Consider the following 103,320-nt stretch of genomic DNA (forward strand, 5'->3'; position numbering starts at 1 on the left):
CAGGTTGGCAAGTGTATCACTTAGGGCAGCGTCCATGGATTTAAGGATTTCGGACATCTCATTGCTGACCTCGTCAACCTGTTTTTGAATGTTGTTAAGCTTGTCTCCCCAGCTCTTGCCTCCAAGCGGGTCATTGAGCCACTCCGACTTGGAGGACACAGTACCGTTTGGATTGGTGTTATTTGCAGCCCAGATATAATAGGCTTTATTGGCATTGTCTGCTATAGCCTGAAATTCATTGGTCAAGTCGTCGGAATCTTTCTTTAAGCCTTGGTAGGCAAGATTATCATCACCCAATTTGGGCTTAAGGGACCTTATCAAAGTTGAATAGGATGTATCCAGTTGGTCGCCTTTTACATAGAAGCCGTCCAGATTCAGAGGCACACCGTTGGCAATATCATAGGCTGTCGGGTCGTTGCCTGTAACCCAGTTCGCAGCAATGGGCATCTGGGAAAATTGAAATACGGAAGAGTCGCTGTTTTTTGCAACCAGACCGGGATATTTTTGTGCCAGTGCGTCATACAAATAATCAAATTGCGTTTTACTTTCAAAACCTTTAACCATTTTCAAGTCCTCCTATATTGTAGTTTTTCTTTGGATTAATTTGGAATAGCTATCCTATAGTCACTATACACCCTCAGGCAATACTGGAGTCGAAATTTGGACAGAATGCGGAAAAATAGTATCCAGGTACATTATTTCAGGATGAAATGCAAGGAAAAATATAAGATTAGATGTCACAGACCACCAGGTCATGGGAGCCGGTCCGGCCGAGTAAAATTTCAGTCTGCTGGAAATAATCTATTTAAAACCAACTTCGGAGGGATTTATGAGGATATTTAACAATAATGAGTACGGTACTCTTCTGGACTGCTTCCTTTGCTACCCGTGCAACCTGCAGGCCGCAAAAGGCAATGCCCCGCAACAGCAGGTGGATAAAAACCTGGCAGTTATCCAATATAATAACCTTTGCCGGAAACTGACGGAAGCGGGCTCAAGGATATGGTTCGCCGGCTTTGTTGGCAGTCCCGACCAGGTTTTTACAAGAGATGCGGGCTTTATTGTTGAAGATTTGCTTTTTATATCAAACATGACCGACCCGGTAAGGCAGACGGAAATAAACTCTCTTAAAGAATTGGCAGGCAGGTATGGGTTAAAGACACATTATATGGAGTGCAAGGCCGAGGGAGGGGATATAATGGTCAACAAAAATACGGTTTTTGTGGGCCAGGGCAACCGCACTGATGAAATGTCTGCCGGGGAGATAGAATACATCCTTAAAAGGCATGACAAGCCCTATGAAATCGAGAGGGTCAGCTATGACGTATCGAGGATACACCTGGATTGCACCTTCAACATAATGGACCGGGACACCTGCATTATTTCCAGCAGTGTGAAAAATCCTGAAACAGTCTCAGGGCACTTTAAAAAAGTCATACGAATTCCCGATGAAAATTTAGGCGAGCTTGCTCCAAACATAGTACAGCTTGGGAATAACAAGCACTTGTGCAGCAGCAGGAATTTTTGCAGCATATTGCAGGACAATGGATATAATGCCATATATCTGGATTACAGTGAATTCATAAAGTGTAGCGGAGGGCTTGGCTGCTGTGTGCTGCCGCTGCTGAGGGAGTGAGACAGACCTCCATCGGCCCATTGTGTGTTTATAAAGTTCAGTCAATTATAACATGAATTTTTGAAAATTCATGTTATAATATAGACAAAGACAAAATAACTATACGTAAAAGCCGGGTAAAATTGGAGGAAGCGCAGTTGGAGGACTTTGATGCAGCACAGGTAAATGAGACAATAACCGGTATGATTGAGGATCATATTCTGGTTTGTGATATGGAGGGCCGTATCGTTTTCTCCAATAGGGCCATGCAGTCATATTTGGGTTTAACTGCTCTGGAATTAAGTGAAAAGTGCTTTTCGGATGTTATTTCAGACCTTCATGCAAATAAGGCTAAAGCCTTTTTCACAGGAGCGCGGGAAGAGCCCTCCGACCGGGCGGAATTCCTTTTTGCAGGCAGGCAGGAGACACTTAAGCTGCATCTGAAGATTTTTAAAAAGGATAAGTTTATATATATTTATGGAAATGAAAAATATGTGGAATATGAAAGAATCAGAAAAAAGCTGGAGGTTGAAATCTCAAACGCTGTCAAGATTCATAGGCGTTTCCTGCCTGAAGCCCTTCCTGATGCTGAAAATATAGCCTTTGCCTCCCTGTATATTCCTGCCGAGGAACTGGGGGGAGATTTATTCGATGTGTTCAAGGTAGACAACGGACTGCTGAATGATTATTTTGAACAGTATGTCTGCTTTATAGCCGATGTTTCGGGCCATGGCCTGGATAGTGCCATGCTGGCTATTTTCGTAAAAGATACCATAAGAAGCTATTTCAGACTTAAGCATGTGCCGGGGCAACTGTTGTCTCCCAAAGAGGTAATGCATTTTTTTATTGAGCAATATATTAAGGAGGGTTATCCTGACGAATATCTGGTCTGCCTTTATATATCTGTGATTGACATTAAAAACAAAGAACTCACCTATTGCAATGCGGGTATACATACCTGCCCCCTGCTTATAAGGGATGAAGGCAATATAATAGAGTTGGACAGTGCAGGCCTGCCCATTTCTGCGGCCATAGATGCGGATTTGCTGAAATATGAGGATACTGTTTTGCGGTTATCCCCTTCTGCCACATTGTTTATTATGTCGGATGGCTTACCCGAACAAAGGTCCAAAAGCGAGTTTTATGAAAACAGATTGAAGAAGCTGGCTGCAGAAGTCTACAGCATGGAACCCAGTCATATTGTCCGGAGGATTCATGAGGATTTTACAGATTTTATAAACTATGAGAAAATAAAAGATGATATAACCCTGGTGGTGGCAAAATTATCATCCATATGAGCATGAAGCAGTGGACAGCCAGGGCTGGGAATCGTACCGGCGACCAGGTCTGCTGAGGTATGACAGAGCCGGCGTATATAAGTGTTAGGAGGTAACTTGCATGCAACAGATTCTGGACGGAATATTGGAAGCTATTGAGGATGAAATCAAGGCTCAGAAGCATTATCAAATGCTGGCTGATAAGTCTGAGGACCCCAAAGTCAGGAAGTTTTTTGAACAGTTGAAAATAGATGAAGAAAACCATGAGAAGATACTGCGGAACCGTTATGAGGCTTTCATAAAAATGTTAAGCATTGATAAGGAATAAGCTTGTAAAAAGTACGGAAAATACAGTATGACAGTGAAGCTGGACAAACAGGATTTTACGTGCAGACCTTTTGGAAAAATGCCTGCTGCTGAGCCTACACGGCCTTGGCTGGCATTTTTTAGCGTATGGGAATTTTTATAACTTTTTATTGAAAGTCCAAGCACTGTTAATCCTGAGTTTGAGGTGTTGGCAAATGGAAAAATTAGGAAGAGATTTTTATAACAGGGACTCACTGATAGTTGCAAGAGAGCTGTTGGGAAAGCTGCTTGTCCACGAAACAGACGGACGGAAGCTCTCTGCCCGAATTGTTGAAGCAGAGGCATACATGGGAATTGAAGACAGGGCGGCCCATTCCTACGGAGGAAAAAGAACTCCAAGGGTGGAAATCATGTATGGAGGGCCGGGGTATTCCTATGTATATATGATTTATGGCATGTATTACTGCTTTAATATAGTCACAAGGGAAAAGGGTATTCCCCAGGCTGTTTTGATAAGAGCAGTAGAACCTTTGGGAGAGCAGGATTTTATGGCTTTTAACAGGTATAAAAAGCCCTTTGACCGGCTGAACGGAAATCAGATAAAAGGGCTCACCAACGGTCCGGGCAAATTGTGCAAGGCATTTTTGATTGACAGGAATCTTAACAGGGAAGATTTATGTGGAGACAGGCTGTATTTGGAAGAGGGAGATAATGAGAAATTCAACATAACAGCAGCAAAAAGGGTAGGTATCGACTATGCCGGGGAAGCAAAGGACTATCTGTGGAGATTTTATATAGAAGGCAATAAATATGTGTCAGTAAAGTAACAGCATATGCTCCGCCTGCTGAAACCGGCTTAAAGGCTTGAAAATTACCTTGAATGCAGGTTGAGATTCAGTTCACATGGTGGTATTCTCGGTACTATCTCATACGCAAATATGGCTTTGCTGCTGTTACGATTGAGCAGATAGCAAAAAAGCCGCCAGATAGTATTTTTCCAAAGAGGCCTTGAGTCCCGGTGACTTGAGGTCTTGTATTTCCCGAAAATCTCCTCCAAATTTATGCACCCTATTTATCGAATGTTGTACTAGAATTGCCTGACGGGAACAGGCGGGAAATCACGGTTCCGCATTATTGCTATATATTGCCAGTACATTGAAAAAATGGTATACTGTTCAATAAAAAATTGTCAAGGTCATACGGTTCATGACTGGCAAAGCTTTATTATAAAACCGCTGGCGGGAGGAACGTCGTGAAAGTCTATCTGAATCCAATTACTATTGGTATTATGGTATCATTTTTAATCATATATCTGGCCTTTATTCCAACGCTGGTTCATCAGTACCGCAACTATGGAACTCTTAAGCTGCGGAGCAATATTGTCATAGCCTCCTTTATCATATATATGATTACTGCATGGTTTATGACGATTCTGCCCCTGCCTTCCATGGAAGAGGTCCGGGCCATGAAGCCCATACAGCCTAATATCAGGCCCTTTCTTTTTGCAGCTACCTTTTTAAAAAGCTCAGGCTTTGTTTTGACAAGGCCCGGAACCTGGTTTGCCGCTATGGGCAGTTCCAGCTTCTTCACTGTTGCTTTTAATATTGTGCTCACCATTCCCTTTGGAGTTTATCTGAGGAAATATTTCAGGCTTCGTCTGCCATGGGTGGCGGTTTCAGGCCTTTTCCTGAGCCTGTTTTATGAGATGACCCAGTACACGGGATTATTCGGAATTTATCCGAAAGCCTACCGTTTTGCAGATGTGGATGATTTAATGGTCAACACCCTGGGAGCAGTAATAGGCTATTTCTTTGCCGGCTGCCTTGACAGCCTCCTGCCCGATCCCTCCAAGGATGACAGGAAAGCAACCGAAGAAGCCGGTCTTATGAGACGGGCGCTATTCCTGCTGGTGGATTCTGTTGCTATCAACCTGCTGTTTGAGCTGAGCCGGGTGGGGATATACTGGAATGTACGGCACAGGGATTGGGATACGGCTATTTTCCTGGCGGCAGAAGCTGTTGTCTTCCTGCTGGTTCCACTTGTGACCAGGCGCAGGCAGACTGTGGGAATGTTTTTTTTGAACCTTTATCTGATAGATAAAGAAGGTCAATATGCAAGAACCTCCAGAGCAATGCTGCACAATTGCTTTGCCGGCTTGTGGCTGCATACCGTTTTTACAATAACCGGTGTGGTTAAGGGCTGCTCATTATTATATATCCTGTTCCAGATGCTTTTCTTCATATGGCTGTTTGCATTGCTTATAAGGAGCCTGCTGCAAAGGAGACTGTGCTATTTCTGGGAATCCTGGTTTAATACATATCTAAAGTCATTTATTAAAAACAGCGGTTTCAAAAGTCCTGTTCCGGAAGCAGAAAGCTTTGAGAAGCCTTCATAGGGATATGCTTATGCCCACTATTCAGAGCTTTACAGGCATTTTTCCACTCTGATTTTACAAACCAACATATCATTCCAATTCAAAACTTTTTCACGTTTATTCCATAATATGCTGCGTATAATACCTCTCCAATCGGGGAGGTATGCATTTATGCTGCGTTTTTTTACGTTTATCGGGGTTTTAATTTTTCATATTATTCCTCTGATATAATCTCCTTGTAAACAAAAATACTTAAGCAAAGGGGGGGAGAAAATGAGTAAGGAACTGAGGAAGCAGCTAAGTGAAAAAGGACCTGTCAATGGGGTGGCCGAAGAAATCAAGGGTCAGGACCTGGATGAGAAGTCAGGAGCAGGCATAATCACTGCAGTACAGCTTACTATAGCAGGCAAGTGCGGAAGAATGCCCACAATATCCTATGAGTGTACATCCAACAATGTATCTTGTGGTTAATGCCAGTTAAGATATGATAGAACAATTTAAAGGAGGAAGAAAAAATGAGCAAAGAGCAGAGAAATCAATTAAAAGATGAAAAAGGCCCCATCAACGGAGTAGCCGAAGAAATCAAGGGCCAGGACCTGGATGAGAAGTCAGGCGCAGGCATAATCACCGCAGTCCAGTTGACTCTGGCAGGCAAGTGCGGAAGAATGCCCACAATATCCTATGAGTGTACATCCAACAATGTATCTTGTGGTTAATGCCAGTTAAGATATGATAGAACAATTTAAAGGAGGAAGAAAAAATGAGCAAAGAGCAGAGAAATCAATTAAAAGATGAAAAAGGCCCCATCAACGGAGTAGCCGAAGAAATCAAGGGCCAGGACCTGGATGAGAAGTCAGGCGCAGGTATAATTACCGCAGTCCAGTTGACTCTGGCAGGCAAGTGCGGAAGGATGCCTACAATATCCTATGAATGCACTTCCAATAACGTATCTTGCGGCTAATGAGCAGGAGTATAAATTACAGGGCCGGACTATTTGCTTTAAAATAATCTGGCCTTGTAATTTAGAATTAATAAAAGTAATGACCAGGTGGAGGAAAGTACCATGAGTAACAGCACAGTCTATAAGCAAGGTTTAATAACAACAACCCGCAGGGATGAAATCATAAGCTGCTGGAAAAGCCTGTTCCCCATGAAAAGCAGGCAATATAATTTTGAAGATTTTTTGGAAAAAATCTCAGGAAAAAAGCTTGATTTTTTCTTGGAGAATTATGACAGCAATGAGGTTTCAGAAGAAATAGAGCAGGTATTTTCCCACATGGAGGAAAACAGGCACCTGGAGCTGCTGGAGGAAATATTATCGAGCCAGGCCAAAAAAAATATGTGGGCGTTCTTTTTCAAGCCCGTATTGCTGTTATACATGGATAATATCACAGAGCTTGCCGGCTTGGATATTATAGAAGATAAGGACTCCTTTTTGGACAGTGTGATAGATAGTATTATTGAAAAATTAACGGTATTAAGCTACAGGACTATTATCGTCGAAACAAATATTGCCAGGCTGGATCAGAGGCTGGAGGGAGAAACCAGCGAAGAACGCGGAAAATATTACACTCAGCACCTGTTGAGGGACATGAATTACCTCAAGGAGATTTACCTTGTATATCCGGAACTATATGAAGCCATGAAAAGGACTGCTTTATATATAACCATGTATTACAGGGAAATTATTCTTAACACGAAAGAAAACCTGAAGGAATTGGAGAAAATATTTAATGGCGGCAATTCCCTGGGCAGGCTGAAAAATATAAAGCTTGGAAACGGAGATACCCATAATAACGGAAAAACTGTGGCTACACTAAGTTTTGTCAGCAAAATGCTGATATACAAGCCCAGAAGCTTTACCATGGAAAAAGCCTATGAGGAATTTCTGAGCTGGGTCAACGGAAGAATACCGGGCTTCAGCCCATTGAGCGCCTGCAAAACCTATGGTATGGGAGATGCCGGATGGATGGAATTTATACAGCACAGTGAATGTAAGACAATGGAGGAGGTAGAAGAGTTTTACCTTAAAATGGGAGAGCTGTTGTGCCTGTTTTATACTTTGAACTCAAAGGACTGCCATTGTGAAAATATAATTGCCTGCGGAAAGCAGCCAATTCTTATTGACCTGGAAACGGTGCTTCACACGGATGAATATGACAAGCACCAGGAGTTTGCTTCAATAGAGGAATATATCGGCAACTATATTCAAAATTCTGTGGACAGCGTCATGATTCTTCCTTCACTGCTTCAGAACTTCAATAACGGTGAAGTAATGGAGATAGGGGCAATAGGGTCGGGAAAACCAAAAAAGTCTCCATTTAAAACCCAGAAGATTAAAAACTTTGACAGTGATGACATAACTGTGGAAGAGGAGTATAAGGATATTGCAGATTCAGCAAATTATCCGCTGTACAAGGGTGAAAAGATAGGCGGCAACGGTTACATCGGCTTTGTGAGACAAGGGTTTGTCAATACGTATGAATGGATTTTGGAAAACAAGGCGGAGTATACGGCAAAAATAAAGGATTTGTTCGGCAAAGTGGAATGCAGGGTCATATATAAAGCCACAAACGACTATAACCAGCTTATAGCAACAAGCTATCATCCGGATTTGCTGCATAACAGGATGGACCGTCTGGTATACTTCCACAGAATCGGAATATTGATTCCTGACATTGAAAACTTCCATGAGCAAAAGCTCTACAGAACGGAAATTGAAGCCATGCTCAACGGGGATGTACCTTCGTTCAAAATCACAGCCGACAGCCTCCGGGCCACAAACCACAAGAATGAAGTTGTCTATGACAAATACAAGAAAAGTATAATTGAAACCCTGGAAGACAAAATCAACAGGTTAAGCAAAATTGATCTGGAAAGACAGGTCGCACTTATATACATGAGCTATATGGGCTGTAAAATGGAAACCGACCTGCCCCGGGGAACAAAAACCTTATTTTCAAAATCGGGTAATTCCGGTGATAATTATGACTATTTGAAGCTGGCGGACAGTATTGGAGAAAAAATCATCAAAAGAGGTTTTTCCACCTGGGTAAATGGGAAAAGAGAACACAGTTGGATTTGCTATGCGGGCTTTGGAGACGATTACTACTCCATAAACCCCGTGGGATGGGATTTATATAAAGGTAATTGCGGGATAGCTGTCTATTTTATGTATCTTGGAAAAACACTGAAGGAAGAAAGCTATATCCAGTATGCAAAGGATACCTTGAATTCGGTGGACAGGATGATAAACCTCAATAATTGCAGGGACATTGAAACCATGGGCTATGGTGTGTTTACCGGGATATTTTCATATGCATATGCCCTGTACAGGTTCCTTCGGGCCGGGGTCTTCGGCAAGGAGGAGGCAGAAGCCGCCTGGGAACGCATATACCGGATAATCCGGTATACAAATGAAAAAATCCAGGAGCAGGAGAAAGTGGAAGTGCTTGGCGGCGTATGCGGTATAGCAGGAGTTCTGGCTTCCATATACCCTTCGGTAAGCCAAACGCAGCAGGGTACGGTGAAGGAATTAATCAGTAAAATTATTGCCAGGCTGAAAAAAGCTGCCGTTTACATATCACCTGAAGAAATCACCTGGACCCAAAACGGAGATATTGGATATGCACATGGAAATGCGGGTATTATGTGCCATTTGGCCAGGTGCTATGAAATCATACCTGACCGGGAGATATTGAGCTTGATAGAAAAGTGCCTTAATTATGAAAGAAATATCAGGTTCGATAAAAGTGCCAAAAGGTGGCTGGTGAGAGAGAAAACCCATTATTTTTCCTGGTGCAATGGAATAGCCGGGCTGCTGCTGTCAAAGCTGCTGCTGTATCAGTCCCCTGCAAGGGATGAAAAATTATTGGAGGAGATCAACCGGCTTATGGAGCAGTTAAAACTATACGGCTTTGGCACCGATTACAGTATTTGTCATGGAGATATGGGCAGTATCTGCATACTCAGATATGCTGCGGAACTTACAGGACAAAGCCGGCTGCTGAAGCAGTGTACATATGCGCTGGACAATTACATAAGGAACCAGATGCTGGCCCAGGCCGACAGTATGTATACAATTGAAGACTGGGGACTTATGGTGGGGAAGGCAGGAATAGGAATGGGGCTGCTGGATGTGTTCAATCAAAATAATCTGACGGCAGAGCTGTTGAGCTTAAGATGATTTCAGTGCAGGCTGTATTTTGAATATAAAATTTGTAACCGGAAAGAGGAAAACCATGAGTAGAATATTGCAGGTAAGCAACATTTATAAGGAATACGGAACGAAGGAGAACCGTACCCAGGCGATAAATGACATATCCTTTGAGGTTGAAGCCGGGGAATTTGTGGGAATCATGGGACCGTCAGGCTCAGGGAAGTCAACCCTGTTAAATTGCATTTCTACAATTGACACCATATCTTCAGGGCAGATAAAAATAAATGACAAGGATATTACAAAATTGAAAAACAGGGAGGTTGCAGCCTTCCGGAGGGAAAACCTGGGCTTTATCTTCCAGCACTTCAATCTGCTGGATACCTTGACCGCTTATGAAAATATTGCTCTGGCCCTGTCAATTATGAAATGCCCCGCAGCAGAAATGGAGGGAAGGATATTGATGGTTGCCAAAACCCTGGATATAGAAGCAGTATTGCAAAAATACCCCTATCAGATGTCAGGAGGGCAGCAGCAAAGAGTTTCGGCTGCAAGAGCCATTGTGGGTAAGCCGTCTTTGGTGCTGGCAGACGAGCCGACCGGTGCACTGGACTCACGCTCTGCCAGGCTGCTGCTCAATAACCTGGAAATCATGAATGAGGAAATGAAGGCAACTATTTTGATGGTAACCCATGACTCCAATACAGCCAGCTACTGCAAAAGGATATTATTCATAAAGGATGGCAGGATACACAAGGAACTGCTGCGGGAAGGCCATGACAGAAAAGGATTTTTTGATAAAATCATGGATCTGGTTTCTGCAATTGGAGGTGAATAGCAGGTGTATTTCAAAATTGTGTTTAGTAACGTAAGGAAAAATATCAAGGATTACAGTATATATTTTTTGACACTGATGATTGCGGTGGCCTTGTTTTATGCCTTCAACTCCCTTGAATCACAAAGCGCCTTCAAAACAGCCACCAGTGATGCAACCAGCAATCTGTCCGGACAACTGATTACGGTGCTGTCTATTCTGTCGAAATTTATTGCTTTCATTCTGGCCTTTTTAATTATATACGCAAACAATTACCTTCTGAAAAGAAGAAAGAAGGAATTGGGCGTCTATATGCTTCTAGGCATGGAGAATGGCAGGATATCAGCCATTTTTGTGGGTGAGACAATTTTAATAGGAATAATTTCTTTTGTAACCGGCATTGGGGCAGGCTCACTTTTATCACAGGGCATATCTGCCGTCGCACTGAAAATGTTCGCAATAGACCTTTCACGATACCGCTTCGCATTTTCTGTACCTTCCCTGATAAATACCCTGATTTGCTTTTCCATTATTTTTTTCGTAGTCATTCTTTTTAATGTGAGAACGGTAGCAAAAGTAAAATTGATTGATTTGCTCAATGCCGGGAGAAAAAATGAAAGCTTTTCAATGAAGAGCAAAAGGACCTTGACGGGTATCCTGCTCTCAGGCTTTATAATGCTTGTCATAGTGGCTCTGCTCTTTCACAGGGAGAACGGGGCATTATCGGACTCCTCTGTATTTACAATAAGCTTTTTCCTCGGAATTGCAGGAACCGCATGCATTGTGTACTCGTTTTTCGGGGTGCTCTTCCATATACTCCAAAAAAATGTAAAGTGGTATTTTAAAGATGTAAATGTGTTTCTGATACGGCAGATAAGCGCCAAGATTCAAACGAATTTTTTGACCATCACCATAGTATGTCTGCTGCTGGCTGCTACCATAAGCATCGTATCCACCGGTATGGGAATAGCTCTCACCTTGAACAGCAATGCCGGCGATGAAACCCCATATGATGTTCTGGTTATAAAGGAACTGGAAAATGGAAAGGCAGACGAAAAAGAAACCATAGAAGACTATTTTTCCAAAAACAAGTTGGATTTAAGCCTGTATCTCAAGGAGAAGATTGAAATCAGCCTGTTTGAAGACAAGGACCTTGTCTACGGTAATATCCTTGAGGACAGGGATAAGCTTTTCAAGGTGGATAAGAACCTTCCTCAGGAGCCGGTTCAGATAATGTCTGTTTCGGATTTCAACAAGGTACTGGAAAGCCAGGGCAAGGAAAAGCTTGATCTGGCAGAGGGAAGCTATCTTATAAACTGCAAATACAAAGGAACCAGTGAGTTACTTCAGTCTTTTCTGGAAAAAAACAGCCCGGTAAGGCTTGCAGACACCACACTTACCCCGGGACGGGATAAAATAAGCCGGGAGGTGTATCACTTATCCAGTGTGGGAAATAACGACCACGGAACAATAATCGTACCCGACAGCCTCACATCAAAACTGAAAAAGACAATGATTATTTTTAACGGCAGATTCAAAGAAGATAGTGATACACAAAAATTTGACAATATATTCGTCAGCTTCATGGGAGATCCTCACAGCCCTTATAAATTAATGACAAGGACGCTTGTTGTGGAGGCATATTACGGTATCTTTGCCATGGCAGCCTTTGTCTGCTGCTACATCGGTATTGTATTTCTGATTATCTGTGTGGCCATATTATCCCTGCAGCAATTGACGGAAACCTTTGACAATGTGTACCGGTATAATTTGCTGCAAAAGCTGGGGGTGGAAAAGAGCGTCTGCCATCACACCATCCTGAGGCAAATTGCAATCTATTTCGGGGCACCGCTGGTATTGGCAAGCTTGTATTCCATTGTTGCCATACCCGGCATCATTTCCAAAATCAGTGTCTCCCTTGGACTGAATATCGGTGCCAATGTGGGGCTGGCGGTTATTCTGCTGCTGGTGGTCTATGGAGGGTATTTTCTGGTAACTTATTTTAGCTGCCGGGATATGATAACCGGTAAGGTTGAGCCGGATAATGATTAATAAACCGTTTGATTCTATAGGAAGGGAGTGTTGCAGATGACTGCTAATTGGGATAATGTATTTCAAAGCATCAGGGAGATATGGATTCCTGCAGTTGGAGTTGTGGTTGTAATAGCAATAGTTGCCATAGTATTTTCCAGGCTGAAGAGAAAGGGGAACTAATATGTCACAGGTATGTGATATATAGCCATACGGCTATTGCCAATGTGGGCTGCGTTCAAGGTCCGGGCCTTCCGGCCCGCTTGGACGCAGTTCCGGGGTCTGGCAGGTTCCCCGCCCGGGAAGGGCTGCGGGAGCTGTGGAATGGAGATGTATTGAGTTGCATATAAAAGAGGTGAGTTCATGAAGCATTTAAGGAAAGTACCGTACATAGAGCAGATGCAGCAAACCGAATGCGGCTTGTGCTGCATCGCAATGATTCTCAAGTACTATAAAAGCAATGAGTCCCTGGGGAATATCAGAGATGAGCTGGAGGTGGGAAGAGACGGATTGAAGCTGGCTCATATGGAGAGGTTTTTTTTACTGAAGGGCATTGAAACAAATATATTGGAAATGGACAGTGAGGAACTGCTGCAGGTCAAATTGCCTGCAATAATCCTATGGGACAAGGAGCAATACGTGGTCCTGGAGTCCATAAACAGGCAGCAGGCGGTAATAGTCGATCCGGCATATGGAAAAATCAAAAAGACCTTTGAGGAGTTCAGGGAAGAGTATTTAAATGTGGTAATGACTGTAACTCCAACTGAAAAATTTGCACCGGTCAGGAAAAAGCATTGGATCTGGGGCAGCCTGCTTAAAAGGGTGGGACAGCGGAAAGAGGTTTTTTTAAGAACTGCTGTAATCTCAGTTATTACCTTTGGACTTCAGCTTATTTTACCCATTTTGATTGAAAGCATGATTGACCTGACCTCACAAAAAAACAATCAAATGCAGGTGAAATACTGTGTATATTTTGTCCTGGGAACGGTTTTGTTTTTCGGAGTAATGTCATTTATCAGGCAGAAAAGTGTAATAGATTTGCAGATGGAGGTGGATAGGCACCTCACAAAAGGAACCTTTACAAAACTCATGAAGCTGCCCTACAAATATTTTGAAAGCAGGGCGAACGGAGACCTGCTCTTCCGGCTGAACAGCCTGAACATTATCAGGGACCTGATTTCCCAGCACATAATTACCGGAGTAATCCAGTTGGGATATGCAATTGTAATAATAGGCTATTTGCTGGACAAGTCGGTTATATTAACCGTGACTACAATATCCATATTTGCGGCAAACGGCTTGTTTATCCTCGTAATGCGGCCCAGGATACTGGAGGCCAATCAGAATCAGATCATAGAGAATACCAAACTTCAAGCCATTCAGACAGAAACCATATATTCCATATTCGGCGTCAAGGCTTCAGGCATGGAAGCCGATGTGGAATGCAACTGGAATGACAAGTATCAAAGAAGTATGAGGGCGTACAGAAAAAAGAATATTATACTGAACGTATATCAAACCATTATTTCGGTTTTCCAGACCATAGGTCCGTTTTTTGTCCTGCTGCTGGGTCTGAAATTATGTATTGAAGGGAAAATGACAATAGGAGGCGTTATCGCCAGCTATTCACTGGCCGGTATATTTATTGCGACAAGTGTTTCACTGTTTAACCTGTGGAACAATTTCAACCTGGCAACCTTCTATCTGGAAAGGATTAATGACATAACAGAGGCCAAAGAGGAAGAAAAGCCTGAAAATCCGATAAACATAACCATTACAGGAGATATAGAGTTTAAAAACGTATACTTTGCATATACAAATACCTCTGATTATGTCATTAAGGATTTAAGCTTTAAAATAGAAAAAGGGAAAAAAGCTGCAATCGTGGGGACCTCGGGTTCGGGAAAGAGCACGCTGATTAAGCTGCTGCTGGGCTTGTACCAGCCTACAAAGGGAGAAATATACTATGATGGCGTGAAGCTTTCTCACATAGACAAGACCCTGCTCAGAAAGCAGATAGGTGTCGTACCCCAGGACATGTCGCTGTTTAACAAGACCATTCTGGATAATATTGTTCTGAACAGCGAGAATGTTGATATGGAGCTTATAAAAACTGCTGCCGGCATAGCCTGCATCAGTGGTGAGATTGAGGATATGCCCATGAAGTACAATACCTTGGTGTCGGACATGGGGATGAACCTCTCCGGGGGACAAAGACAGAGAATCGTTCTGGCAAGAGCGGTTGTCAACAATCCTAAACTTGTGCTTCTGGACGAGGCTACCAGCTCCCTGGATAATATAAATGAACGCAAGGTATCGCAATATTTCAAAAAGAACGGAAGTACCCGTATAGTAGTGGCTCACAGGATGTCGACCATCATTGACGCAGACAAGATTCTGGTACTTGACGACGGTCACCTGGCAGAGTTTGGTACACATGAGGAATTGCTCGGAGAAAAGGGTATTTATGCAGATCTGTATAATAGCAAGGAAAATAATGTGGTGCAGATGGCTTAGGAGGGATTTTTATGTTTAAGAAGAAGAAGAAAAATGACAAGGAGTTAAAGTCGGTTATTGAAGAATTGTCCGATGCCGAGGTAGACGGAATTGTTGCAACAGGTTTCTACAATTCCAATATTGACTACTTGAAGGAGTGCTACAGCAGCCGTGTCAACGAAACAAGAGCAATTTTGTCCAAATTGCATATGAAATAGGGAGGTACGAAATCATGAGAGTGGCTCATATGAAAAGGGTTCCGTACATTCAACAGATGCGGCAGACAGAGTGCGGTCTGTGCTGTGTGGCTATGATAATGCAGTACTATAAAAGCTATGACGGAATCCTCAGAATCCGTGAAAATCTTGAGGTGGGAAGAGACGGCCTGAAAATCTCGCTTTTGTCAAAATATATGAAAGGCCGGGGGCTTGATACCAAAGTATACAGGGCTAATGCAGATGCCCTTGCACAGTTGGAACTTCCGGCGATAATATTCTGGCATGATGAACATTTTGTGGTCCTGGAAAAAATAGATGAAAAATATGCAATAATAGTCGACCCTGCATACGGCAGAAGAAAAATAAAGCTTTCGGAGTTCCGGGAAAACTATTCCGAAATTATCTTAACCGCAAAGCCAACCGGAAAATTCGCACCCTTCAAGGAAAAAAGAAATCTATGGATTAATGCCTTCAAAAATATAAATATCAGGAAGAGGCTTTACGCGAAGCTTATTCTGGTATCTGCAATGATTTATATTACCCAGATGCTGATACCTGTTCTTGTCCAGCGCCTGACGGACAGTATAGGGGCCATGAAGGAGGACGGCATGGCATGGAACTATTACTACTATGCCATAGTGATTGCGTTGGTGCTGGCAGGCTTTACCTTTCTGCGGGGGATGAAGATTATAGAGCTGCAGTTGAATCTTGACAGCCATTTGACCAAAGGAACCTTCAAAAAAATGCTCAGTCTGCCTTTCAAATTCTTTGAAAGCCGTTCCAACGGGGATCTGCTGTTCAGGCTTAACTGCCTGGCGGTTATACGGGACCTGGTTTCCGAGCAGATAATACAGGGCATTCTGCAAGTGGGTATAATGATATGCATTTTAGGCTATATGCTTTCAAAATCTGCAATAATGACAATTGTGGCAGTGCTGTTCTTAATAATAAACATTTCCTTTATAGTAAAAATGAAGCCCACCCTGATGGAGGCCAACCAGAATGAAATAGTTGAAGATACAAGACTTCAAGGAGTCCAGGTTGAAGCTGTCTATTCTGCCTTCGGCATTAAGATTGCAGGCATGGAGGATGAAATACTGGATAGCTGGACCAAACGGTATGAAAAAACCTTGACTGCCTACAAGAAGAAAAACATGGTCAAGAATATAAATGACACCGTGCTGTCAGCCCTGCAAATGACCGCCCCTCTGGTTATACTGGCGCTGGGCATATTCCAGTATATGGACGGAGTTGTTACCATGGGGGAGGTAATAGCAATCTACACTCTGGCAAGCAACCTTTTCTCCACAGGCATGTCGGTGTTCAATATTTACAATTCCTTTGTACTTGCAACATCATATCTGGAGAGAATAACGGACATTATAGATGCAAAAGAGGAAACGGTGCCGGACAGCCCGGTGGAACTGAGGATAGCAGGAAACCTGCAATTGAAGAATGTGTGTTTTGCCTACACCAATAATTCTGAAAATGTGCTGGAGGACATCAACCTGGATGTTAAAAGATGCCAGAAGGTGGCAATAGTGGGAGCGTCTGCTTCAGGGAAAAGTACCCTGGTGAAGATTATTCTGGGCCTCTATGAACCGAAAAGCGGAGAGATACTGTTTGATGGCGTTGACATAAGGAATCTGGACAAGGGAATGCTGAGGCGGCAGATAGGTGTCGTACCCCAGGATATGTCCCTGTTTAACAAGACTATCTATGACAATATATGCATCAATAAAAAGGTGAGCAACAGGGAGGTAATGGAGGTGGCCCGCATAGCCCAGATAGACGAAGAAATACAGCAGATGCCCATGAAGTATCAAACTCTGGTATCCGATATGGGAATGAATTTGTCAGGAGGACAGAGGCAAAGAATCATTCTGGCCAGGGCCTTGCTGAACAAGCCTGAGCTGATGATCATGGACGAGGCCACAAGCGCTCTTGATTACATAAATGAGAAAAAGGTATCCAATTATTTTGAACAGGCAGGCTGTACCAGAATAATTATAGCTCACAGGCTGTCTACCATTATAGATGCAGATTGCATAGTAGTTCTGGACAAAGGCAGAATAGCGGAAACAGGCACACATGAAGAGCTGCTGCAAAGAGGAGGCCTGTATGCCAGCCTTTACATGAGCAGGGAAAAGAGCCTTGCAGTATAGCGGTCTTTAACATCCAAAGCAATTATTACCGGATAATGCGCGGTTATTACATGGAAAATTCCCGAGTCAAGCATATAATACCAAAATAAATGTGATTTATATAGGGATGGGTTTGAAAATGCAAATTGCTATATAATGTTCTTGGGTGATAAAAATGCTAAACAAATTATCAAAGCAAATGAATCTGGTAGAAAAGCTGACGGATTTTCTTGTGACCAGGCTGAACAGCCATTTTAAGAAAGAGGGGCTGGAGCTGGTGAAGATGAGGCTTGGAATGGAAATACTGCTGATTAATATTACTAAATTCATTGTGGTGTTCAGCGCGGCAGCCGGTCTTAACCTTTTCAGGGAAGCACTGTTTATTTGCCTGGTATTTGGAAGTATAAGGAAAACTGCCTTCGGACTTCATGCAAAAAGCAGCCTGGTATGCACGGTAAGTACATTTTCCATGTTTGTGGGGGGAGGGTACATAAGCCACAGTATAAAGCTGAACAACTGTATGGTGTTTGCCGCGTTCCTTGTAATGAATATCCTGCTTTACATATATGCACCCGCCGATACCGAAAACCACCCTTTGCCTCAAAGGCAGCTAAGAGAAAAACTCAGGAAACGGACGGTGGCTACGGGAATATTTTTAATGATTCTGGCACTTTTAGTCCCAAGCCAGCTTATTAAGTCAATGATGACTCTTGCCGTGGGGTTTGGAACTATTAAGATATTACCAATAACATATAAAATATTTAACAGGGGGTATAGGAATTATGAAAAATATCATAGGGCAATTTGCTAGTATGAGGGAAAAAGTAGAAGACAAATTGATCAGCAGTATAGGCAATACTGCAACCAGGATAGGAGAGCAATCCAGAGGGCTGTGTTTACTTGTATTTGATTATGAACCCAAATTCCCCATGGAGCTGTTAATGAAAAATGATGAACAATAATACATAAAGGGTCGTGACAAGAGTTATGGCCCTTTTGTAATTTTATTGGAAATTATTGTACAATCATGGTATAATTAACCGGAAAATAACATTGCAGGAAGTAAATAACATGATTGAGTATTTAATGCTGTTGGGGACAATTTTTCTTATTTATACTTCAATACTTAATTTAAATTCATACAGGTTTAAATTGAGAGATATTGCAATTATGATTGTTTCAACCCTGGCTTGCGGGTCAGTGTTGCTTTACATAAGCGAATTCATGGCAATTTTGCCTATAATAATCATACCTGCGGTTTTTATATACAGAGGCAGCAAAAATGTAGTCAGGGCTGTTTCAATACCGATTATATCAGTAATCATAATATTATTATCCGACAATATTATCAGCAATATCTGCATATCAGTACTTGATATCCCTTTAAGCCAGGTACGGCAGGATATCCGGCTGTACTACACCATTATAGCCATAGATTTTCCCTTCATATTTGCAATCACAAGATTTCTTGGCATTGCCATCAATAAAAAGTTCAAGCTCTCCATGTTCGAGCTTAAGGGCAAGTTTGCCATACTTATAGTGGCCAGCCTGGTTCTCACAGGTATTGTTTTTTATACAAATATCATTTATGAGCCGAATCAAAGCTCAGACAGCAATGCCATGCTGCTCAAAGGCATTTTGTTCTTTGCCTATCTGGTACTGCTGATTATCATAATGTATGCGCTCATAGCAAGCATTACAAGGGAAATGGATCTGAAAAACAAGCAGGTGCAATTTGACAGCCTGCAGGAATATACCGGCAGTCTGGAAAAGCTGTATACGGATATGCGGTCTTTCAGGCATGACTATATCAACATACTGTCTTCCATGATTGGATATATAGAGAGCAACGATATTGACAGGCTGAAAAAATATTTTAATGAAAAAATACTGCCCTTGGGTGCAGGAATGGAATCCAACAACTATAAGCTGGCAAATTTGAAGAATATAAACAATATGGAGATAAAGGGAGTAATATCCTCAAAGCTCATCAGGGCGCAGGAGATGAACGTAGATGTACTTCTGGAGGTTGCCGAGCCCATAGAAAAATTCAATTTTGATATTATAGATTTATGCAGGGTGGTGGGAATCCTCCTGGACAATGCTATTGAAGCAGCAATAAAATGCGGGAGGCCTTACGTGAAGGTGGCAATTATAAAAAAGGACAATTCCGTACTGCTAGTTGTTATTAACAGCATATGTGAAGAGGTGGCCATACATAGGATATACCAGAAGGGATATTCCACAAAAGGCGCGAACAGGGGCCTGGGACTGTATAACCTGAAGCAGATAACCGGAAAATACAAAGATGTGTGGATTGATACTTCCGTTGAAGACGGAGAATTCAGGCAGCTTATTGAAATAGCTGACAATTAGAAAGGATTTTGGAATGCTGAGTATATTTGTATGTGAAGATAACAAAGAACAAAGAGAGAGGTTTACTAAAATCATTCAGGACGTCATTATGATTGAGAACCTGGACATGGAGCTTACCCTGTCTACCGCCTCCCCTGATGACATTTTGACATACTTAAGTGAAAATGACGTTTCAGGGCTATATTTTCTGGACATAGACTTGAAGGCGTCAATAAACGGTATTGAACTGGCTTCTAAAATAAGGCACCACGACCCCAGGGGATTTGTCGTATTCATCACCACCCATTCGGAAATGAGCTATCTCACTTTCATATATAAAGTTGAGGCCATGGACTACATTATAAAGGACAATTACGCAAACATCAGAGAGAGAATACATCAATGCATTATGGATGCAAATAAAAAATATTCTTCCAAGGCGTCTCAAATCCAGAAAGTGTTCAGTATGAAGGTGGGAGACAAGATTATAAATATCGAGTTCGGAAAGATTCTGTTTTTCGAAACCTCTCCTACAATACACAAGGTAATTATTCATACCTTTGACAGGCAGATAGAATTCTACTCAAAAATGAAGGACATTGAGGAAAAGCTGGATAACAGGTTTTACAGATGTCACAAATCATTTATTGTCAACAGGGATAATATAAGGGAAATAGATCTGAGCAACAGGTGCATACATATGGTAAACGGGCAGGAATGCCTGATATCCACAAGGATGATGAAGGGCCTTGTCAAGGAATGGGAAACTAAATAAAACTGATGGTAATGTTAAATTTTATATGCTTAAGACCAGAATACTCCTTGGTTAAACTCTGAAAATTTAGCCGGCAGGGAGTATTTTTTGTTACCTGTTTTTCCGCATATCTAAAAGGGCGGAAGAGCTGTTGTATTATGTTTATTACATGAATTTTAACGATTATTATACACTTAAAATTTACAGGTGCATCTATGCTATAGTCTTTGTAAGGAATATTGGCTTTAAATAATTAAGGGGGTAATTTATGGCATCGTATGATGTGTCCTCTGGCGGTGAAACGGACTTAAGGAATAATAAGATCCGGCTGAATGGCTGCCCGGATTCCCAAATGGCTGACAAAATAAACGAATTTACCATAAACCTGCCGGATATGGTTCAGGATAAAGAAGCCTTCGCCACAGGCCTGATTGAAGGGTATTTCAGGAAACCGGCGGGGGATGTAAGTCCGGAGGACTATCTGGGCTTTGTCATGGAAGTCATAAATTCTGCTGCCGCCAGTCTTCCGGAAATCAAAGCCTCGGTACTGAGCACCAAAGACAGTATAAAAATATCTGAAATCCGCTGCAATTTATTGAAAAAAAGTGCTGTAATCACTTTTACAAATAATAGCAGAATTATATATAAGGATACCATGGTAGCCAATGATATTATTTTCAACAATATCATTGGCTGGCTCAATACCAGGGTGGGCAGCGAATACAGCCTGTACACTCGGAAACTCATATGCTGCGGCAGCCATGGTTTTCTGGAATATATACAATCTTCACAATGCGGGGAGGAGGAGCTGGCGAAAAGGTTTTTCAATACGGGAGAGCTTTTGGCTTTGCTGTATATATTAAACTGCAGCAATTTTAAATGTAAAAGGATTGTCACCCTGGCAATGTATCCGGTGCTGATGAATCTGGACGGAATATTTCTTGCGCACAAAAAAAAATCGGATTTGAATATATCTTCAAAAAGCATAGCACAGGATATTATAGATTCTTCCGTGTACAATATCGAATTTATACCAAAACAGAGCAAGGCCTCGGCAAAACTCCACATTGCATCTATCAAGGCCGGTTTTCGCTATATGTATAATATAATAGTCCACAGCAAGAGGGAGTTTATAGAGCTGTTGAATTCGCAGTTTGAAAAGGACTCTTCTTCATATCTGCCAACCATAATTACAAAAATATACGGCCTTAATGAAGGAGACCTGAGGAGACAACTGCATTTTCTTGATGTGCGGTTTGATGCGGGAAGACTGAACAGGACCCGTGTTGTCTTCTCCGGAAACAGCGCGGTGCAGGAGACGGACAGGGAGCATTTGCTGGATATTGCCGTGCGTCTGGGAGATTATATGATTCAAAAAAGCATAATAGGCTTCAACAATTTTTCAACCAGCAGGACATGGATAAACACTGTAAGATATGGCAAAAGGCTCATTGTGTCACCCAAGTGCTATAATCTTTACGAGGGCAACAGCGGTATCGCGCTATTCTTTCTGTATCTGGGTGAACTGACAAAAAAGGAGTATTTTATAAACACCGCAATAGAGGCAATGCGTGAGCCTGTTTCACATATTGACAGACTGGACGGAAATACTTTAATAATCGGAGCGTTCAGGGGTATCAGCGGTGAGCTTTATGCACTTTCCAAAATATATTCCGTAACCAGGGATGACAGCATTAAGACTGCTATAAGGAAAGGCCTGAATTATATAGGTACAGAAATAGACAAGCAAAACAGGCTGGGTTTTTTTGACGGCCTGTCGGGAATTCTGGCAGTGCTGTTGTCCATATGTGAAAATGAGGCCTTCAGGGATATTCGGGCGGAGGTATTATCCAGCGCCGATCTGGCCTACAGGAAGATAGCGGCTAATATAGGTTTGGCGGATGCCGCCTCCGGCTTTGGTGACGGCAGCAGTGGAATAATTGCCGTATTGATGAGGCTTTTAAATATGACGGGGAACTCCGTTGTGAAGATTACCATAGAAGAGCTGCTGAAAATGGAAAGGTTGGTTATAACCGGCGAAAGACTTCAAGAGAAAGCCGGCTGGAGAAATGGATATTCCGGCATACTTTTGAGCCGGCTTATTCTTAAAAAATCAGGTTTTGAAGATGCATTGCTGGATGAGGAAATAAGCCGGGCAGTGAGCCGTACTATAAATCATGGGTTTGGCTGCAGCCCTTTCTACTGCAACGGAGATATAGGAAACCTGGAAATTGTGGATTATGCGGCGGAGCTTTTAAGAGACACCGGGCTGAAGGAGAGATGCAACAATACATTTATTACTTTGGTCAAAGAAATCATTGAACCTGCCGTAAATGCCGAGGCTAAGACATGGAACAAATCTATGTCCCTGCTGAAAGGAATCTCGGGGTATGGGTATATTCTTTTGAGGAGATACCGGAACAATTCCGTGCCGCAGATTCTATTGCTGGAATAGCCTGTAAGCCTTTTGAACGGTTATCCGTTTATCCGGCTTACCGCGCCGCTGCTTTGTTTTGGCTTCAGTTCGGGTAGAATTACCGCCGAGGTTATAAGCAGGCCGCCGATGATAATCCGCCAGGATAAAACATCAGAACCTGCCAGAATTGATATTATGGAACCAAACAGGGCTTCCGTAGACATTATTACAGCCCCTCTTGTGGAGTTCACGCTTCGCATGGCCCAGGCCTGAAGCAGGAAGCATATGCATGTACAGACTATTCCAAGATATAATATCGAGAGCACGCTGCTCAGGTCGGTAAAATAGTAGGCCCCGCGTTCTGTAAGCAGGTAGAAGGCCACGGACAGGAAAGCTGCGGTTAAAAACTCCATAAATACCAGCTCGCAGTGGTCTATGTGCTGCGACATTTCACCGATGGAAACTATTTGTGCCGCAAACAGGATTGCCGACAGAAAAGAAAAAATGTCTCCCATATGCAAGGTAAAGCCTTGTGAAAAATCCAAGGAAATGACCAGAAGGCCTACAAGGCTGATGGCACATGAAAAAAATACACTGCTTCTGGGCCGGATTCTGGTTTTTAACCACCATATAAGCGGGACAATGACTACATTGGTGCAGGTTATTATTGCATTATTGGACGGGCTGGAGTATTTCAGACCCACCAGGCTTGTGTAAAAGGCCAGAAAGAATATGCTCCCCAGAAGAATGCCGTATTTGATATGAGCCACCCGCAGGGCTTTAATAATTCTCTTGAAATAAAAGATGCCCATGAATACTGCTGCAATTGAAAACCGGCACATGAGTATGAATAAGGGAGACAGACCTGCGGCAAATGCAAAATGAGTCACCATGAAGCTGGAACCCCATATTATTGTTATAACCAGCAAGGTAGCCTCGGATATCCGCTCCCCTTTCAGATGCTTTTCGTTCTGTGACATTTATAGTTTCTCCAATGCAAGGTTTTTTATAAAAAGCTTATAAAATATCTCAACAGACACTTTTAAATATAGATTAAATTTCCATCGTATTTTTCAATAAGTCTGCCATTTAATTCATGGCTCATATATGCTCTTTTGAGAAAGACCTCATAGTAGCTCAGCGTGTTTGTATCCATGGAGGGTATGTACATGCTGACCACCTCCGGATGCCTGTCAATATCAAATTTCAATCTGGAATTGAAGTTTTTGTAGTCAACTGTTCCCGGCAACAAGGCCAAAGCGAATATATTGAAATATGGATTGTAATCCGGGCAGGCTCTATGAAGCTCATTTTTTATGGTAAAACATTTCGAGATGTAATTGTTGATTGATTCCGTGGAATCCTCCGGATAACCGATTATCACATTGTAGTTGTGATAGGTTATTCCGTACTGCACAATGGTTTTCAGAATTTCAAGCTGCTGAGAAAAGGATTTCAGTTTAGGGAACTTTTTATCCGCATCGTCACTGAGATTTTCAATGGGTATCTGTACGCGGTAACAGCCGGCATGCCTTGCGGAATTCCGATCATTCCACAATAAGGCCTCACATAAATCGTAGTCGTAGGTGTCGTTGTAAAACAACTTTCCAAACTCAAGGCCATTTGCAAACTCCCAGGAAAAGCGGTATTCCCTGGCCATCCTGAAAATTTCTATGATATCCTCTCTGCCCCCGGGGTATATATATTCCCCTTTGGAGTTTCTCTGGATTCTGGACAAGATATTATCTTCTTGAAATAATAGGGTTCTGATGCCTTTGGATTTGAAGTAATCGAAATGCTTTTTAACAGAATCAACTGTCATATACCTGTATTTGCCCTTTGCGGGAGTGGTGCAGAAGGAGCAGTTATTATAGCAGCCTCTTGAGGTCTCGAAGCACACATAGGGCTTTTCAATACAGGCAGGAGGCTGGCCTTCCCCCGTATCTCCGTATTCATACAAATCGTAAATCAGGTCAAGCGCCATAGGTCTCAGGATGTTCATATCCAACAGTCCGGATTTGTCTATTTTGTCAGTATAGCTGCCGTTTTTGACACAAACATTCGGTATTGCAGAGAAATCCTTTTTATTGGCATATGCATCCAATACTCTGGTAAAGGTGTATTCACCCTCTCCCTTTATGACAATGTCGGCTCCGTTTTCCAGGTAAAAACCGGGACGGAAGGTGGCATCAGTTCCGCCTATAATAACCAGCGAGCCGGGGTTCACCTTTTTTATGTACTTTGCCAGATCGGCAACGAGCTGTGCTCCATTTGTAAAATTGGAGGAAATCCCGTGAATTGGAGTTTCCCTGTATTTAGCCTCATACTTTTCGAAGGGATAACCCAGACCATAGCACAATAATTCCTTCGGACCATATTTAAACTTTTTATAAAACATTTCCTCAGTTCCCAATTGCATGTCTATTATCTCTATATGGCAATTGAGCCCGAATTGCTCAGAAAACAACCGGATTCCGGAAGCCAGGGTGGTTAAGGCACTTTTAGGATTTTTACTTCTCTGGGTGGATAGATAATCAAGTTTTTCTTCAAACTTTTGTACAGGACATGGTGCGTAGTATAGGTTAAGTTTCATAATCAGCATCCTTTCAGCATGTATTTTCCATATAATTCCATTATAGCATAATATTTTCAATATTCAACTAAAAATAGAATAATATGGAAAAAAGTAACGGCTCAATGGCGTTGTTTCGGGGTATTTTTTAAACTTAACAAAAAATTTGCAATTAATGCTCAAAATATACAATAAATTAATAATTTATTAATTGTAACCATAATTGGAATAATATATAATGTGTGTAAAATATAGAATTAACAGGACTGAGCAGCGAATATGTTCATTCAGTTAAGTTACAAGGGGGAATTATTGTGAAGGTCTGTATATTGAACGGCTTCGATAAGTCAAGTGCCATATCGGAAGACGTTTTTAACAGTATAAAAGGCCAGTTGGGTGATGATGACGCCAGCCATATTGAAAACCTGGCTCTGGATGCAGTACAGATTCAGTACTGCAAAGGCTGCTTTGGCTGCTGGTTTGTAAATAACGGAAAGTGCGTATTTAATGATTCCTTTGAGGAAATCGCAAGAAACTATATCAGTTCGGACGTAGCGGTGGTATTGACCAGGGTGGTATTCGGCGGTTATGAGGCCAAGGTCAAAAGAGTAATTGACAAGTTCATTTGCCTGCTGCTGCCCTTATTTGAAAAAACAAAAGGCGAATATAATCATAGAAAGAGATATCCTAAAAACCCCAACCTCATTACCATCGGGGTCATGGAAAATAAAAATGAAAAAGAAACCGGAATTTTTCGGGAGCTGACAGAGAGGAACTCTATCAACCTTCATGCAGACTCGTGGTATTCGGAGGTAATATCGGAAAGTGATTCCTACGAGGCCATTAATGACGTTATTCAAAAAGCCATGAAGAAAGTGAGGGTTTAATATGTCTTCAAGAAAAGTATTGCTTTTAGTGGGCAGCCCGAGAAAAACTCACAGCACCTCCTATTCACTTGGCTCGTATTTGGGCGGCCGACTGGCAGAGAAAGGCTATGAGCAGGAGGTAAGATGTCTGTACGATTACCTGGAGGATGGCAGCAAGCTGCCTGAGCTCATGGCTGCGGTAAATAGCAGCGATTTTATAACCTTTGCCTATCCCCTTTACATTGACTCCTTTCCGGCAGGAATAATAGATATTATGGAGTATGTTGCAGCACAGAGGAAAACGGTAGCCGGCCCGGCAAAGCCACGATTTTTATGTATTGTAAATACCGGCTATCCCGAGGTCCGGCAAAGCGACAATGTTCTTAAGAGCACCAGAGTGTTTGCTGACAAGTGCGGCTTCAAGTGGTACGGAAGCCTTGTGGTAGGAGGCGGACCTCTGATTGATGCCAAAGCAGTAAAAGAAGTGGGATTCTTATCCGGGAAACTGGTAAAATCCTTGGACTTGATAGCCGAGGCCATTGCAAAAGGCGAGGAAGTCTTAAACCCTGAACTCGGGAGCCGGGCAAAGCTGGCAATTCCCAATGCTGCGTATGTTTTCATGTCGCAGTTGATAATTCGGATGAATCTGAGGAAAACACAGAAAAATAAAAGTTACGGCAGACAGCCGTATATGTAATGCTCATTTAAGGCAATAAATTGTAAAATAATTTCATAATATATAAATTATATGTAAATATTGAAATATTTGCTAATTTGTTGTATATTACCAATAAGAAACCATTAATAATCTTTTTCACTTCTTGTATTACATAATATTATGGTTAATAGTGTAATAGCTTTTTATGACAATCAAAAAATATAAATAGGGGGTTTTTATATGTCACCAATTCTGAAGGCTAACATTTCTATTATTGTATTGATATTAGGGTCCATTTTACTTATCTGGGCAATTAGAAAACCAAACTATGTAGCATTGGCCGTATCAATTGTTCTGTCACTTGCAGGAGCTTTTATCGCTGCTGTCAGCATAGGCCAGATATTGAAGAAATAATCACATTTAAGGAAGGGGACTAAAATGTCTACTTTGTGGTCTGAATCTTGTATTTCATTTGTTAATTTCAAAAAGACTCCGGAACAGTTTTTCATTGCCGAACATCAGATAGATTGCGGCAATGCCAGGGCTTACCTGAAAGAAAACGGAATTGAAACCGTACAGTATGTTCAGGATAAGCTGCCGAATCTGACAGAACTTGCTGAAGAAATAATATCTTTGGGGAATAGTTTCATTGTATTTTATGTAAATAAAGATAACTACCTCCTTTCAAAAACTCTTACACGCCACATCAAGGAAAGTGAAGAGGATATAAATATCGTATGGTTTGGTCCTTTAAAAGAGGAGTTAAACATTGACAGCCTTGTAGATGCAAAAACAGACGCATACATATCTTTTGAATATGAGACAGGCATAATAAATCTTTTTAAAACCGACAGGACCCAGTGGGATTCCATAGATGAGGTTTTGACGGGCACCTTTCAAACGGCAAATGTCTGTCAGGCTAAAGCTTGTTCCAGCTTGGATTTTATACCTTCCCCGTACCAGACAAAGCTGATTCCGGTTGACAAGGCCGGAGCAGCAGGGGTTATGATAGGCAGAGGACCGGACCGGGAAGCTTTTTTCAGTATTGAAAGAATCAGCAGTGATTTGGAATTTTTGAACGGCAGAAATAAGAAGGGACAGGAAGTTCCTTTAAAATTAACAGCCAGGGATTTGAGCAGGCACCCGGAATACGACGGACTGCTGCAGATGCTGGAAAGCAAGGCCTACCAGTTTGCATATGAGGCAGATGTAAGTCTGGGCTGTCTCACGGTCAGAATGCTGGAGCAGCTTGTAAAATCAGGTATCAGGCGGTTAAATCTTGCCGTTGCGGACGCCGCCGCCCTTGGGAAAATAGAAGAGTGCTCCGGAAAAATGAAGGAACTGGCTGTTTCAGGCAAGGTTGAATTCAGATTCCTGTTTGAGTGCGGCGGGCTGGATGAAGAAGCAATGTTAAATAATCTTAAGTTTATTTTGACGGAAGGCATCACAGGTATTGAGAATACCACCATCTCCACAGGCGATAAATCGGATTCACCCAAAGGCCTGCCGAAGCGGTCCTGCATATCGGGAAAAGGCTTAAGAGATTATATTGCACATTACTATGGCAAAAATTTTAAAAGAAAAGTACTTTTTCATGAAAATCCATTAATAAACGGGTTTGATTCATATATGACGGGAATATACGGCCAGAGTAATTTAAACGGCTTTACAAAGCATGTATCTGTAGAAAAGGAAGAGCTGGATGTCGACCAGTACGAGAAACTCAAGGAATATATGTCAATCAATAGTGCCGTATATGTTAATACCCCGGCTGCTTCTGAGGGTGCTCCCATATATTCGGAAGGAAGCAGCATAATAAGGCAGGAAAACCCTGTTTTTGATAAAAATGTCCAGGCTGCAAAACAAGCAAATTATTGCCTGGAGCATCTGCTCACCATTGAAGACAAAAACAGGCATTATGAATTGAAGATAGACGACTATTACCGGGCCGAACCCTTAAGGCTTGAGGTGAAGAAATACAGTGAAGCAAAAATGAATTCGGATGCTCCGCTGGATTTTATAAGGATTGAAAACGAAAGTGATCTGGAAAGCTTTCTTGAAGAGGTGGATTACTTTATTTCAACGGGAAGATTCAACAAGTCTTACCTGATACCCAGCTTTTTGGTGGATTCCTGCCGCTGGCTGGACAATTGTTCTCTGACAAAGCTGCCCCGTTTCAGACTTGCTGATGATAATCAGATATTACCATGCCTTGACTGTAATAAAAGTGTGGGAAGCATTGATGATATGCAATTTGATGTAATTCAGCAGACCTATGTTTTGACGGAAGAAGAGCAGTTGAAGAGGGACTGTGATTCCTGCACTGCTGCCGACTATTGCTCAAAATGTGCCATGCTGCCTGAGTTTTTAAGCAGTGAAAGATACTGTGAAATTCGTAAGCAAAGGCCATATATATCTTATTATATAAACATTGTTAATCTTTTGAAATTCCTGAAAAGGAGTACAGGCACCTTCCGGGATATAAGAATAAATGATGTCATGGTTTCTTCGAAATACGTCTCCTATTATACCGGTCATGTTGATCATATAGGAGAAACGGAATATTTCCACCAGTTTGTCAATCTGTTCATAATAAATGGAACTCCTGTTTTCTACATGCCCCTGACCGGCAAGGTATATAAATTGACCGAGCATCTGGCTGTTATCATGGAACTTATGTTTAAGGGCCTGTCTGTAGATGAGATTAAGGGACATCTCAGAGATATGTATAAATTGGGCGATGATCAGATAATAAAGGATTTCAACGCCGCAGTAGAATTATTCGCCAATACCGGAAGCTTGAAAAGGGCTGTCATATGAGGTACTTTGGGATATTCCAGCAAATAAGTGAGCTGAAGCTGCCCTTTTGTGAAGAAAATGACCTGTACGAAGCCTTTTATGCCGATTTCTATGACAAGATCATGGAAGGTATATTTTATGATTTGGATTTGTACAAGGCACAGGCTGCGGTTACCGGAAGAAATATACTGGAACTGGCCTGTGGGTCAGGCAGGCTGACGGTTCCGCTGGCGGAAGCAGGGTATTCAATAACCGGTGTGGATTTGTCCGGGGATATGCTGAATATTCTGGACGGCAAGCTAAGGGGCAAGTCCAGCCGTATTCGTCAAAGGGTGGAAGTCTTGAATTCAGATATGCGGACCTTCCGCACGGACAAGAGGTTTAACCTGGCGATTCTGCCGGTAACATCCATATGCCTTTTGGAAAACAATGAAGATGTTGTTACGATGCTGAATAACGTATATGAGCACCTTTGTGACAGGGGCAGGTTCGTTTTTGATATCAGGGTCTTTGACAATCCACAAACTGCAGCCGGTCAGGCAAATATGATGGGATATACGTGGGAAACCGGCAATAAGAAAGTATTTGTAATGATGCAGGAGTGTTTTTATACATTGGAAGCAAAAGCAGTAGTAAACTTTTACGGAGAGATAGCAGAGGGCGATAAAACTGCCAGGAAGCTTGGATGTACCATAAAAAGGCTTATTACCGAAGAGGATGTGGAGGCGGCAGTTAAAGAAACAAGGTTCTCAATCGCCAAAACCAAGGTTATCAGGCTATCACCGGATGAGACAATGAAGTTCTATATACTGGAAAAATAGGTGGACATACATATGGATAACAGTTACAACATTGAGGATTATCCGATAATACACCCTTTGCGCTTGTTCAGTTATAAGCCGGAGTTTGTGGATATTGCAGCAGGTGACGGCATTTATGTCACCGATACCAACGGCAAGAGGTACATAGATGCCATCAGCGGATTATGGAATGTATCGCTGGGCTATAACAATAAAGACATAAATAAGGCTATCATAGCACAATTGGAGAATATTTCCTTTGTCAATCTATATGCAAGCGGAAACCCCACTACACTTGAGTTCGCCAAAAGACTCATACAAACGGTTCCACGGGAACTGAGCAAAGTCATATATACCTGCAGCGGTTCCGAGTCTGTTGAAGTTGCAATCAAAATTGCACGCAAATTCCATAAATTATTGGGCAAGAGCCAAAAGAAGGAATTTGCAGTTTTAGACCTGTCTTATCATGGGACAACTTATGGTGCCATGTCGGCAAGCGGAATGGATAATTCCTGTATTGAGGATTACGGGCCCTGGGTAGAAGGCTTCAATTTACTGTCAACACCGTTTTGTCTTTGCTGCGGCGGGAATGACATGGCTGGGCAATGCAGGCGGGAGGCGCTTGAGTCGGTAGAGAATCTGTTCAGAACAAGGGGAGACCGGTTGGCCGGCATCATTCTTGAGCCGGTAATTGGCTCAGGCGGGATAATTCCTTTGCCTGACTGGTATATACGGAAGGTAAGAGAGCTCTGTTCCCAATACGGCGTTTTAATAATTTTCGATGAGGTGGCAACGGGGTTCGGAAGAACCGGAAGCTTGTATTCCTTCCAGCAGTTGGGGGTCACTCCGGATATCTTATGTTTGTCCAAGGGTATAAACAGCGGATATATTCCAATGGGTGCGGTAATTATATCCGGTTATATAAATGAGGTCTATTCAAACAATAACAGCTATATTGAACACTTTTCCACACAAAACGGCAATCCCCTGGCCTGCGCGGCCGGGCTTGCAACGCTGGAACAGGTGGACAGCAGCCTGCTTCAGGATAAAGTAAAGGCTCTGGGAAAGCTTCTTGTTAAAACATTGGAGGATAGCCTTGACGGAAATTCAAATGTTCTGGGTATCAGAGGCGCAGGACTGATGGCAGGAGTGCAACTGAAAGGTCCGGGCAGCAATTGTCTCACCTCCGGACAGATATCCGAACTTTATAAAAAGATACGGAGCAAGGGGCTTATAGTATATCCGTTTTATATATATCCTAAAATATCAGGTTTTAGCTTTTTTCCTTCATTCATTTCAACCGAACAAGATATATTGAAGATGGCAAATATATTTTGTACAGAGATCAAGCGTTTCAGATTTTAATCAGGATATTTTTGTCCTTTTTAAAGTAAGACTGGGGAGGAGGTGATACATATGAATATTTCAGGATTGAATCTAAAGATGGAAGAACTTGAAACCTGTGAAGCTTTGGGCGGCGGAGAAACAACCGTCGGAGCCATCGTCGGTGTAGTTATCGTTGGCGGTTTGGTTTACGGAGGAGTTTGTGCCGTTTCAACTTGATTCCCGGTACAAAGCAAAGGAAATTATCTTAAAATACGGGAGGTGAAAGCAATGGAAACAATGAAGATGAGTCTGGCAATTGAGGAACTTGAAAAAGTTGATGCTGCCTGGAACTGGAACGACTTTTGGGTTGGTGTAGGTATCGGAGCAGGAGCAGCCGGAGCTGTTGCAGGAAGTTATGCTGCAGTTGTAGCGGCCGGAGCTACATAATAAACCATCTGTGTGTCAAGGCTGTAGGCAAACATTGCTTTACGGCCTTGACTACAGTATTCTATTTTGTTCAGAGGTGGAATAAATGAGTTCATACGGCAATATTGAAATCGATGACCTTGGCAATAACATGTATCTTGTGAAAAACATCCATACATCCAAATATGTGAAACTGGGAACAAGAGAAACTAAATATCTGACTCATTTAATCGGAGACAAGGGGAATCTGGACATTGAAGCAGCAGAGACCGGATTAAACGAGGAAGAACGTAATTACCTGAACGGCAAGTTTCTGGAGTGGGGGTTCCTTTCCGATGGAAATGACCAGGACTCAAAGGCCGGTTCCCCAGGCAAAAGATTTAAAAATTTTGTAAAAAACAATGACTTGACCAATATAACCGTGGCTTCATTAAATCCCGATATGTTTCTGGACAAATGCATGCCGGTTATTAAGGCACTATTGAGCCCGGTGGCCATGATAATATATTTCCTGCTTTTTTTATTAGGCTGGAAGGCGCTGTCAATGAATTATTACCTTATGAATGATGTTGCCTTTAAAGGGATATCCATAAGGAACGCTATTATTATTTATATAATGCAAGTAATCACCATAGGCTTTCATGAACTGGGGCATGCCATCACTTGCAAATATTATGGAGGCAAGGTAAGAAAAATGGGAATAAAACTATTTTTTCTATTGCCTGCCATGTATTGTGACATCAGCGAGATTTACACATTCAAATCCAGAAAAAAGAAGATGCTGGTATCGTTTGCAGGTGTACTGGTCAATTTTGTGGCAGCCAATATCGCCTTGATTATTTATGCATTATTAAATTATTTCCATGGTATTAACTCGGCAGTATTAGCCATATATTATTTTGTGAACATAGGCCTTGGCATATTCAACCTGATTCCGTTTGTAAAACTGGATGGCTATTGGATATTATCAGGGTTCGCAAATATTACCAATTTTATGGATAAATCCATAAATCTTCTGCTGAAATTAATTGTTTCTCCTAAAGAGTTTGCCGCATTGGAAATCAATAATACCAGGAAGTTTGTCATGGTGCTTTACGGACTTTGCGTATGTGCTGTCAAGCCTGCCTTCTGGGCATACTCCCTTTACATCATAAATAGATATCTCAGTATGGTGTTGGGACAAAAAACAATATATCTTATAATTTTTATAGCTGTGTATATATTGTTTACCATTTTTAAGGATGCAATAAAAAGATTTAAAGATGTAATTAGCGGTACGGCAAATACTATGCCTTAAGCCCGTTACATAGATTTTTTCACTTTTTTTAAGGAGTTGATCAAGTGGGATTGGTTGTAAATGGACTGAGCAAGAGCTTTAATGGAAATGTGGTAGTGAAGAATCTTTCCTTTAGCTGTGAAGAGGGAAAGGTATTCGGGCTGCTGGGCAGGAACGGGTCGGGAAAAACCACCACGCTGAGAATGATTATGGGAATAATCAAGCGGGATAGCGGAGAGGTTGCGTGGAACGGCGAAAAGCTTTCCCGCCAGTTTGAAAGAATTGGTTACCTGCCTGAAGAAAGAGGAATCTATATAAAGGAAAAAGTGTCGGAACAATTGATATATTTTGCAACGCTTAAGGGACTCTCTCAAAAGAAGGCCAAAAGTGCGGTGCAGTACTGGCTGAAGAAATTCAACATTGAAGAATACTATGATCGGAAGGTTGAAACCCTGTCCAAGGGAAACCAGCAAAAGATACAATTGATTGTGTCTATTCTGCATGATCCTGAGATTGTCCTGTTTGATGAACCTTTCAGCGGTCTTGACCCCGTAAATATGGAAATTCTTAAAGAGGTCATAAATGAGCTTAAAGTAAATGGAAAGTGCATAGTTTTGTCCAGCCATCTTATGGATTTTGTTGAAAAATACTGTGAGGACGTGCTGCTGCTGAAAAATGGAGAAACCATCGTATCCGGCAAGCTTTCCAAAATAAAAGGCGATTATAACAGAAAAAATTTGATTATAAGAACCGGTGAGGATATAAGAGCTGTTCTGGACAAGAAGGGTATATTTGTATCGGAGGCTCTGGAAAACCAGTATACTGCCAAGGTGAAAGATGAGCAGGAAGCTCAGGGCCTCCTGCAGCAGTTGGTTGCAGATGACGTCAGTATACTCAGGTATGAATTGACAGAACCCACACTGCATGAAATTTTTATTGAGAAGGCTGGTGATTAGGATGAATGGTTTCATGAAGGTGTTAAAATATACATATAAGTCCCAGACAACCTCAAAATCCTTTATCATAACTACATTGATATTTATCCTCATTATTGTGGGCATGATGTTTCTGCCTTCAGTAATTGAAAACTTATCAGCAAATGACAAACAGGATATCTGCCTGGTGGATGAAACGGGCATATTGTCTGACAACCTGGATGGATTGAAAAATGAATTTGCCGAAAGCTTCAATTGGAATGTGGCCTCAAAAGATGATATGGACCGGTTGATAGGCAGGATACATGATGACAGCATTTATGGGATACTTGCAGTAACAGGCGGTAAGGACGGTCTGCCGGAAGCGGAATTCATCACAAAAAGGGTAACGGATGATAAGCATATAAAAGCTTTGCACGATTATCTGCAAGTGCGGTGGAGCAGTGCAGTCCTGAATAAATTACAGCTCAGTGACGAGCAAAAAAATCTTCTCACCAGCCGGGCGGGCTTTAAGGTGGAGCAGCTTGGGAAAAGCTTTGAGGATACCTACCTTCTGTCATATATTCTGATGATGATATTGTTTATGAGTATACTTATGTATGGTTCATCAGTTGCAGGCGGTGTCGGTTATGAGAAAAGCAACAGGGTAATGGAGATATTGATAACTTCAGTCAAGCCTACACAGCTTTTGCTGGGAAAAACCATCGGTTTGGGTCTGGCAGGCCTGACACAGTTTTTCTCATACATAATTGCCGGATGCGGATTTTATATGCTGTTTAAGCCAAAGAATGCCACACTTGGGGATTTGACCTTCAACATATCCAACATTAACGGACTCATTCTGGTTTATCTGGTGATATTCTTCCTGTTGGGATATTTCTTTTATGCCACCATTTATGCGGGTTTTGGTTCGATTGTGAGCAAGAATGAAGATCTTCCTGTGGTAACAATGCCGTTGGCCATGGTGCTGCTCATATGCTTCTTTATAACAATGTATACCATGACAAGCCCCGATGGGAGCATTGCCGTGATTTTTTCCATAGTACCTTTTTCTTCACCCATCACAATGTTCACAAGAATATTGACAACTGATGTGCCATTGTACCAGATATTGCTGTCAATATTCGTGCTGATTGCTTCTATCGGTATATTCGGATGGCTTGCAGCCAGGATATACAAGGTTGGAGTACTGCTTTACGGCAATATGCCAAAGCTGAAGGACCTTGTCCTGTTGGTGAAAAACGACCAATAAGTGAAAAGGGCATTGGATATTTGTTTTTCAGGCAGCTTGGCTAAAATAAGGAGATACTGCAAATGGCTAACAAGGTGGAAATAAGTTTACAGAACAAGAATGCTATTGTAACCGGGGCAGGCAGGGGTATAGGCTTAAAGATTGCAGAAATGCTTGCAAGGGCAGGGGCTTCATTGATTGTTACAGAGCTGGAGGACAGGTTCGACGACTTGAAAAAGAGTTCTCTGGAAATAGAAAATAATTTTGGAGTCAGGGTAATTCCCGCCGTTCTGGATATCCGAAGCCAGGAGGCTGTAAATAATGTCGTACAGTTGGGAATCCAGGAATTTGATCAAATAGACATACTTGTCAATAATGCCGGAATAAATCTATTGACTCCTTCGCTGACAATAACCAGGGAGCAATGGGATCAGGTACTTGATATCAATTTAAAAGGCACCTTTTTTTTAACACAGGAAGTGGCAAAGAGAATGATTCAAAGGAAAAGCGGGACAATCGTAAGCATTGCATCCCAGCACGGGGTTGTGGGCAATGAACTGCGGGCGGCATATTGTTCAAGCAAAGCCGGCATCGTGAACCTTACAAAAGCGCTGTCTTATGAATGGGCCAGACATGGAATCAGAGTCAATGCCGTCTCTCCTACATATGTGTTGACAGAAGTAAACGGTGACCTGCTGAACAGTAATGATTTTATGAGAAAAGCATTGCAAAGGATACCTCTAAGACGCTATGCCACACCTCAGGATATTGCAAATGCAGTTCTGTTTTTGTCAAGTGAATTATCAAGCATGATTACAGGACATAATCTGCTTGTAGATGGCGGCTATACTGCCGTATAGCACACTGTATAACGGGGGTTGCAATGAATTGAATAAGATACTGCTACTTAATTTACCTGTGTTTTCTGCCAGAAAACAATCCAGCAATACATTAGCCCAAACATATAATCCGCCGCTGGGCCTTCTGTATATCGGCACTGTTCTTGAGCTGAACGGCTATAAACCCGTCATAATGGATTTATGTGCCAACATAGCAAACTTGTCCGCTGTTTTTAAGACCATTTCTGAGGACAAACCGCTGCTGGTTGCCATATCAACCTATACTGAAAATATTGACAGTGCTGTAAATATAGCAAAGGCCATTAAAACCAAGTTCAAGGACATAAAGATAGTCTTTGGAGGACCTCACTCAAGTCTTGAACCGGAATATGGAATCCGTTCCAGATATGTTGATTTCATAGTCATGAAAGAGGGAGAGGCAACCTTTATTGAATTGGTACAGGCTATAGAGTCAAACCAGGAAATAATCAGATTTGAGGATATACCCGGAATTATTTACAAACAGCCGGACAAGGTGGTAAAAAACGGGTACAGGAAGGATATTACCGATTTGGACCTGCTGCCCATAGTTAAAAGGGAACTGATGGAAATCAGTTCGTATGGCAGGATAATTAACATAATAACCAGCAGGGGCTGTCCCGGCAACTGTATATATTGTGCGGCAACCGCGCTGTCAGGGGCTAAATACCGTGTGAGAGACACAGTAAATACCTTGCTGGAAGTAATTTTGATATTGAATACCTTTAAAAATACCAGGAAGGTAGTTTATTTTATTGATGACACCTTCACCGGGATACCCTCGAGAGTTGCAGATTTTATCGCCTTAAAGAAGAGGTATGACCTGGACTTCAGGTGGAGATGCGAATCGCGGGTGGATGTCATGACGGGTGAGCTGATAAGGAACATGGCACAAAACCAGTGCATAGGAGTTGTTTACGGTATTGAGAGCGGAAGCCAGCAGGTATTGGATACAATAAGAAAGAACATCAACCTGGTTTCTGCCGAGGAGATAATAGATGAATCCTGCAAGACAGGAATACATGTATGCCTGAACTTTATGCTGGGGCACTACTGCGATACACGGGAAACCATGGAAATGACGCTGGAGTTTATAAAGAGGATGTTCGAAAAGCACAGGATGGATGCAATGCTGACGTACAATACTCCATTTCCCGGTACCTGGCAGTATCAGCACAGGGACAGACTTGGACTGAACCTGATATCTGAAAATTACTGCGACTTCACCGTCCTTACACCAAGTGTTGAAACGGCCAATTTTACAAGAATGGATCAGGTTGACATGTATATGAAGGCAACGCCGTATATCTTAAGCAACGATTTTGGAATTGATACTGAAGAATAGAACCGTCAAAATGAATTTTAATACATAGAATCGAGGTATAAGTACTATGAAGGATTTTATGCTGATTGCCCATTCCTTTAAAGTTTCAAAGTACAATGACAAGAAGGTTAATTATTTCGGACCGTTAGGCCTGCTGTCCATAGCAGTTTTCGCAGAGCTTAACGGGTATGAAACCACAGTAGTCGATATGACACTCAGGCAGAATTCGATGTCAAAGGTGATTGAGAGTATAGGAACAGAAAAGCCTGTACTCATCGGTATTTGCGCCCACACCGAAAACATAGACCTGGTGCTGAAATCGGCAAAGTACATAAAAACCAAATTTCCGGACATTAAGATTGCTGTGGGCGGTCCTCATGCAAGTCTGGATCCAAAATACTGCATGAGCAAATTTGTTGATTTTGTCGTTATAAAAGAAGGCGAATCCACCTTTGTAGAACTTCTTGAGGCAGTGTCCTCAAATCAGTCGGTTATTAAATACAAAGATATAAACGGGATAATGTACAAGGAAGATAAGGCCTTGGCCAAGTCAAATGTCAGGCCTCCCATAGCCGACCTTGATTTGCTGCCATTAATAAAAAGAGAATACATAGGTTTTGAGGTTTACAAGAAAAGGATCATAAATCTGTATACCAGCAGGGGGTGTCCGGCAAAGTGCATATATTGTGCGGCCACGGCGTTGTCAGGAGCCAGCTATAGAACCAGGGATATTGACAACGTGTATCTGGAGATATTGCTGATAAATAACTCCGTCAAGCAGGAGCAGTATGAAATGTACATCATTGATGATACCTTCACCGCAATAGCTTCAAGAGTAGACAGGTTTACCGGGCTGATAGAAAAATATAAATATAAGTTTATATGGAGATGCGAATCAAGAATTGATGTGATAAACCAGGAAATGCTCAAGCGTATGGCAGCCTCGGGGTGCATTAACATACAATACGGCATTGAAAGCGGGAGTCAAAAAGTACTTGACGGCATCAGGAAAAACATTGATCTTCTGAAAGCCAGAGAAATCATAGACATGACCTATAAAAGCGGAATTACCATATGTACCAGCTTCATGCTGGGCCATTTCTGCGATACCAGGGAGACCATGCGGGAAACCGTGGATATGATAAGGGAGCTTTATGAGAAGTATGACAGGAGTATTGAGATTTTTCTTTCTTATAATACTCCGTTTCCGGGAACCTGGCAGTATACTCACAGAGATAAGCTGGGGCTGAGGATATGTGTTAACGATCATTCCGATTTTACCCTTACGGACCCTGTGGTGGAAACCGATAATTTCACACTGGAGGATCAGAGAGCAATATATTATGAGAATTATATCTATACATTCAGGAACACCAGAGAGGGCTTGGATATTCTAAGGTACAACCCTGAATGATTTCATACGGTAAATACAAGGAGGAGTTATGAATAACAAAGCTGTATTGAAAACAATATCTGATTTGAGTTATGCGGGAGAATTCTGCCATGGCCGGTTTGTAAAGGATGGAATAGTGCTGAAGCCAAGTCCGAAGTCCGAGTTTAAAATCTGGTGTCCCGTAAAAGAAGTAAAGTGCATTATCCTTCCCGATGGAAGAGTTGTGGAGGGGGATTCCATAAAGGACATATTCAGTATATTTGATGAAATGGTAGAGCGATATGGATAATATTTTGCTGATAAACTTATCTGGGTACGAGAATAAGGAGGCAAAAGCCAGCGAACGAATTGAATACAACCCTCCCTTCGGACTTCTGTCAATAGCTGCCCATATTGAACTGCACGGCTATAACCCTGTATTAATCGACCTGAGATGTGACAATCTGACCTTTAGCAGCATCAAGGAGATTATTAAGGAGAAGAAACCCATACTGATAGGCTTTTGTGCGTTTACCATCAATGTTGACAAGGCGCTTTTGCTGGCCAGAAACATCAAGGCTGCCTTCAAGGGTATAAAGATACTGTTCGGCGGGCCTCATGCGACAGTCCAGCCTGAGTATATTGCACGGCACAGGTTTATTGATTTTATAGCTGTGAAAGAGGGAGAATCAACCTTCATGGAGGTCTGTGAGGCGATAGTATCAAATGAGGAGACAATAAGGTTTGAGGATATACCCGGTCTTTTCTTCAGAAGAGACGAAAAGGTTTTTAAGAATAATGTTCGCAAGCCCATTGAAGACCTGGATTTAATGCCCCTGGTAAAGCGTGAACTGGTCGGTACGGAAAAGTTCGGCTATATGGTTTATATCATTACCAGCAGAGGCTGCCCCAACAACTGCATATACTGTGCATGCCCTGTGCTGGCAGGTGCCAGATACAGGACCAGGGACATAGATAATGTCTTTCTGGAGATTATGGATATTAAGCATATGTTGAAGGAAAAGTTCAAGCTCATATATTTTATTGACGATACTTTTACGGTTCTTAAGGAAAGAGTTGAGCTGTTTTGCCACCTGAACAGGAAATACAACCTGAACCTTATGTGGAGATGTGAGTCAAGAGTTGATGTGATTTCAAAAGAGATACTTCACAAAATGTCTGAGGGGGGCTGTATTGCCGTACATTACGGGATAGAAAGCGGCAGTGATTATGTTTTGGAGAAGATACACAAGAATATAACACTGTCTCAGGCAGAAAATGCAATCAAGCTTGCGTATGAAGCAGGAATATTGGTATGTCTGTATCTGATGCTCGGACATTACTGCGATACCCAGGAATATATGCAGGACACCATTGATTTTGTGAAGAGGATGGCTGAGGAGTACAGAGCGGATATAAGTATAAATTATAACACTCCATACCCGGGCACCTGGCAGTATACGCATATAGACAAGCTGGGTATGAGGCTTGTTTCAGGCAAGTATGAAGATTTTGCCTGTTACAAGCCAATTGTTGAAACCGACAATTTTTCCATTAAGGATCAATATGAATATTATTATAGAATCTTACCGTATTTGAATAAGTATAACTTTGGTATGGAAGGGTTTGGAAAAATTAATAAGGATAATCATTAAAGAGGGGTTGGAATAATTTTATGAAAAGAATAATTCTTAGAACCACATCAAATTTAAGCTTTGCCGGACAAATTATAGAAAATAATCTCATAGAGGGAAAGGGACTGCTGCTTAGAACCAATCCTCAGTATGAAATGAGTATATGGTGCCCCTTTGAGGAAATAGCCAGCATAGTGGTTAACGGTGAAGTTACGGATATAGGCAATATTCCGGAGGATATAGAAAAGTTCATGTATTACCAGGCAAATTGATTAAGCCGTTTTAAGGATGGGGGGAACCAAATGGCAAAAGCTGTTTTTTTTACTCTTCCTCACCATGGGCATATTAATCCCAACATAGGCTTATTGGAAGAATTGGTCAGAAGAGGAGAAGCTGTTCTCTGCTATTCCTCCGCCAAATATAAAGGCATTGTGGAAGCAGCCGGTGCCAGGTGGAGAGAATACCGGGTTGACCTGGAAGCTTTTTTCTTTAAAAAGGGTGAGTACGGCACTGATATCCCAGCCCAGGAAAATGAGGATATAAGATTCAACATCCAAAAGGCCTTTGAAGATATAGAGGCTCTGTTTGGTGTGGGAAGAGACATATACCTGAAACACTGCAAGGAAATCCTTGAGTATGGTGCTGACTATTTCATATATGATTCCTTCGCTGTCTGGGGAAAAATTTTTTCTGATAAGCTGGGGATTCCGGCGGTTTGCTGCGAAAGCCTGTTTGTAATGACGGAGGAAATATTTAATGCCCATATTGAGTATTTTATTGTGTATCTGATAAAAAATAAGTCCTTGGATTCAGTAACTCCGGCCGAAAAAAAGCTGGCTGCCGACTGTATGGATTACTACAGCAGAAGGATTCAAAGAAAATTGGCAATCAGGGATTTCAGTTTTTCAGGTTATTTTTATTCTGACTACCTGAACATTGTTTACCTGGTTAAAGAAATGCAGCCCATGTCTCATTGCATCGGCGATAAATTTGCTCTTGTAGGTATGGATTACAATACCGGTACGGATTTGCAGAACAAGAGGGAGGAAAACCGCACTCCGCTTATATTCATCAGCAGGGGAACAATTCATGGAAGTGAAGCAATGGAGGTTTTTAATAAATGTATCTCCGTTTTGGGAGGAATGGACTGCAGGGTAATAATTTCAACGGGTGGCTGTACTGCAGGTACACAGTTTAAAGATTTGCCTTCAAATATAAAGGTGTTTGATTTTGTAAATCAAAAGCAGCTCTTGAAGGAGGCGGACATTTTTATAACCCACGGAGGGTTAACCGGTGTAAGAGAAGCTATTTTCAACGGTGTTCCCATGCTGCTGTACCCAGAAACCACAGACCAATATATTGCTTCCCGACAGATAGCACAAGCCGGGGCGGGCATATGGCTGAAAAGCAAACCCTTCTGCTGTGCGGAACTGGAAAATGCAATTGAAAAAATCTTAAAAACCCAGGAATACAGGGAAAATGTCAAGCTGCTGAAAGCCGGATTTGAGTCGGCAGGAGGGTATGGAAGGTCTGTGGAGAAAATATTTGATTTCAAAAAAGCAGTTAATATTTTATAAAAATATGTTTTATAAGTGGTGGTAGAAGATGAAAGCATTAATATTGGCTGCCGGCAGAGGAACCCGTATTAATGGGGTACTTAACGGCAAAAACAAGTGCCTGACCATGGCCGGGGACAAACCAATAATCGGACATGCCCTTGACAAGCTTGGAGAAGTGAAGGAAATTGAGAGTTTTGTTATCGTGGTGGGCTATAAGGCCGGAACAGTAATTGATTATTGCGGTTACGAGCATAATGGCAGGAAGATAACATATGTGTTTCAGGAGGAACTCAAGGGGCTGGTCAATGCAATGGAATGTGCAGGAGACAGCCTTGGAGGGGAGGACTTTATACTGCATCTGGGGGATGAATTTTTTGAAGCACCGGATTATGCCGGAATGCTGAAAAGGTTTTACCATGAGGCTTGCTATTCGTTGATAGGCACTGTAAGGGTAAATAATACCTCACTTATAAAGAAAACCTATACTTTTTCTCATAATCAGGAGGAAGAAGTCTGTAACCTGATAGAAAAGCCTGCCCAGGTATACAACAATTTAATGGGCACCGGAAATATCATGTTCAGAGCGGGAATTCTGGACTATATCTCCAAAACGCCTGTTAATCCCATACGGCAGGAGAAGGATCTCACAGATTTGATTCTGACCGCTATACGTGACGGCAACAGGGTAAAGTTTTTTGAACTTGCAAAAAAATATGTAAATCTCAATATACCGGAAGATATGGAGGAATTGCAGGTATGGCTTCAGTGAGCCGGACCGGGCTTGCCGGAAACTTTATATGAAAGGAAGGATATATGGAAACCGCAGATATGATTTCTAATGGTACCAGGGATAAAGCGGAGTTTTGGAGCAGCATGCTGTCAGGTGAGCTTCCGGTTTTAAAGCTTCCATTTGAAAATAAAGGCGGCAGCAGGAAAACAAACAGCTACCGGTACTGTTCCCTTACGGCAGAGCACAAGTTGGTAAAAGATCTGTACAGTTTCGCAGAAGAACACGGTATTGCTGCCGATACTATTCTGCTGTCCGCATATTTTATACTTCTGGCCAGGTACACCTCACAGCAGGATCTGGTTATTGGAACCGCAAATGCAAAAGTACAGGCTGGGACTGCTTCACAAATGGAAAAACCATTGCCCATACTACTTCATATGGGAGAGGAAGAGAGTTTTATCCAACTGCTGGGCTCCGTCAAAAATCACCGGGATAAGGTGCGGCAGAACAGAGAGTTTTATGATTCCGTCCTGCTGAAGGATTATTGCTTAAGTGTATTGTTTGTTTCAGGCAGTGAAGTCCCGGATAATGCACAGGATTTATTCCGTCCGGAATATGGGCAACTGGGATTCGACCTGGCTTTTGAGGCTATACACCGGGATAATGGAGTTGAGTTCATATTTCATTACAATGGCAGTTTATATGAAAAAAGCTATATTGATAAAATGGCCGTCCATTTTTGCAGCATATTGAAATATGCCTTGAAGTGTCCTCGGGAAAAAATATTGCAAATGGACTACCTGCTTCAAGAGGAGAAGGAGCAGTTGCTTTATGAGTTTAACAGCACATATTCTGCATATCCCGGAGAAACGAATATTTGCCGGCTTATCCAGGAACAGGCAGCCAGGACACCTGATAATACCGCGCTTGTATTTGGGGATGGAGAACTTACATACCGGCAGTTAAATACCAGAGCGGATCATTTGGCAAGGCAGCTTAGAGAAGCAGGGGTGGAGAGGGATTCCATAGTTGGTATAATGGTCAACCGCTCCTTTGATATGATAATCGGCATTCTGGCCATTCTTAAGGCGGGAGGGGCTTATCTGCCCATTGATCCGGAATATCCCAGGGACAGAATAGGCTTTATGGTTGAAGACAGCAATATGCAAGTATTGCTGACGGCTTCCGGCCTGTTAAGCAAACTGTCCTTCCAGGGGAGGACCCTTTTGCTGGACCAGGTTGATTACAGCCACACATCGGATGAAAACCTGGAGCTGGTAAACCAGCCGGAAGACCTGGCTTACATAATATACACCTCAGGGTCCACAGGAAAGCCAAAGGGGGTAATGATAAGCCACATGTCCCTGAGCAATTTTATATTGGGTATGGCTCAAAAACTTGATTGCAGCAATTCCAGGTCAATACTTGCAGTTACCACCATGTGCTTTGATATTTTTGCACTTGAGATATATCTGCCCCTTGGCTGCGGCATGAAAGCAGTAATTGCCGATGAGCGCCAGCAGGTAAATGCAAAGCTTCTTGGTGATTTGATAAGGAAGCACGGTATAGACCTTATCCAGATGACGCCCTCAAGGCTTAAATTGCTTATGAGCAGTGAAAGCAGTGCAGGGAGCCTGAAATATGTAAAGGATATTTTGCTGGGAGGCGAGATCTTCCCCCAGGCACTGCTAAACCAAATACGCCTTAAGTCCGGGGCAAGGGTGATAAATGTCTATGGGCCCACTGAGACTACAGTATGGTGCACCTTCAAGGAAATCCGGTCGGAAGCGGATATCAGCATAGGAAAGCCTTTGGCAAACACCAGGATTTATGTAGTTGACAGAAACGATAAACTTGTTCCTGTGGGAGTACAGGGAGAATTGTGCATCAGCGGGGATGGGCTGGCCAGGGGCTATCTGAACAGGGAAGCCCTAAATGCTGAGAAGTTTGTAAACAATCCTTTTGAAGAAGGCGGGCGTATGTACCGCACCGGCGACCTTGCCAGATGGCTGCCGGAGGGGGATATTGATTTTATAGGAAGAGCTGACCGCCAGATTAAAATCAGAGGTTACAGGATAGAACCGGGAGAAATAGAAAACCAAATTGTGCGGTTCCCGGGCATTAAAAATGCATTTGTCAATATTGAAAAAAACGGTGCGGATAAAAGTGTATTATGTGCATATGTGGTTCTGGAGGGAAAGCTGGTCCTGAAGGAGCTACGGGAGTATCTGGCGGCAAAGCTTCCCGGCTACATGGTGCCTGCGTTTTTTGTAAAAGTGGGAAAAATACCGCTTACATTGAACGGAAAGATAGATTCCAAGAAACTTCCTGATTTTACTACGGAATTCATGAGAGATGAAAGCTATGACGAAATGCCGGAGGATGATATTGACAGGGCAGTAGTAAATATATGCAGTCAACTGCTTGGAATAACGGGAGTAAAAATAACTGACAACTTTTTTGAAATGGGTGGAGATTCTTTGGGAATACTCCTGCTGATTACTGAGCTGTACAGGCATTTTGGAGTGGATATAGGACACTCCCAGGCCTTTAGCTTTAAAAGCCTAAAGGAAATTGCCTGCTATATCAGGCAAGGCGGAGAGGATTCGGCAAAAGACCCGGAAATAGAAAGCAGTCAAAAGCAGGGCGGTATATACAATGTTTCATTTGTACAGGCAAATCTCATAAGGGGTATGGAGGCCTTCCGGGACCAAACAATCATGAGCATGCCTTTTGAAATTGATTTTGGAAATCCCATAGCTTCAGATAAATTTGAAGCTGCGGTCAATGAGCTGATAAAAAGGCACGAAGTTTTGCGAACCTCCTTTCACAAAAGGGGAAGCAAGTATGTCCAGATGGTACACCCCAAGCTGGACTATGGTGTCGAGTATTTAAACATAGGCACCCTGCCGTGGGAAGAGGCCGTGGGAGAAAATATAAAGCCTTTTGATATTACAAAGCTGCCATTGTTCAAATTTATACTGATGGAAAACTCTGAGGGAGAAACAAGGCTTTTCTTTAACATCCATCATTATATTTTTGATATTTTTTCCCTGACTATTGTGCTGCAGGAATTAATCAGCCTGTATGAAGGCAGGAGTCTGCCTGAAATTCAAGTACAATACAAGGATTATTCCCAATGGCAGATGAAAAAATTAAATTCCAGCGGGTTCAGGGAGCATAGGAATTACTGGGTTGGAATTTTTAAGGATGGAGCAACTGAGGTAAGGCTGCATAAGGATTTTAACAATCCCTTTCCGGGGCAGTTGAATGCAGCTATTGTCGAGGTTCCGCTGAATGCCTTTATGTCTGAACAGTTAAAAAAGACTGCCTTAAAAATGAATACTACAGAATTTGTCATACTATTTTCGGCCTTCAGCATATTTCTGGCAAAACAGGCTGCTTTGGAGGATATAACTGTTGGAACCTTTGTACCGGGCAGGACAAGTGCACAGCTAAGAAATCTTATAGGGTTGTATACCAATATTGTGGCAGCCAGAACATATCCTGCTGCAAGAAAAACCATACAACAATACGTCAGTGAAGTAAAAGCCTTTTTTGTTGAAATGTACAAGTATCAGGATTATCCCCTGGAAAGACTGCTGGAAGACCTGAGCCGGGAAAATTGCGAAAACTGCTATGAACTGTTCAATACAATGTTTGACTATATCAATTTTAACAGCGGCAATCTGCTGATGGATGGAAAGAATGTCGGGATAAGCTACCATGATGTAAGCAAGACGGCATATGACCTGCATTTCAGAATAGTCGAGTACCATGACAGAAAAATTCTGGCTTTGCAGTATAACGCCCTATTATTTAAAAGGGATACTGCGCAAAGATTCCTGTACGGATATATAGACTTGCTGACCAGGATATTTGACAGTGCCGGAAAAAAGATTGAAGACCTGAATCCGGCATAGTATGGCCGGGTTTATATAAAAATCAATGGAAGGAATGGTAGGAACATGGAGCATATGAAAACAAAGGATATTGCTGAACCTGCTATAAAACGCACTAAGTTTTTTGGAAGAATACTGGGAGTGATAACCTCGCCTCAAAAGACTATGGAGGAAATAGCCGGTAATCCCCGCACCCTGTTTCCTTTTTTTCTCGTTGCATTTGGGGCACTTATATTTTATGCAGTCAGGCTTCCCTTGTATAAGGAAATGATCAACAGGAGTATTGAACTTCAACTGCAAGACACCGGAACCCAGGTGGCAGGAGGGCAGGAGGGCTTTGTTCAAGCCGTGGGAGTAGCCGGAGGCCTGATAGGCACAAGTATTACTTCCGTGGTGATCTGGCTCATAACGACTCTGGCGTTTTTCCTGCTGATAAAGGTATTCAAAGGGGAAGGGACATTTAAGCAATATGTGTCGGTTATAGGCTATTCATACATAATAAATGCACTATATCTTGCAATCAGCCTTTGTGTATCCTTTTTCACAGACAGCCTTTTCTTTGACAGCTCGGTTGCAGGTATTGTGGATATATTTGTTCCTGATTTAAAAGGGAAGTTTGTATATGGATTCCTGCGGGGCTTTGATCTGTTCGGCATATGGCAGTATGCTGTAATGGGCTTTGGTGTGGCGGCTGTAAGCAAGATAGGCTGGAAGAAGGTATGGCTGGCAACCTCGGTTATTTTTCTGGGGTTCATACTGCTTAATGCCGGAAACATGAGCAATATGTGAAAATTGCAAGCGGAATGACCGCAGGAGTTGGAGCAATCTGGAGGTGGGATGATGGAAAATATCGATATAGGGATTTTCGGAGGGTCTGGCCTTTATTCCTTTTCGGAGGATTTTGAGGAGAGGGAGCTGGATACTCCTTATGGGAAACCAAGTGGACCGGTTTCTATCGGAAATTGCGGAGGGGTTAAGGTCGCGTTCCTGCCAAGGCATGGAAAAGAGCATCATTTGCCCCCTCATTTGATTCCATATAGGGCCAACATTTATGCCATGAAGCAATTGGGAGTGAAAAAAATACTTGCTCCCACGGCTTCGGGAAGCCTGAAGGCAGAAATAAAACCCGGAGACTTTGTAATATGCGATCAATTTGTTGACAGGACAAGCGGCCGCAGGGACACCTTTTTTGAAGGGCCCGCGGTAAGACATATCAGTTCCGCCTATCCATACTGCCCGGAACTGAGAAAGCTTGCAGCAGAAATCGGAAGAAGCCAGGGCGTCACTATTCATGAGAAAGGGACTGTTGTGGTAATACAGGGCCCAAGGTTTTCAACGGTGGCAGAGAGCCGCTGGTATGGCAAAATGGGCTGGGAGGTTATAAACATGACCCAGTATCCTGAGTGCTATTTGGCCAGAGAGCTGGGTATATGCTATGTAAATATTTCGCTTATAACGGATTTTGACGCCGGACTTGAAGGAGATACCCGTATCAAGCCTGTTTCAGAACAGGAGGTTTTTAAGGTTTTCAATGAAAACAATGAGAAGGTTAAAACGCTGCTTTTTGAAATGATCAGGCAGATAGGTGCAAATGCCGGGGGTTTTGCCTGCGCCCATTGCGGACAATAAACCTCCAAAAGCCTGGCAAGGTATATGAACAAAAAGAGAAGACACTCACATGGCAAGCCTGTGAGTGTCTTCTCTTTTTTATTCTTATTATTCTTAAAAATATGGTCGGGCTTAGTTGCCGGTTAAACCGCTTTGTTAGCTCCTGACGGTATTTTCAAGGTTTTAAGGTTTTTCACACTGAAAATGATTACTCCGGCCGCCGCCGCAATGAGATAGCTTATATCAATGGAAAGCCATATACCCTGTATCTCCATGCCGGTATTCAGCAGGATATAGGAGAGCGGTATTCTGATAATCCAAAGGGTTGTAAGCGTTATGGTCATTGACAGCAGCGTTTTTCCGGAGCCGTTGAATATACCGTTGACAGCAAACATTATAAGCATGAATATATAGCCTATACCCAGGTATCTCAGGCAAACGGCACCGATATCCAGGACATCGGTCTCGTGAACAAAGGCCGAAAGAAGGATTTTTGGAATCAGGAGACACAGCAGGGTTATGACTACCGATAACAGCAGAGATATTATAATTCCCCATTTAAAGGCCTCCCTGACTCTTTCCGGCTTCTTTGCTCCAAGATTCTGACCGGTAAATGCCGCAGAGGCAGTTCCTATGGACATGGCAAATATATTGATGAGGGCATCCACCCTTATTACTGCTCCGTAACCCGAGGCTGCGGCAGCTCCAAAGCCGTTTACGAAGGAGGACATGAAGCTTCCGCCTATGGCAGTGAGGGCCTGCTGCATGATAGCAGGAAAACCTATTTTAAGGAGCAGTTTGGTCTGTACTTTATTCAGGTTCAATTTCTTGAAGCTTGGTGCCACAAGAGGATTTTTGGCCTTGACATATATCAGGCCTGCCAGCAAGGCTATGCCCTGGGAGATCAGCGATGCAAATGCGGCGCCGTTAAGTCCCATTTTAGGTACAGGCCCCAGGCCTATAATCATTACCGGGTCAAGAATGGCGTTGAGTACTGCGGATAGAGCCATTAGGATCATTGGTGTTACCGTATCTCCCACTCCTCTTAAAATGGCTATGTTGAGAATGAAGAAATACAGCACCCAACAGCCGATTAACGACACTTTCAGGTAAAACGACGCGCTTTCAAAAATTACTTCCGGCGTATTCATAGCCTTCAGGATATAGTCGCTGAAAATAAAGGTAATTGCTGTTAAAACAGTATTCATTACAAGAGCGAGCCCATACGAGGCTCCAACCAGCTTTTCGATGGTATCGAAATTTTTGGCACCGAAATTCTGTGCTATGAGTATTGTTGATGCCATAGTAGCACCAAAAGCCACCGCTATAAGTATGTACGTAATTACAAAACTTACTGCTGTGGCTCCTACGGCAGTCTCACCAAGCAGGTTACCTACCCAGACGGTATTAATGATACTGTAACCTGTGTAAAGGAAGTAGCCGATAAATGTCGGAATAGCGAAATTTATTAGACGCTTTGGGACACTGCCTGTGGTTAAATCGTTTCCTGTCTTTCCCATTGATATTCTCCTTTTCATCATGATAATGCTGCACTTGTCATTTACAGTTAGGCTGAAATTGAGATAACAGCTAATTTTATTCAATTTATAGATTAAAGCTAGATGTCATGACAACTTTAAATAGTTACACCTAAACGAAATTTCACTATATTAAATGCATTAGCTATTTTATAACAGGGACATTATTAATGTCAACAAGAAATATACATATATTCAATATATTATATAATAAACCATAATATGTAATTTAAGCGGTGCATGTGTGGTTATGCGGGCTTTTCAGGCGGTTTCCACATTGTTTCTCAAAATTATAATACAGATTTCAATATAAGAAATGAAAATTTTGTAGATAGAGAAAAAAATATTATTTTGTAAAATTTGTATTAAATAATTGACAAATTATTATTGACAATATGGTAAACAAATGATAAAGTTGTAAAAAAATCAATAATGGTAAAAATATGACAATAATGTGCCAAAATGGATAAAAGTATCAGGTATGAATTATGCTGTCCTATGTCACCCGCTTTGCTTTATAAGCGGTTGCCCTCAGACGGTTGATTTATAGCTGATTAATCATTTTTCGTGATGATTTGCTTTTTATCACATAACCTAAACCCTGACAGCCTGGGTCGCTGCATAATCAAATTTGTTACAAAACCTGCTTCAATTATATCTTTTAAGCTAGGACTATTATTAGTAATGAGGTGATGGTATATGTATAACATTGTAGAAAATCTGAGGCAAGCAGTGGATTACTGCAGAAACAACTCAGAGTTTTACAGGAAGGTGTATAAAAATCAGGAGAGCACCGGGTTTGATTCCATTGAAGAGTTTGAGAAACTGCCCTTTACCGGAAAGAATGATTTAAAGAGATTTTATCCCTATGGATTTATGGGCTGCAGCCTTGAGCAGGTCACAGGCTATTATGAGACAACAGGTGATAAGGCCGATTTAAACAGAAGCAGCAGGTGTTCTTCCCTGTTTACAAGAGATGACCTTGAAAGAGACCTTATCAGAAGGGCATCGGGTTCAATGGATTTCAACAGCAGGGATGTGGTGTTCAATTCCCTGTCGTATGCTTATTCCTGTGCAGCCATGAGTTTTCATAATGCGGCTTTGAGACAGGGTGCAATGGTTGTCTCCGCCGACAATGAAAGCAAGCTCAGCAATTATAGAAAGCAAGTAGATATTCTGACAAGAATAAATCCAACTGTAATTATTACAGCATATCCGTTTATCATTTCAACAATACTCCAGATTATGGGGGAATCCACAGAAAAACTCACAAATTTGAGAGCAATACAATTATCAGGTATGCCCCATTCTCCAAATGGTATGAAAAAAATATCCCGGATATTTAATGGTGTTCCTGTTTACAACACTTATGACATGGTAGAATTCGGAGCTGTTTCAACAGTTTCCACCGACGGGGCCGGCCGCATATTTGACGATTTCTATGTGGAGGTTATAAATCCCAAGACCATGGAAGTGATTAAAGAGGATGGTATAGGAGGGGAAATAGTCATCACATCCCTGAACCGGCAAGGCTCTCCCTTGATAAGATATAAAACCGGGGATATAGGCAGGCTGTACAGAAACGGTGAAACTCCCTATCTGCAGGTGCTGGGGCGTTTCAAGGATCTGGTGGAGTTCAAGGAAATAAACCGCCGGTTCACCCTTTATAATTTTGAAGATGTCTTCTACAGGCATGAAGCTGTAAAAGGGATGTACAAGCCAAGATTTGTGGAGGACAAATTGACCTTTGCAATTGATACCGACGCTGATAATAAGGAAGAGGTATCAAAGGAAATCCAAAAAATGATAAAAAATGAACTGGAAATTGATGTGGAGATAGAGGCTGTTAATACAGGTATGTCCAGAAGGGAATTTTTAATGGATAGCGGTTCGGATTCAGTAAAAAGCCTTCAGACTATAGAAAACAAAAAAAATGAATGGCTGATTACATATTAAGGCACAAAACAAAAAGGACGTGAGGTATTCGTATGAAAAACATGATTGATTATTTTGAGACACAAAGGGAAGTATTGAGCAGCAGAATCGTTGATTTGGGAAACGGCTCCGCATTTTACAAAAGGCTGTTGAGGCGTACTGTGAAGAAAATAGAGTCAGGAGAACAAATTGACTTTGCATTTTATAACGAAATTCCCCGAACCACCAAGGATGACTTGAAAAGGAATCACCCCTTCGGATTGCTTAAAGCTGATAAATCCGAAATACGGGGATATTTTGAATCCAGCGGCACCACCGATGAATCCATCGGAAGCAGCAAGACCTCTTCCCTTAGAACAGGAAAGGACCTGGAAAGGGATTACATAAGAAGGATTCCGGAATGGATGACCGGTGTTGAAAAGGGTGATTTTGCGGTTATACACCTCCCATATGCATTGACAAGTTCAGGTGTGGCTTTCCATGATGCATTGAGCAAACTGGGAATTGTACCTGTGGCTCTGGACCAGGGACATTCCTTCAGCAGCTATACAAGGGTATACGATCTTTTAAAGACCCTGGAGGCAAAGGTTCTTGTCTGTTCCAACCCGTTGCTTTTAAGAGATATCATTCTCTATGAGCAAAAGGAGGATTTGTTCAAGCTTCCTTCATTACAATACATATTAATGGTGGGAACCGCTTTCTCAGAGAAGAGCCGCAAGCTGATAGAGGAACGGTCCGGCAAAAAGGTGGGACTGTTTTATGGAATGAGTGAATTCGGTGCCATAGGTGTTCCATGCTCCAAGGGACATGTGCACATTCATCCGGACTTCTTTATTGAGATACTTAACCCCAACAATACCGAGGAGCATTACAGCCAAAGCTCATTGGGCGGAGAAATGGTCCTGACGGATTTAAAATCTGAAGGAACTCCATTTTTGAAATACAGAACCGGTGATGCCGGAAGAATATACTTTGAGGAATGCGGCTGTGAAATGAGTACTCCACGCATTGAGGTTTTCGGAAGACTTAAGGATGTTATCAAGGATAATGACAGATTGCTGTTCCCCACAGATTTCCAGGACCTGCTTGCCGGTCTTGAATACACCTCGCCCATACATAAACTGGTTGCCAAGGGTGAAGAGGAGATATTGCTGGAATTGCATATCCAGCAGTCCACCGAATCCAAAGAAGAGCTGGATATTATCGAGGATAGGATAAAGAGCTTAACAAATATTCCCATATCTATAATAACCTATAAATTCGGAGAGCTGTTTGAGGACATCTACAATCAGGGTTTCTACAGGACCACTCAAAAGGTCAAGACAATGTCATTTCATGATGAGAGGAAAGGCGAATGGATAATTACTTATTAAATCAGATCAATGAAACCTTTATAGAGAACTGGAATAATCATTTCTCAACCCACATCAAGACCAAAGCTGAAATGATAGAGCAGTTGAGAAGGCAGCCTCCGACCCGCAAGATTGACAGGGAGCTTAAACTATCCAGCAAAGGGAACCTGTGCTTTTTTACCAGCGGCACCAGCGGCCAGGAGACCTTCTTCCAGATGAATCCGGAAACCCTGTTTGGAAAATTTGCCGTTGGGCTGGGACAGATGTATGAGGAATTGTTCAATGTGAGCAATCACAATATCGCATCTGCAATACTGGCTTTTCCCATGGATGGCAGCCCTCTCGGACTGAAGCACCTGTTTGCGTTGCTGGAGCTGGGTGTGGATGTCTATCCGGGCGGAAACAGAAATCTTGATTTTACACCCCAACAGGTAGTAAACCTGGTACATAAAAAGGAAATTGAAATGCTGGTCTCCAGACCTCTGGAGGTAGGGGTATACGGGAGGCTTGCAAAAAAGTGGAATCTGGATACGAGCTCGGTAATGGCTATTTTGATGACCGGGGAGGTAATAGGAAAAAGGCGGCTCAAAATGCTGGGTGAATACTTTCCAAATGCTGAAATCAAGTCAGTATACGGACTCACGGAAATTAATGCGGGATTGTTTGCCTGTGAGTGCGGAAACTACCACTTCAGAACAAACGGTCAAACTGTAGTGGATCTGGAGCAGAGAGACAACAGCATATACAGCAGCATATATTTCACCATAATCCGGCCGGAACTGAGCGTCATAAGATATAACACAAGAGATGTGGGGCATATAGTGGAAAACTGCCCCTGTTCTCAGGGCGGACATGCATTATGTGTCAAAGGCCGGGATTCCGATGAAATTGCCCGGGATTTCTTCATTCTGGATTTTTCGGAGAGGCTGTATGAGTATGGCTATGAGCACAATGTTTTCGGTGATATAACCCAGGACGGAAAGTATCACCTCATAGTCAAAAGCATGGAGCTGATAGAGGAAAAAGTTCTGGACCAGTTGAAAGCCGAGCTTCCCAATGTTGTCATATCCAATTACCTGTTTGGGAATGAGGACAACTATATACCTAAAACAAAAAGCTGTACACTGCATAGAGGAGTTGAAAAATATGAGGTTCCCAATTATTGATTTTCACGCACATGTACCTTCACCGGAAATGTTTCTGGAGTATAAGCAGATCAAAGCGGACATCCCGATGGAAAAGGCAGTGCTGGTTTCGGGCAACATGCTGAATCCGGGACAACTGGGGGATTTTCTCAGAGGCTCCATACCACTGAACAGTGAAATGCCCAATAATGATTATTTATTGGACATCATCAGGGAATATCCCGAGGAATACCTGGCCCTGTTTACCGTCGACCCCAACTACCATATTGAGGAAGACCTGGTGCAGGCGCTGGAAGACGGATTTATGGGGGTCAAAATAAATACTATTGTACATAAGGTGGATTTTTACGACAAAAATCTCATAAGCCTGTTGACTTCCATTGAGCATACCGGTTGTCCCGTATATACACATATTACACTGAATCCCCAATCCAGCATTGAAGCTATGGTAGCCCTGGCCAGAAAATTTAAAAAGCTTAATTTCATTATAGGGCATATGGGCTTTTCCACATCTGACTTTGCAGCCATAACCGCCGCCGGGACAAATGAAAATGTTTATCTGGAAACCTCCATAGGCAGCCGGCTGGCATTTAAGGAAGTCCAGAAAAGGGGCCTGGTAAGCAAGCTTCTGTTTGGGAGCGAATTCCCCACACATGATCCCCAGATAGAGCTGGAGAAATTGAAATTGGTTTTTGACCCTTCGGAAATTGAAGCAATATGCTATAAAAACTCAGAAGCGCTGCTTTCATGGAAAAGACAAGGAGTGATAATATGAAGTTCGATTTGAGCAAAGCAAATTACCGTATAGAGGGAAGCGGTCTGCCGCTGTATCTCATAGGCGGGCAGTTTATGACCATAAAGGGCTGGCAGCCCACAATAGAGGACCTGAAAAGATTTTACAAGGTAATTGTTCTGGAATATCCAAATCAAGGAGAATCTGAAGTAAATCTGGAGTTCGACAACCTCAGGCTGTACTCTGAGTATTCAAGGGATTTTCTGGAGGCTATTGATGTTGACCCTCAGGAGACGGTGTGTTTTGGACTGTCCTTCGGGGCAAACATAATAAAGTCCATGACCTTTGACCTGGGACTGAAATTCAAGGCCGCCATACTGGCAGGAGTGTCCTCATACAAAATAAAGGATTACATAGTCGAAAACTATAAGCTCTGGATAGACATAATCAGAACCGGAGAGCTTGAAATACTGTCAAAGGTTATAAATCTTAAGCTTTTGTCACCTACCTTTGTTGCAAAGAGTGCCGGATTTTTGGATTTTGCCGCAAAGCAGATGAAGGAAGGCTATGAGAACAAAAAGGAGGCCCTGATCTGCCTGCTGCAGGCAACCATCAACTATCTCAATGAAATTGATGCAAATGCGGACAAAAACTTTCCTTATGATGTGTATTTTATTGGAGCAAAAAGCGATCCCATGATGCCCATAAATTATGTCCGCGAATATGCCGAGCAGCAAAATTCCAAACTCTATGAGCTTGAAGGCGGCCACATTATGACAATGGAGCATCCCTTTGAGCTTATAAGCATAATTGAGGACATTGTGTCCAAATATGACATTTAACATCATTTGTTTTATAGAAAAGGATATAAAGATATGGTCGTACTGGAGAAGCCAAACTACATAATTGAGGGTGAAGGCCAGCCGGTATTTCTGCTGAATGGCCAGTTTATGCCCATAAGCACCTGGGAGGATATCATAGAGGACTTGAAAAGATGGTATAAGGTGATAGCGCTGGAGTTTCCAAACCAGGGCTCATCTCCTACATACGGCAGCTATGTATCCATGATGGACTATTGTAAATACTTTTTGGAGTTTATTGATTATATAGGTATTCCGGCAGATCAACTGATAGTTTTCGGATTATCCTTTGGTGCCAACATTATCAGGATGCTGTCGTTAAAGATGAAGGTAAAATTCAAGGCCATAATAATAGGCGGAGTAAATCCCATATACAGGAAGGCAGCCAGTGTTTATTCCGAATACAGGGAGATATATTCCCTCATAGAAAGCAGAAGGATTGAAAAGTTCGCCAGGGAATACTATTCCTCTGTTTTCTCGGATACTTTCATCGGTGAAAGGGATGGAATAATTGAAGTATCCGCCAGAAAGCTCAGAGAAAATTATGAGCACAGGCCGGAAGCCCTTATTGCACTCATAAAGGCCTCGGAAAGCTTTTATCCCAATATGCACGGCCTGGAGGAAAGGTATCCCTGTGATACATATGTAATTGCAGGGACGCAGGATCATTACGTGGACCACTCCCTGGCAAAACATTACGCGGAAATCATCAATGCCGGTTTCTATGAAATAGATGCGGGGCATGCCTTCACCGTAGAAAACAACTTTGAATTTATGAGCATTTTACATGGCATCCTGCAAAAATACGATAATTGATTATAAGGTGGAAAGAGTATGGATTTAAGTAGTGTCAGATACAAGATAACCGGTGAAGGACAGACCCTGGTATTGGTTAATATGCATTTCCAGCGCATTGAGACCTGGGAAAAGATTACCGTGGATTTATCCAGGTATTACAGGCTTATATATTTTGAATTTCCAAACCAGGGAAGTTCACCTGAAAGAAGCGATTTCAACAGCCTTACCCATTACGCCCGATTTTTGAAGGAGTTTCTGGAGGAATTGGGTGAGGATACCGGGGACATGCTTGCGTATGGTTATTCTTACGGAGCCAATATCATAAGAATCATGTGCCTGGATCTGGAGGTTAAGTTTAAAGCCTTGATTATCGGCGGCATCAACCCGGTTTTGCTGAAGGACTATTATATCGAGCTTATAAAGAATTGGAATGCGGTACTTGAGGGGAGCGGAATGGAGGTCTTCGCCAAAATGCTTTGCTTGAGGATTTTTTCACCGGAATATGTATCAAAGAATCCCAGCGTGACCAATGTTCTGGTTAATGGCTTTCACAGGAATTATGACAATAAGCCCGAGGGCTTGAAGGCCATACTGAATGCTCCTGCGGTCTACTATCAGAATGAAGGCTCCAAGGCGGAAAAGTACTCATGTCCCGTACACGTTATAGCATGTGAAAATGATATGATAATCCCCTGCAATTTTGTTGAAGAGTATTCAGCAATAATAAAGGCCCAGTCCTTTCATGTTATCAGCCGCTGCGGCCATGATCCCATTTTTGAGAAATCCAGCGAGCTGGTCAAGCTGATAGATGATATTGCACAGCAATATGAAGATTAATTCTTTCCTTATTATATGTAAGCAATTTTGTGAGAAAAAGAGGGGGGGACTTATATGGAAGCTTATGATATGAAAGTTAAAAATCTTCTTGTGGAAATAGGCATGCCGGAAAATGATGCGGAAGATTGCATAAATTACTTGAACGGCAGGATGGGAAACAGCAATTTTATAAATTCCCTGCCATACATTGACATGTACATGCTGGAAGAGGAGGTACAGGACAGAATCCGGGCTTTGTACCTGGATGCCAGGAAAGGGAAGGCGGATATCTCGGGAAATCTTTTTAAGCTGTTGTTCGGTGTTGGAAAACAATCGCTGTTCAATTTGATCAAGCCCTATGAAATTTAATTTTAAAAGGTTGCTACAAAAACTATAAAAGTTGAAATAACAAGTGGGAGGTTTTTATATGAAAATAATGATACCGTGTGTATCTCTGGAAACCGCTAAGCTGCAAATTGCGGCCGGAGCTGATGAATTGTATCTGGGCTATGATACAAAGGAGTTTAATTTGCTTACCTATAATGCCAGGTGGCGTATAGCAACCGGGGAAGTTAAGACCCAGGTGCAGACAGTTGAGGAATTCAAGGCCATAATCGACTATGCACATGAGCGTGGGGTGAAGGTGTATCTGACTGCAAACGCAAACATTCTGATACCTACACTCCGGGACGGATACTTTAAATATATTGATACCTGCATAGAAGCAGGAATTGATGGGGTAATCGTTTCAAACATAGGTCTGGTGAAGCTTGTGAGAGAGGCCTACAGCGACTTGCCCATCATTGTAGGCGTTAATACCGTAACCCCCAATGTGGGACATCTGGACTTATACAGAAAATACAACGTCAAAAGAGTCGTTCTGCCGCAAAATATCATGCTGCCTGAAATAGAAGAGTTTTGCAAGCAGAAGGATATAGAAATCGAAATATTCTGCCATATCGGCGGAGGTAATATATGCGGAAGATGCACCATGAACCATGATCCTCTGGAAATAGACCTGTCATCGGGGTGCAGAGGAGGCTTTGAGGTTACCGGCTATGACGACAGCTACAATGGCGCCTGTGCGTATCTGGATGCCGCTGCCGATTGCAGCGTGTGCCACATAGACAGGCTTATGGAAATGGGAGTTACCGCCGTAAAGATTACCGGCCGTGAGAGCAACAACCCCATGGGCCTGTCAAAGATAGTTGAATTTTACAGGACGGTAATAGATGCAGTTAACGAAAACAGGTCGGTGGAGGATGCCAGGGAAAGCTTCAGAGAAAAGAACAAGGCAATGTGGGAGGGCTACTGGAAGCCTACCTTCTGTGACAGAGACAGGTGCAGATTTAATGAGACCCTGATAACCAGGTCGTACATATAAAAATAGATAAAGGATGTGGTGTTGAAATGTTACCAGTTATATCTGATAAGGAATTATCTGAAATCTTTTTAAGTGAAAAGCAAATGGGCATATATGAATTTCTTCTGGAATTGAACGGTATGTGCAGCTCCCTCAATAAATTGGATAAGCAGGTGGAAAAGCTGGAAGGCTTGCTGGAAACCATAAAAGAAAGCGAATACCTTTCCACTTTGTATGTGCTTGCACTGATAAAAAATGCCGACGATATGGGGGGCCTTGACGGTAAAGTTCCTGCTGAAAAGGCAATCGGGCACATAAAATACATGACAGGCAAGTTTGGAATGACTAACAATGTGTTGTTCGTTCATGGCTTGTGGCATCGTGATATACATAAGATTGCCCATGGAGAAATAGACAGGAATAAAGGTGCGGAATTGCTGAAAATGGTGGTGGAGAGCAGCGAGGAACCCGTATACGCCCTGGAGCTGGCAAAGGCTTTGTTTAAGACCGGACAGAAGCGGGAAGCGGCAGTGGTTCTCAAGGGTATTATTGAAGCCGGGCCTTCAGGAGATATGCATTCTCAAATCATAGCGGAAGCAAAAGTATGGTATGAACATGCAAATAAGGATACAAAGATTGAAGTAAGGATTCCAAATATCAGTTTTCTGGATAAGGTGCTGGACACCAATTGTTCGGTAATCAGTCTCGGAAGCGATTCCTGCCCGTATTGCCTGCCTGCCCTGGAGGATTTGGATACTGTCTGTAATACGGTGAAGAAAGCGGGAAAGGAGCTGAAGCTTGTAACTCCCGTGGTATTTCAGAAGCATTGGGATATGGTTTTGGAATATGTAAACACGGTGATTAAAAAGTATCCCGACCTTAAATTGGTTATAAATGACTATGGAATACTGAATCATCTGAAAAACTCCGGCTACAATATGAAGAATGTTGCCCTGGGACATGTGCTTTCCTATATATATGAAGAATGTCCCTGGTTTGATTATCTGCTGGAGGCCGAGGGCGATTTCCTGAAAAATTCAGAAGAAATAACGGTCTTTGACACTCCGGGTAATTTAAGCGTAATAGAGGAATTCGGAATAGGTGAGGTAGAGACCTGTATGATGCCCTTTGCGGTATCCTCCTTCTATGGTTTCTGGGAACATGGCTTTAATGTAAATGCCATGGTGGACATGATTCCGTTTACCTATGGAAGGGCATGCCACGGTGCAAGATACTATGGGAAGGAAGTTGGAAAGGACTGCTTCGGAGTATGTGACAAGATAACCAAGCTCCGCTATTCCCACAGGTGGATATTCCAGGAAAAGCAACTGGAAAAAATCAAGGACGTGACCTATGACAGGATAAGTGTCATGCATTCCTATGGAAATGTCATATATTCAAAAACAAATTATGAAGCGACAGAAAAGGATGTAAACAAGGTAGATGCCATTACAATAGATATAAGGCACTATACCGACGAGGAACTCAATTCCATTTTGCAGAATTACCTGCCTTTGACAAAAAACAGTTAAATATAAAATATAAAGTTTGAGAGGTGACAGGGATATGTGGCTGACAATGAACAAGGAAAAATACGGCGAATATTTTGAGAAAAAAAACCGGGAAGTAAGTGATTTTTTCAAGGTGTGGCTCAGTTATGAAGAGATACGCCAGATACAGCAAGAAAAGCTCAACGAGGTACTGCAGTATGTGATAGGGAATTCAAAATACTATTCCCAGACCCTGGCTGATTACAAAAACGTGGAGGTCCGGCTATCCGATCTGCAGAAGCTGCCCTTCACGGAAAAAAAGCACCTGCAGGAGCAATTGGAAAACATGCTCTGTATAGATTATAAGGATGCATTTGTGTACTGTGAAACCTCCGGCACCACCGGTAAGGCAGTACCCTGTCCAAGAAGCCCCATAGACAAGATTTTTGTAAATCTCAACTGGACCTACGGCTGGAGATATATCCTGGGAACTGAAAAAAAACATGTGGTGGGTATCTCAGGGCCCACCGAACTCTATGGAGTAGTTGACACCTTTTCAGATGTATTCAACAATCTTGGCCATTGTGTAGCTAAAATAAATCCCTTTGCCCACAGGCTGAATTTCAATAAGGCCCTTGAAGTAATGAGGGATTTGAGGATGACCATTTTCTGCGGTACTCCCACTGTGTGCATGATGCTTGCAAAAGCCTGCAAGACTTATGGTTTCGACATCAAGAAGGATTTTTCGCTGGAAAGGATATTTCTCACCGGCGAGCTGTGTTCAAATGAAATGGCCAGGAATATCAGCAGGATATGGGGAGCTAAAGCAATAAACCATCCCTATGGCTCTCAAGAACTATTTTCCATATCCACGGCCTGCAAGAATGACCATCTGCACCTGCTGCCCCTGGATTACATATATGAGGTGGTGGACTGCAAGACAGGAGAATACATAGGCGAAACCGGTATGGGGGAACTTGTCATAACCATGCTGGAAAAGGGGGCCAAACCTCTCATCAGATTTAAAACAGGTGATTATGTAAGAGTTGAAAAAAATGATGACTGCACCTTCCCTTCATATGTGGTGGAACCTCTCGGAAGGGTGAAGGACATATTGACTCTTAATAATAAGGAAGTAACTGCTTTCGAAATCGAGGAGCTCATAGTTAAAGAACTGGAAAGCTGCTTCGGCTACAGCCTTACCATTGACACGGTGGAGGACAGGGATTTTCTCAGAATAGAACTTGATCTGGAGGATTCAGGGATTCTAAGCAGGGAGGCCGAAAATAAGATACTCAGGAACATAAAGGAATATGTGGGGGTGGACAGTGAAATAGCTGTCAGCCAATTGGGCAGTGAAACTACCCTGGGGGCCAACATTGGATGGAAGGCAGCCAGAGTTCAGGATAAACGGATTGTTATGGACGCAGAGAAACTACTGGCTATTGAGATGGGTAAAAAAAGGATGATATAAGTATGAATAAGCTTGATTATATGGAGTCCTTGACAGGAGCATTCAGAAGCAAAACGGAAGAATTTCTTTCAAGCACCAGGAATACCTCCATAAGGCTGGGAACCCTGGGGGCAAAAGGCACTACAAGCAGCATGGCCGCCGAGTACATGCGGTCGGTTCTGGATGCCAATAATACGTCAATTGATATTGTATATTATGACACCTTTCAGGTAGTTCAACAGAACCTGCTGAACAGGGAAGTGGAGTATGCTCTGGTTCCCAATGCCTATGAGCGTGTTACGGATTTTTACTGGGACAATGCCCTGATACCGGTGTTGTATTTTATTTATGACACTCCCATGTATTCGGTGTACTCCCTTCCCGGAAAGTACGGGTCAGCTTCTGAGGCAGTACAAAATGACAGTCTGAAAATAGCAGCCTGTCCGGCAGTGTATAAGCTGATAGACATACTGCTTCCGGGCCTGGATACGGAGAAAATGCAAATTATCCAGGTTCCGTCTACAGACAGCGCAGCAAAGCACGTGGCCGCAGGCTTGTGTGATATGGCGGTGACCAACGAGCTGTGTGCAGGCAAATACGACCTGTCAAATGTAACAGAAATGTATAGGGTGGAAATGTCGTGGGTTGTATTTAAAAATTTGGCAAAAGGAAATAACTTATGAAATTATTAGAGTTAGCGAAGAGAGAAATTGACTCCATTGTTCAAATGTACATATTGCATGACAAGCACGAAATAATCATTTCCCTGCTGCCGCCCCTGGCAAAACTCAACAACCATGACCATGAGGCATGCCAGTTCGGGACAAGCTTTGAAAATGATTTTACCTTCTACATCAACAATGAAGGAATCCGGGTAAACAAAGACATCATTTATGATATAGGAGGCTGCGTACCTCACTCCGCATACAGCCCTCACAAGTTTACCATAACAACTCTGGACATAAAATATTTTTGTCAGGGCAATCCTGCGTCCGGCCAGGAGGGCATAAAAACAGAAGAACTGGTATCTTGTGCAGTAGCCCCCGGCATATACAGGCAAACCTATGAGAACAATGTGTTCGTATATGACACATATACCTATGAGGATCTGTGTTCCATGGAATTCAGCGGCGGAGATTATGACTATATCATTGCTTCGACGCCGGGAGTGTGTGCAATGGAGGATTCTGTGCTGGAGCTGGAGGAAATGCGCATATATGAGCCACACAGAAATAAAAATTATATACTTGCCGGCAAAGTTCCCGACACCAGGTTTGTATGCATAAGGTTCAAATAATAGCAAAGTGAGATGATAACAGCAATGGTTACTGATAAAATAATTGAATTCTTCGGTATATCCCAGCAGGAAGTCAATGGCTTTGAAAGTGTGGATGACAAGATAAAGTATATTTTTGACCTGTACCGGGGAAAAGTCTTCTTTGACGGAACCAAGAATTTCTTCAACAAGCGTATTTTCTACGCCCCGGAGGAAACCTTGGAGGTGCTGGAAAAAGGCTTCGGGCTTCACTGCCAGGAAATGATTTTTTTATTGAAGGAAATCCTTTTATATTTCGGCATAGAGGGAAGGATTACCCACGGAGATATATACGACTTTGACCTGGGAATAAAAAAAGACAGGTTTATCTCCATATTAATTGTTGACATGGGAGCTTACTTTTTTCACATAGACACACTGCATAAGGCTTTGCTGAAGATTGAAAAAGGAAAGGCTGTAAAAAGTGAAGATGGTACGATTGAAACCCTTGATATTTACGAGGGGTATTATGTGGTCAAGAAATATGACGGCGGCATCAACTTCTATTCTGAAATGATATTCAAGGATGTGGAAGAGCGGTTCAGAATTAACAGAATGGAGCAGACCTACAACAATTCCACAGTGCCCTGGGGGATAATCGCGCCTTTCTATTGGGAGGTAAATCCCGAAAGGAAGGTGCTGTACAACATATTGCAGGATAAGGTAAGGATAACCTACGGCAGAAATGTATACGATTATGACCTCCTGGAATGGGATATAAGTCCGGAGAGCAATTGGCTCTCGGACAAGCAGAAGCAAAAGGTAAATAAATGTATTGCCGAAATAATACAGAATATAGATACCTACATGGAGGTGGCAAAAAATGCCGCACCCAAGGTTGATTCGCAAATAAGCCATGAGACCTGCCTTTTTTAGGTGCTAAATAGAAAAGGTTTATCGCTGGTGCAGTGGATTACAGAAAAGATATAGGAGGTTATATGTACAATTTTTCAGAAGATCAGATAGCTGTAAGAAAAATGGTAAAGGAATTTGCAGAAAAATATGTAAGGCCCCAGGTGAAAATCAGGGACAAGCAGGCACAATATCCCGGGGAAATAACAGGTATTCTGGCCGAACACGGCTATAAGGGCGCAAACATACCCGAGCAGTATGGCGGAGCCGGCCTTGACCCTGTGTCGTCTGTCCTTCTGGTAAATGGCATAAGTAGGGTGGACTCGTCTCTGGGACATATTCTGGAAGTTAACAATTACGGTTTTTGCGAGCCCATACTCACATTTGGGACGGAGGAACAGAAAGAAAAATATCTGCCGGAATTCACCACGGGAAAAAGCGTAGGCGGTTTCGCATACACTGAGGCAGGAGGAAGCGATCCATCAAATGTAAACCTCACTGCCCGGGAAAAAGACGGTGGGTATGTCTTAAACGGCAGCAAGATTATGGTTACAAATGCCCGCTACTCCGACAGCATGCTTGTGGTGGGACGGACGGCAAAGACGGAAAATCTGTTCTATGGACTTACCTTCTTTATTGTGGATATGGACAAAGCAGGAATAACAGTGGGAAAGACAGAGGATACAATGGGACAGCGCTCTATAGAAATGTGCGAGGTCAGCTTCGAAAATTGCATTGTTGAAAAGGACAGGGTTCTGGGCAATGTGAATGAAGGCTTCAAGGTGTTGATGACACTTATGAACAAAATGAGGATATCCGTGTCGGCCATGGCGCTGGGAATAGCGGAAGCGGCTCTGGAAGAGGCCATGAAGTTTGCAAATGTGCCTTACCGTGACGGAAAGCCGCTGTACGAGATACCCTCGGTTAAAAACTATATTTCCGAAATGGTATCCCACATCAATATTATGAAGCTGCTGGTATACAGTGCTGCGGAATCAATCAAAGAGGATAATCCGGAAACAAGAATGAAATCCTTAAATACAAAACTGACGGTTTGCGAATATGCAAAGGACATCTGCGACAAGGCCCTGCAAATACACGGAGGCTGCGGGTTTATTTCCGATTATGACATAGAAAGGCTTTACAGGGATGTGAGGGCCACCACTATCTTCGGATTGACCAGTGAAAGAGCCAAGTCTTCAATAGCAGATATGTTTATAAAAAGATATTTGGAAAATGGTGATATATGATGTTTGAGGTTAATGGCGGAAGGCTTGCAGCAATCGCCTTGAAGAAGCTGGGTATAAACAGAATATTCGGGCTGATTGGCTATCAGGCCACATATCTTTTTGATGGCTTTGATGAAGAGGGCATAGAGATATTTGACGTGCGGCATGAACAGGCTGCAGTACATATGGCTGACGGAGCCGCACAGGTCACCGGAGCTGTGGCGGTAGCGGTGACTATCGGAGGTCCCGGCTTTACCAACGCAATATCTGCGGTTTTAAAGGCACAGACCGCAAACAGTCCCCTGGTGGTAATTACGGGAGCGGCCGAGCCCTTTAAAAGAGATATTGGTGCAATGCAGGAAATAGACCACTGGAATATGGTAAAGGATTATGTAAAATGGTCGGTTGAGGTTCCAACTGCACAGAGGATTCCGGAATATATATACAAAGCTGTCCAAAGGGCGGTCAATGGTAAGCCGGGAGTTGTGGTACTGGCCATGCCTGTAAATATTCTCAGTGAGAAAGTGCTTCTGGAAAACATTGATTGGCCCGGCGATGAAATTACCAAAAGGAAGGTAATCCACCCGGAGGTTGCTGATGTCAAAAGAATGCTGGACCTGCTGAGTTCTTCAAAAAAACCAATAATAATTGCAGGCAGCGGAATGCTGTATTCCCATGCCGAAGAGGAATTGAGGGCTTTTGTTGAAAAGTCGGGAATTCCGGTTTATACCATAAATGCCGGAAGGGGAAGCGTACCTGACGGACACGAGCTTGCCTTCGGACTTGGAAGGCCCTTGGAGGGCGGACCACAGCTATATGGCTTCAAGAATGCCGATACGGTGATAATTATGGGCCTCAAGCTGAACTTTACAATCGGCTATGGAAAGCCTCCCATATTTGACGCAAGACAGAATTTTGTCCAGATAGATATTGACCCTGAAGAACTGGGCAGAAGCGGAAGAAAGATAGATGTGGGGATAGTCGGAGACCTGGAGGAGACTTTAAAGCTGTTGTTGGAGGAAGTGCCCAACTTCAGCCTGCCTTCGTTTGATCAGTGGAAAGAGGAATTGAGAGCCAGGGAAGCGGAATATTGGCAGGAGTTTAATAAAACCTACCTGGGGTATTCGGGTGCTAAGGTAAATCCTGTGGAACTTATAAACTTAATACAGAGCGAATTACCTCCTGACTTTATCAGTGTCGTTGACGGATCAAATGCACTGTTCTGGGGGCTTTTGCTGTTAAAATGCACCGGAGCGGGGCATCAGCTAATAGGTCCCAGCGGGATATTGGGCCCCATGGGCACAGGCTTGCCGCTGGCACTTGGAGCGAAGGCTGCCCAGCCGGACAAGACTGTATTGCTGTATACCGGCGACGGTTCACTGGGCTTCAACCTGGCAGAACTGGATACTGCAATAAGGCTGGGCATAAAAATAATAATAGTGGTTCACAATGACGGAGCATGGGGTCTGCCCAAGGATACACAAAACAGACTTTTCAAGAAAAGGAATTATGCCGTAGACCTTGGAATAACGAGATATGACAGGATTGTTGAGGCACTTGGAGGCCAGGGAGAACTTGTAACCAGCAGGGAAGAAATTCTTCCTGCCATGAGGAGAGCTTTGGAAGCTGAAAAACTGGCGTGTATAAATGTAATTATCGAGGAAAGCATTATGAGTCCCGGCACGAGGCTGTTGTCCCTGATAGAAACGGATAACAGCGGGAAGGCTGATAAGGGATAAGTTTGCTACAGGAAGGGGGACGGATATTCATGGGAAAAAACTTGAAGGCACTGAGGCAGGAGATAGACGATATCAACTTATCAATATTGGATTTAATTAATAAAAGGACCTTGCTTCTTCAGCAAATAGGAAAACTGAAAGATGAATATTCAATGGAATACTTTGATACCGAGAGGGAGGCAAAGATGCTGGAGAATATATTCAATCACAACCGGGGGCCGTTATATAATGAGCTTGTAAAGGACATATTCAATTCCATATTTTCCTCGTCACTTAAATATATGGGGATTACCCGAGAAAAAAAGCTGCTTGTAAGCTCAAAATCACAGGAGAAGTTCAAGACCATCAGAGAGATCTTTGATTTGCCGGATGACTCCCCGATAATAGTAGCGGGGCCTTGCGCCGTGGAAAACATAGAGTATCTGGAAAAAATCGCCCGCTTCCTGAGAGACAAAAATATCAGATTCATACGGGCAGGTGCCTATAAGCCAAGGACCTCCCCCTATGACTTCCAGGGAATGAGGGAAGACGGTTTAAAAATACTTCACGATGTGGCCAAGGAATATCAGCTTTACACAATAACAGAAGTGGTGGACACAAGGGATGTGGAACTGGTATCCAAGTATGTGGATGTTCTGCAGATAGGCGCAAGAAACATGCAGAATTTCGAGCTGCTGAAGGAGGCGGGCAGGAGCACACGGCCTGTACTGCTTAAAAGAGGAATCAGTGCGACAATACAGGAGCTGATGTGTGCTGCCGAGTATGTGGTTGTAAACGGAAACAGGAATGTCATATTGTGTGAGCGCGGAATCAGGACCTTTGAAACGAAGACCAGAAATACCCTTGATATATCTGCTGTCCCAATCATAAAAAAGGAGACCGGCTTGCCGATTATCGTTGATCTGAGCCACTCCCTGGGAAGAAAGGATATAATAAAAAGTATTGCATGTGCCGTACTGGCTGCAGAGGCTGATGGAATAATGGTTGAAGTGCACCCGTATCCGGAGCTTGCCCTTTCAGACAGTAAACAGCAGTTGAATCTGGAGGAATTTGACGATCTGCTGAGTTCCATCAATAGAAATGTCAATGTCCTGAAATAATTAATCGGTTTTCAGCCGGTGGTAATTGACTTGGGCATTTTGCCCTGTGATGCCCGGGTATGCGGAAAGGAAGTTGAGTATTATTGAGAACGATTGTCTGCATTAAGCAGGTTCCTGAAACAAATGAAGTTAAAATAGACAGTGAAAATAATTCTCTTATCCGTGAAAAAAGCAATATGGCAATAAATCCTGTAGATATGTACGCCCTTGAAGAGGCCATACAGCTCAGCCGGGTTTCCGGCGGGAGCTCCACTGCAATGAGTATGGGCATACCGGAGGTTTCCGAACTGCTTAGAAATGCAATAGGACTGGGAATTGATGAAGCGGTTCTGTTGAGCGATATAGCCTTTGCAGGTGCCGATACTCTTGCCACGGCCTATGCACTGTCAATGGGAATAAAAAAGCTGGGAGACTACGACCTGATAATATGCGGCAGGAATTCCGCCGATGGAGATACGGGACAGGTGGGGCCCAGCCTGGCTGAAAAGCTTGGGATACCGCATATTACATGTGTAAACAGGATAATTGAGACGGAATCGGATTACATAAGATGCAGCCGGCTTTCAGAAAACGGCTATGAAATAGTTGAAATGTCTCTGCCCGGATTAATTACGGTTGTCAAGGGAATAAATGAGCCGCGGCTGCCGTCACTGGCAAGAATGATGAAAGCAAGAAAAGCTGATATTCCCATACTTACAGCCAGGGATATCGACGCTGACATAAAGCTTTGCGGGTTCACCGGCTCACCTACAAAAGTTGTAAGCACTCATATACCCTTAAAGGAGACCAACATTGAAATGTTCACCGGCAGTGAGGAGGAACAGGCACAATTGCTCATTGAGAGGTTAAATCGCCTGTTGTAAAAATATTTTATTTTCTGAGGACCATATGGCTAGAATATCTATATCAAATGAAAAATGTATAAGGTGTAAAGTGTGCATAGCCGCCTGCGCCTACAATATGATAGCTTTCAGCAATCAGGAGCTTGGCATAAATGACGGGTGCACCTTCTGCGGAAGCTGTATATCGGCCTGCAAATATGGCGCCATCACTATCACAGGGGAGGAAGGCCGCAGGCAGACTGAAAACGTGGCACGGTACAGCGGCGTCCTGGTATTTGGAGAATACACTGACGGCAAATTTTCGGGTGCGGTTCAGGAGATACTGGGAGAGGCCCGGAAAATCGCGGACAAGCTGGGCGTTCAGGTTTCAGCCGCCGTGCTTGGAAACCGTATGACAGACCCCGCAGGAGAACTTATAGCCGGGGGTGCCGACAAGGTATACCTGGTGGACCATCCCTTGCTGGAAAAATTCAATGACGATGTGTATACGGATGTCATAACTCAAATTGTAAATACCTACATGCCCGAAATATTTATTATTGCTTCCACCATTCACGGCAGTTCACTTGCTGCCAGGGTGGCATCCAGGTTGGGTACGGGGCTTACTGCTGATTGCACCGGGCTGGAGGTTGACATGGAGAGAAGGCTTCTCAGACAGACCCGGCCTACCTTCGGAGGTAACTTGATGGCGACCATCATTTGTCCCGGGGCACGGCCGCAGATGTGCACGGTGAAGCCCAGGGTAATGCAGAAGCTGCCCCCGGACTATTCCAGGGCGGGAGAGATAATCATACCCCGGGTTGATATTAAGGAGAGTTCCCGGCTAAGGATTATTGAAAGAATAGTCAGCGGCGGGATGGACTATAATTTAGAGGAAGCAGAAATAATAGTTTCGGTTGGAAGAGGGCTTCAGAACCCCAACAACCTTAACATGATAAGAGAATTTGCCAATGTGCTGGGAGCGTCAATAGGAGCCTCAAGAGCACTGGTGGACATGGGCTGGCTGGAGTACAGCCATCAGGTGGGACAGACCGGCAAGACCGTAAGGCCCAGGATATATTTTGCCTGTGGGATTTCCGGAGCCATACAGCACCTGGCAGGTATGCTTTCCTCGGAATTCATAGTTGCAATCAACAAGGACCCGGACGCTCCCATATTTAAAGCGGCCAATGTTGGGATCGTAGGGGATCTGACCAGTATCATACCCACGCTTACAACAGAATTAAAGAGGCTGTTGAAAAAATAACCGGAAGTCACTATGGCTTCCTTGTATCATTTAACAGCCCCCACAAAATTTTTATTTTTTAACCCTTCTCTATGTATCAGCCCGGATTTCTTACAGGGAAATCTGCTTCAGGCCGTATGCATCAAGCTCTTTTTTCAGCAATTCCAGATTGTTCAGGCTGATATCCACAAGCGGTAGACGGCAACTGCCCACATTCATTCCCAGAAGGTTCATGGCAGCCTTGATGGGTATGGGATTCACTTCGGTAAACAGGGCTTTTATCAGGTTCAGCGTCCCAAGCTGAAGCTTTCTTGCACCTGCCGTATCTCCTGAAAGGAATTTTTCAACCATATCATGAGTATCCTTTGGTATGATATTTGCCATGGTTGATATAACACCCCTGCCACCAAGAGAAAGAACAGGCAGTATGATGTTGTCGTCGCCGGAATATATGGTAAAATCGTCACCGCAGAGATTTACAAGGTCTCCTACCTGAAGAAGATTGCATTCCTTTAGTCCGGCAATATTGTCTATCTCAGATAAGGCTTTTACAGTTTCGGGATTCATGTTCAGATTTGTTCTTACCGGTATATTGTAAAGGATTACAGGTATCTTGACACTGGCGGCTATCAGCCTGAAATGTTCATAAAGTCCCTTTTGTGTCGTTTTATTGTAGTAGGGGGTAACAGAGAGAATGGCGTCGGCACCACTTGCCTCAGCAGCCTTGGACAGTTCTGCCGCATGCCGTGTGTCGTTGCTTCCTGCACCGGCTATAACCGGAATTCGTTTATTTACCTTATCCGCTGCAAATTTTATAACAGAAATATGTTCCTTGTCGGGAAGGGTTGAAGCTTCTCCTGTGGTGCCGCACACTACCACAGCATCAGACCCCCCGTTAATCTGAAAGTTCAAAAGAGCTTCCAACTTGCCGAAATCAATACCGCCGGAGGTAAATGGAGTCACAACAGCAGCGGCAGAACCTGTAAACACCGGATTTTTCATATAAGTCACCTCGCAAATGTAAAATAAAACCAGTAAAACCATTATAATACATAGGACCGTGAAAGTAAATTGACTTATTGTGCCCAGGGGCTTCAGGATTTGCCAAAAAGCAGCCGGACAGCCGGGGTTTCATACTGAAACCGGGCCCTGTTACTGCATATGATTATTTACACAAACTGCGGAAGTCCTGTATAATAATAATACATATTTAATTTACATATTATAGTATTATAGTAACAAGAGTTCTATGGCAATAATAAGAACAAAGAGGAATTTCAATATGACATTGAGCGAGGAATTAAGGTCCGGGCTTTCAGACAGAGGGGCCTGTGTTGTTGGATATGCCGACTTGTCAGGTGTCCCTGAAGAAAGCAGATGGGGCTACGGGTATGGAATAATAATTGCTGTCGAATTAACACCCTGCATTATTTCAGGAATTGAAAACGGCCCTACACCGGAATATTATGACGAGTATTTAAGAGTTAACACCCTGCTGAACAGTCTCGGAGAATATGCGGAGGGACTGCTTAAGAACAAGGGGTTTGAGGCTCTGGCATTAACTCAGAAGGTTGTTGAGATTCATCCGGAAACAAAGAGCACCCGCCTGCCTCATAAAACTGTTGCTACAAGAGCAGGAATAGGCTGGATTGGAAAAAATGCCATGCTGATAACCCGGGAAAGAGGCTCGGCAATCCGTTTGACAAGTGTACTTACAAATTGTCCGCTGGAAGCCGGCATTCCCATCAATGGTTCCAGGTGCGGCAGTTGTACCGTTTGCAGGGATTCCTGCCCGGGGGGTGCCATCACAGGCCGGGAATGGAACGTGGAAATGGAAAGAGCTGAATTGTACGATGCATTTAAATGCCGCAAGACTGCCCGGGAGAGGAGCCGAAGGATAGGTGTGGATGAGAGCCTTTGCGGACTTTGTATTTTGAAATGTCCATGGACTCAGCGGCATTTGGAAAAACTGCAGCACAAGACCTGACAAGTACTCTTTGTACCTATAAAATAATTTTGCCTGTTCAGCCTGATTCTTCAACTTATGCCCATCATCATGCCGGAGAGTAGATACAAAATCTCCCAACAAAAGACCTGAATCTATACGGAAGCCAAGCGGACAGACAATGCATCCCATTGATTGTTTCATTGCTTTTGTATAGGATTGGTCGGAGTTGGAGGATTTTTTTATTTCTTATTTTACACATAACTGATTTTAACTGGCAATACCGTAAAAGACTCCATGTTTTTCATAAAAACCTGAAAGGTTTCGCTTTATTTAATAATAATAAAATATTAAGTTAACAAAATTTTTTAGAATCCACCATAGTAAACCCAATATATGGTAAAAATATACTAAATATTACAAATAATACATAAATAAATGAGAAATGGGAGGTATTCCAGTGATTACCTATAAATTAAAAAAAAATACGCAGAGATAAAGGTTTAACACAGAAACAACTGGCACAAATTTCAGGAGTAAGCAAAAGCATGATATGTGCAATTGAAAATGCACAAAAACATCCTACAGTTCCGGTAATCTACTATTTGGCCCGAGCTTTGAAGGTTGAAGTAACACAGTTATTCGAGTATTCAGCAAGGTGATAAACCTTGCTTTTTTTGATGCCCGTACATATGAAGTCAATTACCCCGAATAAATCGCATAGTATTATATTCATGGGCTTTCTTTAACAATGGACTAAAGCCGTAAGACTGATTAAAACCCCGGTGTCACAACAGTACACCGGGGTTTTTCAGCAGCATTTGAGTGCTCAAGTGGTCTGTAACATCTGAAACCATTACCAGCCAAGTGCCTGAATCATTTTTTCAGCATATCTCTTGCCCAGGGTAACCTGAGAATCATGGCCGAAATGCAGCTTCCATTGAGTATCGGAAGGGTCTACCACCAAACCGTTTGCAGATACTACAGAACATTTTTTTACTACCGACGGCAATTTGTTTACCAGAGTATTGTGTCCTGCACAACTTCCTGTATAAAGCAGTTCACCTGCAATAAATGGAATGTCACCGAGATTCAGATCCTTTTTCAGGTCTTCAACCAGGGTATTTACCTTTCCCGGCCAACTGGCATCTCCGTTATTTGATTCGCCCTGATGGAAGAGGATGCCTTCGATGACTCCTCCCTTTTGCTGTGCAAGTTTCGCACGGTTTACAATCCAATTGTATTTGCTGCCTCCCGACTTAAGGAAGGTCTCGATTCTTTCACCGTTGATTGCACAAGGTACAAGACCTATAGTATCGCCCTGGGGCACTTTGTTTATAATAGTCTTGGCAAACCAGTCACCAGGTCCGATAGCGCCCTGATAGGTTGAGTGCAGCGGCGGGCAGGCTACATCCCACTGGTCTGTTACACGGCCGAGTGCGGGATTGTTGTCATAGCCCAATACAAGTATCCGGGGATCTTCAACCATGTCTGACGCCTGTGCCTTGGGATAGCCCTCCATATTGGACTGTCCCAGCAGCAGGAAAACGTGGAATGTAGGTTTGGTTGGAGTATCAACCGGGAACTTGTCTATCTGCCCAAGCAGGAATTTCTTGAGCAGTGCAAAATCCAGTGCCGTGATGCTGCCGTCACCATCTACATCGGCTGCTACAGTGTTTGTGATGTATTTGGTGCCCAGCAAATGCATTTTCATTGCTGCAAAGTCCAATGAGTCAACAGTCCCATTTGAATCAACGTCTCCGTAGATCTGGGCTGCCTGGGCACTAAAACTGAAGATACTCAGAAGCAGAGTTAGTGCCATTAATAATAAAAACCTTTTTTTCATACAAACCTCCTCTAGAATTTGGTAAAATAATGAGAGAACCTTCAATTGAAATCTATAGCCAATTTCCAATTGACAAATGATAAAGTAATAATACCTTTGCGGCATTGCTTGAATGCCAATGCTAAAAGGTAATATACGGTTTTGAGTTCAGTCTTGAAAATACATAAGAAGCCTGTCCTGAATCTAGGTGTTTGAAATGAATAAAGTACGATTTTTTGGAATTAACGAAACTCATTCTCTTATTATACCATCGTTACCATATAAATACAATTAGTTTAAAAAATAGAAGTGAATACCATTTTAAATGCGAATAAATTAACCGGTGCTGATTAAAAATGTGGTAACAGTAAGAAAATGCTGCTCACTCCCGGACGAGCTTCAAATAAATGCTTGGATATAACGCTTTTGGCGAAATTGTATATCTTGCAGCATGCTTTTTTAGCCGTCGCAGCAGCTCGACCATCCAGGTCTCCAGGGCTGCTTAAATTGACATCCCTGTCAATTTAACTGCCAAAGCAGCAGGCTGTAAGCCAACAATTTCAGCGAAAAGCTTTTAATCATACTGCGCATTTTTTAAAGTCGTCCTCATGTGAGCAAACTTGTCTCTTAAAGACTGTATTAACTGGCACTACAGGTTAAATTACACAGAGATAAAGTAAAAAGTAAAATGAAAGAAATAAGCCTTTTATATTGAAAAATATTCTTTCAAATAGAAAGCCATAAGCAGGTTAAATTTAACCTCGGAATTGTCAAGCTCGGTATTCAGGATATCCTTGATCTTTCTCATGCGATATACGATTGTATTACGGTGGGTATGCATTCTGAATGCCGTATCAAGTATGTTGCAGTCTGATAGCAGGAAAATGCGGAGGGTCTTCATGTAATCCGAATCGTGGAGGGTATCATATTGCTCCAGCACGCCCAGATGGCGTTCATAGATGGTCTGCAGCAGGGCCGGATCTGAAGAGGAGAAAAGAATCTGAAACAAACCCATATCATCAAAGTTTACAATCTGACGGTCCCACAGCACTGCTGCCGCCAGAGAAAAGCGCGCGCGTTTGTAGCTTGCGCTGATATCTGCAAGCGAACGTATTATATCGCTTACCCCCAGCCTGATGCTGTCACAAAAACATATGAGGTCGATTATCCCGCTCAAAGGCAATCTGGTACTTGTGAGGCTTAAAATCAAAATATGCAGGTGGTCATGCTCAAACAAATGGTATTTGAGGCCAAGGCCATTAAGAGGGGAAGTGATTCTTGTGCTGTCCTGCAGGTTTCTGATTACTATTATCCTGTAATCGGAGCTGGTTGCAAATCCAAACTGATTCATTGTCCTGAGAAGGTTTTCCTGCACAGGTGACTGGTAAAGTGCACTAAGAAAAGAAACATCCAACTGCTCTTCCCTTTGGTTGTTCTGGAGCAGCAAGATACTGAAATCCTGCATTATATCCACCAGATGCACCTCCCAGGGCATGGTGAAAACAGGAAAGCTGTTCCTGTCGCAGAGCTCCCGGATTTCGGGAGTTATGTCAAGGGGGTGGAGGTACTTGCCTACATTTATCAGTATACCGCTGCAATTGCGCATAATCAGCGCACTGATAAACTCATGCAGCCTGACGCTGCTCTGTGTAAAAAGCCCGGTGGTGATTACAAGCTCTCCGCCCTTTAAAAAGGATATATTCTGAATATCCTCCGCAAGATAAACCCAGGAAACAGAGTTGTTAAAGCCTGACTGCCCTCCGCAAATTCTTAAATTGTATTTTTCACCTGCATGCCCATATAGATCCGACACCTGTGTGTGCAAAACAGCATCCCTCCCAAGTTCACTATTAAAAGGATAACATAAATAGCGAGGATTTAAAACCTTTGTAAAGCTTTTACAAGACCAAAATCATATAGCATTTGTATTCTGAGTACAACAAAACTCAAAAAATTTGGAGTTTGAGTCCATTGTTAACAGATGCTGTTGTGCAGTATAATTAATTCAACATAATTCAACAGAAAGAAGAGTGCATTATGGGTGAGAAATTCGTTGTGACAATTGCGAGGCAATTCGGAAGCCTGGGGCGGCCAATAGCACGAAAGGTCAGTGAAAAGCTGGGCATAGAATATTACGACAGGGACATAGTGGAGCTTACAGCCAGAAACCTTAATCTCCCTGTATCAGCCATAAGTGATGCCGAGGAAAGTGCCAAATCAGCGTTTTTCAACATGAACTATCCTCTGGGCATGGGTACGACGGCAATTCAGGATTCCATCTTTGCCGCACAGCGTAAGATTATTGTGAACCTGGCCGAAAAAGAATCCTGCATAATAGTGGGACGCTGTGCAGACCATATTCTAAGGGACTGTAAGAATATTATAAATGTATTTATTTATGCTCCCTATGAGGCCAGGCTGGTCAATTGTGTTGAAAGGCTGGATATGCGCCCTGATGAGGCTAAAAGGATGATAGCCTCGGTGGACAAAGCCAGAGAATCCTATCACAGGCACTACTGCGGATATTCCATGTCAGACAAGGACTATAAGCATGTGATGCTGGATTCAAGCCTGCTGGGAGTTGACGGCACCTGTGACGTACTGGCAGATGTAATTAAAAAGAAATTTAATCTTGAATAATGAATGTGTGCAGTAAAGGGTAAACAGCAATGGAGCTTTTATTATAGGGCTCTGTTGCTGTTTTTTATTTGGTTGGAGCTGTGTTTTACGAAGGCCGGGTATTCCGTTTGACAAAATATTGCAGGGTGATTTCCGGGTATTGGAGGAAGGTGGATATATGGATATGCTTGAAATAAAAAATCTTTCAAAATGCTTTATAGATCTTGAAGTGCTCAGAGATGTGAACATTTCCATAAAAAAGGGAGAAGTGGTAGTGGTCATAGGGCCGTCGGGCTCCGGAAAAAGCACTCTGCTGCGGTGTATCAATCTGCTGGAGCAGCCCACCGGAGGCCAGATTCTCTACATGGGGCAGAACATATTAAAACTGGGTAAAAAGGTTACTGACTACAGGAAGCATGTTGGAATGGTTTTTCAAAGGTTTAACCTTTTTCCGCTGAAAACCGCCCTGGAAAACGTGATGTACGCGACCGTCAAGCTGAACAGGGTGCAGCCCAGGGAGGCAAGGGAGAAGGCTATGGAGCTGCTGCGGAAGGTTGGTCTTGAAAGCAAGGCGGAGGTCTATCCTCTGGCCCTTTCGGGCGGACAGCAGCAGCGTGTGGCTATTGCAAGAGCCTTGGCCATGCAGCCGGATATTATGCTTTTTGATGAGCCTACTTCCGCCCTTGACCCCGAGCTGGTGGGTGATGTGCTTGAGGTTATGAAACAACTGGCCAAAGAGGGTATGACCATGGTGGTTGTCACACATGAAATGGGTTTTGCAAAGGATGTGGCCGACCGGGTGATTTTTATGGATGGGGGCTACGTTATTGAAGAAAATACGCCTTCAGAGATTTTTTCAAGGCCAAGGAATGACAGGACCAGGGCTTTTCTGGCCCGTGTTCTGTGACAGGGGGGATTTTTATGGAAATGCATTTCTTAAAAGCTTTTAACACTTTGGGACCGGATCTTTTGAGAGGTGTGGGCATAGTCATATATATTACCCTGGTCGGCTTTGCATGTGCTCTGGTGGTGGCATTGCTGATGGCTATGGGGAGGCTGACCAAAAGAAAGCTTCCGGGACGTCTGCTGGGGCTGGTAATCGAGCTGGTGAGAGGTACGCCGCTGCTGGTTCAGTTCTTCTATATTTATTATGTCGTGCCCATGCTGATAAACGGAACAGCGGGCTTGCTGGGATATGACACAAACATTCAAATACCCGCTGCGACCTGCGGCATTATCGGTTTTGCAATAAATTACGGCTGTTATATGTCAGAGGTTATCCGGTCGGCCATACTGGCCATTGATCCGGGGCAGCGTGAAGCAGGTCTGGCGCTTGGCTTTAGTGAGAATCAGGTGCTTTTTCACTTTATACTGCCACCGGCGCTGCGAAATTCAATCCCGGTTTTCGGAAATTACCTTGTCATGCTCATAAAGGATACCTCGCTGCTGGCCATGATATCGGTGCAGGAGCTGCTTTTGAGGACAAAGACCTTTGCCTCGCAGACATTCCTGACAGTGGAGGCATATACCATACTTGCACTTGTATATCTGGTAATCAGCATCCCGTTGTCACAGCTCAGCAAGATTGTTGAACGAAGGCTCAAACAGATACGTTGATATTTGCTCGTATATGAATTAATAAGTTGACATAATAATAAAGCTTAGTGGATAATCACAAATCAATTATAAAACTGAATTAAATAAAATCAATTTAAATTAAAAGAAAGAAGGGGAACACTATGAAAAAAATTAAAGTGGAAAAATTAATTGCCGCAAGCCTTGCTTTACTGCTGCTGTTTACGCTTGTCACAGGCTGCGGTTCCGGAAAGAGCAGTACGGAGGATGCTTCAAAGACCTCCTCCGCGGCTTCTGCATCAGCAGGCAGTCCTTCGGCGGAATCCCAGGTGCTGAAAAAAATTAAGGACAAGGGATATATACTTATAGGTTCATCCAATGATGCTCCATTCTCATATAAGGATGTTAAGACAGGAAAACTGGAGGGCATTGATATTGAAATCCTGCGTGAGATTTGTAACCGTCTTGGAATTCCGGACATCCAGATGAAGGTCATTGATTTTTCCAACCTGCTGGTTGAATTGAATAACAACAGCATAGATATGGTGGTCGATGCCATGTATGTCAAGGAGGAAAGACTGCAAATCGCGGCATTCACAGACAAATGGTATCAGGAAGGGGAAGCGGTTGTCATTCCGGCGGATTCAAAGATAGCTTCCAAGGAGGATTTGAAGGGCAAAACCATTGGAGCTCAGCCGGGAACCACCTTCTACGAAACAGCCCAGAAGTGGCTGGATGATGGCAAGATAGGCAAGCTTGAGGCTTATGACAGCCAGGCAACACTTATGACGGCAGTAAATATGGGAAAGGTGGATGCGGTGGTAACTGACGGAATCGTGGCAGGCTACACCCTGTCGTCCGACAGCTCTCTCAAGCTGAAGCTGCTCTCTCCCTATGAGGCAGAGGCAAGCGGGCAGATTGGAGCGGCTGTACGCTTTAAGGACAAAGATTTTCTGTCGGAAGTCAACAAGGTATTAAATGCCATGAAAGAAGATGGCACCCTCATGAAAATTCTGGAAAAATATGGACTCACCGGGGATTATTATGTGGGAGTTGAAGAGGGTACGACCAGGAATATCAAATAGCAGGCAAATACGGCAACCGGGTGTGGGAGTCGAGTGAAAAGGCGGGGCTGAAGACCTGTTTACGGGTTAGCTGATATGAATACAGCCCTGCAATATTCTCAAACTGTTTGGAGGGGATTTTATGCTGGAGTTTCAGTATAATCTGCCGGTCAACCTGGTGTTTGGCCGTGGAAAATCTGATGAAATCGGAAAAATTGCAGCCGGACTGGGAGGCAGAGTTCTGATTGTAACCGGAGGCAGCAGCACAAAGCGCTCGGGCCTGCTGGAGAAAACCGGGGCACTGCTGAAGGAGAGCGGTGTTTCATATGTAATTTTTGATAAGGTAACACCAAATCCCGTTACTACAACGGTTTATGAGGGCGCCGGCCTGGCGCTGGCTGAGAATTGTCAGGCCGTAATAGCTCTGGGAGGCGGAAGCAGCCTTGATGCAGGCAAGGCCATTGCCTTCCAGGCGGTAAACGGCGGAGACATCAGTGATTATATATTTGGCAGGAAATACAGCGACAGGGCCCTACCTGTCATTGCCGTACCAACCACCTGCGGAACCGGAAGCGAAGGTAACGGCTTTGCAGTTGTTACCAACCCGGATACTATGGATAAAAAATCACTGCGCTGCAAGGCCATAATACCGGTCTGCTCAATTATAGACCCGCTGCTGATGACTACCATGCCCAGGTCCACACTGGCGGCAGTAGGTTTTGATGCACTATGCCACAATATGGATGCATATATATCCCGGATAGCCCAACCCTTGGTGGAGATTCAGGCGTTGGAAGGAGTACGGCTGGCTGCAGGAAGCCTGAGAAAACTTTACCGGAATCCGGCTGACCTGGATTGCTGGGACCAGCTTTGCCTTGCCAGCACCCTTGGAGGCATGGCAATCAATACAGCGGGAGTCACAGCCTTGCATGGCATGGAGCACCCTGTCAGCGGACTGAAGGATATTGTGCATGGTGAAGGGCTTGCCGCCCTGGCTCCGGTGGTTTTTGAAGAGTCAATAGCGGGAGCGCCTCATAAATTTTCCATATTGTCAAAGCTTATGGGAGGCAGGGATGAAAATGACTTTGTTCTCAAAATACGTGGATTGCTTGAGGAACTTCAACTGAATACCACTTTGGGAGAGCTGGGAATTAACGAAGACGAGGTGGACTGGCTGGCCGGGAACTGCATGAAGGTGTCTGCCGCCAGCATTGCCAACCATCCTGTGGTTTTCAGCCTGGAGACTGTAAAAAGTATTTACAGGAAAGCTATATAAGTTGTATGGGAACACACTTGTTAAGGAGGACAGACTATGCTTAAGGATGCTTTACCAAAAATAAATACGCCTTTGCCGGGACCCAAGGCCAGGGCTGTAATAGAAAGAAGAAGCAACGCCATGCCGGGAGCTATCCGGTGCTCTTATCCCTGTGTGATAAGCAGGGGCGAGGGGGCCATGCTGGAGGATGTGGACGGCAATATATTCCTGGATTGGGTCGGCGGGGTAGGAGTCTTAAATGTAGGGTACAGCCATCCTGAACTGATTGCTGCTGTAAAAGACCAGTCGGAAAAGTTTTTTCATGCCATGATGAATATTGTGACCCATGAAGGATACATAAGGCTTGCAGAGAAGATGAACAGGATTGTTCCTGTAAGGAATAAAAAAAGAAGGACCATGTTTGCGAATTCGGGAGCTGAGGCAATTGAAAATGCCGTAAAAATTGCAAAGTCATATACCGGCAGGCCCAATATCATAGTTTTTTCCGGTGCTTTTCACGGAAGAACCCTGCTGGCCTCGGCAATGACGGCGAAAAAAGCATATGCCTACGGACTGGGGCCGTTTCCCGACGGAGTGTACCGGGCGGAATTCCCGTATTTGTACCGTGGCCCCAAAGGATATTCCGAAGCCGAGGCCATAGACTACTATGCCGACAAGCTTGGGAAGATATTTGAAGAGGCGTCTCCTGCACAGCATGTTGCGGCGATTGTTCTGGAACCGGTCCAGGGAGAAGGGGGCTTCATTCCGGCACCCTTGGAATGGGTTAAGGCAGTAAGAAAGCTATGTGATGCACACGGGATATTGCTGGTAGCAGACGAAGTCCAGACAGGCTTTGCCCGTTCAGGGAAAATGTTTGTTTCAAATTATTGGGAGGAGACCGGCTGTGCCCCCGATATTATTGCTGCCGCCAAATCAATCGCAGGAGGGATTCCGCTGAGCGCAGTAACAGCAGGGGAAGACATATTTGACGGTGTAAAGGGCGGAATAATAGGCGGAACCTACGGAGGAAATCCTCTGGCCTGTGCATCGGCCTTAAAGGTAATTGAAATAATCGAAAGAGAACAGCTTTGTGCGCGGTCTCTGGAAATTGCAGAAAAGTGCAGGAGCACATTTGCGCTCTGGATGGAAAAGTACCCGGAGATAGGGGATGTCCGCGGCATCGGATGTATGATGGGAATAGAGTTTGTCACCGATAAAGAAAGCAAGACTCCTGCTCCGGAGCTTGTTTCGGACATTATTCAATTGGCGGTACAAAATGGTCTGATTATCGAAAGTGCGGGAGCATATTCAAATGTCATACGGTTTCTGTGTCCCCTGGTTGTTACGGACCCACAGCTTGACTGCGGGCTGAAAATTCTGGAGTCGGCTATTGAGGCATGTGTGGCTGGAAAATAAGTTCTCTTGAATTATAAAATTGAGATAACCTCCAATATTAAAAATAGAAAAAGACAGTAAAAGGTTAAAAACCTGTTACTGTCTTTTTTGCTTTATCTGTTATTTCAGCTTTAAATATAAGTATTGTACCTGAACGAGCACTGCTACCATATATGCTGAATTGCCACCCTCAAAGTAGTCCCGCAGTTGTGCAAAACGGCCTTCCTCTTCCTTGTGACCTGGACAGCCGGTCTTTTATCAGGAAAGAGAGAGGCTGAAAGCGTGTTTGAAGCTAGTGGAAGAGCTTGTCAACCGGCTCAGGGCCAAGTGGAAGTTGTCGGCTTCCAGCCTGATTTGTCAATCCAGGCGGCTCGCTTTAACAGGAAGTTTTGAAGAATCGTTATCTGTTCTTCCCATGTCTGTGTAGTCTGTGTGCCGAAACCGCCAACAGTAGATGTGTTAAGATTATTCCACTTTTGGAAGTTGCGTTTTGCGGCATTGTTCAGAGGTGTTGTCAGCCTTTGAACCAGGGCTGTGAGCTGTGCGTCGGAAAGCGGACCCTTACGCAGCTCCTGCCAGCGGGCGTTTATTTTCGCCTGGAAGCTGGGATCCTGCATCAGCTTGTAGTACCAGTCCACGGTAGTGCTCATTCCCGGGAACATAGGCTGGAACTGCCAGCCTTCTACATAGGAAGTGGGCATGCCCATCATTTTCACACAGTCATAACCCAGGTCATAATCCCAGAGAGGACCTGCCTTGAGCTTCTTGTCACGGTCCTTGTATATATATGTGCTGCGCATGTATGAGTCACCTTGACGGGCCATCTCGTTTTCAATAATGTAATTTATGAAGGAATCAACGTCTATGTATGCGGGATAACCGGTGGTAGGGTCGGAAGGCGTCGTGCTGTGAATGGCATTCTGGACTTTCTGGATGTAGTTGGATATCCATGTCAATTGTTGAGGAAGCAAATCATCCGGTTCTACAATTTCCAGGTCGCTCCAGCCTGTACCTTTTACCAGAGGACCGTCAGTGGCCATCATGTTAAACTGCATGAGATAACCGCCGCTGATTTTTGGCTCTGCCAGGTCGTCCGCCTTAAGCTTCTTTATGTCCAGACGGTCCTTGTCAATTTCTATTTGCTCTGTGAGCAGGTAGACACCTTGGTAATCACTGGCGGAAACCGGCTGGTTGTCCAGGTTGAGATAAACCTCCACAAATGCATAGCGAGGTGCCTGAAGGCCGATACTCTTTCCCATTTCATAAGCCAGGGCGTTACGGATAAGAGATTTGTCAGGGAAAGGTGAAAGCAGGCACCAGTCTCCATCTCCCGGCATACCCAGTATGGGGTATTTGGCATCCTTATTTTCATTATCCCACAGTTCCAGACGATAGGGTGTCTTCTCAAAATTAGCGGATGACTGGCCTCTCACATGGAAGCCTCCGCGAGTTGCGAGAGACGGGGCCTGCAGCAGGGAAGCCTCATTGTTCTTGGGCTCCATAAGCATTATTGCAGTATCTATGTATTCACGCCCCGGTTTTCCCTTACCATAGGCATCCAGAATCAGTACCGGCAGGTCGTGCTTGGCGTCGATGGAGCTGGCTACATATACCGCAGTACCCACTGCGCCGCTTGGAGCCCCGTTTATAAAGGACTGGGCCCTGAGCTGCGTGGTTTTTGCAAATGACAGGGCATTGCTGTACAGTGTAGAATTTATGGTTGGAACACTACCGTCGGTAGTGTATCGAATTTGAGAATTGGCAATTTTGGAGTTTAGTGTGACTGAAATTTGATTTTTAAAAGTGCTGCTGGGCACCGAGAAGACAATGTCACCGGTCAGTGCTTCGGCCGGAGTGGCTTCTCCTTTGTCTGCCGGAAATTTGGATATAAGGTTTTGAAGATACTGCTTCAGCAATGAGCAGTCTATGGCGTCAATACTGCCGTCACCATTCAAATCGGCAGCCGAAGGATTGGTAATAGTCATTACCCCCAGCAGGGCTCCCTTCATCATGGAATAGTCCAGTGCGTCTATGGCACCGTCTGAATTTACGTCACCATACAACGGAGCTGCAGAAGCATACATAAACGTAAACACACTTGTGGCAATTGCAATTATTGCCGACAAGGCAAGAATACGAAATTTTTTCATAAAAAATACCTCCTCAATTAAGTTTTAATAATTATCTTGTGGTTGATTTTCCCACAATACTCTGCAGTAACTACCTAAAAAGGCAAATAAACATTACATATGAATTTTTCAAGGAACAGAGGCACCTATTCTGCACCGGATTTAAAAATAACAAAAGCAAGCATAAATAGGAAAAAATTACAACTATAATTATAACCTGAAATAATTTCTTTTTCATGAAAATATTGTAAAAAAACCTTATTTTTAAAATAAAGCTGCAAAACGGGCATTTATTTTTGATTTTTTAGCTGTTGATAGATTCGGAAGCAGGCTGATAACTTATGTTATTTAAGAATTATGAGGATAAAAGGGTATGCAGGGAGAGGTTTGAATAAAACAGAAGAAATGAGAAATGTGCTGCAAAGATTGAAATAATTTAACATTTTATAGTAAAATTAAAAATAATAGCCATAAAATAAACAAGTCAGAGAAAAAGATATTTTAATTTAACTCGTTGTGTCCTTCCGGGGCATGAAAACTTATCTGTCAAATTAACCGGCACAACAGGTTAATTTATGTTGAAATCATTTATAATCAATTATGGAAGAAAGGATTTTTATGAAAATTAAATATCAAAAAACTATTTTGCTCATTGTTTTGGGAGTTTTTATATTGGCAGCCGGCATATTCGTACTGTCAGGCATTATAAGTCCTGTTGGCAGCGGCAGCCTGGCTGCAGGCAAAGAAACAGCCGCGGAAGGAACTGACAGGCTTATGGAGGAACTGAAGCTGGCTGCAGGCCGGGAGAGCAAAATTTCAGTTTTATATACCGATGATTTCGATAAAAATCTTAAACGGGAAGTGTTTGCTCTGGTGGAACCCCAAGGGGAAAACGGAGAGGCTTATTTCAACGGGCAGGTATGGTACGCAGATGAGTCCACTGTAAAAATGCTGCTGGAAGCCGGTGCGGATGTGGATTCAGCGGAGATTTGGGATGTGGGGAGTCAGAAACTGTTTCATGTGGAGGAGGGTTATGGAGGAAGCGGCTCTATTTCACATGTCTGGTCTGTTAAAGAGGGAAAACCCTATGAGATTGAATATGCAGGGGAGTCCCTGCAATACGCCGGAGAAAAACAGTTCATAACCTGCCCCGGTTCGTTTGACCTGCTGCGGGATGGTTCGGGAGGACATACCTGGAAGCCGTATTATTTATATTTTGATGAAGCAAGCGGTACGCTGAAGGAATATGGAGGGATAAAAATAAGCCTGGAGCAATTGCTTGAATTAAAGGGGACACCGGAAATTGTAAAAAAGCTGGAGGACAGAGGCGGCAAAATTACCGGCATATTTTACAGGAGCAACGGTATAATTAATATAAATTACGTGGAGGGAGCCTACAATTTAAATATAACTCTGCTTGTCAAGGACGGCGGGGTCACAACAGAGGCGGGCAGCATAGACAAACCTGATTATGACCGGGGAGGCATCTATAAGGCGGCTGCCTTTGAAGCCATTGCCGCCTATCCTGAAAAATTCGGATATTAGTACGGCATTCGGTAAATCCTGGCACATAATTTGGATATGTTTTTTAAATTGATGCACCCTATTTATCCAATGTTGTACTGGATAAGCGATATAAAAGTGGGGGCAGATTCTTGACCATACCCCCACTTTTAATTTAAAAAACATAATTGACTGCTTGTATATAACCATGCTGCCTAATCCCTATATTGGCATCTGAAATTCCTTATTGCAGTGTCGGCACTGTCCAATCAACCCACTTTGCCTTGTCAAAAGTATAGGTCTTATCTGATCTGAACACGTTGGTGTTGCTGTTTTGTCCCAGCAGGAACTTTTGGATGTAGGCTGTCAATTCCGGCTGCTGCGATGCCGGGAACTGGCAGTGACCATGTCCTCCAATGGATGAATAGCCCATATTGTCGGTTACGCCAAGTGCCTGATACACCATCCGGCCGGCAGTTGATATGTTAAAGCAACTGAGGTTGCCCAGCCAGGTGAAGTCTGGATTCTCAATGACCAGCAGGCCTCTGGGTGCACATAGGGCCAATATTTCATGATGGTCATAGGGCAGCTTGGTAGTGTTATTTACAAATTGGTTAAGTGATTTTGCAAACCAGCAATTTTCACCAACTATCTGGGAAAGAGTCTGTACATCTTCACCATTTCTCTTTTGATCATCTGCGGTTCTCCAGCCGGAAGCTCCACCGTTACCGGATTCCTGAGGAACAGTGAGAGCTATTCTCTCATCAAAAGCTCCAATTGCCAGAGCACCTTTACCGTTACGTGAACCGCCTGTTACACCCAGCTTGGTTGGGTCGATTTTAGCAGCCGGTGTGGTTTCAAGAGCATCAATCAGACGGTCTACTCCCCAGGCCCATGCAATAAGTGCACCTGCATCATAGCTGCTGCCGTACAGGTCAAAGAATTTACCTTTGCCTCTTGAACTTCCATCAACCTGCTGTGCCACTTCATCTGCCGGGAAAGTGATCAGGGCGACTCCCAGCTTCAGTATTTCGGAAGTATTAAGAGTGTTCATATTTACTCCTATCATTGCAGGATAGGTAGTCTTGGAGGTGGTAGGATACTGTATGGAACATTTAAAGGAAATGGTCTTTCCGTTTTGTGTACAGGTAACAGTAATAGCATTGCTGCTGAAAGCTCCTGTAACCGTCTGGGGCTTCGGCGGTTTAACTCCGTATTCAAAGGCCTGGGCCAGGGCACTGATTTCAGCACGGCGGGAATTCCATTCGCTTATACTGCTGACGCGGGTTCCTTTTTTGCTGCCTGTTTTAAACATAAAGGGATCAGGCAGTTTCGTAATTGCCTGCAGTGACTGGAAGGAAGGAATCTGTATGGGCTCATCAGGGGGATTGCCTACAGGGAGCTTTGGGATTACTCCAAGCAAAAACTGCTTCAGATATGACAAATCCAGCGCATCGATGCTGTTGCTGTAGTCAAGGTCTGCTGCACTTTTCCCCTGGGAGCTTGGGAAATCGGTCAGCTTTCCAAGCAGATAGGATTTCATTAAAGAGTAGTCAATAGCATCCACGGCGGAGTCACCATTCAGGTCTCCATAAACCAGACTTGCTGCAAAGCCCACGCCTGGAACTGCTATCATACAAATTAACATAGACATAATTATAAAAAACATTACTGATCTTTTGGTGTTTCTCATTTTCACGAACATAAATTTACCTCCTGTTTTCTCTTTTTGATTTTTTCTTGCTTCAAGCCTGATTAAGCGCCCTTGTCTGTCTGCGCAAAGGCAGGACACAAAAAAAGGCAGCAGTCAGGCCATTAATTTGGGGCATAATTTGTATCAATAAAAATATAGGGCAGGATATTGGATGTTTTTTAAAAATCGCATATAGGGGTGTAAAAATCAGCAGCAAAGGATATTGATAATTTTTTCTATGTTTGTCTTTTCAAGAGAATCTCACCCCCCCTCTCCTGTAAATCTCCAGGAATGTGCTGTCATAACCAATTAGCTGTCTCAAATTATTTAATCAATACAGGTATAAAATGAAAATAAAGAAAAAATCATATGTTGCGAAGTTATTCAGACTAATAACTAGATATGTGTTACAAATATGGCAATTAAAGTATAACACATGGTTTTTTGTATGTAAATTCCAAATTTGACTAAAATATTGATGAATTGTTTCAAAAGATATACAATTTATATAGTATTTGTATATTCGCTGTGAATTAAACTCTTCAGCTAATGAATATATGGAATGGTAAATATATAGAATAATACATATGTGGATATTATTGCAAAACACGTTCTCTTTTAGCACTTAATTTTAATGGTGCTGATTTTCCCGCCAATAAAGGAGCAGAATATACAGACAGGTACATACGGTCACAATGACAGTAAAGGAGTGCATAAATTGTATAAGTTATTGTTTGTATTAATGTGCAGCCTGTTTTTTTACTATATAACAAAAGACCTACGAGTATTTGCAGGAGTGTTTATATTCCTGACAGCCTTGATGTTCTGGGGGGCGCAAATAGAAACGGTAAATCGCAGGCTGGCTATAAGCCAGGCTCGGGACGACATTGAGGGGGCATTGAGAAAAAGACGAACCCTGTTGGAAAAGGCATATGAGTCAATAAAAGACAGTGCAGCCTTTGGAGAAAGTGAACTGAGCCTGATTGACAGATTGCTTTCAGGTGAAAATAATTCTGAAGGCGAAGATACCGTTTTTAAGGAGTATTACCTACTGCAAAAAATGGTAAAGGACATTCTTGCCGAAAAAATGGAAGGGTCGGCTGAAGACCGGGCTGAAACGGCTTTACAGCCGGAGTGGTTTGACATGGCCTTGAAGGATGTGGAAAATGAATTGAGCACGGCCTGCATTTTCTATAATGACTCTGCGAAAGAGTACAATTCTGCAATCAGCACCTTTCCCACATCTGTGATGGCGAAAATCAACGGATTCGGCCTGATAAACTACTTTGATGCGGATAACGGCAGTTGCTAGCTCAGATATATGTATTTTATGACTTCTTCAATATTTATGTTGTTTACGTTTATATCCTGTACGGGCAGTATTTTAAAAATTCTGGATATCTCATCCTGCAGGCTTGTGGTTAAGGTTTCTATTTCTATATTTGCATTGAAGGGGCCCCCGGAAATCACCTTGAAGCCTTCGAGCAGAGCCGGGTCTACCTGGCGGTTAAATTTGACTTCAATAATCTTCTTATCGGAAAAATATGTTTTCAGTTTATCGATACAATCGTTGAAAACAATATTTCCGCTGTTTATTATGCTGACGTTCTCGCAGAGGTCCTCTATATCGCTCAAGTCATGGGTGGTAACTATAAAGGTGGTTCCCCTGTCCCTATTGACACTCTTGATAAAAGACCTGATAGCTTCCTTTGAAATAATATCCAGACCGATTGTAGGTTCATCCAGGTAAACAAGGGGAGGCTGGTGCAGCATGGCACAGACGAACTCACACTTCATCCTTTCACCCAATGAAAGCTGTCTTACGGGCTTTGAAATCACATCACCGATTTTCAGAAGCTCCTTAAAATAGGACAGGTTTTCGTCAAAGGTTTTATCAGAAATACCATACATCTGCCGGTTGAGGGCAAAGGTGTCGATAGCCGGCAAATCCCACCACAACTGGGACTTCTGTCCGAAGACCACACCTATATTCTTTACGTACTCCTCCCGTTGTGTCCATGGGGTATAGCCCATGACATTTACTTTGCCTTCTGAGGGATAAAGGATGCCGGAGAGGATTTTTATCGTAGTGGATTTTCCTGCGCCATTTGGGCCTATAAGTCCCCGGATTTCGCCCTGGCGGATTTTCAAATCCAGGCCGGCCACTGCCGTGACCAGCGTGTAATCCCTGCTGAACAAGGATTTTAAGGAAGAGAGCAGGCCTGCTTTGTCTCTCTTATGTACTTTGAAGACTTTATTCAAGCCTTCAACATCTATTATGTATTGGTTCATGTGCTTAACCTCCCGCACTGGTATATTTTTTCAGACATTGGTTCCAAATCCTGAGACTTACATAGAAAAACAACACACAGAAGGCGAAAGTAACCGGTACGGTATAATCCAGCCTGTTCAGCAGTGCGTTGGCAGGAATGTTTACCCACACGGCAAAGGGTATAAATGTAATCAAGGCTGTTTTTAAGGTTTTGGAAAAAATACTGACGGGGTATTCTCCGAACCTTAAAAACTGATACATCAATTCATCGAGTCTTCCTATCTGAACCACTATTATCACTATGCTGCTGTATAACGCCAAAAAGCCCATGTACAGTAAAAGGCCGAAAATTACTGCCAGAAGAAAGACTGAAATCTGAGCAAAGCCTATGTACAGTTTCATTCTGATTATGGAGTAAACCATTATAACCGCACCCGGAATAAGAGCTCCTATATTGTTAAGGCTGAAGCCGCTGGCCAGTATTATGCCCATAGGACTATAGGGCTTCAGCAGCAGCCTGTCAAAGTCACCCTGTCTCACTATATCGCTGATGAAATAAGTATTGCTGCCAAAAATCATGGTTTTTACACCTGATATAAACAGCAATATGCCCTGGAATAAGATTATCTGCTCCAGGTTCCAGCCCGGAAAGCCCTTGGTCTGGGTAAATATCAAATATTGAAGGATGGGGCCTGAACTGGAAAAGGCAAGGCCTATTACGGTGCCCAGAATAAAGTCGAACCGGTACTCCATACTGCGGGCTATATCCAATTTACAGTTCCAGAGGAAAAGTTTTATCAATTTCAATAATTTCAGCATATCAACCTCCAGCAGCACAGAACTTCTTTATGAGACTCTTCCAGAGAATCTGAATGGCCGCATAGAATACAATTATCCAGACAATCTGCAGAAATCCTACCCGCAATAGCATTTCCAGGCGGTTGCCTTCCACCCTGTTAAGGAAGAACTGAATGGGCCAGTATATTATATACTTAAAGGGCAAAAAATCAAAAATCCTGTTCAGCCATACAGGCATGAACTCCAGAGGAATGAGACCTCCTCCCACTATTGCCTGGAGTACCTCTCTTATGGCATTTATGGACATATTGTTCTTTATAATCATGGCAGACATTCCAAGAAGGAAGGAAAACATATAGTTAAGAACGAATGCCAGCAGCGCTATCAAAACAAATGAAAAAAAGGATTGAACGGTCATAAATGAGGGAAACAGTATCAGACTGTAAATCAGCATACCCGGCAAAAAATCTACCAGCATTGCAACGATTCTTGACGAGATGGCCCCTGCAAGCATAAAACGGAATACAGAAATCGGCTTCAGCAAATCTGTTGCCAACTGTCCCGATAAAATTTTTCTTGATATCTGATGGGTAATTCCATTCCACACAAAACTCAGAATTACATAATACGCGGTATAATACCAGACCATCTGCTCAAAGCCATAGCCCTTTATGCTCGTTGTATCATTGTAGGCATATATGCTTTTAAAAAGGGACATGTTTATTAAAAGCAGGATAGGCTGGATAATTACGGTCATAGCAAAGGTCCATTTATACTGGAACATAACTTTGAAATTTAATTTTATGACTTCCATGAAAACCTTCATAATATCCCTTTAAACCCCTTGAAATGACAAAAAAGCGAAAGTTACAGAATGATTATTACATATTACCATAAATTACATTTTGCGACAAGAGTTAATTGGTTTGCTGCATTTATTCCCCACAAAATGTTATTCCGTTATGAGACTATTGGGTAACATGTACGACAGCTCTGACCTTAGTACCATCCTCCCAACAGTAAATGTAGGCTGTACCTTTTTTGACACCGGTAATTTTTCCGGTGCTGTCCACATTGGCCACATAGGGATTGCTTGAAGACCAGGAAGGCAGGTTTCCTGAAGAAACGGCTGCGGTTAAGAAGTAAGCTGTTCCTTTTTTGAGGGTTATTTCCGAAGAGCTTAGGAGTATATCCGGTTTTTTTACTGTTACCTCACAGCTTCTGGACACACCGTCAATGGCGGCGGTGATGGTGGCAGTTCCATTTTTTACTGCGGTGACACTGCCGGTTTCATCAACCACGGCAACACTTGGCTTGTTTGTCTTCCACACAGGCATAAAGCCTGAGGATACGGAGGCTGAAAGCTGAAGCTTCTGCCCCCTGTACAAGGATATGCGGGTTTTGCTGAGACTTACGGCAGGGGGCCTGATCCTGACCCTGCAGGAAGCGCTGCTTCCGTCGGAGGATGCTGTTATTACGGTCTCACCGGGCTTTTGACCTGTGACATTTCCATTCTCGTCAACAGTGGCGATACTTGCCTTGCTGCTTTTCCAAATAATTTTGGAGCTGTTTGAAGCAGAGGCTGAGAGCTTGAGCCTTCCGCCCCGTTCTATGGAGGCAGAGGCCTGACTTATGGTTATTTTAGTCTGGCTGACCGTTACTTTACAGGAAGCCTCTGCATTCCGGATTTTTGCTGTCAAAGTGGCAGTGCCTGCTTTTTTTGCCGTAACCTTACCGTAGGTGTTGACAGAAGCAATGGCGGAGTTGCTGCTTTTCCAGGTTGGCAGGCTGCCGTTGGAAGTGACTGCAAGGATATGGAATTCTTTTCCGATATCAACAGTTGCACTGTATTTTGAGAGTAAAATAAAAGAAATGAAACCGGTGGAACTTGCTGATACCTTTTGAAAAGGGAGAGATAAAGAGAGTAATAAAAAGACTAAAAACATGGGAAATAGGGTTTTTCTTGTGTGCGACATTAAAATCCTCCATTCATAGAATGTGAGGAATAAATGCATTATATATGGCAAACCTGTAAATAGTTTATCATATATGGTGCCGGCCTTCAACGGTGAAAAGTGATATTTCTGTTGCACAGGCTGCAAAAAATGGTTAAACTAATATATTCATATAAACATATGCAGCGTCAGTTAAATAAATCATTGATGAAAGGAAGAAAAAAATATGCTGAAAAAGAATGAAACCGCACTGCTGGTCATTGATATGCAGTACGGAGGCGGCGCGCCGGACGGCTCCTTGGTCAGAATGCTGGATGTGGACGTGTCAAAGCAGGAGGATATTGTAACGCCAATAATAGAATTAAAGAAATACTTTAATGAGAACGGTATGCTGGTGGTAAATGTCAAAACCGAATATCAAGAGGATTTCAGTGATTGGAAGATGCTTGACGAGAGATTTGAAGTGAGGAAGTACAAGCACTTTGTAAAAGGTACGGCAGATGCGGAAATCATACCGCCTTTGGCACCCGGGGAAGGGGAAGTCCTGGTTGTAAAGAACAGATGGGATGCCTTTTTTGATACCGAGCTGGATAAGATACTGAAGTCCGGAAATATTAAGAATCTGGTTATAGCAGGCGCTGCCACTGACGTGTGTGTATTGGAAACCTGCAGCCACGCCTTTTCTTTAAATTATAACTGCATCGTGCCCAGGGAAACCACGGCTTCCTTTAATGCCGAGAGGAAGGAAATGGGGCTGGAAATGCTGTCCTTTGGCAGGAGCAAGGTGGTAAGCGTTGACGAAGTATATGAAATGCTGGGGTGATATCTGTCTTGTAACGCCAACAATTTCTGCTAAACATTTAGATAGAAGAAGCCATGAGGTACAAAATGTACTTCATGGCTTCTTTTATATTATTCCTGAAGTAGAAAAATCTGAACTTTTCATATAGAAAAATGAAATTATTATAAAAATTGACATAAATTCTAAATAAATGCTACAATATGGAAACATAATATTGTCTAATTTTCCAAAAGGAGTGTTTTTATGTCAAAAATTGTAAGGTGCATTTCAATTATATTATTATTGTTTTTCACAGTTCAGATTAATTTATCCGCAATAGTATACGCAAGTGAGACTGACAATGTTGTTATGGAAATTTCAATTCCGCTTTTATCAGTTTCCACTGTGAACATTACGGATACAAAGGTTGAATTGGTGTGGTCTGGCAGTGATAGCAGTGTTTTGGCTGTATCATATGAGATTTACCGGAATGACAGCCTTATAAAGGCAGTGGACAGTTTTACATATACGGATATGGAGCTTCAGCCAAATACGAGCTATTACTATAAAATTAAGGCCAAAGATAAAGCAGGAGAAATAGTTGCAGAAAGCAATGTGTTAGACGTTAAAACCAGAGAAAAACAAGAAGAGCTGCCAATGGGCTCCGAAGCAACTGATATTGAGGGTTTGCAACCGACGGCAGTCACTCCGGGATATATAACTGTATCCGGAGATGAAAATGATTTATTGGATAAACAGAGCTCTGATGTGGAAACAGACAGGTTTATCATTAAATATAAGAAAAAGGATATCAAGTTTAATGTAAGTAAGTCCTTTGATAAAATAGAAAAAAAATTAAAGGATAAGGCCAAGCTTAACAAAATATATAAGCATAAGGATTTCGAAATTGTAGTACTTGACAAAAAGCAAAAATTTAAAGACTTAGCAGATGATTTGAAAAAACAGGATGTGGAAAATGATATCCAGTATATACAGCCTGACTACCAGTTGAGCTTGTCGTCCGATGATCCTTACTACAACAGTCAGTGGGGATTGGGGAAAAAATTAGTTCAAAATGATAATGTAGATAGTAGGATATCCATGGAATACAGGATAAAAATGCTGCCGCCTCACTTAAGAGAAGTGGTTGAAGGTAGCCGGGAGCTCAGAAATTTCTTGTTGAACACTCCCGTTGAAGAGATAAGGGAAAAATTAATCAAAATGGACACTTCTATAAGCCTAGAACCTTATATATTATCAGAGCTGGCTAATGAGTCATGTATTACAGAGCCAGAATATATGACATATTCAGTCCTTAGTCAAAATAATAGTTATATTTGTGATGCAGGAGCGGAGGACGCTTGGGAAAAGTCAACCGGTAATGGAGCATTGATAGCGGTGATTGATACAGGGGTAGACGTTGCACATGAAGATTTAGCAGGGAATGTATGGGTAAATTCCGGGGAGATTCCCGGTAATGGACTTGATGATGATGGAAATGGAAAGATAGATGACACTAACGGCTGGAATTTTGTTGACAGCAGCAATCTATTATGGGACCAGGCAAATTTTATTAATGAAAACCACGGTACGCATATTTCGGGAATTATTGCCGCGGTTAAGGACAACAGCGTAGGTATTTCGGGAGTGGCTCCTGCTTCAAAGGTGTTGCCGTTAAAGGTATTTAATAATGGAAAGGCATATACCAGTGATATCATAAATGCTATACAGTATGCCGAGAGCATGGGTGCCAAAGTAGTAAACTGCAGTTGGGGAAGCACTGACGAAAATCCCGCTCTGAAGGAAGCAATACAAAATTCAAATATGCTCTTTGTATGTGCGGCTGGAAACAGCGGTCTGGATATAGACAAAGCACTGATATATCCGGCGGCCTTTGATTGTCCCAACATAATAACGGTGGCGTCTGTAAATAAAGACGGTTGCTTGTCCGGCTTTTCAAATTACGGAGAAGGCTCTGTAGATGTGGCTGCGCCCGGTGAAGCTATTATCAGCACTTTAACCGGTAATTCATATGGTGAGATGAGCGGAACCTCAATGGCGGCAGCTTTCGTTTCTGGTGAGGCCGCACTGCTCTTGAGCAATTCATCAGGAATGAACTGCGTGCAATTAAAAGAAAGAATAGTCAAATGCTCGGAGCATTTATCAAGCCTAACCGGAAAAGTAAGCGGCAGCTCAAAAATCAATTGTATAAATGCGCTTAATGATATTTCAACTGATGAATATATAAATGTTTTAAATGCCATGCTGATGCAAAGTAATAAAGAACAGGCAGGCACGGACGAATTAAGTCCATTCTCAACCTCTGAAGTATCAGGACAGTTTGTTAAGGTTGATGGGGGATCATACTTTACTTTGGCACTGAGAAACGATGGAACAGTTTGGGCTTGCGGTATAAATGATAAGGGCCAGTTGGGTAACAATAGCAGTACAGGAGCGAAATTACCTGTCAATGTTGTGGGTTTATATGGAATTACTTCAATTGCTGCCTGTAATTCTCACGGTATAGCCTTAAGGAATGACGGAACAGTCTGGACATGGGGTTATAACGTAAATGGACAATTAGGAGATGCAACCACGGAAACGAGGCTTTCACCCGTACAGGTAAAAGGGCTTTCTGAAATTACTGCCATTGCAGGCGGGGCGGATTATTGCATGGCCTTAAGAAGCGATGGAACAGTGTGGGCCTGGGGCTACAATTTCTATGGACAGTTAGGAGACGGGACTACAATCAATAAGGCCACGGCAGTGCAGGTGAGCGGTCTCAGTGGAGTAAAGGCGATTGCATGCGGCAGTTATCATAGCTTGGCCTTAAAGGATGACGGAACAGTGTGGGCCTGGGGCTACAACTATTATGGACAAATTGGAGACGGAACAACAGCATCAAAAGCTATAGCTGTACAAGTGGCAGAATTAGAGGGAATTGCATCAATTTCGGCGGGTGACAGCCATAGCCTTGCACTCAAAAATGACGGAACGGTATCGGCCTGGGGCGGAAACTATTATGGACAGCTTGGAGACGGAACAACAACATCAAGAACCACACCAATACAGGTAAACGGATTGGATGGAGTTATGACGATTTCAGCGGGATATGCCCATAATCTCGTACTGAAAAATGACGGAACGGTATTGGCTTGGGGAAAGAACAGCAGTGGACAGCTAGGGGATGGAACAACAGCGAATAAAAGCGTACCAATATTGGTAATGGGATTGAATGATGCAGCTTCCATTGGGTGTGGATATGAGGACAGTCTGGCAGTTAAAACTGATGGAACAGTGTGGGTTTGGGGGCTCAATTCCGAATACGGACAGCTTGGAAAAAATGTGTCTGCATATAGAACTTCTCCGGTTAAAACAAATAACCTGAGTGAAGTTAAAGCCATTGCTGAAGGGAACTATCATAGCCTCGCGTTGAAAAACGACGGAACAGTGTGGTCATGGGGCTACAATTCAGACGGACAGTTAGGCGACGGAACTACGGCAGTAAAATCATCGCCAATACAGGTAAGCGGTATCTCAGGAATTACTGCAATTTCAGCGGGCGAAAATTATAGTTTGGCGCTAAGGAATGACGGAACAGTGTGGGCCTGGGGAAGCAATAATTACGGCCAATTGGGAGACGGAACAACAGATTCAAAGCTTATACCGACACAGGTAAGCGGATTGAGTGGAATTACAGCAATAGCGGCGGCAGATGAACACAGTCTGGCTGTAAAGAATGACGGGACAGTGTGGGCATGGGGAAGAAACTCTCTAGGTGCACTTGGTGATGGAAGCCAGGTAACAAGAACAAGCCCTGTACAGGTAAGCGGGCTGGACGGAATAATAGCAGTTTCTGGAGGCAGTGATTTAAGTGTGGCATTGAAAAATGATGGAACAGTGTGGGCCTGGGGCTATAGTGTTTATGGCAGAATGGGTAACGGTGGATCTGAGGGGGTGAAAACAACTCCTGTGCGTGTAAATACATTGAGCGGAATTACGGCTATTGACACTTGTGACAGCCACAACGTAGCATTGAAAAATGATGGTACAGTTTGGGAATGGGGATTAATAATGGTTTTACCAACAAGATATGTTGTAAAGTCCATACCGGAAAAAGTAAGCGGTTTGAGCGGAATAGTATCCGTTAGTAAGAGCATGGCTTTAAAAGATGATGGGACAGTCTGGACATGGGGGGATAACGAGAAGGGACAGCTTGGTGACGGAACAACAATAGCGAGGGAAACACCGGAATATGTAAGAGAAATTATTGGCGTAAGCGCAATTTCGGGTAGATTATATACTAAGCTGGCTGTGAAAAATGACGGGACAGTGTGGGCCTGGGGGTACAACTGTTATGGGCAATTGGGAAACGGAGAAATGACATATTACGCGAACCCCGAGTATTCATTTGGAACACTTCAAGAATTTCAACCTATTTCTTCAGCGTATGAAGCAGCATGTACCAAAGATAAAGAATTCAGCCTTGTTTTTAAGCTTAAAAACATAAATGACTTTACGAGACGTACCTTTACTGTTACATATGACCCATCTGAGATAAGCAGCGTATCTGATTTGAGCAGGTTTACTTATCTTAAGGAAAAAGGGATTGGGACTATTGCCGGTACAGGAATAACAATCCTGCAAAATGATCCGGGTGTCATCAGATTCAAAGTTGATAAGCCCATACCGGCCGGCAAGACCTGGTCAGGAGTATTAAACGTCATAGTGCTTAAAGCTGCTGTGACAGGACCGGTCACATTAAGCTGCAGGGTGGAGTAGGGAGAAGCACGATTTGCTAAAAGTGATAAATTAAGCCTTTTGGAGGTATACAAATATATGATAAAGTTTCTGAGAAAAAAATTAACTAAGGCATTGACTGCTGTTCTGGTGGCTGCCAACCTGTTATCTGCTATTCCTGTTAACGCTTCAGTTGGAAGCAGCCCTGATATAAATCAGAGTATAAACTCTGTTGCGGCTGTTACCGATAAAAGTGAAAAGACAACAAAAGAAAATAGTGCTTTAAAAGAAGATATGGCACAGTATTATAATTCCTTAAAAAATAATGCTTCTGATAGTATGACGAGTGAAAGCGAAGTGGTACAAGAAAAGCCCCAAAGAGCTCTTTCGGAAAAGGAGAAATCTCAGATCATTGTAAAGTACAGGAATGTGAATAAAAGGGAAAATATTAAAAGCAAGGTTAAAGCAAAAGCTAAATTATCAAAAATGAAAACTCTTAAAAGCTTTTCAAAAAGCAAAATAGATATAATAGATGTGGGAAGCGATTCTGATATTAAATCTATAGTTAAGGATTTTGAAGACGACCCGGACGTGGAATATGTGCAGCCTAACTACATATTGACTGCTTCTGACACAGTGCCTCCTGACTTGAAGGATTTAAATATTGTGTATACGGATACTGAATTTGAAACATTTAATGATTTAAAACCTGAAATAATCACAGGTAAAAATATCAATATTGAAAAGGCGTGGAAATTAACCAAAGGCTCTCCGGAGGTTACAGTAGGTATTCTTGACAGCGGAATAAGCATAAGCCACAAGGATTTGGCAGGCAATATTTACGTCAATAAAAATGAAATACCCGGCAATAACATCGATGATGACAATAATGGCTACATTGATGACGTAAATGGGTGGGATTTTGTCAATAAGGACAATATAGTCGAAGATGGAGATATAGGCGTACACGGAACGCATATTGCAGGAATAATCGCAGCCTTGCAAAATAATGGAGGAATTTGCGGACTTGCTCCAAAAGTAAAAATTCTTCCGCTCAAGTTTATTAACGATACATATGGATATACTTCCGATGCAATTGAAGCAATTGAATATGCAAAAGCCCTAGGAGTAAAAATAATAAACTGCAGTTGGGGAAGCGAATATTATAATCCTGCCTTGAAAGAAGCTATGAAAAATAGTGAAATGCTGTTTATATGTGCGGCTGGCAATAATAATGAGGATGTACTCATTAACCCAATATATCCTGCTTGCTTTGATCTGCCCAATGTTATTTCGGTTACGGCTGTTGATAAAAATGGAAATCTGGCCGAGTTCTCCAATTATGGTAAAGAAGTGGAGTTAGCGGCACCCGGTGTTGATATATTAAGCACACTGCCTTCCTCCGATGCATATCAGAGGTTGAGCGGAACCTCAATGTCAGCGGCATACGTTTCCGGACTGGCAGCTCTTATAAAAAGCTACAAGCCCGGTGTATCTGTTTATGATATTGCAGATGCCTTAAGTTCAAATGTAAAAAAAGACAACAGGCTGAAAGACAAAGTGGCTTCAGGGGGAATAGTAGATGCTTACCAGGCTCTGAGCAATATCAAGACAGGCACAAAACCTGAAAGCAAATTGTCCAATGATCCTGAAACCGTTGACATTCATATTGACAATTCCAATCAGGAGCTGGCCGATACGCCTACCATATCCAATCCATTCAAATATGATAAATATAATTCGGGACAATACACAAAAGATATAGAAGAGGGCGTGGATAAAAACACCGGAAGCATAAACTTGAACAAAAACCTGCTCAGCCTCAAGGGCAAAAGCGGTCTGGATTTAAATCTGAGTTTAAATTATGATTCCAATAATGCCGGACTGTTTGAGGCGGATTACAAACAAAATTTAACATACCTTTTCAATTATAACGTATTTTGTTTTCATTCCATATATCCGGTTGAGAATATATTTATGGAGCCAATGGGAGTATCCTATCCGCCATATGACTTTTTTGAAGCAAAATATGGCACCACAAATATCAGTGAGGCATTCAATAAATATGAGGAATACCGTCAGCTATGGGTAAATAACGGGTCAAACAGCAGTGATCCGTTATTTAAGTACAATGTTGTGAAATTCATGTCAAGAAGTAATATCTGGATAAATTACGATCAATGCCTTAATGTGAACAATCCCACCACCTATGCTGAGAAATCCGGGAATATAGGCTCGGGCTGGAATTGGGCCTTTTCCTCAATAGAAAGTGCAAACGGTCAGAAATACCTGCACCTGGACAATGGCTCCGCTTACCAGATTGAAATTACAGCCACAGCCGGTGATTCAAATTTGAAGGGTTACACTTTGAAGGATATCCGGCTTGAATATGACAGCAGCTTTTCAAACGGAACATTGACGTCATATTATGCCTTGTTCTATAAGGATGGCAATAAAGAGTATTTTGACAGTGACGGTAAATTAATTGGTAAGGTTGACAGATTTAATAACAAGATAAAATTTGAATATTACACCGGGGATACAAAGCTATGGAAGATAACCGACACTGCAGGCAGGGTTATCACCTTTACCTATACTCAAAATACAGATACCAGGACGCTGACTGTCTCCTGGTCAGACCCGTATAATGCAAGCATAGTGCTGACTTCTGAAAAGGTAAGCGGGTACGGTGACGACTATGTTCTGAAATCCATAGAAAATCAGGAACTGCAGACAACTACCTTTGACTATTCTTTTGATTCTGCAAGCTATAACTTCTTCTCAAAAGAGAGTTCTTATGTGACCGCGCAAAATAATGTCTTTGCAAATATTAAAAGGGTTACATATCCAACTGCTGCCTGCACGGAATATACCTACGAAAAATCAACCCGGAATTTAGGCAGCGGGGGCATACAGGAATACTACAGGGCTAAAAGCAGAAAAGACAATACCAATGGTAAGGATTATACGCTGAGAACCTTTGCATACTCCAGCGATAATTACTCCGGATATCCGCAGTATAAGGATCCCAGTGCGCTTTCAAGCGACTTTACCTACACTACAACAGTTACGGATACTGACAATAATACGAAGGTATATACATATGACTACAAGCATCTGCTGAAAGCCGAGGAGACCAGGGAAAACGGTACAACTGTGACTGAAGCCGCAAGCTATGCATACGATAATAACAAGCTGCCCACAAGGCTTGCATACAGAAGTTATAATAAAGCCACGGGCTCATATATGGAAAAGATACAGAATTTCCAATATAACGATTTCGGGGACTGCCTGTATTATTGGGGTCCTCAGGCAAACGGCGATACCGGCAATAACGAGTACAAAACCTCATATATTTATGAAGAAATCTATCATTATGTTATCAAAAAGACATATAAAGCGGATCAAAATACAACCATTGAAGAAATCTGCCGGCCCAGCTCAGATACGAAAAATATAGAATGGGCTGTGCTATATGTAAATGGTGTACAAAAGGAACAGGCAACACGGTTTTTGTATGACTCTTCCGGAAGGATAACCGAAGAGCGAAGATATAAGGACGGCCTTATGGAATACATATCCATGATGTATTTCTATGACAGCAGTATCTTAAACGGTGCTTATGTCACAAAAAAATGGACTATGGACATACGGGATGCCGATGGCTTAACAGCAAAATATTTTGAAAGCGGGAAAGACAGCCAAAGCTACAAATATGATTGGTATGGCAATGTAACAACAGTTTCAAATAACGGCAAACCGACGGAGTATTCATATGACAGGCTGGGGAGGATGTACAGGGAATCCGTGGAGAGTGGCCCTTTCAAATCGTGGAGCTATATAAGTGACCCAAGTGAAAACAGCGTTAGGATTTCAGATGAGAATGGATGTGATGTTTTATACTTTGCAAAGGCCAATATGCGTAAGCTGGTTTACGACGGCTTGGGCAACCTTGTACAAGAGCAGGTATATAACGAAAATCCCGGTACGGGAAAGGCGGAGTATATTCCGGTTAAGCAGTATTCCTACGATCAGGAATGCCGGCTTGACTGGGAAAAGGATCTGGTCAGCGGAGCTGTGACAGACTATGCTTACTATCAGGACGGCAGACTTCAAGTAAAGCAGATAAATGATACAAAAAACTCAGATGCTTTGTTGTATAAGGAGAGCTACACATATGACGACGCCTGTAATAATGGTGAATTTTTAAAAACCACAAAAACAGTTCTTGGGGAAGCAAATGCGCCGTCAATAACCTCGGTGGCCTATACGGATAAAATGGGAAGGCTTGTGAAACAAGGCAGTCTTCATAACGGGGCGGAGTACCTGGATACCTTTGAGTATGATTATGTGGGTAATAAAATAAAGGAAAAAACTGCCCGTGCATATGACGAGCCCGGGGTATATTCAAATTTTGACTATACTACCAGGTTTGACTATGATTTTGCAGGACGTGTAATCAGGACAACAAATGCAGACGGAACCTTTTCAACAGCAGAATATGATGCATTGGGAAGGCTTAAACGGACTGCGGATTACAAAAGCAACCTGACAAGCCCCGCTGTCTATTGGACATCCTATGAATATGACAATCTGGGACGGTTGATAAAAGAAAAAATACCCTTCCAAAATGAAAACGGCACAATATATTATACAATCAAAAAGCATTACTATGACAGCAACGGAAATATGGTTACGGACATGGTCACCAATAATATGCCCGGCCAGGAATTATCCTATTCCAGGAAGGACCATGAATATGACAGCCGGAACAGGCTCATAAAGGTTATTACACATAAAAATACTGATCCTGAATATAACCAATACAGCATTGAGGCCACAGAATACTATACACAGTACTTTTATGATTTTTCGGGAAATAAGCTTAGAATGTTCACGGGGCTCAGCTCGCCATTAAATATTACTAATGCGGACAATGTTTCAGTTTCGGGAGACAGTGAATATTCAACTACCAAATATGAATATGACCGTTTTTATCACATTACAAAAATGACAGATCCAAATGGAAATATCGAAAACTATTCATATGATTTAAACGGAAACCTGCTGCAAAAGACGGATAAAAACGGCAGCCTGCTGAAAATGAGCTACGACGTACTGGGAAGGCTATTGG

General features: G+C 42.9%; 87 protein-coding genes (1 of these 87 running past the window's edge). 74 read left to right on the top strand and 13 right to left on the bottom strand.

The window, feature by feature from the left end; genetic code table 11:
- Positions 1-564: the 5' portion of a hypothetical protein gene (locus CLHUN_RS05160; protein ID WP_080063505.1), read on the bottom strand. The gene continues 690 nt to the left of window position 1, outside the view; 564 of the gene's 1,254 nt are visible here — the first part of the coding sequence; its start codon is at positions 562-564; its stop codon lies beyond the left edge, outside the window.
- Positions 565-829: 265 nt separating this feature from the next.
- Between CLHUN_RS05160 and CLHUN_RS05165 the strand changes: the two genes are divergently transcribed.
- The 20 genes from CLHUN_RS05165 to CLHUN_RS05255 all read left to right on the top strand — a co-directional run bounded on the left by CLHUN_RS05165 (position 830) and on the right by CLHUN_RS05255 (position 22,995).
- The gene (locus CLHUN_RS05165; RefSeq protein ID WP_080063506.1) at positions 830-1,636 is read left to right on the top strand and encodes a dimethylarginine dimethylaminohydrolase family protein; all 807 of its coding nucleotides are present in this window, start codon (positions 830-832) and stop codon (positions 1,634-1,636) included.
- Between the two features lie 137 nt (positions 1,637-1,773).
- Positions 1,774-2,913, top strand: a complete 1,140-nt coding sequence (locus CLHUN_RS05170) for a SpoIIE family protein phosphatase (RefSeq protein WP_242656443.1) — start codon at positions 1,774-1,776, stop codon at positions 2,911-2,913.
- Positions 2,914-3,013: 100 nt separating this feature from the next.
- Positions 3,014-3,220, top strand: coding sequence for a ferritin family protein (locus tag CLHUN_RS05175; protein ID WP_080063507.1), 207 nt, complete (start codon positions 3,014-3,016; stop codon positions 3,218-3,220).
- A 193-nt stretch (positions 3,221-3,413) separates the two neighbouring features.
- Complete coding sequence (locus tag CLHUN_RS05180; RefSeq protein WP_080063508.1) at positions 3,414-4,025, top strand: DNA-3-methyladenine glycosylase; 612 nt, start codon at positions 3,414-3,416, stop codon at positions 4,023-4,025.
- 425 nt (positions 4,026-4,450) lie between these two features.
- Entirely contained in the window at positions 4,451-5,593 is a 1,143-nt protein-coding gene (locus tag CLHUN_RS05185; protein ID WP_080063509.1) for a VanZ family protein, read from the top strand.
- Positions 5,594-5,845: 252 nt separating this feature from the next.
- On the top strand, positions 5,846-6,043 hold the full coding sequence (slmA, locus tag CLHUN_RS05190; protein ID WP_207559138.1) for a salivaricin M family lantibiotic: 198 nt from the start codon (positions 5,846-5,848) through the stop codon (positions 6,041-6,043).
- Between the two features lie 44 nt (positions 6,044-6,087).
- Positions 6,088-6,288, top strand: coding sequence for a salivaricin M family lantibiotic (gene slmA, locus CLHUN_RS05195; protein WP_080063510.1), 201 nt, complete (start codon positions 6,088-6,090; stop codon positions 6,286-6,288).
- Positions 6,289-6,332: 44 nt separating this feature from the next.
- On the top strand, positions 6,333-6,533 hold the full coding sequence (gene slmA / locus CLHUN_RS05200; RefSeq protein ID WP_080063510.1) for a salivaricin M family lantibiotic: 201 nt from the start codon (positions 6,333-6,335) through the stop codon (positions 6,531-6,533).
- Positions 6,534-6,635: 102 nt separating this feature from the next.
- Entirely contained in the window at positions 6,636-9,758 is a 3,123-nt protein-coding gene (gene lanM / locus CLHUN_RS05205; protein WP_080063511.1) for a type 2 lanthipeptide synthetase LanM, read from the top strand.
- Positions 9,759-9,813: 55 nt separating this feature from the next.
- A complete protein-coding gene (locus CLHUN_RS05210; RefSeq protein ID WP_080063592.1) occupies positions 9,814-10,566 on the top strand; it encodes an ABC transporter ATP-binding protein in 753 nt (250 codons plus the stop codon).
- A 3-nt stretch (positions 10,567-10,569) separates the two neighbouring features.
- On the top strand, positions 10,570-12,594 hold the full coding sequence (locus CLHUN_RS05215) for an ABC transporter permease (RefSeq protein WP_080063512.1): 2,025 nt from the start codon (positions 10,570-10,572) through the stop codon (positions 12,592-12,594).
- Positions 12,595-12,630: 36 nt separating this feature from the next.
- The gene (locus CLHUN_RS22665; RefSeq protein WP_278247523.1) at positions 12,631-12,756 is read left to right on the top strand and encodes a hypothetical protein; all 126 of its coding nucleotides are present in this window, start codon (positions 12,631-12,633) and stop codon (positions 12,754-12,756) included.
- A 180-nt stretch (positions 12,757-12,936) separates the two neighbouring features.
- Positions 12,937-15,090, top strand: a complete 2,154-nt coding sequence (locus tag CLHUN_RS05220) for a peptidase domain-containing ABC transporter (protein ID WP_080063513.1) — start codon at positions 12,937-12,939, stop codon at positions 15,088-15,090.
- A gap of 11 nt (positions 15,091-15,101) precedes the next feature.
- Positions 15,102-15,287 (top strand): hypothetical protein, encoded by a 186-nt coding sequence (locus CLHUN_RS05225; protein ID WP_080063514.1) that lies wholly within the window; start codon positions 15,102-15,104, stop codon positions 15,285-15,287.
- Between the two features lie 14 nt (positions 15,288-15,301).
- Complete coding sequence (locus tag CLHUN_RS05230; RefSeq protein ID WP_080063515.1) at positions 15,302-17,452, top strand: peptidase domain-containing ABC transporter; 2,151 nt, start codon at positions 15,302-15,304, stop codon at positions 17,450-17,452.
- 154 nt (positions 17,453-17,606) lie between these two features.
- Positions 17,607-18,242, top strand: coding sequence for an accessory gene regulator B family protein (locus CLHUN_RS05235; protein ID WP_080063516.1), 636 nt, complete (start codon positions 17,607-17,609; stop codon positions 18,240-18,242).
- Positions 18,214-18,393 carry a hypothetical protein gene (locus CLHUN_RS05240; protein WP_080063517.1) on the top strand — a complete coding sequence of 60 codons (180 nt, stop codon included), beginning with the start codon at positions 18,214-18,216 and terminating at the stop codon, positions 18,391-18,393. Before CLHUN_RS05235 ends, CLHUN_RS05240 begins: the two co-directional genes overlap by 29 nt.
- Positions 18,394-18,502: 109 nt before the next feature.
- The gene (locus CLHUN_RS05245; RefSeq protein WP_080063518.1) at positions 18,503-19,807 is read left to right on the top strand and encodes a sensor histidine kinase; all 1,305 of its coding nucleotides are present in this window, start codon (positions 18,503-18,505) and stop codon (positions 19,805-19,807) included.
- A gap of 13 nt (positions 19,808-19,820) precedes the next feature.
- Entirely contained in the window at positions 19,821-20,561 is a 741-nt protein-coding gene (locus CLHUN_RS05250; RefSeq protein ID WP_080063519.1) for a LytR/AlgR family response regulator transcription factor, read from the top strand.
- Positions 20,562-20,808: 247 nt separating this feature from the next.
- Positions 20,809-22,995, top strand: coding sequence for a lanthionine synthetase LanC family protein (locus tag CLHUN_RS05255; RefSeq protein ID WP_080063520.1), 2,187 nt, complete (start codon positions 20,809-20,811; stop codon positions 22,993-22,995).
- A gap of 20 nt (positions 22,996-23,015) precedes the next feature.
- On the opposite strand, the gene CLHUN_RS05260 is transcribed toward CLHUN_RS05255, so the two are convergent.
- Both CLHUN_RS05260 and CLHUN_RS05265 read right to left on the bottom strand, forming a co-directional pair.
- Positions 23,016-23,936, bottom strand: coding sequence for a DMT family transporter (locus tag CLHUN_RS05260; protein ID WP_080063521.1), 921 nt, complete (start codon positions 23,934-23,936; stop codon positions 23,016-23,018).
- 62 nt (positions 23,937-23,998) lie between these two features.
- Positions 23,999-25,549, bottom strand: coding sequence for a B12-binding domain-containing radical SAM protein (locus CLHUN_RS05265; RefSeq protein WP_165755662.1), 1,551 nt, complete (start codon positions 25,547-25,549; stop codon positions 23,999-24,001).
- A gap of 293 nt (positions 25,550-25,842) precedes the next feature.
- Between CLHUN_RS05265 and CLHUN_RS05270 the strand changes: the two genes are divergently transcribed.
- From CLHUN_RS05270 to CLHUN_RS05360, 22 genes are all read left to right on the top strand, one after another.
- Complete coding sequence (locus CLHUN_RS05270) at positions 25,843-26,415, top strand: flavodoxin family protein (protein ID WP_080063523.1); 573 nt, start codon at positions 25,843-25,845, stop codon at positions 26,413-26,415.
- Position 26,416: 1 nt separating this feature from the next.
- Positions 26,417-27,091: an NAD(P)H-dependent oxidoreductase gene (locus tag CLHUN_RS05275; RefSeq protein WP_080063524.1), complete on the top strand. Its 675-nt coding sequence runs from the start codon at positions 26,417-26,419 to the stop codon at positions 27,089-27,091.
- A gap of 201 nt (positions 27,092-27,292) precedes the next feature.
- Positions 27,293-27,466, top strand: coding sequence for a hypothetical protein (locus CLHUN_RS22045; RefSeq protein WP_165755663.1), 174 nt, complete (start codon positions 27,293-27,295; stop codon positions 27,464-27,466).
- A 24-nt stretch (positions 27,467-27,490) separates the two neighbouring features.
- Complete coding sequence (locus CLHUN_RS05280) at positions 27,491-29,872, top strand: hypothetical protein (RefSeq protein ID WP_080063525.1); 2,382 nt, start codon at positions 27,491-27,493, stop codon at positions 29,870-29,872.
- Positions 29,869-30,672, top strand: a complete 804-nt coding sequence (locus CLHUN_RS05285; RefSeq protein ID WP_080063526.1) for a class I SAM-dependent DNA methyltransferase — start codon at positions 29,869-29,871, stop codon at positions 30,670-30,672. The genes CLHUN_RS05280 and CLHUN_RS05285 overlap by 4 nt, the downstream gene beginning before the upstream one ends.
- 12 nt (positions 30,673-30,684) lie before the next feature.
- Complete coding sequence (locus CLHUN_RS05290; protein ID WP_080063527.1) at positions 30,685-32,016, top strand: aminotransferase family protein; 1,332 nt, start codon at positions 30,685-30,687, stop codon at positions 32,014-32,016.
- A gap of 42 nt (positions 32,017-32,058) precedes the next feature.
- Positions 32,059-32,214 carry a hypothetical protein gene (locus CLHUN_RS22050; protein ID WP_165755664.1) on the top strand — a complete coding sequence of 52 codons (156 nt, stop codon included), beginning with the start codon at positions 32,059-32,061 and terminating at the stop codon, positions 32,212-32,214.
- A 51-nt stretch (positions 32,215-32,265) separates the two neighbouring features.
- Entirely contained in the window at positions 32,266-32,424 is a 159-nt protein-coding gene (locus CLHUN_RS22055) for a hypothetical protein (RefSeq protein ID WP_165755665.1), read from the top strand.
- Between the two features lie 85 nt (positions 32,425-32,509).
- The gene (locus CLHUN_RS05295; RefSeq protein ID WP_080063528.1) at positions 32,510-33,700 is read left to right on the top strand and encodes a metalloprotease; all 1,191 of its coding nucleotides are present in this window, start codon (positions 32,510-32,512) and stop codon (positions 33,698-33,700) included.
- A gap of 44 nt (positions 33,701-33,744) precedes the next feature.
- The gene (locus CLHUN_RS05300) at positions 33,745-34,635 is read left to right on the top strand and encodes an ABC transporter ATP-binding protein (protein WP_080063529.1); all 891 of its coding nucleotides are present in this window, start codon (positions 33,745-33,747) and stop codon (positions 34,633-34,635) included.
- 13 nt (positions 34,636-34,648) lie between these two features.
- Entirely contained in the window at positions 34,649-35,866 is a 1,218-nt protein-coding gene (locus tag CLHUN_RS05305) for an ABC transporter permease (RefSeq protein WP_165755666.1), read from the top strand.
- A gap of 62 nt (positions 35,867-35,928) precedes the next feature.
- Positions 35,929-36,705: an SDR family NAD(P)-dependent oxidoreductase gene (locus tag CLHUN_RS05310; protein WP_080063531.1), complete on the top strand. Its 777-nt coding sequence runs from the start codon at positions 35,929-35,931 to the stop codon at positions 36,703-36,705.
- A gap of 28 nt (positions 36,706-36,733) precedes the next feature.
- Positions 36,734-38,068, top strand: coding sequence for a B12-binding domain-containing radical SAM protein (locus CLHUN_RS05315; protein ID WP_165755667.1), 1,335 nt, complete (start codon positions 36,734-36,736; stop codon positions 38,066-38,068).
- Positions 38,069-38,114: 46 nt separating this feature from the next.
- Entirely contained in the window at positions 38,115-39,461 is a 1,347-nt protein-coding gene (locus CLHUN_RS05320; RefSeq protein ID WP_080063533.1) for a B12-binding domain-containing radical SAM protein, read from the top strand.
- Positions 39,462-39,489: 28 nt separating this feature from the next.
- Positions 39,490-39,729: a hypothetical protein gene (locus CLHUN_RS05325; protein WP_080063534.1), complete on the top strand. Its 240-nt coding sequence runs from the start codon at positions 39,490-39,492 to the stop codon at positions 39,727-39,729.
- On the top strand, positions 39,722-41,074 hold the full coding sequence (locus tag CLHUN_RS05330) for a B12-binding domain-containing radical SAM protein (protein WP_080063535.1): 1,353 nt from the start codon (positions 39,722-39,724) through the stop codon (positions 41,072-41,074). The genes CLHUN_RS05325 and CLHUN_RS05330 overlap by 8 nt, the downstream gene beginning before the upstream one ends.
- Before the next feature lie 20 nt (positions 41,075-41,094).
- Positions 41,095-41,325: a hypothetical protein gene (locus tag CLHUN_RS05335; RefSeq protein WP_080063536.1), complete on the top strand. Its 231-nt coding sequence runs from the start codon at positions 41,095-41,097 to the stop codon at positions 41,323-41,325.
- Between the two features lie 30 nt (positions 41,326-41,355).
- On the top strand, positions 41,356-42,630 hold the full coding sequence (locus CLHUN_RS05340) for a nucleotide disphospho-sugar-binding domain-containing protein (RefSeq protein ID WP_080063537.1): 1,275 nt from the start codon (positions 41,356-41,358) through the stop codon (positions 42,628-42,630).
- 28 nt (positions 42,631-42,658) lie between these two features.
- On the top strand, positions 42,659-43,381 hold the full coding sequence (locus tag CLHUN_RS05345) for a sugar phosphate nucleotidyltransferase (RefSeq protein ID WP_080063538.1): 723 nt from the start codon (positions 42,659-42,661) through the stop codon (positions 43,379-43,381).
- A 44-nt stretch (positions 43,382-43,425) separates the two neighbouring features.
- Complete coding sequence (locus CLHUN_RS05350) at positions 43,426-47,265, top strand: non-ribosomal peptide synthetase (protein WP_080063539.1); 3,840 nt, start codon at positions 43,426-43,428, stop codon at positions 47,263-47,265.
- A 54-nt stretch (positions 47,266-47,319) separates the two neighbouring features.
- Complete coding sequence (locus CLHUN_RS05355; protein ID WP_165755668.1) at positions 47,320-48,033, top strand: Yip1 family protein; 714 nt, start codon at positions 47,320-47,322, stop codon at positions 48,031-48,033.
- 48 nt (positions 48,034-48,081) lie between these two features.
- The gene (locus tag CLHUN_RS05360) at positions 48,082-48,873 is read left to right on the top strand and encodes an S-methyl-5'-thioadenosine phosphorylase (protein ID WP_080063541.1); all 792 of its coding nucleotides are present in this window, start codon (positions 48,082-48,084) and stop codon (positions 48,871-48,873) included.
- Positions 48,874-48,995: 122 nt separating this feature from the next.
- Here the strand turns inward: CLHUN_RS05360 and CLHUN_RS05365 are convergent, their stop codons facing one another.
- Entirely contained in the window at positions 48,996-50,372 is a 1,377-nt protein-coding gene (locus CLHUN_RS05365; protein WP_165755669.1) for an MATE family efflux transporter, read from the bottom strand.
- Between the two features lie 717 nt (positions 50,373-51,089).
- Here CLHUN_RS05365 and CLHUN_RS05370 point away from each other — a divergent pair.
- The 19 genes from CLHUN_RS05370 (at position 51,090) to CLHUN_RS05460 (ending at position 70,658) form a co-directional block, all read left to right on the top strand.
- Positions 51,090-52,346 carry a phenylacetate--CoA ligase family protein gene (locus tag CLHUN_RS05370; RefSeq protein WP_080063543.1) on the top strand — a complete coding sequence of 419 codons (1,257 nt, stop codon included), beginning with the start codon at positions 51,090-51,092 and terminating at the stop codon, positions 52,344-52,346.
- A gap of 32 nt (positions 52,347-52,378) precedes the next feature.
- Complete coding sequence (locus CLHUN_RS05375; protein WP_080063544.1) at positions 52,379-53,698, top strand: phenylacetate--CoA ligase family protein; 1,320 nt, start codon at positions 52,379-52,381, stop codon at positions 53,696-53,698.
- Entirely contained in the window at positions 53,680-54,843 is a 1,164-nt protein-coding gene (locus CLHUN_RS05380; protein WP_133051089.1) for a hypothetical protein, read from the top strand. The genes CLHUN_RS05375 and CLHUN_RS05380 overlap by 19 nt, the downstream gene beginning before the upstream one ends.
- Positions 54,824-55,597, top strand: a complete 774-nt coding sequence (locus CLHUN_RS05385) for an amidohydrolase family protein (RefSeq protein ID WP_165755670.1) — start codon at positions 54,824-54,826, stop codon at positions 55,595-55,597. Before CLHUN_RS05380 ends, CLHUN_RS05385 begins: the two co-directional genes overlap by 20 nt.
- Positions 55,594-56,397, top strand: coding sequence for an alpha/beta fold hydrolase (locus CLHUN_RS05390; RefSeq protein ID WP_080063547.1), 804 nt, complete (start codon positions 55,594-55,596; stop codon positions 56,395-56,397). The genes CLHUN_RS05385 and CLHUN_RS05390 overlap by 4 nt, the downstream gene beginning before the upstream one ends.
- A gap of 33 nt (positions 56,398-56,430) precedes the next feature.
- Positions 56,431-57,231, top strand: coding sequence for an alpha/beta fold hydrolase (locus tag CLHUN_RS05395; protein WP_080063548.1), 801 nt, complete (start codon positions 56,431-56,433; stop codon positions 57,229-57,231).
- Between the two features lie 18 nt (positions 57,232-57,249).
- Positions 57,250-58,050, top strand: coding sequence for an alpha/beta fold hydrolase (locus CLHUN_RS05400; protein ID WP_080063549.1), 801 nt, complete (start codon positions 57,250-57,252; stop codon positions 58,048-58,050).
- A gap of 54 nt (positions 58,051-58,104) precedes the next feature.
- On the top strand, positions 58,105-58,398 hold the full coding sequence (locus tag CLHUN_RS05405) for a hypothetical protein (RefSeq protein WP_080063550.1): 294 nt from the start codon (positions 58,105-58,107) through the stop codon (positions 58,396-58,398).
- A gap of 58 nt (positions 58,399-58,456) precedes the next feature.
- Positions 58,457-59,413, top strand: a complete 957-nt coding sequence (locus CLHUN_RS05410; protein WP_080063551.1) for a peptidase U32 family protein — start codon at positions 58,457-58,459, stop codon at positions 59,411-59,413.
- 26 nt (positions 59,414-59,439) lie between these two features.
- Entirely contained in the window at positions 59,440-60,924 is a 1,485-nt protein-coding gene (locus CLHUN_RS05415) for a hypothetical protein (protein WP_080063552.1), read from the top strand.
- A gap of 34 nt (positions 60,925-60,958) precedes the next feature.
- Entirely contained in the window at positions 60,959-62,356 is a 1,398-nt protein-coding gene (locus CLHUN_RS05420) for a phenylacetate--CoA ligase family protein (RefSeq protein ID WP_080063553.1), read from the top strand.
- 2 nt (positions 62,357-62,358) lie between these two features.
- Positions 62,359-63,018 (top strand): type 2 periplasmic-binding domain-containing protein, encoded by a 660-nt coding sequence (locus CLHUN_RS05425; protein ID WP_080063554.1) that lies wholly within the window; start codon positions 62,359-62,361, stop codon positions 63,016-63,018.
- Complete coding sequence (locus CLHUN_RS05430) at positions 63,015-63,632, top strand: cupin domain-containing protein (RefSeq protein ID WP_080063556.1); 618 nt, start codon at positions 63,015-63,017, stop codon at positions 63,630-63,632. The genes CLHUN_RS05425 and CLHUN_RS05430 overlap by 4 nt, the downstream gene beginning before the upstream one ends.
- A 24-nt stretch (positions 63,633-63,656) precedes the next feature.
- Positions 63,657-64,526: a hypothetical protein gene (locus CLHUN_RS05435; RefSeq protein WP_133051090.1), complete on the top strand. Its 870-nt coding sequence runs from the start codon at positions 63,657-63,659 to the stop codon at positions 64,524-64,526.
- A 62-nt stretch (positions 64,527-64,588) separates the two neighbouring features.
- Entirely contained in the window at positions 64,589-65,752 is a 1,164-nt protein-coding gene (locus CLHUN_RS05440; protein ID WP_080063560.1) for an acyl-CoA dehydrogenase family protein, read from the top strand.
- Positions 65,749-67,470 (top strand): thiamine pyrophosphate-binding protein, encoded by a 1,722-nt coding sequence (locus CLHUN_RS05445; protein ID WP_080063561.1) that lies wholly within the window; start codon positions 65,749-65,751, stop codon positions 67,468-67,470. The genes CLHUN_RS05440 and CLHUN_RS05445 overlap by 4 nt, the downstream gene beginning before the upstream one ends.
- 29 nt (positions 67,471-67,499) lie before the next feature.
- The gene (locus CLHUN_RS05450; protein WP_080063563.1) at positions 67,500-68,570 is read left to right on the top strand and encodes a bifunctional 3-deoxy-7-phosphoheptulonate synthase/chorismate mutase; all 1,071 of its coding nucleotides are present in this window, start codon (positions 67,500-67,502) and stop codon (positions 68,568-68,570) included.
- Between the two features lie 83 nt (positions 68,571-68,653).
- Entirely contained in the window at positions 68,654-69,433 is a 780-nt protein-coding gene (locus CLHUN_RS05455; RefSeq protein WP_117387023.1) for an electron transfer flavoprotein subunit beta/FixA family protein, read from the top strand.
- A 25-nt stretch (positions 69,434-69,458) separates the two neighbouring features.
- The gene (locus CLHUN_RS05460) at positions 69,459-70,658 is read left to right on the top strand and encodes an electron transfer flavoprotein subunit alpha (protein WP_080063564.1); all 1,200 of its coding nucleotides are present in this window, start codon (positions 69,459-69,461) and stop codon (positions 70,656-70,658) included.
- A gap of 90 nt (positions 70,659-70,748) precedes the next feature.
- Here the strand turns inward: CLHUN_RS05460 and dapA are convergent, their stop codons facing one another.
- The gene (gene dapA / locus CLHUN_RS05465) at positions 70,749-71,639 is read right to left on the bottom strand and encodes a 4-hydroxy-tetrahydrodipicolinate synthase (RefSeq protein WP_080063565.1); all 891 of its coding nucleotides are present in this window, start codon (positions 71,637-71,639) and stop codon (positions 70,749-70,751) included.
- 280 nt (positions 71,640-71,919) lie between these two features.
- Between dapA and CLHUN_RS05470 the strand changes: the two genes are divergently transcribed.
- Entirely contained in the window at positions 71,920-72,624 is a 705-nt protein-coding gene (locus CLHUN_RS05470; protein ID WP_165755671.1) for a 4Fe-4S double cluster binding domain-containing protein, read from the top strand.
- Between the two features lie 443 nt (positions 72,625-73,067).
- Positions 73,068-73,244 (top strand): helix-turn-helix domain-containing protein, encoded by a 177-nt coding sequence (locus tag CLHUN_RS22845; protein ID WP_080063568.1) that lies wholly within the window; start codon positions 73,068-73,070, stop codon positions 73,242-73,244.
- Positions 73,245-73,438: 194 nt separating this feature from the next.
- On the opposite strand, the gene CLHUN_RS05480 is transcribed toward CLHUN_RS22845, so the two are convergent.
- The gene (locus tag CLHUN_RS05480; RefSeq protein WP_080063569.1) at positions 73,439-74,428 is read right to left on the bottom strand and encodes a sialate O-acetylesterase; all 990 of its coding nucleotides are present in this window, start codon (positions 74,426-74,428) and stop codon (positions 73,439-73,441) included.
- Positions 74,429-75,113: 685 nt separating this feature from the next.
- Complete coding sequence (locus CLHUN_RS05485) at positions 75,114-76,232, bottom strand: PucR family transcriptional regulator (RefSeq protein ID WP_080063571.1); 1,119 nt, start codon at positions 76,230-76,232, stop codon at positions 75,114-75,116.
- A gap of 212 nt (positions 76,233-76,444) precedes the next feature.
- Here CLHUN_RS05485 and CLHUN_RS05490 point away from each other — a divergent pair, with 212 nt between their 5' ends.
- The 6 genes from CLHUN_RS05490 to CLHUN_RS05515 all read left to right on the top strand — a co-directional run bounded on the left by CLHUN_RS05490 (position 76,445) and on the right by CLHUN_RS05515 (position 82,336).
- Complete coding sequence (locus tag CLHUN_RS05490; RefSeq protein WP_080063572.1) at positions 76,445-77,047, top strand: cytidylate kinase-like family protein; 603 nt, start codon at positions 76,445-76,447, stop codon at positions 77,045-77,047.
- A gap of 163 nt (positions 77,048-77,210) precedes the next feature.
- Positions 77,211-77,933, top strand: coding sequence for an amino acid ABC transporter ATP-binding protein (locus CLHUN_RS05495; RefSeq protein WP_080063594.1), 723 nt, complete (start codon positions 77,211-77,213; stop codon positions 77,931-77,933).
- A 14-nt stretch (positions 77,934-77,947) separates the two neighbouring features.
- Complete coding sequence (locus CLHUN_RS05500; RefSeq protein ID WP_080063573.1) at positions 77,948-78,643, top strand: amino acid ABC transporter permease; 696 nt, start codon at positions 77,948-77,950, stop codon at positions 78,641-78,643.
- Positions 78,644-78,765: 122 nt separating this feature from the next.
- Positions 78,766-79,686 carry a substrate-binding periplasmic protein gene (locus CLHUN_RS05505; RefSeq protein ID WP_080063575.1) on the top strand — a complete coding sequence of 307 codons (921 nt, stop codon included), beginning with the start codon at positions 78,766-78,768 and terminating at the stop codon, positions 79,684-79,686.
- 124 nt (positions 79,687-79,810) lie between these two features.
- Positions 79,811-80,941 (top strand): iron-containing alcohol dehydrogenase, encoded by a 1,131-nt coding sequence (locus CLHUN_RS05510; protein WP_080063595.1) that lies wholly within the window; start codon positions 79,811-79,813, stop codon positions 80,939-80,941.
- A 36-nt stretch (positions 80,942-80,977) separates the two neighbouring features.
- Positions 80,978-82,336, top strand: coding sequence for an aspartate aminotransferase family protein (locus CLHUN_RS05515; protein WP_080063576.1), 1,359 nt, complete (start codon positions 80,978-80,980; stop codon positions 82,334-82,336).
- Positions 82,337-82,632: 296 nt separating this feature from the next.
- On the opposite strand, the gene CLHUN_RS05520 is transcribed toward CLHUN_RS05515, so the two are convergent.
- Positions 82,633-84,465 (bottom strand): CotH kinase family protein, encoded by a 1,833-nt coding sequence (locus CLHUN_RS05520; protein WP_080063577.1) that lies wholly within the window; start codon positions 84,463-84,465, stop codon positions 82,633-82,635.
- Between the two features lie 597 nt (positions 84,466-85,062).
- Between CLHUN_RS05520 and CLHUN_RS05525 the strand changes: the two genes are divergently transcribed.
- Complete coding sequence (locus CLHUN_RS05525) at positions 85,063-85,989, top strand: hypothetical protein (RefSeq protein WP_080063579.1); 927 nt, start codon at positions 85,063-85,065, stop codon at positions 85,987-85,989.
- A gap of 202 nt (positions 85,990-86,191) precedes the next feature.
- Here CLHUN_RS05525 and CLHUN_RS05530 read toward each other — a convergent pair whose 3' ends face one another.
- On the bottom strand, positions 86,192-87,652 hold the full coding sequence (locus CLHUN_RS05530) for a dockerin type I repeat-containing protein (protein ID WP_080063580.1): 1,461 nt from the start codon (positions 87,650-87,652) through the stop codon (positions 86,192-86,194).
- Positions 87,653-88,358: 706 nt separating this feature from the next.
- Between CLHUN_RS05530 and CLHUN_RS05535 the strand changes: the two genes are divergently transcribed.
- Positions 88,359-88,952 (top strand): LemA family protein, encoded by a 594-nt coding sequence (locus tag CLHUN_RS05535; protein ID WP_165755672.1) that lies wholly within the window; start codon positions 88,359-88,361, stop codon positions 88,950-88,952.
- Here the strand turns inward: CLHUN_RS05535 and CLHUN_RS05540 are convergent.
- The 4 genes from CLHUN_RS05540 to CLHUN_RS05555 form a co-directional block, all read right to left on the bottom strand.
- Positions 88,949-89,932, bottom strand: a complete 984-nt coding sequence (locus CLHUN_RS05540; protein ID WP_080063582.1) for an ABC transporter ATP-binding protein — start codon at positions 89,930-89,932, stop codon at positions 88,949-88,951. The genes CLHUN_RS05535 and CLHUN_RS05540 overlap by 4 nt on opposite strands.
- A gap of 4 nt (positions 89,933-89,936) precedes the next feature.
- Complete coding sequence (locus CLHUN_RS05545) at positions 89,937-90,731, bottom strand: ABC transporter permease (protein WP_080063583.1); 795 nt, start codon at positions 90,729-90,731, stop codon at positions 89,937-89,939.
- A 1-nt stretch (position 90,732) separates the two neighbouring features.
- On the bottom strand, positions 90,733-91,536 hold the full coding sequence (locus CLHUN_RS05550) for an ABC transporter permease (protein ID WP_080063584.1): 804 nt from the start codon (positions 91,534-91,536) through the stop codon (positions 90,733-90,735).
- Between the two features lie 142 nt (positions 91,537-91,678).
- On the bottom strand, positions 91,679-92,686 hold the full coding sequence (locus tag CLHUN_RS05555; protein ID WP_080063585.1) for an Ig-like domain-containing protein: 1,008 nt from the start codon (positions 92,684-92,686) through the stop codon (positions 91,679-91,681).
- Between the two features lie 205 nt (positions 92,687-92,891).
- Here CLHUN_RS05555 and CLHUN_RS05560 point away from each other — a divergent pair, with 205 nt between their 5' ends.
- The 3 genes from CLHUN_RS05560 to CLHUN_RS05570 form a co-directional block, all read left to right on the top strand.
- Positions 92,892-93,488: a cysteine hydrolase family protein gene (locus CLHUN_RS05560; RefSeq protein WP_080063586.1), complete on the top strand. Its 597-nt coding sequence runs from the start codon at positions 92,892-92,894 to the stop codon at positions 93,486-93,488.
- Between the two features lie 222 nt (positions 93,489-93,710).
- The gene (locus CLHUN_RS05565; protein ID WP_080063587.1) at positions 93,711-98,228 is read left to right on the top strand and encodes an RCC1 domain-containing protein; all 4,518 of its coding nucleotides are present in this window, start codon (positions 93,711-93,713) and stop codon (positions 98,226-98,228) included.
- A gap of 57 nt (positions 98,229-98,285) precedes the next feature.
- Positions 98,286-103,320 (top strand): S8 family serine peptidase (locus CLHUN_RS05570; protein ID WP_165755673.1); only part of this gene is annotated, 5,035 nt, incomplete at its 3' end.

The sequence above is a fragment of the Ruminiclostridium hungatei genome, from assembly GCF_002051585.1.
Lineage (GTDB): Bacteria > Bacillota > Clostridia > Acetivibrionales > DSM-1351 > Ruminiclostridium > Ruminiclostridium hungatei.

Excerpts from the sequence above, each read along its gene's own strand:
- CLHUN_RS05565 (WP_080063587.1), top strand. The coding sequence starts at position 93,711 with ATGTCAAAAATTGTAAGGTGCATTTCAATTATATTATTATTGTTTTTC.
- CLHUN_RS05275 (WP_080063524.1), top strand. The coding sequence starts at position 26,417 with ATGTCTTCAAGAAAAGTATTGCTTTTAGTGGGCAGCCCGAGAAAAACT.
- CLHUN_RS05330 (WP_080063535.1), top strand. The coding sequence starts at position 39,722 with ATGGATAATATTTTGCTGATAAACTTATCTGGGTACGAGAATAAGGAG.
- CLHUN_RS05175 (WP_080063507.1), top strand. The coding sequence starts at position 3,014 with ATGCAACAGATTCTGGACGGAATATTGGAAGCTATTGAGGATGAAATC.
- CLHUN_RS05395 (WP_080063548.1), top strand. The coding sequence starts at position 56,431 with ATGGTCGTACTGGAGAAGCCAAACTACATAATTGAGGGTGAAGGCCAG.
- CLHUN_RS05520 (WP_080063577.1), bottom strand. The coding sequence starts at position 84,465 with ATGAAAAAATTTCGTATTCTTGCCTTGTCGGCAATAATTGCAATTGCC.
- CLHUN_RS05440 (WP_080063560.1), top strand. The coding sequence starts at position 64,589 with ATGTACAATTTTTCAGAAGATCAGATAGCTGTAAGAAAAATGGTAAAG.
- CLHUN_RS05425 (WP_080063554.1), top strand. The coding sequence starts at position 62,359 with ATGAATAAGCTTGATTATATGGAGTCCTTGACAGGAGCATTCAGAAGC.
- CLHUN_RS05415 (WP_080063552.1), top strand. The coding sequence starts at position 59,440 with ATGTTACCAGTTATATCTGATAAGGAATTATCTGAAATCTTTTTAAGT.
- CLHUN_RS05505 (WP_080063575.1), top strand. The coding sequence starts at position 78,766 with ATGAAAAAAATTAAAGTGGAAAAATTAATTGCCGCAAGCCTTGCTTTA.
- CLHUN_RS05450 (WP_080063563.1), top strand. The coding sequence starts at position 67,500 with ATGGGAAAAAACTTGAAGGCACTGAGGCAGGAGATAGACGATATCAAC.
- CLHUN_RS05560 (WP_080063586.1), top strand. The coding sequence starts at position 92,892 with ATGCTGAAAAAGAATGAAACCGCACTGCTGGTCATTGATATGCAGTAC.
- CLHUN_RS22055 (WP_165755665.1), top strand. The coding sequence starts at position 32,266 with ATGGAAACAATGAAGATGAGTCTGGCAATTGAGGAACTTGAAAAAGTT.
- CLHUN_RS05410 (WP_080063551.1), top strand. The coding sequence starts at position 58,457 with ATGAAAATAATGATACCGTGTGTATCTCTGGAAACCGCTAAGCTGCAA.
- CLHUN_RS05345 (WP_080063538.1), top strand. The coding sequence starts at position 42,659 with ATGAAAGCATTAATATTGGCTGCCGGCAGAGGAACCCGTATTAATGGG.
- CLHUN_RS05420 (WP_080063553.1), top strand. The coding sequence starts at position 60,959 with ATGTGGCTGACAATGAACAAGGAAAAATACGGCGAATATTTTGAGAAA.
- CLHUN_RS05370 (WP_080063543.1), top strand. The coding sequence starts at position 51,090 with ATGTATAACATTGTAGAAAATCTGAGGCAAGCAGTGGATTACTGCAGA.
- CLHUN_RS05430 (WP_080063556.1), top strand. The coding sequence starts at position 63,015 with ATGAAATTATTAGAGTTAGCGAAGAGAGAAATTGACTCCATTGTTCAA.
- CLHUN_RS05400 (WP_080063549.1), top strand. The coding sequence starts at position 57,250 with ATGGATTTAAGTAGTGTCAGATACAAGATAACCGGTGAAGGACAGACC.
- CLHUN_RS05445 (WP_080063561.1), top strand. The coding sequence starts at position 65,749 with ATGATGTTTGAGGTTAATGGCGGAAGGCTTGCAGCAATCGCCTTGAAG.
- CLHUN_RS05480 (WP_080063569.1), bottom strand. The coding sequence starts at position 74,428 with ATGAAAAAAAGGTTTTTATTATTAATGGCACTAACTCTGCTTCTGAGT.
- CLHUN_RS22665 (WP_278247523.1), top strand. The coding sequence starts at position 12,631 with ATGACTGCTAATTGGGATAATGTATTTCAAAGCATCAGGGAGATATGG.
- CLHUN_RS05545 (WP_080063583.1), bottom strand. The coding sequence starts at position 90,731 with ATGCTGAAATTATTGAAATTGATAAAACTTTTCCTCTGGAACTGTAAA.
- dapA (WP_080063565.1), bottom strand. The coding sequence starts at position 71,639 with ATGAAAAATCCGGTGTTTACAGGTTCTGCCGCTGCTGTTGTGACTCCA.
- CLHUN_RS05435 (WP_133051090.1), top strand. The coding sequence starts at position 63,657 with ATGGTTACTGATAAAATAATTGAATTCTTCGGTATATCCCAGCAGGAA.
- CLHUN_RS05230 (WP_080063515.1), top strand. The coding sequence starts at position 15,302 with ATGAGAGTGGCTCATATGAAAAGGGTTCCGTACATTCAACAGATGCGG.
- CLHUN_RS05490 (WP_080063572.1), top strand. The coding sequence starts at position 76,445 with ATGGGTGAGAAATTCGTTGTGACAATTGCGAGGCAATTCGGAAGCCTG.
- CLHUN_RS05460 (WP_080063564.1), top strand. The coding sequence starts at position 69,459 with ATGGCTAGAATATCTATATCAAATGAAAAATGTATAAGGTGTAAAGTG.
- CLHUN_RS05320 (WP_080063533.1), top strand. The coding sequence starts at position 38,115 with ATGAAGGATTTTATGCTGATTGCCCATTCCTTTAAAGTTTCAAAGTAC.
- slmA (WP_080063510.1), top strand. The coding sequence starts at position 6,333 with ATGAGCAAAGAGCAGAGAAATCAATTAAAAGATGAAAAAGGCCCCATC.
- CLHUN_RS05550 (WP_080063584.1), bottom strand. The coding sequence starts at position 91,536 with ATGAAGGTTTTCATGGAAGTCATAAAATTAAATTTCAAAGTTATGTTC.
- CLHUN_RS05295 (WP_080063528.1), top strand. The coding sequence starts at position 32,510 with ATGAGTTCATACGGCAATATTGAAATCGATGACCTTGGCAATAACATG.
- CLHUN_RS05540 (WP_080063582.1), bottom strand. The coding sequence starts at position 89,932 with ATGAACCAATACATAATAGATGTTGAAGGCTTGAATAAAGTCTTCAAA.
- CLHUN_RS05355 (WP_165755668.1), top strand. The coding sequence starts at position 47,320 with ATGAAAACAAAGGATATTGCTGAACCTGCTATAAAACGCACTAAGTTT.
- CLHUN_RS05305 (WP_165755666.1), top strand. The coding sequence starts at position 34,649 with ATGAAGGTGTTAAAATATACATATAAGTCCCAGACAACCTCAAAATCC.
- CLHUN_RS22045 (WP_165755663.1), top strand. The coding sequence starts at position 27,293 with ATGTCACCAATTCTGAAGGCTAACATTTCTATTATTGTATTGATATTA.
- CLHUN_RS05225 (WP_080063514.1), top strand. The coding sequence starts at position 15,102 with ATGTTTAAGAAGAAGAAGAAAAATGACAAGGAGTTAAAGTCGGTTATT.
- CLHUN_RS05515 (WP_080063576.1), top strand. The coding sequence starts at position 80,978 with ATGCTTAAGGATGCTTTACCAAAAATAAATACGCCTTTGCCGGGACCC.
- CLHUN_RS05240 (WP_080063517.1), top strand. The coding sequence starts at position 18,214 with ATGAAAAATATCATAGGGCAATTTGCTAGTATGAGGGAAAAAGTAGAA.
- CLHUN_RS05280 (WP_080063525.1), top strand. The coding sequence starts at position 27,491 with ATGTCTACTTTGTGGTCTGAATCTTGTATTTCATTTGTTAATTTCAAA.
- CLHUN_RS05530 (WP_080063580.1), bottom strand. The coding sequence starts at position 87,652 with ATGTTCGTGAAAATGAGAAACACCAAAAGATCAGTAATGTTTTTTATA.
- CLHUN_RS05255 (WP_080063520.1), top strand. The coding sequence starts at position 20,809 with ATGGCATCGTATGATGTGTCCTCTGGCGGTGAAACGGACTTAAGGAAT.
- CLHUN_RS05380 (WP_133051089.1), top strand. The coding sequence starts at position 53,680 with ATGGATAATTACTTATTAAATCAGATCAATGAAACCTTTATAGAGAAC.
- CLHUN_RS05385 (WP_165755670.1), top strand. The coding sequence starts at position 54,824 with ATGAGGTTCCCAATTATTGATTTTCACGCACATGTACCTTCACCGGAA.
- CLHUN_RS05500 (WP_080063573.1), top strand. The coding sequence starts at position 77,948 with ATGGAAATGCATTTCTTAAAAGCTTTTAACACTTTGGGACCGGATCTT.
- CLHUN_RS05525 (WP_080063579.1), top strand. The coding sequence starts at position 85,063 with ATGAAAATTAAATATCAAAAAACTATTTTGCTCATTGTTTTGGGAGTT.
- CLHUN_RS05290 (WP_080063527.1), top strand. The coding sequence starts at position 30,685 with ATGGATAACAGTTACAACATTGAGGATTATCCGATAATACACCCTTTG.
- CLHUN_RS05250 (WP_080063519.1), top strand. The coding sequence starts at position 19,821 with ATGCTGAGTATATTTGTATGTGAAGATAACAAAGAACAAAGAGAGAGG.
- CLHUN_RS05495 (WP_080063594.1), top strand. The coding sequence starts at position 77,211 with ATGCTTGAAATAAAAAATCTTTCAAAATGCTTTATAGATCTTGAAGTG.
- slmA (WP_207559138.1), top strand. The coding sequence starts at position 5,846 with ATGAGTAAGGAACTGAGGAAGCAGCTAAGTGAAAAAGGACCTGTCAAT.
- CLHUN_RS05350 (WP_080063539.1), top strand. The coding sequence starts at position 43,426 with ATGGAAACCGCAGATATGATTTCTAATGGTACCAGGGATAAAGCGGAG.
- CLHUN_RS05220 (WP_080063513.1), top strand. The coding sequence starts at position 12,937 with ATGAAGCATTTAAGGAAAGTACCGTACATAGAGCAGATGCAGCAAACC.
- CLHUN_RS05325 (WP_080063534.1), top strand. The coding sequence starts at position 39,490 with ATGAATAACAAAGCTGTATTGAAAACAATATCTGATTTGAGTTATGCG.
- CLHUN_RS05335 (WP_080063536.1), top strand. The coding sequence starts at position 41,095 with ATGAAAAGAATAATTCTTAGAACCACATCAAATTTAAGCTTTGCCGGA.
- CLHUN_RS05470 (WP_165755671.1), top strand. The coding sequence starts at position 71,920 with ATGACATTGAGCGAGGAATTAAGGTCCGGGCTTTCAGACAGAGGGGCC.
- CLHUN_RS05555 (WP_080063585.1), bottom strand. The coding sequence starts at position 92,686 with ATGTCGCACACAAGAAAAACCCTATTTCCCATGTTTTTAGTCTTTTTA.
- lanM (WP_080063511.1), top strand. The coding sequence starts at position 6,636 with ATGAGTAACAGCACAGTCTATAAGCAAGGTTTAATAACAACAACCCGC.
- CLHUN_RS05405 (WP_080063550.1), top strand. The coding sequence starts at position 58,105 with ATGGAAGCTTATGATATGAAAGTTAAAAATCTTCTTGTGGAAATAGGC.
- CLHUN_RS05340 (WP_080063537.1), top strand. The coding sequence starts at position 41,356 with ATGGCAAAAGCTGTTTTTTTTACTCTTCCTCACCATGGGCATATTAAT.
- CLHUN_RS05265 (WP_165755662.1), bottom strand. The coding sequence starts at position 25,549 with ATGAAACTTAACCTATACTACGCACCATGTCCTGTACAAAAGTTTGAA.
- CLHUN_RS05245 (WP_080063518.1), top strand. The coding sequence starts at position 18,503 with ATGATTGAGTATTTAATGCTGTTGGGGACAATTTTTCTTATTTATACT.
- CLHUN_RS05360 (WP_080063541.1), top strand. The coding sequence starts at position 48,082 with ATGATGGAAAATATCGATATAGGGATTTTCGGAGGGTCTGGCCTTTAT.
- CLHUN_RS05365 (WP_165755669.1), bottom strand. The coding sequence starts at position 50,372 with ATGGGAAAGACAGGAAACGATTTAACCACAGGCAGTGTCCCAAAGCGT.
- CLHUN_RS05310 (WP_080063531.1), top strand. The coding sequence starts at position 35,929 with ATGGCTAACAAGGTGGAAATAAGTTTACAGAACAAGAATGCTATTGTA.
- slmA (WP_080063510.1), top strand. The coding sequence starts at position 6,088 with ATGAGCAAAGAGCAGAGAAATCAATTAAAAGATGAAAAAGGCCCCATC.
- CLHUN_RS05260 (WP_080063521.1), bottom strand. The coding sequence starts at position 23,936 with ATGTCACAGAACGAAAAGCATCTGAAAGGGGAGCGGATATCCGAGGCT.
- CLHUN_RS05390 (WP_080063547.1), top strand. The coding sequence starts at position 55,594 with ATGAAGTTCGATTTGAGCAAAGCAAATTACCGTATAGAGGGAAGCGGT.
- CLHUN_RS05375 (WP_080063544.1), top strand. The coding sequence starts at position 52,379 with ATGAAAAACATGATTGATTATTTTGAGACACAAAGGGAAGTATTGAGC.
- CLHUN_RS05285 (WP_080063526.1), top strand. The coding sequence starts at position 29,869 with ATGAGGTACTTTGGGATATTCCAGCAAATAAGTGAGCTGAAGCTGCCC.
- CLHUN_RS05210 (WP_080063592.1), top strand. The coding sequence starts at position 9,814 with ATGAGTAGAATATTGCAGGTAAGCAACATTTATAAGGAATACGGAACG.
- CLHUN_RS05180 (WP_080063508.1), top strand. The coding sequence starts at position 3,414 with ATGGAAAAATTAGGAAGAGATTTTTATAACAGGGACTCACTGATAGTT.
- CLHUN_RS05235 (WP_080063516.1), top strand. The coding sequence starts at position 17,607 with ATGCTAAACAAATTATCAAAGCAAATGAATCTGGTAGAAAAGCTGACG.
- CLHUN_RS05165 (WP_080063506.1), top strand. The coding sequence starts at position 830 with ATGAGGATATTTAACAATAATGAGTACGGTACTCTTCTGGACTGCTTC.